Below are 112,823 nucleotides of genomic sequence, written 5' to 3'. Positions count from 1 at the left end.
GACCTATCCGGCCCGCATCGATGGCGGAAAGGTCTGGGTCGGCGCATGAAACCCGCGCTGGTGGTGGTGGGCAACGGCATGGCCGGCATGCGCACGGTGGAGGAACTGCTCAAGTTCGATCCGCGGCACTACGATATCACCGTGTTCGGCGCGGAACCGCATGGCAATTACAACCGCATCCTGCTCTCGCCGGTGCTGGCGGGCGAGAAGACGGTGGACGACATCATGCTCAATACCCGCGAATGGTACGAGCATCACGGCATCACCCTGCATGCCGGCGATCCCGTCGAGCGCATCGACCGCAAGCGCCGCGTGGTGCGCGCCCGTTCGGGACGCGAAGTGCGTTACGACCGCCTGCTACTGGCGACTGGCTCCCGGCCTTTCATCATCCCGGTTCCGGGACACAAGCTGCCGGGCGTGATCGCCTTCCGCGATATAAAGGACGTGGAAACCATGCTGGAAGCGGCGCGCAACCATCGCCACGCCGTCATCATCGGCGGCGGCCTGCTGGGACTGGAAGCGGCCAATGGCTTGCAGCGCCAAGGCATGGACGTGACGGTGGTGCATGTGACCGACGCGCTGATGAACCAGCAGCTCGACAAGCCCGCCGCCCAGCTGCTGCAAAAGGCGCTGGAAGGGAAGGGCTTGCGCTTCATGCTGGAAGCGCAGACCAGCGAGATCGTGGGCGAAGACCGCGTGCGTGCCGTGCGCTTCAAGGACGGCAGCGAGATTCCGGCCGACCTGGTGGTGATGACGGCGGGCGTGCGTCCGAATATCGCACTGGCTCAGCAATCCGGTCTGCATTGCGAACGCGCCATCGTGGTGGACGACACCTTGCAGACTTACGATCCGCGGGTGTACGCCGTGGGCGAATGCGTGCAGCACCGCAGCGCCACCTTCGGGCTGGTCGCGCCGATCTGGGAGCAGGCGCGTGTCTGCGCCGCGCATCTGGCCGGAGCGGGGCATCGCCGCTATGTGCAGCAGGCTTGCGCCACGCGGCTGAAAGTAACCGGCGTCGAGCTGTATTCGGCGGGCGACTTCATCGGCGGCGAGGACAGCGAAGATCTGGTGCTGCGCGACGCCCGGCGCGGCGTCTACAAGCGCCTGGTCCTGCGCGGCAACCGCATTGCTGGCGCGGTGCTGTACGGCGACGTGCAGGACGGTCCCTGGTATTTCGACCTGATCCAGAAGCGCACCGATATCTCCTCGATGCGCAGCCACTTATTGTTTGGCCAGGCGCTGTGCGCCCAGGCCGCGTGAAGCGGAAATCATCGTGAACCTGTCCCAGGACCATTTGGCGGTACGAACCACATGCGCCTACTGCGGCGTGGGCTGCGGCGTGAAAGCCACGCCGCGCGCCGATGGCGGCTTCGATATTGCGGGCGATGCCGACCATCCCGCCAACGCGGGCCGGCTTTGCGTGAAGGGCTCGGCGCTGGGTGAAACCATCGGCCTGGAAGGACGCCTGCTGTATCCTCAACTGCGCGAGCAAGGGGCGCTGCGCCGCGCATCGTGGGACGAGGCGCTGGACCGTGTGGCGGATAAGTGGCAGTCGATCATCGCCGAGCATGGGCCGGACGCGGTGGCCTTCTACGTATCGGGCCAACTGCTGACGGAGGACTACTACGTCGCCAACAAGCTGATGAAGGGCTATATCGGCAGCGCCAATATCGACACCAATTCGCGGCTGTGCATGTCCTCCGCCGTGGCGGCGCACAAGCGCGCGTTTGGCGAGGATGTGGTGCCGGTCTGCTACGACGATCTGGAGCTGGCCGACATGATCGTGCTGGTCGGCTCCAATGCCGCCTGGTGCCATCCCATCCTGTTCCAGCGCATCGCCCGCATCCGCGAGCAGCGGCCTGGCGTCAAGCTGGTGGTGATCGATCCGCGCCGCACCGCCACTTGCGAGCTGGCGGACTTGCATCTGCCGGTCAAACCGGGCACCGATGTGTGGCTGTTCAACGGCCTGCTCAACTATCTGGCCAAGCGCGGCGCGGCAAATGCGGCCTTCGTTGCAACGCATACGCTCGGGTTGGACGATGCGCTGGCAGTTGCCGATCTGGAACCGGAGGCGGTGGCCAAGGCCTGCAAGCTGAATCTGGACGATCTGCTGGGCTTCTACGAATCCTTTGCCGCAACGGAGAAAGTGATTACCGGCTTCTCCATGGGCGTGAATCAATCCTCGGCCGGCACGGACAAGGCCAACAGCATCATCAATTGCCACCTGTTGACGGGCCGCATCGGCAAGCCGGGCATGGGACCGTTCTCCCTCACTGGCCAGCCGAACGCCATGGGCGGCAGGGAAGTGGGCGGTCTGGCGAATATGCTGGCCGCGCATCTGGATATCGACAAGGCCGCGCACCGCGAAGCCGTGCAGACTTTCTGGGCTTCGCCGCGCATTGCCGACAAGCCGGGCCTGAAAGCGGTCGATCTGTTCCAGGCCATCGAAGCGGGCCGCGTCAAGGCGGTGTGGATCATCGCCACCAATCCCATCGTCAGTCTGCCGGATGCCGACCAGGCGCGGCGCGCCTTGCAGAAGTGCGAGCTGGTGGTGGCTTCCGACATCGTGCAGGATACCGACACCAATGCCTTCGCACACGTCCTGCTGCCCGCGCTGGGCTGGGGCGAGAAGGACGGCACCGTTACCAACTCCGAGCGCCGCATCTCGCGCCAGCGCGCTTTCCTGCCTGCTCCTGGCGAAGCGCGCGCCGACTGGCGGATATTGGCGCAATTCGCTCAGCGCATGGGGTACGCCGGGTTCGACTACGAAAGCCCGCAGCAGATTTTTGCGGAGCACGCGCGCCTGACCGCCTTCCGCAATACGCCGCAGGAGCTGCCCCGCGTTCTGGATATCGGCGGCCTGGCAAAGCTTGGTGCAGCCGCCTACGATGCGCTAGAGCCTGTGCAATGGCCATTGAAGGCAGAGGACGAATCGCAACAAGGCAGCGCAAGACTGTTTGGCGACGGCCACTTTTCTCATCCTGACGGTCGCGCGCGTTTCATCGCTGCCGCGCCGCGTCTTCCCGTCAACGAGCGCGACGAAGATTATCCCTTTGCGCTGAACACCGGCCGCGTGCGCGACCAGTGGCACACGATGACGCGTACCGGCCGCGCGCCCAAGCTGTCCGAGCATATTCCCGAATCCTTCGTCGATATGCACCCGCAGGATGCTTTGCTGAGCGGCGTGCGCGAAGGCGAATTGGCGCGCGTCACGACGCAATGGGGCGCCATGGTGGCGCGGGTTCAGCACGGCGGCGGCATTGCGCGCGGCAGCGTCTTCATTCCTATCCACTGGAACGGGCAGACGGCGTCCGATGCCCGCGTCGGGGCGCTGGTGAATCCAGCCGTATGTCCGGTTTCCGGTGAACCGGAATTCAAGCACACGCCGGTGCGCGTCGAGCGCTTCCCCGTGAAATGGCATGGCTTCATCCTGAGTCGCGCCGATGTGAATCTGGGTGGCGTGGCGCACTGGACGCGCGCGCAGGGCAGGGGTTTTGCCCGCTACGAGCTGGCTGGTCGCAACAGCATCGAGGATTTCGGCCTGTGGGCCAAATCCCTGTTGGGTGTGAATGGCGATGATGCCGACTGGCTGGAATACGCCGACCGCAGCGAAGGCATGTACCGCGCTGTGCATATCGTTGACGACCGCATCGAGCAATGCATCTTCGTCTCATCCCGTCCCGACCTGCCTGCGCGCAGCTGGCTGGCGGGCTTGTTCGGCAAGGAGATGCTCGACGATGCCGACCGCGCCGGCCTGCTCGCTGGCCGCGCCATCGCGCAAGGCGAGGATGCCGGCCCCGCCGTTTGCTCCTGCTTCGGTGTGGGCCGCAATACGATTTGCGGCGCGATCCGCGAGCAGGATCTGAAATCGGTGGCGCAAGTCACGGCTTGCGTGAAGGCTGGCGGCAATTGCGGATCTTGCGTGCCGGAGTTGAAAAAACTGCTGGCCGAAACGTTGGCCGAAGCTGCCGCCGAATCCTGATGCGGCTTAAGCCTTGGTTGCCTTGCGCTCGCTCCACGCCTCCCACGCTGCGCTGAGCAGGAAGATCGCGCAGCCGCCGAACAGAACGCCGGGCAGGGCATTGATGCCCACGTTCTGCATCAGCGCACCGGTCAGCAGCGGCCCGCCGGCGCTGGCCGCTCCCCAGCCCACATTCACCAGCGCGCTGGCCGTGGTCAATGCACCGCCGTTGAATCGTTCGCCGCAGGCGACCAGCGCCAGCATATAGATGGCGCCCGCCGCCGCGCCCAGCGCCACCAGCACCGTCCACCATAGCCAGGGATGGCGCGCCGCCAGCGGCAGCAAGGGCAGCAGCAGGCAGACCGCGATGCCGCAAGCCACATGCACGCGCCAGCGGCCGAAATGGTCGGCCAGCCAGCCCATGGCGAATTGCAGCACGGTGTCGCCCACCAGCACCACGGTGGCCGAGAGCAACGCCAGTTCCATGACTATGCCCTGGCGCATCGCATACACTGGCAGGAAGCTCAGGATCAGCGTATCGAACAGCGCGAAGAAGGCCGCGCCCAGCAAGATCATCGGCATCTTCGGCAGCACGCTTTGCCAGCGGCTGTGCTCTTCTTCTCCCTCATCGGCGGCGGGATTGGCGCCGTTCAGCAGCGCCAGGCCCGGCAAGGCGCCGAGGAAGAGCAGGCCGCAGGCGGCGAAGCTATACGTGATCTTGCCCTGCACCGCAGCCACCAGCGCGGGGCCGGTCAGCTGGAACAGCGTGAAGCTGGTGGCGTAAATCGCCACCACACGGCCACGCGAATTGTCGGGCGCGATGCGGTTGACCCACGCTTCGCCCAGCGTGAACAGCACGCCCATCACGCCGCCGAACAGGAAACGCAGCACGCTCCAGGCATAGATATTGTCGGTCACCTGCATCAGCGCCGTGGTCAGTGCGGCCACCCAGACCGAGACCATCATCATGCGGCGCGGCCCGAAGCGCGCCACCCAGCCCGTCACGAAAGGCGCCGAGGCGAGAATGCCGAGCGCACTGATGGCCGTGACGATGCCGATGACATGCGTCCCTGCGCCGCGCTGGTCCAGCGTCAGTGCGGTAAGAGGAATCGTGGCGCCTAGTCCGAGGCCGACCACGCCGATACTGATAACAAGGGCGAAAAATTCACGCCATGGCAGATTCTTCATGGCGCTGTTGGGAATAAGTGCATTGGAGGGTGATACGGTTTAACAGTAAGCCAATGATAGTCGAAATTGTGATAAATTGACTTAAACACCCTTTAGCAAGGTGGATTTACATGCGCCGTCCCATCGTCATTGTTCCAGCCTGCACCCGGCTGATTGGCGAGCATCCCAATCACGCTGCGCAGCACAAGTATGTCAACGCCGTCGTCCTTGGCGCGCGCTGCATGCCTCTGGTATTGCCGGCGCTGGGCGAGCTGGCCGATGTGGACGCGGTCCTTTCCGTGGCCGATGGCGTGATGCTGACCGGCTCCGCATCGAATGTGCATGCGGACCTGTACGGTCAAACTATCCACGACCCCGCGCTGCCGCTCGATGCCGCGCGCGACGCCACCACCTTGCCGCTGATCCGCGCCGCGCTGGAACGCGGCATTCCGATACTTGGCATTTGCCGCGGCTTCCAGGAAATGAATGTGGCATTGGGCGGCACCCTGCATCAAGCGGTGCAGGAAGTATCCGGCATGCTCGATCACCGCGACCGGCCACAGGATGCGATGGAAGTGCAGTACGGCCCCGCGCATCCGATCCGTTTGACCCGTGGCGGCGTCCTGGCCGAAATTCTCGGCAATCCCGCCGAAATCCAGGTCAACTCCCTGCATGGACAGGGAATAGCCAAGCTGGCTCCCGGCCTTGCCGTGGAAGCCGTGGCGCCGGATGGGCTGGTGGAAGCGTACAGCGTCGCCAATGCGCGCAGCTTCGCGCTGGCGGTGCAATGGCACCCCGAGTGGCGCGTCACCGATAACCCCGATTCGACGAAGATCTTCCTTGCTTTCGGTAAGGCCTGCATCGCGTATCTCGAACAGAACGGCGTCCCTTAGCTGCTCCCGCATACGGACGCACGGCGGCGCGCGCCTCATTTGCACGCGCCAGTTAAAACCTTTGGGAGCAAAAAATGGCAATCCGCGAAAACTTTACTTATACCGATATGGACGAGTGGCTCAACGAAAAACGAGTCACCGAAATCGAATGCCTGGTGCCGGACCTGACCGGCGTGGCGCGCGGCAAAATTCTGCCGCGCGGTAAATTCACCCAGGAGCGCGGCATGCGCATTCCGGAAGCGGTGCTGGGCATGACCGTGACCGGCAACTACCCGGTCGATGATGCGGGCTACGACCGCGCCATCTCGTCCACCGACCGCGATATGGTCCTGCGCGCCGATCCCACCACCATCACCATGGTGCCGTGGGCCACCGATCCCACCGCGCAGGTGATCCACGACTGCTACTTCTCCGATGGCAAGCTGGTGGACTTCGCGCCGCGCACCGTGCTGCGCCGCGTGCTGAAACTGTATGAGGACAAAGGCTGGAGTCCCGTGGTGGCGCCCGAGCTGGAGTTTTACCTGACCGACAAGAACGCCGATCCCGACCTGCCGCTGAAAGCGCCGATCGGCCGCAGCGGCCGTGCCGAAACCTCGCGCCAGGTCTACAGCATCGATGCCGTCAATGAATTCGACCCGCTGTTCGAGGATATCTACGACTACTGCGACCTGATGGGCCTCGACGTGGACACGCTGATCCACGAAATCGGCGCCGGCCAGATGGAAATCAACTTCCTGCATGGCGAGCCGCTGGGGCTGGGCGACAAGGTCTTCTTCTTCAAGCGCACCTTGCGTGAAGCTGCGCTCAAGCACAATATGTACGCCACCTTCATGGCCAAGCCCATGGCGGGCGAGCCGGGATCGGCCATGCACGTGCACCAGAGCGTGGTCGATGCCAAAACCGGCTGGAATATCTTCAGCAACCAGGATGGTTCTCCTTCGCCGCTGTTCAAGTACTACATCGGCGGCCTGCAGCGCTATATGCCGTCGGCCATGGCCATCGTCGCCCCTTATGTGAACTCCTATCGTCGCCTGGTGCGTCACACGGCCGCGCCCATCAATATCCAATGGGGCATGGACAACCGCACCGTGGGCTTCCGCATCCCCGAATCCAGCGTGCAGGATAGGCGCGTGGAAAACCGCATCATCGGCGCTGACGCCAATCCCTATCTGGCGCTGGCGGTCACGCTGGCCTGCGGCTATCTCGGCATGACCGAGCGCCTGGAGCCAAGCCCCATCACCACCGGCAGCGCCTACGATATGAAATACGAATTGCCGCAAGGCCTGCCCGAAGCGCTGCAAGCCCTGCGCGCCGAGGACAAGCTGCGCACCGTGCTGGGCGAACGCTTCATCGACGTCTATGCCGCCATCAAGGATCTGGAACATCAGGAATTCATGACTGTCATCAGCCCGTGGGAACGCGAGCATCTGCTGCTGCACGTTTAAAAAATGGAGGTGTGCCATGACCACCAATCCCGTCGTTCCGGAAATGCCGGATACCCTGGCCCTGCAAGCGCAGGACGCGGCGCATTATCTGCATCCCTTCACCGACCATACGCAATTGCACAGCAAAGGTTCGCGCATGATCGTGCGCGGCGACGGGATTTATCTCTGGGACTCGGAGGGCAAGAAGATCCTGGACGGCATGTCCGGCTTGTGGTGCGTGAATGTGGGGTATGGCCGCAGCAGCATCGCCCAGGCAGTGCACAAGCAGATGGATGTGCTGCCTTTCTATAACAGCTTCTTCAATACCTCGAATGTGCCGGCGGTGCAGCTGGCGGCCAAACTGGCCGAGCTGGCGCCGCCCGGCTTCCAGCACGTGTTCTACACCGGCTCCGGCTCCGAGGCCAACGACACCAATGTGCGCATGGTGCGGCGCTACTGGGATCTGATGGGTTATCCTGACCGTCACGTCATCATCAGCCGCCGCAATGCCTATCACGGCAGCACCATGGCCGGCGCTTCCCTGGGCGGCATGAGCGGCATGCACGAGCAGGGCGGCTTGCCGATTCCCGGCATCGTCCACATCGGCCAGCCCCATTATTTCGACGATGGCGTCGGCATGACGCCGGAGGACTTCGGCCTGCGCGCCGCCGGCTGGCTGGAAAAGAAAATCCTCGAAATCGGCGCGGACAAGGTGGGCGCCTTCATCGGCGAGCCAATCCAGGGCGCGGGCGGGGTAGTGATCCCGCCCGATACCTACTGGCCCGAAATCCGCCGCATCTGCCGCAAGTACGACGTGCTGCTGATTGCGGACGAAGTGATTACTGGCTTCGGCCGTCTGGGCCGCTGGTTCGGCTCCGAATTGTTCGGCATCGAACCGGACCTGATCACCTTCGCCAAGGGCGTGACCTCCGGCTATGTGCCGCTGGGCGGGGTGCTGGTGAGCGACCGCGTGGCCAAGGTGGTGATGGACGGCGGCGAGTTCACCCACGGCTTCACCTATTCCGGCCACCCGGTGGCTTGCGCGGCGGCGCTGGAAAATATCCGCATCATCGAGGAGGAAAAGCTGGTCGAGCGCGTGGCCGAGGATACCGGTCCCTATCTGCGCCAGCGTTTTGCCAGCCTGGCCGCCCATCCCCTGGTCGGCGTGGCCGAGACTTGCGGCTTCGTAGCCGGCCTGAATCTGGTGCGCGGCAAGGCCGCCCGCCTGCATGACCAGCTGCGTTTCGACCCGGCGCTGGGCGTGGGCATGGTCTGCCGTGGCCATATGTTCAACAATGGCATGATCATGCGCGCCGTCGGCGAGCGCATGATCGTGGCCCCGCCCCTGGTCATGGGCCGGGCGCAGATCGACGAAATGGTGGCCCTGATCCGCTTCTGTCTCGACCGCACCCTGGAGGACGTGGAGGCCCGCGGCTGGATTTAGAGCATCCAGACCAGCGATTTATGGTTTTCTTGAAAGCGCTGCATTTATAATCACCGTTTTGCAAAACGCAGCCCTTGCACTTTCAACAAAGTTAATAAATCGCCCATATGACGACTGCCTCTCCCGCCGCATCTGCTGCAGCTGGCCAGCCATTTCTGTTTATCCGCAATCTGGTCAAGGATTTCGACGGTGTCCGTGCCGTAAACGACGTATCGGTCACGATCAACAAGGGCGAGATTTTTGCCCTGCTGGGCAGCTCCGGCTGCGGCAAATCGACGCTGCTGCGCATGCTGGCAGGCTTTGAAACGCCCACCTCCGGCGCCATCCAGCTGGGCGGGCAGGACATCATCTCGGTGCCGCCCTACGAGCGCCCGATCAATATGATGTTCCAGTCCTATGCGCTGTTCCCGCACCTGACGGTCTGGGACAATATCGCCTTCGGCCTGCGCCGCGACGGCCTGCCGAAAGACGAAATCGCCGCCCGTGTCGACAAGATGTTGTCCCTGGTGCAGCTCTCGGCCTATGGCAAGCGCAAGCCGCACCAGCTGTCCGGCGGCCAGCAGCAGCGCGTGGCGCTGGCGCGCAGCCTGGCGAAACGCCCGCAACTGCTGCTGCTGGACGAGCCGCTCGGCGCCCTCGATAAGAAACTGCGCGAACGCACCCAGGTCGAACTGGTGAACATCATCGAGCAGGTCGGCGTGACCTGCGTGATGGTCACGCACGACCAGGACGAGGCCATGAGCATGGCCACCCGCATCGCCGTCATGAGCGAAGGCCGCATCCTGCAAGTGGGCGCGCCGGGCGAAATCTACGAAACCCCGAACTGCCGCTTCGTGGCCGACTTCATCGGTTCGGTCAATCTGTTCCAGGGCCGCGTCACCGAGGACGAGCCGGACCACGTCATCATCGACACGCCGGAAGGCCAGCACTACGTCACCCACGGCATCACCGGCACCGAGCGCATGGAAGTGAGCGTGGCCGTGCGTCCGGAAAAAATCGTGCTGCAGCTGGAAGCGCCACTGCCCGAGCAGCGCAGCCACCAGGGCGAGAATGGCCGCAACTGCATGCAGGGCACGATCGCCTCGATTTCCTACTTCGGCAACGAGACCCACTATGTGGTCCGCCTTGCTTCCGGCATGGACCTGAAAGTGGCGCGCACCAATGCGGCCCGCCACGAAGAGTCGGGCTTCCAGCGCGGCCAGCGCGTGTGGGCCTGGTGGGATGGCAGCGACGTTGTCGTGCTGACCAGCTGAGGGCGGCCATGCTGAAATTCCTTACCGATCTGCTGACCTTGCGCTGGCTGACCGGACGGCGCTTCGTCATCGCCGTGCCTTTCGTCTGGCTGGTGTTCGCCTTCCTGATCCCCTTCCTGATCGTCGCGCGCATCAGCTTTAGCGAAGTCGATGCCGGCAATCCCTTCGGCACCTTGCTGACCTATGCCGACGGCATCGTCAACATCAAGGTGAAGATTGCCAACTACCTCTTCATCTGGGGCGACGAGCTGTATGTGCTGACTTATCTCAGCTCGCTTAAATACGCCGCCATCACCACCGTGTGCTGTCTGGTGATCGGTTACCCTTTCGCCTACTTCATGGCGCGCGCCCGCGCTTCGCTGCGGCCGGTGCTGCTGATGATGGTGATGATGCCGTTCTGGACTTCCTTCCTCCTGCGCATCTACGCCTGGAAAGGCATCCTGGCCAACCACGGCATCGTCAACCACGCGCTGATGGCGCTGGGCGTGATCCAGGAACCGCTGCACCTGATGAACACCCCGTTCTCGCTGGTGATCGGCATGGTGTACGCGTACCTGCCCTTCATGATCCTGCCGCTGTACGCCAACCTGTCCAAGATGGACATGCGCTTCCTGGAAGCGGCGGCCGACCTGGGCGCCACGCCGATGCAGGCTTTCTGGCGCATCACCGTGCCGCTGTCGAAGTCGGGCATCATCGCCGGCGCCATGCTGGTCTTCATTCCAGCCGTGGGCGAGTACGTGATTCCGGAACTGCTGGGCGGTCCGGAAACGCTGATGATCGGCCGCGTGCTGTGGGACGAATTCTTTACCAATAACGACTGGCCGATGGCGTCCTCCGTCACGGTGGTTGTGATTCTGCTGATTCTGGTGCCGATGGCGATCCTGAACAAATATCAGGCCGAACAGCGCGAAGGAGGCCACAAATGAAAGGCTCCTGGATTCAGCGCTGGTTTGGCCGTGGCTGGCTTTCGCTCGGCTACTGCTTCCTCTACCTGCCCATCGTGGTGCTGGTGGTGTTCTCCTTCAACGAATCGCGCCAGGACATGGTGTGGAGCGGCTTTTCGCTGCGCTGGTACGCCGAACTGGTAAAGGATGGCGAAATCCTGTCCGGCTTTGGCCTGTCGCTGCGGATCGCCGTGCTCACCGCCTGCAGCTCGGTTCTGCTGGGCACCTTCGTCGCTTTCGTGCTGGACCGCTATCGCCGCTTCCCCGGCCGCACCCTGTTCTCCGGCATGGCCAGCGCGCCGCTGGTGATGCCCGAAGTGATCATCGGCCTCTCGCTGCTGCTGATGCTGGTGTCGGTGCAAAAGGTCTTCGGCTTCCCTGAGCGCGGCCTGACCACCATCTGGATAGGCCACACCCTGCTCGGCATGGCCTATGCCGCCGTGGTGGTGCAATCGCGCCTGCAGGAGATGAGCAAGTCGCTGGAAGAAGCGGCCATGGACCTGGGCTGCAAGCCCTTCCAGGTCTTCTTCCTGGTGACGCTGCCGAATATCAAGCAGGCGCTGGCATCGGCCTGGCTGCTGACCTTCACCCTGTCGCTGGACGATGTGGTGCTGTCGGCCTTCCTGTCCGGTCCTGGTTCCTCCACCATGCCGCTGGTGATCTTCTCGCGCGCCCGCCTCGGCCTCGACCCGCGCGTGAATGCCGTCGCCGCCATCACCATCCTAGTGGTGTCGATCGGCGTGATCGCCTCCAGCATCTACCTGGCCCGCGCCGAGCGCCTGCGCCAGAAACAGATCGCCGCCGCCTTCAAAGGCGACGCCGAGTAAATCGCGCCAGCGTTACAATGGACTCCTGAACCGGAAACGGAAAGGGAGTCCAGCATGGCCGAGAACAGCACCGCAAAATCCCCCGCCACCTCATGGCACGAGCGCGCCGCCCAGCTCAGCATCGACGGACGCGCCTTCATCAACGGCCAGCGCGTCTGGGCCTGCAGCGAACAGCAATTCGACAGCCATTCCCCCATCGACGGCCGCAAGCTGGCCGCCGTGGCCCGCTGCGATAAAGCCGACGTGGACATCGCCGTCACTGCCGCCCGTGCCGCCTTCGAAGATGGCCGCTGGGTCAATTTGGCGCCGGCCAAACGCAAACGCATCCTGATCCGCTTCGCCGACCTGCTGCAGCAGAACGCCGCCGAACTGGCCCTGCTGGAAACCCTCGACATGGGCAAGCCGATCCAATACAGCCAGAGCGTCGACGTGGCGGGCGCCGCCAACTGCATCCGCTGGTACGGCGAAGCCATCGACAAAGTGTATGGTGAAATCGCCCCCGCGCCTTCACACAGCCTGGCCCTGATCACGCGCGAAGCGGTCGGCGTGGTGGGCGCCATCGTGCCCTGGAACTATCCGATGCTGATGGCTTCCTGGAAGATCGCGCCCGCGCTGGCCGCCGGCAATAGCGTCGTCCTCAAGCCCTCCGAAAAATCGCCGCTGACCGCGCTGCGCCTGGCCGAACTGGCGCTGGCTGCGGGCGTGCCGCCCGGCGTTCTCAATGTGCTGCCCGGCTACGGCAATGAAGCGGGCAGCGCGCTCGCCCTGCATATGGACGTGGACTGCATCGCCTTCACCGGCTCCACCCGCGTCGGCAAGCAGATCATGCAGATGGCGGGGCAGTCGAATTTGAAGCGTGCCTGGACTGAGCTGGGCGGCAAATCCGCCAACATCGTGTGCGCCGACTGCCCCGACCTCGACGCCGCCGTGTCGGCCGCCATCGGCTCCATCTACTTCAACCAGGGCGAAAGCTGCAACGCCCCCTCGCGCCTGTTCGTGGAAGAATCGATCCGCGAACGCTTCCTCGAAAAAGCGCTGGCCATGGTGCCATCCTTCGCCCCGGGCGATCCGCTCGACGACAAGACCGTGATGGGCGCCATCGTCGACGACATCCAGCTGCGCACCGTGATGGGCTATATCGAACAAGGCAAACAGGCCGGCGCGCGCTTGCTGGCCGGCGGCGAACAAGTGAAGAAAGAGAGCGGTGGCTACTACGTCGCTCCCACCCTGTTCGACCGTGTCGACAGCGGCATGAGCATCGCCAATGAAGAAATCTTCGGCCCTGTGCTGTCGGTGCTCAGTTTCACCGACCTGCAGGATGCGGTGAAGCAGGCCAACGCCACACCCTACGGCCTGCATGCCGCCATCTGGACCTCGAACCTGAGTAAAGCCATCCAGACCTCGCGCGCCCTGCGCGCCGGCACTGTGCACGTGAACCAGTACGACGGCGACGACATCACCGTCCCCTTCGGCGGCTACAAGCAATCCGGCAACGGTCGCGACAAATCGCTGCACGCCTTTGACAAGTATACGGAGTTGAAAACGACCTGGATTCAGATCCAATAAGAAGGGTGGTCTTGGCCCTGATTGTTCGGGGCCAGACTTATTCCTTGGTGGCATTCACCCAATGTGACGGACACTTCGTCTAGGCGCATTTAAGGGATTCGAATTCTACCGGGCTAATGTAGCCCAGTGTTGAATGCTTTCGTCTAGGGTTATAAAACCTTTCAATGTAATCGAACACGTCAGCGCGAAGGGAATTACATAGGAGATTCTAGAAAGAAATCTCCATAGGTATTTGAGATGGCACAAAGAAATACTCAGGGGAATTTTTACTCCATTTTGTCCCGTCTTCAGTGAGCTTCTATACAAGCGAAATAGTGTCAGCAAGCCGTTTGGCGGCGGCCTCGGTTTGCTCCGTGCTGAAATCCCCCAAGCCCAGAATCAGGCCTGGCCGCCCTTTACCCGCATACATGGGCGACACGGGCCGTACCGACACTCCGACCTCCAGCGCTTGGGCGGATAAGCGGCAATCGTCAATCGAGTCGGCCAGCCAGACCAGCAGGTGCAGCCCCTGGTCGCAAGGCTGGACCCAGGCCAGACCGGCCGGCAGCAGCCGTTCCAGCATTGCCACCAACTGTTCGCGGCGCTCCGCATACACGTTGCGGATGCGGCGGATATGCCGGTCCAGATGTCCCTCCTGAATGAAGGCGGCAAGCACATGCTGGTCGGCGCTCGGTGGATGGCGGTCCATCAGCGCCCGCGCGCCGCAAAAGGCGGCAGTCATGCCTTCCGGGACGACGGCATAGCCCAGCCGCAGCGAGGGAAACAGGATCTTGCTGAAGGTGCCGAGATAAACCACGCGTTCCGGCCCCAAACCTTGTAGCGAAGGGAAGGGATGGCCGGCGTAGCGCATCTCGCTGTCGTAGTCGTCCTCCACAATCCAGGCATTGTGCGCTTGGGCCCAAGCCAGCAGCGCCTTGCGCCGCGCCATACTCATCGGCATGCCCAGCGGGTATTGGTGGGAGGGCGTGACGAAAGCTGCGCGCGCCTGTGGCGCCAGTTCGATGCCTGCCGCCACATCGATACCCTCGGCGTCGACCGGCACACGCGCGACGCGGTCCCGCCATCCCGTATTTTCAAGAATGGAGGTGATGCCTGGATAGGCGGGATTCTCGACCCACGCCGTATCGCCCGCCTCCAGCAAGACTTGGCAGGACAGGTACAGGCCTTGCTGCGTGCCGGAGGTGATGATGATCTGGTCGGGATGGCAGCGCACCGAGCGCGAACGCCGAATGTACTCGGCCACCGCTTCGCGCAGCGCAGGCACGCCTTGCGGATGATCGTAACCCGCAGGCGCGCCGGCCGCCGTGGCGCGGATGCGGTTGCCGATGCGCCGCCAGTCGTCCAGCGGCGCGGTGCGTCCCACTGGAACCGAGACGGAGAAGGGCTGCGGCGGCAATGGCGTGAGCTGCTGCGCGAGTTTGGCGAAGGCGGTGGCGCGCGGCGACAGGGTTACCGACTGTTGGACCGCGATAGGGAAGGGTGTTGTGCCGACGGTTTTGAACGGCACCTCCAGCGCCTGTGCCACGCGGGTGCCAGCGCCGGTTTGCGATTCCAGGATGCCTTCCGCCGTCAGCTGCTCAAAAGTTTCGACCACCGTTCCGCGCGCCAGTCCAAGCGACTTGGCCAGCAGGCGCGTGGAGGGCAGAAATTCGCCTGGTTTCAGGCCGCCGCTGCGCACCGCTTCGCGCAGCGCCTGCGCAAGCTGGCGCCCCAGATTGCCTGCGCTACGGTCCAACGCTCCGATGGCGGGCAGTTCAACGGCTTTCGGTCGTCTCGGCATAAATTCTGGTCTAGTAAATTGCTGTGAAATTGGCTCTACACATTGAACCATTTTAGCAAGAGAATTCAGTGGAAACGCATGCAATCCCATTTACCAAGGAGTTCCAGAAATGTACGTCCCCGCCGAATTTGCCGAGCAGCGCACCGAAGCGCTGCATGCCCTGATTCAGCAGCACCCTTTGGGAACGCTGATCACCTACGGTTCGAATGGCCTGGATGCCACCCATCTTCCGTTTGAACTCGATGCCAGTGAAGGGGAGTTTGGCGTGCTGCGCGCCCATGCGGCCCGCAAGAACCCGGTCTGGCAGGATGTGGGCAATGGCGAAGTCCTAGTCGTGTTCCAGGCGGTTGACGCCTACATCTCGCCGCAATGGTATCCGGGCAAGCAGGAGACGCATAAGGAAGTACCGACCTGGAATTATGTGGTGGTCCATGCCTATGGCCGTTTGACCGCGCGCGACGACGAGCGTTATGTGCGCGGCGTGGTGGCGCGCCTGACCCGCACTCACGAGGTATCGCAGTCCGTTCCGTGGAAGATGGGCGATGCGCCCAAGGACTTTATCGATACGCTCCTGACGGAGATCGTCGGCATCGAGATCGAAATCACGCGCCTGCTCGGCAAGTCGAAACTGAGCCAGCATAAGGACGCGCGCGATATACGCGGTGCCGGAGAAGGGCTGAAGGAGCAGGGCAAGCATAGGATCGGCGACGCCATGCTGGCCCACGCGGAGGCGAAGGAGCAGCGCTAGCCCGCCGTCAGCGCGAAAAAAACGGCTGCCAAGGCAGCCGTTTCGTGAGTTGCTTACTTCTTGGGGAAGACGTCGAAATGCACGTGGGTGAAATTCGACTTGCCCAGGAATGGGGAGGGGTACCACTTGCCGCCTGGTTCCGAGCGCGCGAAGTTGCCGATCGGGCCTTCAACAAAACGGATATTCGGATTCATCATGGCGGCGGCTTCCAGTGCCTTGGCCATTTCCAGGCCTTTGCCGCTGTTGCTGATGTGAACGCCGTTCATCCAGTTGATGTCGACGGCATCGCCGATCTCGTGGTTGGAACCGACGACGTGGCCGTTGGTCGTGGCGGAGATGTTCAGCGAGCTCAGATCCTTCACCGAGCCTACGATCTCGTTGAACGCCGTTTGCATCGACTGCGTGACCGCGTGGTCGGCGTTCGGGTCGAAGGTGACGGCGACATTCTGCTGCGACGACAGGTGCACGGTTTTTTTCTCCGTGGTCGGGAAGGATTGGCCCGGGCCGCCCATATCGCTTGGATCGATGCCCTGATCCGCCAACATGTCCAGATAGTGCAGACGCATCCATTCAGGATGCGGCGCCACCAGATTCTGGATGGTGTTCATTTGATTTTGGTACGAATTCAGGTAATCGGGAGTGAAATCCCATCCTGTTTCGCGCGAACCTACAATAACTACTGTGTCCATATCGACCCCTTTTGTCTTGATTGAGAAAGCAGCGCTTATTTTTTTCTATCCAGCTGGATCGACATATTGAAGCCGGCCCCGCCATCCTGGACGGATTGGACTACGCCAGACAGTGTGTTTGCGCTGAGTTTTCCCTGGAATCGCAGCGTTGCCGCCGGATGTTCCGGATTGATAAAAGTCGAAAAGGATAGTTTCCCGGTACGGTGGTTGTAAGTTGCGTCAAAAATGGGGCGGGCTGGCGCATCGCATGGCCCTTCCGCCAGGGAAAACGTGCCGATCACGGAATTGCTGCCCCGCTTGGGCGTGTTTTCCCACAACTGGACGGTGAAACCGTCGCAGTCCCCACTTTCCGATGATGTTACGGTGTTCGTATAGCTGCCGATGTATCGCCATGCGCTGCCGGCTGGGTGGGCGCTGGCAATCGGACTGGCGCCGATTGTCATTAGAACTGCACTTGCCATACACAAAAACCTGAATTTCACGACTTCTCCTGTTTGCCGGCCAGTGAAGATTCAGCGCTGGTAGCGCTGCATCCCCATTGTATTAATTGAATTTCTTTGCGACAAGATCGTTATCTTGAGCAAAGCCTCTAATTCGCGGCGGCAGGAGAAGCGTGGCGGCAGGTTTTTGTATCAGAAGCAGTGTTCCAGCGCAGGGAAGCTGCCGTCCTTGACCGCGCTGACGTAGGCGGAGATGGCGGCGTCGATGCTGGTCGCGCCATCCATGAAATTGCGCACGAAGCGCGCTTTGCGGCCGGGGAAGACGCCCAGCATATCGTGCATCACCAGCACCTGGCCGGAGCAGTCAGGGCCCGCGCCGATGCCGATGGTCGGAATATGCAGCGTCTCGGTCACTTCCTTGCCCAGGGCGGTCGGAATGGCCTCGATCACTACCAGCGAAGCGCCCGCAGCCTGCACGGCCAGCGCGTCGGCTTTCAGCTGCTCGGCGCTTTCCGTGGTCTTGCCCTGCACCTTGTAGCCGCCCAGCTGGTGCACCGACTGCGGCGTCAGGCCGATGTGGGCGCAGACCGGAATCGCGCGCTCGGTCAGGAAGCGGATGGTATCGCCCAGCCAGGCGCCGCCTTCGATTTTTACCATATGCGCGCCAGCCTGCATCAGCTGCACCGCATTGTTGAAGGCCTGCTCCGGCGTGCCGTAGCTGCCGAAAGGCATATCGGCCACGATCAGCGCCGACTTGGCGCCGCGCGCCACGGCGGCCGTGTGGTACGCCACTTCCTGCAGCGTGACGGGCAGCGTGGAGTGGTGGCCATTGCACACCATGCCCAGCGAATCGCCGATCAGCAGCACTTCCACGCCGCAGCGGTCCATCAGCGAAGCGAAGCTCGCGTCATAGCAGGTCAGCATGGTGATCTTTTCGCCGGCGGCGCGCTGCGCGCTCAGCGTGGTGACGGTGACAGCCTTGCTTGCCACCGTTTTGGCGGGGGCGGGGGTGCCGGTGGCCGCTGGGGCGCTCGACATCTCTTTTCCTTGCAGATAACCAGACATTGTTGTCCTCAAAATGAATGCCAGGGCGCACAGTGTAATCCCATACGCCAAACCGCGTATTCTAACGCGGCTACTTTCCGACGAACAGGAAGCCCACCGCGCCCATGATGCAGGCGAAAGCGGCGAAATGCCGCCAATGGAGCGGCTCGCCCAGCACCGTGACCATGAAGACGCCAAAGACGACGAGTGCGATGGCTTCCTGGACCACTTTCAGCTGCCCCGCACTCCAGCCGCTGGCAAAGCCGATCCGGTTGGCCGGAACCGCCAAGCAGTACTCGACAAAGGCGATCGCCCAGCTGATGAGGATCACGGTGAAAAGCGGCTTGTTCATGCCGCCTTTGAGATGCCAATACCAGGCCACCGTCATGAAGATATTGGAGGCGGCAAGCAGTAGGAAGGTTTGCATGATGTGAATCTCGTGTTTAGGCTTGGGCCAGGCGGGTGATGGCCTGATCCGCCACGCCGGCCGCAAACGCGGCCGCCGGGCCAAGGCCGGGAACGATGATGTCAGGCGCCACTTCCAGCAGCGGGACCAGTACGAAGGCGCGCTGCGTCATGCGCGGATGCGGCACGGTGAGCGTGGCGCTGGCGATCTGCTCGTCGCCGTACAGCAGCAGATCCAGGTCCAGGGTGCGCGGCGCATTGCGGTAAGGCCGTTCGCGGCCATGCGCCAGTTCGATGCCGTGCAGCGCCTGCAGCAGGCTTGCCGCATCGAGCGTGGTGGCGATGCGCGCCACCGCGTTGATGTAATCGTCGCCGCTGGAATCGATGGGCGCGGTGCGGTACAGGCTGGAGACTGCCAGCAGCTCGCAGCCCGGCTGGCGGCGCAGGCGCTCCACCGCATCCAGCACATTGGCGCGGGCATCGCCCAGATTGGCGCCGATGCCGATAAACGCTTGCACGCTCATTCGCCGGACGATTCGCCGCCCTGGGAGCGCGCTTCGCCGCTGCGGCGCGGGCCACGGCGGCGGCGCTTGCGCGGCGCGCCCTCGCTGCCTTCGCCGGCGCCGGCTTCCGCGTCTTCGCCGTCGAAGGATGCGTTGGCGCCTTCGGCCACCTCGGTGCCGGCTGCGCTGCCGCTGCGGCGGCGCGCGCGCGGAGCGGGGCGCTCGGCTTCGCCATCGTATTCATTTGGCGCGGCGCTGCCTTCGGCGAACTCGCCGCCCTCGGCCTGCTCGCCCAGTGTCTTGCGCGGACCACGGCGCGGCGCGCGCTTGCGCTTTGGACCGTTACCGCTGCCCACATTCGCCACCAGGTCGGCGCGGGTGATTTCATCGCCCTCGTAGAAGGCGGTCCACCACTCGCCCAGCTCGGCGTCGATCTCGCCCGAAGCGCAGCGCAGCAGCAGGAAGTCGTAGCCGGCGCGGAAGCGCAGGTGCTCCAGCAGCTTGTAAGGATTCTTGCCGTTGCGGCGCTCGAAGCGCGGCTGCATGGCCCAGATGTCGCGCATATCGGAGCCGATCTTGCGCTGCAGGGCCAGCTTCTCGGTCTGCGAATCGAGCACGTCGTCGGCCGCCAGGTGCAGGCCCGGAATCGGGAACTCGCCCGCCGCCTGGTATGCCGTCCACTTTTCCAGCACCTGATGCCACAGCAGGGAGGCGAACAGGAAGCCCGGCGACACGGTCTTGCCGGCCGCGATGCGGCGGTCGGTCGAATCCAATGCCAGCGTCACGAACTTGATGCCCAGCGGCTGTTCCAGCACCACGTCCAGCAGCGGCAGCAGACCGTGGTGCAGGCCTTCCTTGCGCAGCTGCTGCAGGCAGGCCAGCGCCTGGCCGCTCATCAGCAGCTTCAGCATCTCGTCGAACACGCGCGCGGCCGGCACATTGTTGATCAGCGGGGCCATGACGCGGATCGGCTCCGCCGTGGTCGGCTCGATCTGGAATTTCAGCTTGGCGGCAAAGCGCACCACGCGCAGCATGCGCACCGGGTCTTCGCGGTAGCGCGCTTCCGGCACGCCGATGATGCGCAGGGTCTTGGCGCGGATATCCTCGATGCCGCCGTGGTAGTCCAGCACTTCCTGGGTGGCCGGGTTGTAGTACATGGCGTTGATGGTGAAGTCGCGCCGTTCCGCGTCTTCCGCCTGCGAGCCGAAGGTGTTGTCGCGCAGGACGCGGCCATGTTCATCCTTGGGCGCGTTGGCGGCGGCGGTGCCGCGGAAGGTGGTCACCTCCAGCAGGTCCTGGCCGAACATCACGTGCACGATCTGGAAGCGCTTGCCGATGATGAAGGCGCGGCGGAACAGGCGCTTGACCTGCTCCGGCGTGGCGTTGGTGGCGATGTCGAAGTCCTTGGGTTTGACGTTCAGCAGCAGATCGCGCACGGCGCCGCCCACCACGAAGGCCTGGAAGCCGGCTTCCTGCAGGGTGCTGGTGACGCGCACGGCGTTTGAGGACAGCAGCTTGGGATCGATGCCATGCTGTTTTGGACCCAGCACATTCGGCTCGCTGGTATTGCGCGCTTTCTTGCCTTTGACGCCCAGGATTTTACGGATGAATTTCTTAATCATTGAATAGATGGAGTGAAGGCCAGCCTTGTGCGGCAGCGTGCGTGGACAGCTTGGCGTTGGGGTTGGTCGCTACGGGATGGCTGACGATGGACAGCAAGGGCAGGTCGTTATGCGAATCGCTGTAGAAGTAGACGGTGTCGAAGCTTTCCAGCGTCTTGCCCATCTTTTCCAGCCAGGCCTTGGTGTGCACGATCTTGCCTTCGCCCTGGGTCGGGGTGCCGAGCAGGCGGCCGGTGAGGCGGCCGTCGCCGGCCGTTTCCGGCATGGCGGCGATCAGGTGCTCCACGCCGAAGGCCTTGGCGATGGGCGCCGTCACGAAGTGGTTGGTGGCGGTGACGATGCATACCAGGTCGCCCGCATCTAGGTGCTTTTGCAGCAGCGCGCGCGCGGCAGGGCGGATGGCGGGCAGGATCACCTCGTCCATGAACTGCTGCTGCATCGCGGCCAGGCGCGCCGGCTCGAAGGCGGCCAGGGTGCCGAGCGAAAATTCCAGATATTCCACCGGGTCCAGCGTGCCGGCCTGGTACTGGGCGAAGAAGGCGTCGTTGCGGCGGCCGAATTCGGCCGCGTCCACCGCGCCGATACGGCACAGGAATTGGCCCCACTCGTAGTCCGAGTCTATGGGCAGCAAAGTGTGATCGAGGTCGAACAGGGCCAGTTTGGTCATTCTTTTGCCTCCGCCTGCAACCACTCGCGCAGCAGCGGCAAGGTGATTGGACGTTGGGTCTCCAGGGAATATTGGTCGAGGGAGTCCAGCATCGCCGAGAGCGAACGCATATCGCGCCGGAAATGGGACAGCAAATAGGGTAACACGCCCGGCGACAGCGTCAAGCCGCGGGCGGCAGCAGCCTGGCTCAGGGCCGCCACCTTCTCGTCGTCGCTCAGGCCATGGATCTGGTAGATCAGGCCCCAGCCCATGCGCGTGCGCAGGTCTTCGCGCACCGGCAGCACGGCCGGCGCCACGGCGCCGCTGCACACCATGAAAGCCTGGTTGGCGCGGATTTCATTGAACAGCGCGAACGCGTCAATCTGCGCCACCGGCGACAGCTTTTCGCAGTCGTCCAGCAGGTACAGGTCCACCTCCGGCGAATACAGGAACTCCGTCTCGATCGAGAACGGCGAGATGTAGCGCGCCCTCTCGGTCGAGGCGAGCGCCTTCAGCAGGTGGCTTTTGCCTGCGCCGATTTCGCCCCACAGATAGGCGAAATGCTCGGGCGACGTCCGGTCCGCGAATTGGCGCATCAGCGCCGCCACTTCCGCGTTGCGTCCCACCTCGAAGGATTCGAGGGTGTGCACCGGCTCGGCGCCCAGATCCAGCACCAGTTGTTTCATGCCCGCCGCCCTGTTTCCTTTTGCATAACGTTTTTGTCCATCACATCATGCATTATAAAAGCTGCTGCCCAGGTAGTGGCGGCGCAGATGGCGGAAAGCCACCATCAGCAGGGCCGAAGCGGGCAGCGCCAGCAGCACGCCGACGAAGCCGAACAGCTGGCCGAAGGCGAGCAGGGCGAAGATCACGGCCAGCGGATTGAGGCCGATGCGCTCGCCCACCAGGCGCGGCGTGAGGAAGAAACCTTCGATGATCTGGCCGCTGCCGTAGATGATGGCGACGGCCACCAGGCCGCTCCAGTCCGAAAATTGCAGCATGGCCGACATCAGCGCCAGCAGCAGGCCCAGGCCGAAGCCCAGGTAGGGGATGAAGATCAGCAGGCCGGTCAAGATGCCGACCGGCAGCGCCACTTCGAAGCCGGCAATCGTCAAGCCCACCGAGTAGTACACGGCCATCACCAGCATCACCAGCAGCTGGCCGCGCAGATACTGGGCCAGCAGGGTGTCGGCCTCCTCGGCCATGGTCAGGGTGCTGCCGATCCAGCGGCGCGGCACGGCGCCGGCGATGCGCGCCAGCATCGGGTGCCAGTCCAGCAGCAGGTAGAACAGGGCCACCGGGATCAGGGCCAGCATGGCCAGCCAGCCCAGCACCGCCGTGCCGCCGACGCGGGCCGAATCGAGGATGGAGCTCCAGATTTGGTCGCCGCTGGAAGCCATCTGCTCGCTGACGATGCGGCGGATGCCGGTCGAATCCAGGCGCACCTTGACGCCCATCTCGTGCAGGCGCGGCCCGAGCAAGTCGTTCAGCTTGGCCAGGAAGGCGGGGATGGCCGCCTTCAGCAGGGGAATTTCCTTTTCCAGCACCGGCAGCACGATCAGCACCAGGGCGATGATCGCAGCAAAAAAGACCAGCATGACCAGGGCCACCGACAGCGCGCGCGGCATCTGGAAGCGGCCGAAGCGCAGGCGGTCGAGCCGGTCCACGCCCGGATTCAGGGCGTAGCCGATGATGGCGGCGGCCAGGAAAGGCGTCAACACCGGCCCCAATGTGACCAGCAGGAAGAGGAAACCCAGCCAGACCGCGACCCAGAATGCCGTTTGTTTTTGTTCTGAGCTGAGGGGAAATGGCATGGACTGGTTGGAATTTCTGTGAAAAAAGGCAGTTGGACCGGGTGTTTTGCTAGAATAGCGGACTTACCCAATTTCGCGTCTTGCGCGGCGCGGAACGGGCACCGCTTTCTATTTTACCGCCTCCGCTGCGAAATACACCATGAGCCAACCTAATGTTTCCCTGTCCTACCGTGACGCCGGCGTCGATATCGACGCGGGTGACGCCTTAGTTGAAGCGATCAAGCCCTTTGCCAAGCGCACCCTGCGCGAAGGCGTGATGGGGGGCATCGGCGGTTTCGGCGCGCTGTTCGAGATCAGCAAGAAGTTCAAGGAGCCCGTTCTGGTGTCCGGCACCGACGGCGTGGGCACCAAGCTGAAACTGGCGTTTGAGCTGAACCGTCACGATACCGTGGGCATCGACCTGGTGGCCATGAGCGTCAACGACATCCTGGTGCAGGGCGCCGAGCCGCTGTTCTTCCTCGACTACTTCGCCTGCGGCAAGCTCGATGTGGCCATCGCCACCGACGTCATCAAGGGCATCGCCCTCGGTTGCGAACGTTCCGGCTGCGCCCTGATCGGCGGCGAAACGGCCGAAATGCCAAGCATGTACCCGGCCGGCGAATACGACCTGGCCGGCTTCGCCGTCGGCGCGGTGGAAAAATCGAAACTGATCGACGGCAGCAAGATCGCCCCCGGCGACGTGGTGCTGGGCCTGGCCTCGTCCGGCGCCCACTCCAACGGTTATTCGCTGGTGCGCAAGATCATCGAAGTGGCCAAGCCCGACCTGGACGCCGACTTCCACGGCCGCAAGCTGGCCGACGTGCTGATGGAGCCGACCCGCATCTACGTCAAGCCGCTGCTGGCGCTGATGGAAGCGATGGAAGTCAAAGGCCTGGTGCACATCACCGGCGGCGGCCTGGTGGAAAACATCCCGCGCGTGCTGGCCGATAACCTGACCGCGGAACTGGACGGCGCCTCCTGGACCATGCCGCCGCTGTTCAAATGGCTGCAGGAACATGGCGGCGTGGCCGACGCCGAAATGCACCGCGTCTTCAACTGCGGCATCGGCATGACCGTGATCGTCTCGGCTGACAACGCCGACGCCGCCATCGCCCAGCTGAGCGCCGCCGGTGAAACCGTCAGCCGCATCGGCACCATCCGCGCCCGCAAGGAAGGCGAACACCAGACCATCGTGGTCTGACCCCGGCGGCTGCCGCGCGCAGCCCCCCATAAAAAAGGCGGCGCATGCACGGCATGCCCCGCCTTTTTTCTAACGCTTGAGAATTTTCGGCACCGGCGCGGGACGCAGGCGGAAGGCGTCGGGCATGCCGGAGCCGAGCAGGGGACGCAGGTAGAGGCGGAAGGCGTCGGTGATGTCGGTGCCGCTGGCGGCGATGAATTCATCCTCCATCGTGCGCGTCTTGCCCGCCACCGCCGCCAGCGGCAGCAGATCGTAGTCGACCGAGTAGAAGCCGGTGCGGCGGATCGCCACCGAGCCGTCGCGGCCACCCCACATGGCAAATTGCACCGCCTTTTCGCCCACTTCGCGCGCCTCGCGCTGGTCCACGTCCGACACGCAGCCGATGAAGGAGCGCTGCAGATAGCCGAAGGTGTCGCCGCGCACGCGCTTGATGCCCAGCTTGGCCCGGATCTCGTCGCACAGCAGGTCGGCCAGCGCGCCCGTGCCCGAGAGCTGCACATTGCCGTGCGCGTCGCGCTCGACCTCCTTGGCCAGCAAGGTGGCGATCGGCTCGCCCGAGGCGTCGTGGATGCCTTCCGACACCGCGATCACGCAGCGCCCGTGCTGCTCGTACATGGCTTTCACGTCGGCCAGGAAGCTGTCGAGCGAGAACACGCGCTCGGGCAGATAGATCAGGTGCGGCCCATCGTCCGGGAACTTCTTGCCCAGCGCCGAGGCGGCCGTAAGAAAGCCCGCGTGGCGCCCCATCACCACGCCCACATACACGCCGGGCAGGGAGGCGTTATCCAGGTTGGCGCCGGCGAAGGCCTGGGCCACGAAGCGCGCGGCCGAGGGGAAGCCGGGCGTGTGGTCATTGCCGACCAGATCGTTGTCGATGGTCTTGGGAATATGGATGGCGCGCAGCGGATAGCCGGCCGCGCGCGCCTGCTCGCTGACGATGCGCACCGTGTCCGACGAGTCATTGCCGCCGATGTAGAAGAAGTGCTCGATCTCATGCGCGCGCAGCACCTTGAAAATCTCTTCGCAATACTTCAGGTCGGGCTTGTCGCGCGTCGAGCCGAGGGCCGAGGCGGGCGTGGCCGCCACCAGTTCCAGGTTATTGCTGGTTTCCTGGGTCAGGTCGAGAAAATCTTCGTTGACGATGCCGCGCACCCCGAACTGCGCGCCATACACCCGCGTCACCTCGCGGAAGCGGCGCGCCTCCAGCGCCACCCCCACCAGCGACTGGTTGATGACGGCGGTCGGTCCACCGCCCTGCGCCACCAGAATTTTGCCCGATCCCATGCTCTCTCCTCCCTGTGCTTGACGGAGCAGCCAGCTTACTCCGTTTTCGCCCCCGCGCCGATATGCCGGTCGAGGAATTTCTCGACCCGGCCCCAGAAATCGATGCGGTTTTTCGGCAGCGTCCAGCCATGGCCTTCCTCCGCGTACTCGACCCACTCGACCTCCTTGTTATGCGCTTTCACCGCGTCGCGGAATTTGGTGCCGTGATACAGCGGCACGCGGCGGTCGACGCCGCCATAGGCCAGCAGCAGGGGCTGGCGGATGCGCGCGGCCTGCAGCAGCGGGGAGGTGGCTTTCAATTGCTCGGCGTCCTTTTCGGGATCGCCGATCAGCTGCGGCATGCCGTATTCCCGCCAGCGCTCGGACTGGTCGGACAGCGCGCTCCAGTGGCCGCTGTACATCAGCTGAATATCGGTGACGCCGACCCAGTTGATGCCGCATTTGAACAGTTCGGGGTCGCGCAGCAGCCCCATCAGCGTGGCATAGCCGCCATAGCTGGCGCCGGCGATGCAGATGCGTTGCGGATCGGCCCAGCCCTGAGCGATGGCCCAGCGCGCGCCGTCGGCCACATCATCCTGCATCTTCAAGCCCCACTGCTTGAACCCTGCTGCCAGATGCGCGTCGCCATAGCCGGTGCTGCCACGGAAATCCGGTTCCAGCACGGCGTAGCCGCGCGAGGCCAGAAACTGGGCCGACGGATTCCAGCCCCAGATACTGGCGCGCGCCCAAGGGCCGCCATGCACCAGGACCAGCATCGGCAGTTTCTTGCCCTTGCTGCCCTCAGGCAAGGTCAGCAAGGCGGGAATTTCCAGGCCATCGCGTGCCTTGTAGCGCAGGAACTGCTGCGGCGCCATGCGCGCCGGATCGATCCGGCTATAGCTCTCGCCCACCTTGTTAAAGGTCTTGGCCTGGGTGTTGTACACATAGGTCAGGGGCGGCTGGCGGTCGGATTCGGCCGTGACCAGGATATTGTCGGTCTCCGGCCGTGCCGGCAGGTCGATGCGGTTGATGGTCTGCGGCAGGCGCGCATCGACATCCTCCTGCACCTTCTTCATGGCAGCGTCGACCCAGCTGGTTTCCCAGGCCTCGCTCAGATGGCGTACGCCGAGCAGCCTGCCCTTGCCGAAGATGAGGTGACCGCTGAAGTCAAAGCCGTCGAGCTGCACCAGGGGGGTCTTGCTGATCTTGCCGCTCGTGCTATCGAACACATGCACGGCGCTCTTGTCGCCGCTCTGGTGCGAACGGACATACAGCTGCTTGTCCGGACCGAAAGCGAGTGGCGTGAAGCTGTCGCTGCCAGGCTTGTATATATCGTGGGTATGCAGCTTGCGCCAGCTATTATCGGCCGCCTCGCGCAGATACAGGGTGGCCATATTCTTCTCGAAGGCCCAGGCCAGACGCGGCTCGCCCTGATAGTCGAGCAACCAGTCTTCCGTGTCGGCGGGACGCAGCACGGCCGTGGACTGGCCGGTACGCGTATTCAGGCGCAGCAAGCCTTCGCGGCGCAGCACGCCGGGCCACTCGTATTTGCGGTCGGCCACGTAGACATAGTCGGAGTCCTGGGCGCCGGGCTGTTCCAGCATGAAGGTGTGCCAGGGCAGCAGGGTACGGATGCTGCGCTCGCGCAGGGCCGCGCCGCTGCGGTCGGCCAGCTGGCGCAAATGCTGGCCGTCGCGGTCCACGGCGTACAGGCCGGGACCGTATTCGATATCGCGCAGCCCCAGCCGCTTATCCTCGGTGTCGAACAGCAGGCGTTCCTCGCTGATCCAGTGCACGTTGCCGATATCCGCATCGGAAAACTGGGCGACTTTCCGCGCGCTGTTATTGACCAGGTCAACCACGACCAGCCCTTCGCGGCTGCCGCGCGCCGCCACCTTGGCGGCCAGGTATTTGCCGCTGGGCGAAAGCAGGGCTTGGCTGAATTCGGGCTGCTCGAAGAAGTATTCGATCGGAATGGGCGCCGCCGCGGCGGCGCCATGCAGCAGGGTGCTGGCGGCAGCCAGGAAGGCGGCGAGGGCGGGGAAGCGGTAGGTGGGCATGATTTTAATTATCAATTAAATAATTAAAATCATAGCTGATAAATAATATTTTTATAATTTATTTTGCTTGCGGCGCGCCCGGGCCCGGATCGGGGCGGCTGGCGCCCGCGCCGATATTCCGGTCGAGGAATTTTTCGACCCTACCCCAGAAATCGATGCGGTTTTTCGGCAGCGTCCAGCCATGGCCTTCCTCCGCATACTCGACCCACTCAACCTCCTTGTTATGCGCTTTGACGGCGTCGCGGAACTTGGTGCCGTGGTAGATGGGTACGCGTTGGTCGGCGCCGCCATAGGCCAGCAGCAGGGGTTGGCGGATGCGTTCGGCCAGCAGCAGGGGCGAGGTGGCTTTCAATTGTTCCGCATCCTTTTCCAGATCGCCGATCAGCTGCGGCATGCCATATTCCTTCCATTGTTCCGACAGGTCGGAAATGGCGCTCCAGTGGCCCGTGTACATCAGCTTGATATCGGTGACGCCAACCCAGTTGATGCCGCACTTGAACAGCTCGGGATTGCGCGCCAGACCCATCAGCGTGGCGTAGCCGCCGTAGCTGGCGCCGGCAATGCAGATGCGCTGCGGATCGGCTATGCCTTCGGCGATGGCCCAGCGCGCGCCGTCGGCGATATCGTCCTGCATCTTCAAGCCCCATTGCTTGAAGCCGGCCTGCAGATGGCGCCCGCCGAAGCCGGTGCTGCCGCGGAATTCCGGTTCCAGCACGGCATAGCCGCGCGAGGCCAGGAACTGGGCGTTGGCATCCCAGCCCCAGCTGCTGCCGCGTACCCAGGGACCGCCGTGCACCAGCACCACCAGCGGCAGTTTCTGGCCTTCCTTCTCGTTGGGCACGGTCAACAGGGTGGGAATCTCCAGGCCGTCGCGCGCCTTGTAGCGCAGGAAGCGCTGGCCCGCCATCTCGGCGGCGCGGATCTGCGGGCGGCTGTCGCCGACCTTGTTGAAGGTCTTGGCCTCGCTGTTATAGATCAGGGTCACGGCGGGCTGGCGGTCGGAATAGGCGCGTACCAGCACATTCGGCGTTTCCGGGCGGCTTGGCACGGTCAGCAGATTGATCGTATTCGGCAGTTTGGCGTCGATCTCGGCCTGCATCTGCTTCATCTCCGGGTCCAGCCACAGCGTGTCGCGCGCTTCGCGCACATAGCGCACGCCCAGCAGTTTGCCGCGTCCGAAAATCAGATGGCCGGAAAAATCGAAGCCGTCGAGCTGGACCAGGGGCTTGGCGCTGACCTGGCCCGTGGCCAGGTCCAGGGTATGCACCGCCTTCTTATCATCCCCGGCGTGATGGCTGACCACATACAGCGTGCCGTCCGGGCCGAAGGCGAGCGGATCGAAACCTTGTTTAGCGATGCCATAGGCATTGAAGGAAGCCAGCTTGCGCCAACTGCCTTTCTCGCCATCCTGCTCGCGCAGGTAAATGGTCTGCACGCCTTTCTCGTGGCCCCAGGTCAAGCGCGGTTCGCCTTTATCGTCCAGCATCCAGCCGCGGGTATCGGCGGGCCGGCCGAACGAGGTCGCATGGCCGTTGCGCGTGTTCAGACGCAGCAATTCCTCATAGCGCAGTTCGCCGGGACCGTCGATCTTCTGGCTGCGCACATAGACGTAATCGGAATTCTGCGCGCCGCGCTGCTCCATCATGAAGGTATGCCAGGGCAGCAGGCGCGCCGCGCCGGACGGCTGGACGAAGTTGGCGTTGCGGTTGGCCAGCTGGCGGAAATTCTTGCCGTCGCGGTCGACCGCGAACAGGCCGGGCGCGAAGCGGACGTCACCCACGCCGATGCGCTTGTCGATGGTGTCGAACAGCAGCCGCTCCTCATTCACCCACTGCACATGATTGATATCGACGTCGGCAAAGCGCGCCACCACCTGTAAGGAGATCTGGCTCAGGTCGACCACGACCAGCCCCTCGCGCTGGTCGCCGCCGCCGACCTTGGCCGCCAGGTATTTGCCGCTGGGCGAGAGCACGGCCTCGCCGAACTCGGCATTGTCGAAGAAGGCGGCCAGCGGCACCGGCGCGGCGGGCTGGGCTGCCTGCGCAGCCAAGGGAAGGCTGAGAACGGCACTCAGCAGCAGGGCGAAGACATTCATGGCGGGGACTCCTTAGGCGGCATGGCGGCGGCGGGCTGCTTCTTGTGTTGAGAGGCAGGACCGATATTCCGGTCCAGGAATTGTTCGACCCGGCGCCAGAAATCGATGCGGTTGTGCGGCAGCACCCAGCCATGGCCCTCTTCCGGATACACGATCCACTCGACGTCCTGGTTGGTGGCGCTGACGGCGTCGCGGAACTTATTGCCATGAAACTGGGGCACGCGCATATCCGAACCGCCATAGGCCATCAGCAGCGGTTGTTTCAGGCGGTGCGCTTGCAGCAGCGGCGAGGTGGCTTTCAATTGTTCTGCATCCTTTTCCAGATCGCCGATCATTTCCGGCATGCCATAGCGTTTTGCGAACAGTGTGACATCGGAACGGCTGGCCCAGGTGTCGGTGTACATCAGCTTGATGTCGGTGACGCCCACCCAGTTGACGCCGCATTTGTACAGCTCGGGATCGTTGATCAGGCCCATCAGGGTGGCATAGCCGCCATAGCTGGCGCCAGCGATGCAGATGCGTTGCGGATCGGCCAGGCCCTGGTCGATGGCCCAGCGCGCGCCGTCGGCGATATCGTCCTGCATCTTCAAACCCCATTGCTTGAAGCCGGCAAAGAAGTGGCGTGTGCCGAAGCCCCTGCTGCCACGAAACTCCGGCTCCAGCACGGCATAGCCGCGCGAGGCGAGAAATTGCGAATCGGGATGCCAGCCCCAGCTGTTGCCGCGCACATAGGGGCCGCCATGCACCAGCACCACCAGCGGCAGCTTCTGCCCTTTGGCATGGGCGGGAACCGTCAGCAGGGCGGGAATGGGCAGGCCGTCGCGCGCCTTGTAGCGCAGGAATTGCTGCTGTGCCATCTGCTGCGGCTGGATCAGGCTGCGGTTGGCGCCCACCTGGTTCAGCTTCTTGCTGGCGCGATGGTAGATATAGGTCAGGATGGGCTGGCGGTCGGAATAGGACTGCACCAGCAGATTGGGCGCATCGGCCTGCTGTGGTGGGCTCAGCAGATTGACCGTGGCGGGCAGCAGGGCGTCGACTTCCTCCTGCAGCGCTTTCATGGCCGGGTCCAACCACTGCGTACCCAGGGCGTCGCTGGTAAAGCGCAGGCCGATCAGGGTGTCATTGCGGAACAGCAGATGGCCATCGAAATCATAGCCATCCAGCAGGACCAGCGGGTCTTTACTGAGTTTGCCGGTGGCCAGATCGAGGGTGTGCACGGCGGCCTTGTCGCCCGCGGCGGTACTGCTGACATAGAGTTTGTCGTCGGCGGTCAGGGCTAACGGGGTGAACCCACCCTCGCTCTTACCCACGGCGGCAAAACTGGCGATCTGGCGCCATTCCTGCTGGCCTTGCGCGCGCACATAGATTTTTTTCTGATTCTTTTCCATGCCGACGGCGAGCCGCGGCTCGCCCCGGGTGTCGAGCAGCCAGCCCACGGAATCGGGCGGGCGCGGCACATATTTGGTCTGGCCGGTAAGCGTGTTCAGGTGCAGCAGCTCTCCGAAGACCAGTTCGTCCGCGTTTTCATTTTGAAAATTACGCCGGATGACGTACACCGATTCCGAATCCATGCTGCCGCTCTGGTCCAGCATGAAGTGATACCAGGGCAGCATGCGCGCCGCCGCCGGCGTGCTCAGGACGTGGCCGGTACGGTTGACCAGTTGGCGGAAATTGCCGCCGTCGCGGTCGACCGCAAACAAGCCTGGCGCATGCGCCACATCGCCTTGGCCGACGCTGCGGTCGGTCAGATTGAAGAGCAGGCGCTGGTCGCTGATCCACTGGAAATCCCGGATATCGGCCCTGGCAAATTGGGCCACGACCTTGGCCGCATTGTTTTGCAGGTCGACCACGATCAGCCGCATGCGCTGGCCGTTATGGCTGGCTTTGGCGGCCACATAATTGCCGCTGGGCGAGAGGCGGGCTTCGCTGAATTCCGGATTGGTGAAGAAGGCTTCGATCGGCACCGCCGCCGTCGCGGGCATCCATGCCGCCGCTCCGGCGGTCAGGCCGATGGAGAAAGCCAGCGCCCGCAAAGCGGGGACGATGCTTCTGATTGTGTTTGCCATAGGGGTTTCTTGTTCAGTTTATTGCTTATTGAATAATTTCCCTACAGTATCACCGCCTTATCGCTTTGGCAATGGTGGCCGGCTTCTAATGCGGCGGTGCGGCCTCGTCCGGCGCGCGCACATGGGCCAGCAGCGACAGGCTGCGCCGGCCGGGCGGCGGCGTCAGCAGGCTGACCAAGACCAGCACCAGCATGCCGGCCGGCACGCCGAAGATGCCGGCCGAGATCGGCGCGATATGGAACCACTGGCCGGCCGCGCCTTCGCCCAGCACCGGATGGGTGCGCAGCATGTAATAAATGCACACGCCCAGGCCGCCGAGCATGGCGGCCACCGCCCCGGCGCGGTTGGCGCGCGGCCAGAACACGCCCAGCACCAGCACCGGGAAGAGGGTGGAGGCGGCCAGCGAGAAGGCGGCGCCGACCAGGGACAGGATGTCGCCCGGCTTGGTGGAGGCGGCGTAAGCGGCGATGAAGGCCACGGCCAGCAGCAGCAGCTTGGAAATCGTGACCCGCTTCTGGGTCGAGGCGTTGGGATCGACGATCTTGTAATAGATATCGTGCGACAGCGCGTTCGAGATCGCCAGCAGCAGGCCGTCGGCGGTGGAGAGGGCCGCCGCCAGCCCGCCCGCCGCCACCAGGCCCGAGATCACATAGGGCAGGCCGGCGATTTCCGGCGTGGCCAGCACCAGTACGTCGGCGTCGATGGCGATTTCGGCCAGCTGCACGATGCCGTCGTGGTTGATGTCGGTGATGCTGACCAGGGGATGCAGCTTGTCCACATTGGCCCAGTAGGAAATCCACGTGGGCAGGCGCGAGAATTCGGTGCCGACCAGCGCGTGGTAGATATCGTATTTGACCAGCACCGCCAGCGCCGGAATCGTCAGGTAAATCAGCAGGATGAAGAACAGGGTCCAGAACACCGATTGGCGCGCCTCGTGCACCGAGGGTGTGGTGTAGGAGCGCATCAGGATATGCGGCAGCGCGGCCGTGCCCAGCATCAGGCAAAAGGCCAGGGCCAGGAAATTATTGCGCTTGATATCGGACTGTTCGCGGTCGGCGCCGGGAAAGGGCAGGGCATGCGGCACGATCGGACGCGCGCGGGCGCGGTTGTAGTCGCGCGCCGCGGTCCAGGCGGTGACGGCCTCGTCGGCATTTTTCGGATAGGAGAGCAGCGCGCGTTCGGCATTGCGCACCTCGGCCAGCGAAGCATTGCGCTGCTTGACGCGGTCGAGCTGGCGCTGGGCTTCCTGGCGCCCCGCTTCCCAGGAGGCGGGCAGGGCGCGCAGGCGCTGTTCATAGTCCTCGGCGCGCTGGCGGAAGATGGCGCGCACCTCGCGCTCCTTGCTGTCGTCCTTGAGCACCGCTTCGCGCGCGCTGATTTCCGGCAGCAGCTTGCCGTAGGCGACCAGCGGCACCGGATTGCCGCCATGCTTGGCCGACATCCACATCACGGGAATCAGAAAGGCCACCAGGATGATGATGTACTGCGCCACCTGGGTCCAGGTGATGGCGCGCATGCCGCCCAGGAAGGAGCAGACCAGGATGCTGGCCAGGCCGAGGAAGATGCCGACCGAGAAGTCGACGCCGGTAAAGCGCGAGGCGATCAGGCCCACGGCGTAAATCTGCGCCACCACATAGATGAAGGACACCATGATGGTGGCCGCCACGCCGAGCATGCGGATCAGGCGGCCGTTGTCGGCGTCGCCGTAGCGCGCCGCCAGGAAGTCGGGAATCGTGTACTGGCCGAATTTGCGCAGATAGGGCGCGATCAGCAGCGCCACCAGGCAGTAGCCGCCGGTCCAGCCCATGATATAAGCCAGGCCGTCGAAGCCGTAGTGGTAGAGCCCGCCCGCCAGGCTGATGAAGCTGGCCGCCGAAATCCAGTCGGCCGCCGTCGCCATGCCGTTGTACAGGGCCGGCACGCGCCGCCCCGCCACATAATATTCCGTCACCTTGGACGTGCGGCTGACCACGCCGATCAGCGCATACAGCACGATGGTGGCGAACATGAAGAGATAGCCGATCCACACGCGCGGCATGCCTTCTTTTTCCAGCACGGCCAGGGCGACCAGGAAGCCGGCGAAGCACAGCGTGAAGATGGCGTAATAGTGCGTCAGGCGCTGGAAATAGCTGCGCGGCTGGCTCATCGGACCGGCTCCCCGGCTTGCACCTGCGCCGCATACTGGCGGTCGAGGCGGCGCATGCGCCAGGCGTAGAAGGCGATGATGGCCAGATAGACCAGCGACGCGCCCTGGGCCGCCAGATAGAAAGAGAGCGGCCAGCCGAACAGCGTCAGTCCGCTCAGCTCGCGCGCGAAAAAGACGGCGCAGAAGCCGGTCAGCAGCCAGGCCAGCAAGAGCAGGGCCGTCAGGCGGCGGGTCTGGCGCCAGTGGCGCGCGCGTGGCGTGTCATCCATAGTAAGGCTCATCCTCGGTGGGCGGCGCGGGCGGTGGCAGCAGCGGGAAGCTGACGCGGAACAGGCTGCCGGGCAGCTTGGCATGGCCGGCGCGCGGATTGGCAAAGATATCGACTTCGGCCGCGTGCTGCTGGGCGATCTCGCGCACGATGGCCAGGCCCAGGCCGCTGCCCGGCATATTACTGCCGAGGATGCGGTAAAAGCGGTCGAACACATGCGGCCTCTCGGCGGCCGGGATGCCGGGGCCGGTATCCTCGACTTCCAGCATGGCCTGGGCGGCATCGCCGCGCACGCGCACCGTGACGCTGCCGCCGGCCGGCGTGTAGCGCAGCGCATTGTCGATCAGGTTCGACAGCATTTCGCGCAGCATCAAAGAATTGCCCTGGATGCGCACTGCCTCGGCCGGTCCTTCGAAGCCGAGGTCGATGCGGTAGGCGAACGAGGCTTGCACCCAGTCGTGCACCGTGCTGCGCGCCAGCTCGCCCAGCTCGACCGCCACGTGCACCGCGCCGGCCTGCGGCTGGTGCTCGGCGCGCGCCAGGGCCAGCAGCTGGTTGACCAGGCGCGTGGCCGCCTCCGAACTCTTGGCCAGCTGTTCCAGCGAACGGTGGATTTCCAGCTGGTCGGTCTGGCGCAGCGCCAGCTCGGACTGGGTGCGCATGCCGGCCAGCGGCGTCTTCATCTGGTGGGCGGCGTCGGCGATGAAGCGCTTTTGCATTTCCATCGATTGCGCCAGCCGCGCCAGCATCTCGTTGAGCGAATTGACCAGGGGCGTGATTTCCTCGGGCACCTGGTTCGGCTCGATCGGACTGAGGTCGTCCGAGCGGCGCGCGCGGATGCGTTCCTGCAACTGGGCCAGCGGCGACAGGCCGCGCGAGAGCGCGAACCAGACCAGGGCCAGCACCACGGGCAGGATGATGAACTGGGGCAGGATCACGCCCTTGATGATTTCATTGGCCAGCTTGGCGCGCTTTTCCAGCGTCTCGGCCACCTGCACCAGGGCCAGTTGCGGCGCCGGCGCCGGGCCGGGCGCGCCCTGCTGCACATAAGTGTAGGCGATGCGGATCGGCGTGCCGTGCAGGGTGTCGTTGCGGAAGTGGACGGCGCCGGCGCGCACGTCCTCCTCGTCCTCGCGCGGACGCGGCAAGTCGCGGTCGCCGTCCAGCACGGCGCCACTGGCGCCCACGATCTGGAAATACACGCTGTCGATATCGTCGGCGCGCAGGATGTCGCGCGCCGCGCCCGGCAGCCGCGGCGCCGGCACGCCGTCGACGCTGCGCACCTGCTGGCTGAGCACGGTCACGCTGTCTTCCAGCGCGTGGTCGAACGGCTGGTTGGCGATCGATTTCGCCACCAGATAGGTGATGGCGATGCTCATCGGCCACAGCAGCAGCAGCGGGGCCAGCATCCAGTCCAGGATTTCGCCGAACAGCGAGTGCTGGACTTCATTGCTGTGGCCGGCCGATGGCAGATCCCAGGCGGCCTGGCTGGCCGCGCCTTCCTCGTCCGCCTCGGCCGCGCGCGGATTCACTTGGCCTCGGTCCCCGCGCCCGGATTGAATTTTTCCAGGCAGTAGCCGAGGCCGCGCACGGTGGCGATGCGGATGCCGCCCACCTCGATCTTCTTGCGCAGCCGGTGCACATACACCTCGATCGCGTTATTGCTGACTTCCTCGCCCCATTCGCACAGGTGGTCGACCAACTGCTCCTTCGACACCAGGCGGCCGCTGCGCGCCAGCAGGATTTCCAGCAAGCCCAGCTCGCGCGCCGACAATTCCAGCATCTGCTCATGGATATAGGCGCTGCGCCCGACCTGGTCATAGGTCAGCGGGCCGTGGCGCACCAGGGCCGCGCCGCCGCCCTGGCCGCGCCGGGTCAGGGCGCGCACGCGCGCCTCCAGTTCCGACAGGGCGAAGGGTTTGGCCATATAATCGTCGGCCCCGAGATCGAGGCCGTTGACGCGCTGCTCGACCGAGTCGGCCGCGGTCAGGATCAGCACCGGCAGCAGCGAGGCGCGCGCGCGCAGCCGGCGCAACACGTCCAGCCCGCTCATCTTGGGCAAGCCCAGGTCGAGGATCAGCAGGTCGAATTCCTGGGTGGACAGGGCGGCGTCGGCCTCCTGCCCGTTTTTCACGCAGTCGATGGCATAGCCCGACTGGCGCAGGGAGCGGGTCAGGCCGTCGGCCAGCACGCTGTCATCTTCGGCAAGTAAAATACGCATCACGCAATCCGGCTCAAGAGACTTTCATTGTGTTTCATTTTACGCATTGTCGGCAGCTTTTGATGTGGATTAAACCTGCCTGAAGAAGGTGCTTGCCAAAAGCACTGTTTTTTTATACAGTATCGCTTGTAGCGACACCAACCCACCGCGCGAAAGAAGATTATGGACGATAAAAAAGCTGTAGTACCGGCATCGGAAAAAGCCAAGGCGCTGGCCGCCGCGCTGGCCCAGATTGAGAAGCAGTTCGGCAAAGGCTCCGTGATGCGCATGGACGCCTCGGCACCGATCGAGGAAGTGCAGACCGTCTCCACCGGCTCCCTGGGCCTGGATATCGCGCTCGGCGTGGGTGGCCTGCCGCGCGGCCGCGTGGTGGAAATCTACGGTCCCGAATCGTCCGGTAAGACCACGCTGACCCTGCAGACCATCGCCGAAATGCAGAAAATCGGCGGCACCTGCGCCTTTATCGACGCCGAACACGCGCTGGACGTGGGGTATGCGCAGAAACTGGGCGTCAATCTGCACGAACTGCTGATCTCCCAGCCCGACACCGGCGAACAGGCGCTGGAAATCTGCGACGCCCTGGTGCGTTCCGGCAGTGTCGATATGGTGGTGGTGGACTCGGTGGCGGCCCTGACCCCGCGCGCCGAGATCGAAGGCGATATGGGCGACTCCCTGCCGGGCCTGCAGGCGCGCCTGATGTCGCAAGCGTTGCGCAAGCTGACCGGTTCGATCAACCGCACCAATACCCTGGTGATCTTCATCAACCAGATCCGCATGAAGATCGGCGTCATGTTCGGCAGCCCGGAAACGACGACCGGCGGCAATGCCTTGAAATTCTACGCCTCCGTGCGCCTGGACATCCGCCGCACCGGCTCGATCAAGTCGGGCGACGAAGTGATCGGCAACGAAACCAAGGTCAAAGTGGTCAAGAACAAGATCGCGCCGCCGTTCAAGGAAGCCCACTTCGACATCCTGTATGGCGAAGGCACCTCGCGCGAAGGCGAAATCATCGACCTCGGCGTGGAAGCGAAGATCGTCGAGAAGTCCGGCTCCTGGTACAGCTATAACGGCGAACGTATCGGCCAGGGCAAGGACAACGCCCGCGTCTACCTGAAAGAGCGTCCAGCGCTGGCGCGCGAGATCGAAAACAAGGTGCGCGCTTCGCTCGGCGTGCGCGAGTTGCCGCCGGCCAGCGACGATGACGGCGAAGCGCCGGCGCCGAAGCTGAAAGCCGTCGACTAAGACCGCGTCCGGTTTGAACCCGTCGCCACCGTCCCGCCGCGCGCGGCGCGGTGGCGATTGCATTTGGAGTACAGGAATATGCCCGCCCCGCCCATCAGCCTGAAAGCGCGCGCCCTGCGCCTGCTGTCCACGCGCGAGCACAGCCGTCTGGAACTGGCCCGCAAGCTGGCCCGCCACGCCGAAGACGGTGAAGAGGAAGTCGAAGCCCTGCTCAATTGGCTGGAACAGAATAAATGGCTGTCGCAGGAACGCTTTTCCGAATCCCTGATCCACCGCCGCGCCGCGCGCTACGGCAATAGCCGCATCGTGGCCGAGCTGCAAAGCCACGGCATCGACGGCGACGCCCTGCAGGAATTGAAAGCCGGCCTGGCCGAAGACGAAGTGGCGCGCTGTTGCGAGGTGTGGCGCCGCAAATTCGGCGCCGTGGCCGAGGACGCCGAAGGCCGCAGCAAGCAGATGCGTTTCCTGATCGGCCGCGGCTTTTCCCAGCGCGCCGTGAAAGCCGCCATGCGCGGCTACGACCCCGACGAAGAATAGGCGGCGGCCGGCCCGCCGCCGTCTTGATTTAGCCGCGGTCGAAACGGCGGCGGCCCGCCAGCACCAGCATGCCGGCGCCGAGCATCAGCCAGGTGGTCGGCTCCGGCACGGGGGCCAGGGAGACGCTGCTGCCCACGTAAAAGCCCAGGCTGGCTTCGATATCGTCATCCGTGTTATTGCTGGCCAGCAGGGAGAAGCCGCCGCTGGCCGATTCGCCGGCCGAGCCCGGCGCCAGGGACCAGCTCTTGTTGAAGCGCTCGCTGATCAGGCCCGGCATCGACAGGCTGTCGAAGCTCACGCCAAGCTGGGTCTGGCCGGGCAGATTGAAATAGCCAGGATTCTGGGTGGACAGCAGGGCGCTGTAGTCGCCGCTGATGCGCAGCGCCGTATGCGCCTTCAACAGCACGCGCACGGTCTGGCTGGCGTCGCCCGTCATAGACTGGCCATTCCAGCCCAGTTCCGGCGTGCCGGTGACGCTGCTTTTGAGCGTGCCCAGGCTGCCGCTGAGCTGGGCCTGCGCCTTCAAGCCGCCATGCGCGACCTGGAAGTTGACCGGGACGGGAAACTCGAACTGCTGACGGTTGGAGCTGCCGGCCGCTTGGCCATTCTCCAGCCATTGGCCGGCGACGGCTACCTGGGTGCTGCGGCTGCCCAACTGGTAGCCGGCGGCCACGCCGTCATTCGGCGTCAGGTCGATCACGCCCAGTTTGAGATTGCTGAGGCTGGCTTGCGCCGTGGTGCTGTGCGCGGCGCTGGCGCTGCTGGACAGGGTGAGGCTGGCGGTAGCCACCAGGATGGCGGCGAATGCTTGACGGTACATGAACACTCCTAAATGTGCGATGAGGAAAGAAAAGCTTATTTATTGCATCAATGAGTATTTAAATATGCAATATTGCACATCGTAGCGAAGCGCCGCGGCCGAAGCAATAGCTAGTTTCTGATACGCGCGTCACGGTCCGCCCCCGTCCATGTCGGCGCGGCAGGGGCCGGTGCCGTCCTGCTTCAGCCTACCGGCACTGCTTTTTTCGCGCAGGAATCATGCGTTGTGCTACACTTTTGGGGTTTTATGCAGCACCGCGGGTGCGGTGGGTTGTCCGTAGAAGCTGCGGCAACGTGCTTAACAGTACATCGCTGCTTACTAATTGCGCCGCGCGAGCGGCACCGTCTTATGTCCCTGTCAACTCCAGTCTCCCGACGTGAGCTCCGCCATACGCGCGCCATAGACATCCGAGCGTTCGCGCGCGACGATGGCCTGTGGGATCTTGACGCCCATATCACGGACATCAAAGTAAAGGACACCCTGTTGGCTTCCGGCCAGCGTCCGGGCGGCCAGCCGCTGCATGACCTGTGGCTGCGCATCACCGTGGACCACCAGCTCACCATCGTCGCCGCCGAAGCGGTATCGGACGCCGTGCCCTATCCCGGTTTCTGCAATACCATCGGCCCGGCATATGCGCAGCTGGTCGGCCTGAACCTGATGAAGGGCTTCCGCCAGGAGCTGAAGCAGCGGCTGGCAGGCATTGCCGGCTGTACCCATCTGACGGAACTGGCCCAGATCCTGCCCACGGCCGCCGTGCAAGCTTTTGCCAGCGATGTCTGGCCTACGCACGACACCGCCAGCGTCACTCCCCAAGCCAGCACCCAACCGTTCCAGCTCGACCGCTGCCACGCCCTGCGCACCGATGGCGGCGCCGTGGCGCAGTTTTATCCACGCTGGGCGGCCACGCCTGGGGCCGGTGTCTAGGTCCAGCCGCGCTGCATGAGCTGTCTATTTTTTTTGTAACATTAACCGTATTTCACATCAGTATCAGAAGAAGGGAAGCCAGCATGAAAATCCATGAGTATCAAGGCAAAGAGATCCTCCGAAAATTCGGAGTGACGGTTCCGCGCGGCATTCCGTGCATGTCCGTGGAAGAGGCAGTCAAAGCTGCTGAAACCCTGGGCGGCCCGGTGTGGGTAGTGAAGGCGCAGATCCATGCTGGCGGCCGCGGCAAAGGCGGCGGCGTGAAAGTGGCCAAGTCCATGGAACAAGTGAAGGAATACGCTGACCAGATCATGGGCATGCAGCTGGTGACCCACCAGACCGGTCCGGAAGGCCAGAAAGTGCGCCGCCTGATGATCGAAGAAGGCGCCGACATCAAGAAAGAACTGTACGTTTCCCTGGTGACCGACCGCGTCACCCAGCGCGTGGTGCTGATGGCCTCCTCCGAAGGCGGCATGGACATCGAAGAAGTCGCTGAAAAACACCCAGAACTGATCCACAACGTGGTGATCGATCCGGCCGTGGGCCTGACCGACGCCGACGCCGACGACGTGGCCGCCAAGATCGGCGTGCCAGCCGAATCGATCGCCGACGCGCGCGCCAACCTGCAAGGCCTGTACAAAGCCTACTGGGAAACCGACGCATCGCTGGCCGAGATCAACCCGCTGATCCTGACCGGTTCCGGCAAAGTGATCGCCCTGGACGCCAAGTTCAACTTCGACGCCAACGCCCTGTTCCGCCACCCTGAAATCGTCGCTTACCGCGATCTGGACGAAGAAGATCCAGCCGAAGTCGAAGCCTCGAAATTCGACCTGGCCTACATCTCCCTGGACGGCAATATCGGCTGCCTGGTGAACGGCGCCGGCCTGGCCATGGCGACCATGGACACCATCAAGCTGTTCGGCGGCGAGCCGGCCAACTTCCTGGACGTGGGCGGTGGCGCAACGGCCGAGAAAGTGACCGAAGCGTTTAAGATCATGCTGAAAAACCCAGAACTGAAAGCCATTCTGGTCAACATCTTCGGCGGCATCATGCGCTGCGACGTGATCGCCGAAGGCGTGATCACCGCTTCCAAAGCCGTGTCGCTGAACGTGCCGCTGGTGGTCCGCATGAAGGGCACCAACGAAGACCTGGGCAAGAAGATGCTGGCCGACTCCGGTCTGCCGATCATCGCCGCCGACACCATGGAAGACGCAGCCAAGAGCGTTGTTGCAGCCGCTGCCGGTAAATAATTAAGGAATCAACATGTCTATTCTGATCAATAAAGACACCAAAGTCATCACCCAGGGTATCACCGGCAAAACCGGCCAGTTCCACACCCGTATGTGCCGCGAATACGCGAACGGCAAAAACGCCTTCGTCGCTGGCGTGAACCCGAAGAAAGCTGGCGAAGACTTCGAAGGCATTCCTATCTACGCTTCCGTCAAAGAAGCCAAATCGGAAACCGGCGCGACCGTTTCCGTGATCTACGTCCCACCAGCAGGCGCGGCCGCCGCGATCTGGGAAGCCGTGGAAGCCGAGCTGGACCTGGCGATTTGCATCACCGAAGGCATTCCAGTGCGCGACATGATGGAAGTCAAAGACCGCATGGCCAAAGCCGGTTCCAAAACCCTGCTGCTGGGCCCGAACTGCCCAGGCCTGATCACCCCTGACGAAATCAAGATCGGCATCATGCCAGGCCACATCCACCGTAAAGGCCGCATCGGCGTGGTGTCCCGTTCGGGCACCCTGACCTATGAAGCCGTGGCGCAGCTGACCGCGCTGGGCCTGGGCCAATCCTCGGCCGTGGGCATCGGCGGCGACCCGATCAACGGTCTGAAGCACATCGACGTGATGAAAGCCTTCAACGACGATCCGGACACCGACGCGGTCATCATGATCGGCGAAATCGGCGGTCCTGACGAAGCCAATGCGGCCCGTTGGATCAAGGACAATATGAAGAAACCAGTGGTCGGCTTCATCGCCGGCGTCACCGCTCCTCCGGGCAAGCGCATGGGCCACGCCGGCGCGCTGATCTCCGGCGGCGCCGACACCGCGCAAGCCAAACTGGAAATCATGGAAGCCTGCGGCATCACCGTGACCAAAAACCCGTCCGAAATGGCGCGTCTGCTGAAAGCAATGCTGTAATATTGCCTGCTTTGCAGTAATAATAGCGGGGAGCTTCGGCTCCCCGTTTTTATTTTCCGGAGGCGGATTTGGCGAAGATTATCGTGTCGCGGGACGGCGTGGTGGAACAGCAGATCCAGCTCAGCAAGGAGAGCATGAGCGTGGGCCGCCATCGCCACAACGATATTGTGCTCAACCACCCGGCCGTCAGCGGCCAGCACGCCCTGATCACCACCATCCTCGACGATTCCTTCCTGGAAGACTTGCACAGCACCAATGGCACCTTCGTCAACGGCCACCGCATCGGCAAGCATTTCCTGCAGCACAAAGACCTGATCAAGCTGGCCAAGTACCAGATCGAATTCCTGGCCGACGGCATCCGGCCGCTGGCCGCCGCCCAGGCCGCCAGCCGACCCGCGGCCACCGTGTCGCCCCCGGCCGAAGGCCCGCCCGCCCGCATCGAAGTCTTAAACGGCAGCAATATGGGCAAACAGCTCACCCTGCTCAAAACCCTGACCTCGCTCGGCCGGCCCGGCGTGCAGGTGGTGGTCATCGCCCGCGCGGCGGGCGGCTACACCATTTCCCACGTCGAAGGTCTGGCCGCCCCCCTGCTCAACGGCACCCCGCTCGGCCGCGCCGCCCAGCGCCTGCTGCCCGACGACGTCATCGACCTCGGCGGCACCCTGATGGCCTTCCGCCTGCCCTGACAAAAATCGTCAGCTGACGCTTTTTGGCGGGCCGGGCTGACAAAAAACGGCAAGCTAGCATACTGAAACTGACAATTCCTGCGCCTGGAGGGCCGGATTTCGTCACTCCGACGGCAAAAACGGGCTGGCACGGCGATTGCACTATGTCCTGTGTCTCACCCAATTTCTAGTTTTTTACCTGAGGAGCAGCAAAATGAAATCCATGAAAATGATGAAGCAACAAGCTCAAGCCGGCTTCACCCTGATCGAACTGATGATCGTCGTTGCCATCATCGGTATTCTGGCTGCGGTGGCCATTCCTGCGTACAGCGACTACACCGCCAAAGCCAAGACCGCCAATGCGATTTCCGCCGCCGACTCGCTGAAAACGGCGGTTGCCCTGTGCGCCCAGGAAAATGGCGGCGACCTGACCAAGTGCGATAGCGACAGCAATGGCGTGCCGAAGGATTCCGACTTCAAAGCCACCAAGGAAGTTGCTTCCGCCGCCGTGGCCGATGGCGTGATCACCCTGACCCTGGCCACCGGCATCGCCACCGACGTCGACGGCAAAACCATCACCTTCACCCCGACGCTGACGGCCAACAACAGCACCATGACCTGGAAGACCGAAACGACGTCCACCAACAAGGCAGTCAAAGCCGCGGTTGAGAAAAACAATATCTGATCTGGCTTAGCTGGATAGAGAAAACCGGGCTGCGGCCCGGTTTTTTTCGTTCAAACGATTTTTTGGCGGTCGGCGATCAGCGCCTCGTAGGTCAGGTTTTGCAGCATGGTGTAATGCACCGGATCGAGATCGACGAATTGCACGCCATAGCTGAACACTTCCTCCGCCGCGCTGACCGGCTTCAACACCGTCATATTGCGGATCAGCGCCCTGGCGCCGATGCGCACCTGGCGCTGGCCCGGTTGGCTGAGCAGCGTAAACGTCAGGTCGACCACGCCCTCGTCCTGGTGCAGCTTGCGTTTCGACTCGATCAGCGCGCCCGAGACGCTCAGATTGACGAGGAAGACCGACAGCGAGCTGCCGTCGTCGCAACCCACCTGGGCCGGAATATCGACCTTGACCCGCATCGCCGCGCGCAAGCTGGTGCCCTGGATATTGCGCGGGAAGGAAAGGTGGGCATAGAACAGCGGGCGGCCAAAGACGCGCTCGACGGTGCAGGGGAAGGCGCACACATTCACGCCGGAAAACACGCGGATGGTGAGCTTGTCGTTTTCATGCAGGGCGATCGGACCGCCGTTTTCGAACGGCACTTTGACGATCAGGTATTCATCCTTGAGCCAGCCGATGATGGTGGAAAAATGCTGGACCGGCTTGATGCTGCGGTGGGTGATGAACTGGATACGTCCGCCCACCTGCAGATTCATCTGCTCGAACTCATATCCCTGCGTTTTCGCCTCGCCCGCCGCTGCCCCATCGCTCACTGGATTGCCTTTTTTGAATGGCCGATCCGCCGATTATAAGGCTTTGACAACATTTTTGTCACTGTGGCAAGTAACCAACGCTCACCGGCAAGCGGCCTATCCTTTTTTACCCGGCATTCCTTTCAGGGCGGTTGCCAGCGCATCGCCCACGGCCTTGACCATTTCCACCCCAGGCCAGGGTAGGGAATTGTCGGCTTCCTTGCTGATTTGGCCTTTACTGATCCCTTCCACCGATAAGGAGTAAGCCGCGCGCAGCAGGGAAATGGCAAGTATGGCAATCGCAATGACCAATACGCTCACCACCGCGACCACCGAATTGCCGATTGAGGAAATATCGACGCTGATGGCGGCATGCAGTTGCGTCGGATTGCTGGCTTTGCTTGTCGCGTTGTCGGCAGCTGGCTTATCTGTAGTACTGGTGCTTGCCTGGCCAGCCGGGGGCGTGGCGACCAGCTCTTTCAGATTAACGGCGGGCGTGGCTTTATCGATCTGCTTTGTAAATGAATGGAGAGTGCATCCCAAGGCAATAATCAGGCTAATCAGCGTTACGACGAGAGCAAAGGTGGCAGCATTGCGCAGCCAGTAAATGTTCTTAATTTGCTTATGGAAGAAATCAACGCCGCTTGCGGTTTGTCGATCCAGATGATCACCGCCGGCGAGATCTTCCGTGGGATGCAGACGTCGCCCAGATGCGTCTGCGCTGCCAGCGAAATCAGATGCGCCACCGGTTGCGGGATCGCTATTAGTCGACCACGGATCCGGCGGCGGATGGTTCATAGGCTCAGACTCAGATTACTCAGGCGGTGCCCCATGGCGACCTTGGAAACCACGAAGATATTGGCGAGCTCGTCTAAGGAATTCGAACCTGCCAGCGCCATCGCCTTAACCACATACGCAGGCATCAGTAATTCGGCGGCAAATTTATTGGCCTGTTGTTCGATAGGGCTACTATTTTTCGAGCCAAAGCTGTCCGGATAATCGCGTGGGGCGTCTTGATGGCCCAATACATAATGGCCTAGTTCATGGGCGACCGTGAAGCGCCGTCTGACCAGCGAATCATTGACATTGTATTCAATGGTCGGCTTGCCGTTGCGCATCGAAAAATATCCGCTGAAATTGTAGCCTTCATCGCCGGCGCCACCTCTGCCCACCATCGCCATCTGCATGCGTTCGGCAATTTGTTCAGGGCGGATGGGCAGACGCCCGTCCCAATACTGTTCCAGGATTTCTTTTGCCGCCTCGCTGCCGGTGCGAGGGCGAACCATGGTTACCGCCATCTCAAAATCTCCGTCGTGCGAGCCAAAATCCAATATTGCAAATCATACTAAAGACAAGCTAAAGCCGTAGTAATAAATTTGCACTGTTTGTATATACAGTATAACAGCCGCTAAGGATTTGGCAATCAAGCCGACCAATCGCCCGACTTGCCCCCGTGTTTTTCGCGCACGCGGATCTCGCCCATGACCATGCCCTTGTCCACCGCCTTGCACATATCGTAGACCGTGAGCAGGCCGACCTGCACGGCCGTCAGCGCTTCCATCTCGACCCCGGTCTTGCCATAGGTTTCGACCTGGGCGCGGCAGTGCACGCTGGAAGCGGCTGCATCGGTTTCGAAATCGACCGTGACGCGGGTCAGGGCCAGCGGGTGGCACAGCGGCACCAGGTCGCTGGTCTTTTTCGCGCCCATGATGGCGGCGATGCGGGCGATGCCCAGCACATCCCCCTTTTTGGCCGTTCCCGCTAGAATAATGGCAAGGGTTTCCGCTTTCATGCGGATACTGCCGGTCGCCACGGCGATGCGGTGGGTTTCCTGTTTGGCGCCAACGTCCACCATATGTGCTTGGCCGGATGCGTCGAAGTGGGTGAGCTGGTCGGGATTCTGGTCGTTCATCGCGCAAAAAAAGCAAAGGCCGCTTGCGGCCGGGTCTTAAGAATGTACAGGTATGATAGCACCGTGAATGCAAACCGTTTCCCCCTCCGCCTGCTGAGTTCTCTCGCCGCCTCCCTGTTGCTCGCCTTCCCGCTGGCGACGGCGCAGACCCAATTGCCCGCCTCCAAAACGCCGAACCTGCCCAATCTGGGCGAGGCCGCCAGCGAAGATCTGTCGCCGGTGATGGAGCGCAAGCTGGGCGAGGAAATCATGCGCGACATCCGCCGCGACCACGACTATCTGGACGATCCGCCCATCCTCGAGTACCTGAATAATCTGGGCAATATCCTGGTGACGGCGCGCCCCGGCGCGCGCGGCGACGCCAATTTCAATTACAGCTTCTTCGCCGTGCGCGATCCGATGCTGAACGCCTTCGCGCTGCCGGGCGGCTTTATCGCCGTGCACTCGGCCCTGCTGCTGGCGGCGCAGTCGGAGTCCGAGCTGGCCTCGGTGCTGTCGCACGAGATCGGCCACGTGGCGCAGCGCCATATCGCGCGCCAGCTGGGCCAGCAGCGCCAGGATTCGCTGATTCCGCTGGCGGCCATGATCCTGGCGGCGCTGGCGGCCAAGTCCAGCGGCGACGCGGCCATGGGCGTGTTTACGGCGGGACAGGGCTTGGCCATCCAGCGCCAGCTCAATTTCGGCCGCGACGCCGAGCGTGAGGCCGATCGCGTCGGTTTCCAGATCATGGGCGAAGCCGGTTTCGATACCAGCGGCATGGTGGCCTTCTTCCAGCGCATGCAGGCGGCCACGCGCAATTACAGCGACCTGCTGCCAGCCTATCTGCTGACGCACCCTTTGACCACCGAGCGCATCGCCGACATCCAGGCCCGCATCCGCGAGCAGCCGTACAAGCAGCGCCTGGACAACCTCGATTTCTTCCTGGTGCGTTCGCGCGCCCGCGTGCTGCAGGACGAGAGCACCAAGGGCCTGGCCGAAGCCACGGCCTTCTTCGAAAACCAGACCGAGCAGCAAAGCCGGCAGCAGATCGCGGCCGGCCAGTACGGCCTGGCCATGGTGGCGCTGAAAAAACGCGACTTTGCCGCCGCCCAGAAATGGCTCGACAAATGTCGCGCCACCATCGACCGTCCACCGGCGGCGGGCGCTTTCAGTTCACCGGTGCCGAAAGGGCAGACGGCCACCGTGCTGGCCTATCTCTCGCTGGAAATCAAGCTGGAGCAGGAAGACAAGCCGGCCGTCATCCAGCAAGCCTTGCAGGAAGCGGACGCGGCCCATGTGCGCTTCCCGCTGTCGCGCGGCATCGTCTACCAGTATGCCGACGCGCTGATCAAGTCCGGCAAGCTGGAGGACGCGGCGCGCTTCCTGCGCGACCAGGTGCAGCAATACCGCGAAGAACCGGAGCTGTACGACCTGCTGGCGCAAGCCTATTCCAAGCAGGGCAAGATGTCGCTGCAGCATATCGCGCTGGCCGAATCGTATGTGCTGCAAGGCGGCACCATGGCCGCCCTCGACCAGTTGGTGCTGGCGCGCAAGGCCAGCGACGCCTCCTTCTACGACCAGGCCGTGATCGATGCGCGCGAGCGCGAGTTGCAGGCGCGCCGGCGCGAAGCGATGGGCGAGAAGAAAAAGGATTAATCGGGCGCCGGCAGGCGCACGAAACCGAGGCGGCGCGGCACGTCGTCGTGCGCCAGCAGTTCGACCTTGAGGCGGCGCTCGCCGATGTCCAGGGTCAGGTGGCCGGCGCCGGCATGCTTGGCGTCGAGCCAGGCCAGCAGGGCATCGTCGCTGGCCGCTTCGCCGTCCAGGCGCAGGCGTTCCAGCACTTCGGCTGTGTCGCGGTCGTCGAGCTGGGCCACGTTATGGCCGCTGCGCAGGATCAGTTCGCCGCGCTCGGTGAGCCAGGCGCCATCGACCGGGCCCAGCGGATCGCCGGTATGCAGCACAAAGCCTTGTACCGGGTCGGTGTGGGCGATGAAGGGCGTCGCTTCCAGATTCAGGTAGACGCGCTGCGGCCCGTTCTGGAAATACCAGCAGCCGCGCTCGTCGCGCAGATAATTGCGCACGATAAACCCCACCAGGGCCGGGTTGCTCAGCTTGTCGCCGGCCAAGTTCAGGTGCTGGGCGCGCTCGTCGCGCATGCGCCAGTGGCCGCGCGCATCGAGCGCTAGCCAGCCATAGCAGTGGGGAACATTCGGCCATTTGGCCATCGCCTGTCGAACAATTTCATCCATGCCTTATGCCTCGCAAACGGAATCCGTGTGCGGCGCGCGGGTCGCGGCGCCGTCATGCAGGAAGTGTAACAGGCGGCGCGGCAGCCAGCCCAGGCTGCCCGGCAGGCGGCCGCTGGCAAAGCCCACATGGCCGCCCTCGGCCGGATAGTCGAGCAGCACCCGCGCCGCCGCCCGCCGCGGCAAATGGATGCCGGGCAGGAAGGGATCGTTTTGCGCATTCAGTACCAGGGTCGGCACGGTGATATCGCCAAGCACATGGCGCGCGCTGGCGCGGTGCCAGTAATCGTCGGTATCGCGGTAGCCGTGCAGCGGCGCCGTCACCACGTTGTCGAACGCATATAAGTCTTGGGCGCCACGCAGCGCCTGCACGTCGAACAGGCCGGGGAAGTGCGCCAGCTTGGCTTCGCACTTGGGTTTCAGCGTTTGCAGGAACATGCGCGTGTACAGCCGGTTGAGGCCGTTTGATAGCGCCTTGCCGCCGGCCGCCAGGTCGAGCGGGGCCGAGACGGCGCAGGCGGCGTCGATCAGCTCGGCCTGGTGCTGGGATTCGCCCAGCCAGCGCAGCAGCACATTGCCGCCCAGCGAAACCCCGGTGGCGTAAAACTTGCCCGTGGCGCGCTGGTGCAGGCGGCGGATGATCCAGTCGGCCTCGGCCGAATCGCCGGAATGGTAGAAGCGCGGCGCGCGGTTGGCTTCGCCCGAGCAGCCGCGGAAATGCGGCACGGCGCCCGACCAGCCGCGCGCGGCGACTTCGGCCATCATGGCGCGCGCGTAATGGCTGGCCGAGGAGCCTTCGAGGCCGTGGAACATCAGCACGAAGGGTTGGTCCGGCGCGCCGTCGACGAAATCGACGTCGATGAAATCGCCGTCCGGTGTGTCCCAGCGCTCGCGCCGCAGATGCACGGCCGGCTTCGGCAGACACAGCGCCGGATAAATGGTTTGCAGGTGGCCGTTAGGCAGCCAGCGGGGGGCGAGATAGTCCATGGCGCACACGGCGGCAATAAGCCGGCGCGGCGGCCGGCGGCGAGGATTCAGTGCAGGATCTGGGCATGCGGCTCATTCGGCACGGGGCCCGGCGCGACAGACACATGGTGCAGCACCATGCGCCAGCCCTTGGGCGTCTTGGCGTAGACATTGGTGGCCAGCAGGTGGGCCGGCTCGCCGCTGGCGGCGGTGACGCCCTCGACCACGGTGTGCACCGAACTCATCAAAGTATGGGTTTCGTGCAGCTGCGAGGGCAGGATGTGCAGGCCGCCCTGTTCCAGGATCATGGTCCAGGATTCGCGGATGGCGCGGTGGCCGATCAGGCGCGCGCCGCCCGGATGGATGCAGACGATTTCGTCCTCGTCGGACCAGAGGGCCATCAGGGCCTCGATATCGGCCCGGTTCAATGCATCGTAGAAAGCGGCCTCAACCTCGGCAGCGCTGCCGTTCAACTGCTTCTTTTTCATGCAAGCTCCAGGCCGCAAGGCCGGCCGTGTTTTAGTGGTGGGAAACGACGGTGCCCGGTTTCAGGCGGTATTCCGTACCGCAGTAAGGGCATTTGGCGGCGCCATCCTTGAATTCCAGGAACACGCGCGGGTGCGAGGACCACAGCGGCATGGCCGGGTTAGGGCAGTGGGCCGGCAGGTCTTTGCCTTCGAGTTCGACTGGCTGGGTGGCGTTGCTCATCGTATTGTGCTCCGGGAGATCAAAAACCACGATTTTAACGGATCTGCGCAGCAAGCAGAATTCATCGGTAAAATGATGGCTTCCCCAATGCAATCGCCCACACCGATAGATTTTGATGTGTGGCCTGAAAACCACATGAGTGAGCCCTTGTCCGAACCCCGTCCGCCCGTCAATTTGCCGCACGTAGATGCCGACGCCCACCATGAAGCCTCGTGGCGGGAAGGCTTGAAAACCGGCACGCCGACGCTCTTCGGCATCGCCGCCTGGGGCCTGGTGGTTGGCATCGCCATGGTCAAGACCGGCCTGACGGTGCCGCAAGCGCTGGGCATGACCCTGCTGGTCTTCGCCGGCTCGGCCCAATTGGCTTCGCTGCCCCTGATCGCGGCGAACGCGCCGATCTGGGTGATTTTCGCCACCGCCCTGGTGGTCAACCTGCGTTTCGTGATCTTTTCGGCCTTGCTGGCCCCGCATTTCTCGCACCTGCCCTGGCGCCAGCGCGTCGCGCTCGGCTATGTTTCGGGCGATATGACGGTCGCCATCTTCCTGCAGAAATACCCGAACGAAAAGCCGCAGCTGGGCAAGCTGTCCTATCTGAAAGGCTTGCTGTATCCGAACTGGGCGGCCTGGCAGGTCGGCTCCATCGCCGGCATCTTCCTCGGCAGCGCCGTACCGAGCGAATGGGGGCTGGGCTTTGCCGGCACGCTGGCGATCATCTGCATCACCGTGCCCATGGTGGCCAACCGGCCCACCCTGGTCGGCGTGCTGGTGGCCGGCGTGGTGGCGGTGGCCGCCGCCGGTCTGCCTTACAAACTGGGCCTGCTGGCCGCCGTGGTGGTCGGCATGGTCGCCGCCATGGCTGCGGAAGAAATGCTGGCCAACCGCAAACTCAAAGGAAAGTAAGCATGTCTGATTGGGAAATCTGGGCCACCATCGGCGTGCTGGTCCTGGCCACCGCCGCCACCCGCAGCTCCTTCTGGCTGGTGGGCCACCACATCACGATCCCGCGCCGCGTGCACGATATGCTGCGCTACGCCCCGGCCTGCGCGCTGGCGGCCATCATCGCGCCCGACCTGCTGCTGAACGAAGGCCAGCTCCAGCTGGAACTGGGCAATCTCAAGCTGCTGGCCGGCATCGCGGCCATCGTCTACTACCTGCTGCGCCGGAATATGCTGGAAACCATCGTCTTCGGCATGGTGTTTTTCACCGGTCTGCGCCTCTTACATGTGTTCTGAGATAGCCGCAGGCTGCGGTTGTTTCCGTTTGGTATCAATCAATACCGTCGGCTTCAATGGTGGCTAAAGTAAAGTTTCCTTACGAAAAGGGAGACCATGATGGCCCGTGCCGTGATTTGCAAAGGCGATCCCACCTCGCACGGTGGTGAGGTTCTTGAGGGCAATGAGACAGCCACGATAGACGGTCGTCCGATTGCGTTGCAGGGCCATCGCACCTATTGTCCCTTGTGCAAGGGGTATTTTCCTATCAGTGACGGGCTGGATTTTCACAGCTTCGGTGGCATCGGCACGGCGGTGGAAGGCATGAAAACGGCCTGCGGTGCGCTCTTGATCGCTACCCAGCACTATATGACGGTGGAGGATTCAGTCGGCGTCGGCGAAAGCGCACCTGACGATGCTGGCGCAGAGGGCGATGCCCGTGTCGCGGCAGATGCGCTTGCCGTTGCAGAGAACGGTTCAAGAAAGCTGCGGGCTGGGACTATTTCCCAAACGAATAGCAGTGCCGATCTGCGAAATATGGTTTACAAGAACCTGCCCACGGGAACCCGGCTCTTGGTGCAAGCGCAGGAGTCGCCCACGGCGGGGGCGGGAAATACGGCGAACCAACCGCAAAATCAACGGACTGAATTGGATCCTGCCGAGGTAAGAATAGAGCAAGATCGCGCAAGCATTCGCCGCATCTTTCGTGCTGAAGGCTTACCGGTGGCTGAAGAGTACACCGCAGGAGTGCGGCTTCTGCGTTCGTACGGCTATCGCGCAGGCGCATTGGAGACTGAGCTGGCAGACCGGCATTTGACAATTGACCAGCAAGCAGCTTGCTTACGAGGAAATACCTTGGACGCCATTGAGTTTGCTCGCGTTTCGGCCGCCGCGATGGCTGATGCGCCGCTGGACGAACTGCGCGAGCGTTCGGCATTGTTTGCCCAGCAAGAGGGGGGGCAGATCACCCGTGTGATCAATGGGGTCAATAGAACGGTCGTTTTTCAGTTTGATGCTACAGCTGCGACTTTGGCCAATGGCATTGGTGTTGGCTTCGAGGAAGCGAGGGGGAAAACCAATTGGGAGGTCTACCACGGGGCAGTCGATGCAGCTTTTGAAACCGAGGGAGTGGTGTCGATGCGTTTTAATGGTTTATGGCGCCCCAGCTACGACTTCTTCACATCATATTATGCCAACAGCCAGAGTCCTGCTTTCTCGGGCATGACAATTGCTCAACGTGCTGCGGCACGCAATCGAGTGACAACTCTGGCGGGTATCACAGCCGGTTCCCGGTGGAGTTCCCAGCACACGAGAGGCCGAGCTATCGATATCGACAGGTTAAATGGAGCGGTAATCAATAATGGCGCGACTGCCGATAGTCGCGTAATCCGGGCGCGGGAGCCGGCGATAATGGCAAATTTCACGGAGAGTCTCTGGGCGACCGATGCGCGCTCCCTGCTGACTCCATGGCGAATCTATCCTGGTCGTGCCCCGGCAGTCTTTAATGCGAATATCGCTGAGCCTGGGGATCAGTATAATCACAGGAATCATATTCACTACGGTCAATGATAAATAACCCGTGCGCTTCTTTTTTGGTAGTGTTGCTTCTGGCAATGTTGGGGGGCAGACCGGCTGCCGCAGCAGAGCATTTCCAGCAATGCCTGAAGCATGACGCCAAGGATTGTTTTTTCTTTTTCAGCACACAGAATGATGCCGCCGTGCGTGATGCACCGGGGCAAGAGGCGGCAATTCGGTGGCGCGCGGGCACGGGAATGGCGCTGCGAATCGATTGGGCGCGCACCCGTTCGCGACATGAAAACGGCTGGGCATATATCGACAATGGGTATGAAGAAAAAGGTTGGATTCAGTCTGCAGCCCTTGTCGGCTATGGTGATTTTCGAAAAGTAAGCAAATGCTGGCCGATAAAAGTGCTGGAGGACGATAATGAGCTTGCCGGCGACTTCATGTTTTCCGCAGTCTTTACGGAAAATGGCGCGGGACGACTTACCAGCGAAGGGGGCGCATTGGTGCATGCCTGGTATGCGCCGAATCTGGTCCTGCTGCGAAAAAATAAGAAGCTAAGCGGGTATGTTTATGCCTTCGACCGAGCGACAAATACGGTCAAGCATCCTCTGCACGGCTACACATTGCGCAGGACATTGGTGTCCGGGCGCGCCGGTACATGTTCGTCCGGCTTCGGCGTCCAATAGCCGGTGGGCGGCCTGGAAAATCGATCCAGCCGTACTCTTTCCGTTGCTTAGGTCAATGAAGATAGCGACACTGCTGCGCTTAAATTGATGGCTTAAGGCAACACGAGAGAAGCATGACTCTGTCATAACCGTGTCGTTGCTGACCCGCACGGGAAGCCACGGCGCGCACGCTATGGCCATTTTTGCCACGAGTTCTTAGGGTAGAATAGCGGTCTTTTCCAACTAACCGTCCTCTGGGTAGCCATGCAAGCTGTTCTGAACTTCATTCGTCTGCAGGATTTGGTCGCGCAAAACGCGCTGCAAGGCAAGCGGGTCTTCATCCGCGCCGATTTGAACGTGCCGCAAGATGATGCCGGCAAGATCACCGAAGATACGCGCATCCGCGCTTCCGTGCCGGCCATCCAGGCCGCCGTGGCCGCTGGCGCCAAGGTGATGGTCACGTCCCACCTGGGCCGTCCGACCGAAGGCGAATTCACGCCGGAAGACAGCCTGGCGCCTGTGGCCGTGCGTCTGGCCGAGCTGCTGGGCCAGCCGGTGGAGTTGAAACAGAACTGGGTCGACGGCGCTGGCCTGGACAATCTGGCCAACGGCCAGGTCGTGCTGCTGGAAAACGTGCGCGTCAACCAGGGCGAGAAGAAGAATGCGGACGAGCTGGCCCAGAAAATGGCCAAGCTGTGCGACGTCTACGTCAACGACGCTTTCGGCACCGCCCACCGCGCTGAAGCGTCCACCCACGGCATCGCCAAATTCGCGCCGGTTGCCTGCGCCGGCCCGCTGCTGGCCGCCGAACTCGACGCGCTGGGCAAAGCCCTGGGCGCGCCGGCCCGTCCGCTGCTGGCCATCGTGGCCGGCTCCAAGGTTTCGAGCAAGCTGTCGATCCTGAAATCGCTGGCCGACAAGGTCGATAACCTGATCGTCGGCGGCGGCATCGCCAACACCTTCATGCTGGCCGCCGGCCTGAAAATCGGCAAATCGCTGGCCGAAGCCGATCTGGTGGCCGAAGCCAAGGCCATCATCGATTTGATGGCCGCGCGCGGCGCGCAAGTGCCGATCCCGGTCGACGTGGTATGCGCCAAGGAGTTCTCGCCCAGCGCCGCCGCCACCGTCAAGGATGTGGCCGACGTGGCCGACGACGATATGATCCTCGACATCGGCCCGAAAACGGCCAAGCTGCTGGCCGAGCAGATCGGCGCCGCCGGCACCATCGTCTGGAACGGCCCGGTCGGCGTGTTCGAGTTCGACCAGTTCGGCGAAGGCACCAAGACCCTGGCCCTGGCCATTGCCGGCTCCAAGGGCTTCTCGATCGCCGGTGGCGGCGACACCCTGGCGGCGATTGCAAAATACGATATTACCGATAAAATCGGGTATATCTCGACCGGCGGCGGCGCTTTCCTGGAATTCCTGGAAGGCAAGGTTCTGCCAGCGGTCGACATCCTGGTTCAACGCAGCAAGCAGTAAATCCCGAAGGCGCAGTGTGATCCGCACTGCGCTTTTTTCCTGTCGCTCACCGACCCGCCCTCACGCTGAATGAAGGAACCCTATGTCCCGTGGCACTAAAATCGTCGCAACCATCGGTCCAGCCTCCACCGACCTGAACGTTTTGATCCGCATGATCCGCGCCGGCGTGGATGTGGTGCGCCTGAACTTCTCGCATGGCAAGGGCCAGGACCATATCGACCGCGCCAAGCTGGTGCGGCAGGCGGCGGCGGAGTGCGGCAAGGAAGTGGCGATCATGGCCGATATGCAGGGTCCGAAGATCCGCGTCGGCAAGTTCGAGAACAATAAGATCGACCTGGCCAACGGCGATAAATTCATTCTCGACGCCAAATGGGGCGAGAACGGCGAGCTGGGCAATCAGGAACGCGTCGGCCTCGACTACAAGAACCTGCCGAGCGACCTGCGCGGCGGCGACCTGCTGCTGCTCAATGACGGCCTGATCGTGCTGGTGGTCGACAAGATCGTCGGCCATGAAATCTTCACCACGGTGAAGATCGGCGGCGAACTGTCGAATAACAAGGGCATCAACCGCCAGGGCGGCGGCCTTACTGCGCCGGCCCTGACCGCCAAGGACATGGAAGACATCAAGGTGGCGATGAGCTTCCAGGCCGATTTCCTGGCCATCTCCTTCCCGAAAAACGCCACCGATATGGAAATGGCGCGCCAGCTGGCGAATATCGCCGGCGAGCCGTTCGGCCACAAGCCGATGATGATCGCCAAGATCGAGCGCGCCGAAGCCATTCCCGCCCTGCAGGAAATCCTCAACGCTTCCGACGGCATCATGGTCGCCCGCGGCGACCTGGCGGTGGAAGTGGGCAATGCCGCCGTGCCTGCCCTGCAGAAGCGCATGATCCGCATGGCGCGCGAATCGAACAAGATCGCCATCACCGCCACGCAGATGATGGAATCGATGATCTTCAACGCCGTGCCGACCCGCGCCGAAGTGTCGGACGTGGCGAACGCGGTGCTGGACGGCACCGACGCCGTGATGACCTCGGCCGAAACGGCTTCCGGCAAATACCCGGTGGAGACGGTGGAAATGATGGCCGCCATCTGCATCGAAGCCGAGCAATCCGAATACAACAAGCTGGACGCTGACTTCCTCAACGCCCGCTTTACCCGCATCGACCAGTCGATTGCCTATGGTGCGCTGTTTACCGCCCACCACCTGCGCGTGAAAGCGATTGTGGCCCTGACCGAATCCGGCTCCACCGCACTGTGGATGAGCCGCCACAATATCGACACGCCGATCATCGCGCTCACGCCGAGCGTCACCACCCAGCGTAAAGCTTGCCTGTACCGCAATGTCTGCACCTTCCAGCTGACCCAGGACGCGCCCACCGACGTGGTGTTGCGCAGCGCCGAAGATCTGCTGGTCAAGCAGGGCATCGCCGAGAAGGGCGATATGATCGTCGTTACCTGGGGTGCGCCGATGGGCAAAGTGGGCGGCACCAACGCGCTGCGCATTGTGAAAGTGGGCGAATTCACCCACCGCGCGGAAACGGCCCGCTAAGCGCGCCATGTTCCGGCCCGCCCACCAGGCCGGCCGGAACCGAAAGATTTCTTTATTGTTTGGAGTATTACCATGTCTCTCGTATCCATGCGCCAGCTGCTGGACCATGCCGCCGAACACGGTTATGGCCTGCCAGCCTTTAACGTCAACAACCTGGAGCAAGTGCAGGCCATCATGGCTGCCGCCGACGCGGTCAACAGCCCGGTCATCATGCAGGCTTCGGCTGGCGCCCGCAAATACGCCGGCGAAGCTTTCCTGCGCCACCTGATCGACGCCGCCGTCGAAGCCTACCCGCACATCCCGGTCGTCATGCACCAGGACCACGGCCAGTCGCCGGCGGTCTGCATGGCCGCGATCCGCTCCGGTTTCACCTCGGTGATGATGGACGGCTCGCTGGAAGCCGACGGCAAGTCCGTTGCCTCCTACGAGTACAACGTGGAAGTGTCGCGTGAAGTCGTGAAGTTCTCGCACGCCATCGGCGTCACGGTGGAAGCGGAACTGGGCGTGCTCGGTTCCCTGGAAACCATGAAGGGCGACAAGGAAGACGGCCACGGCGCTGAAGGCACCATGACCCGCGAACAGCTGCTGACCGACGTGGCGCAAGCCGCCGACTTCGTCGAGCGCACCCAGTGCGACGCCCTGGCCATCGCCATCGGCACCTCGCACGGCGCCTACAAGTTCACCCGCAAGCCGACCGGCGACATCCTGGCCATCGACCGCATCAAGGAAATCCACGCGCGCATCCCCAACACCCACCTGGTGATGCACGGTTCCTCGTCGGTGCCGCAAGACCTGCTGGCCATCATCCGCGAATTCGGCGGCGACATGAAGGAAACCTACGGTGTGCCGGTCGAAGAGATCCAGGAAGGCATCCGTCACGGCGTGCGCAAGATCAATATCGACACCGATATCCGCCTGGCCATGACCGCCGCCGTGCGCAAGTACATGTTCGAGAACCCATCCAAGTTCGACCCGCGCGATTTCCTCAAGCCGGCCCGTGCCGCCGCCGAGGAAATCTGCAAGGCGCGCTTCCTGTCCTTCGGTTGCGAAGGCCGCGCCAGCCAGATCAAGCCGGTGCCGCTGGAAAAAATGGCCGAACGCTACAAGGCCGGCCAACTGGCCCAGATTGTGAAGTAAGTAACACTCCCTCGACCGGCGGGCCTTCCCGCCGGTTTTGCTTGGTTTCCTTAGTTTCGCTTATCCCGACCTTCCCCCGCTATGAACAGCCTTTACCAATCCTCCATCCAATCCCTGCCCCTGCTGGGCCACGGCAAAGTCCGCGACAACTACGCCGTCGGCGACGACAAGATCCTGATCGTCACTACCGACCGCCTGTCCGCTTTCGACGTCGTGATGAACGAACCGATCCCCGGCAAGGGCATGGTGCTGAACCAGATGAGCGATTTCTGGTTCGAAAAACTGGGCCACATCGTGCCCAACCACCTGACCGGCGTGGCGCCGGAATCCGTGGTGGCCGCCGATGAGGTGGAGCAGGTCAAAGGCCGCGCCGTGGTCGCCAAGCGCCTGAAGCCGATCCTGGTGGAAGCGGTGGTGCGCGGTTACATCATCGGTTCGGGCTGGAAGGATTACCAGGCCACCGGCAGCATCTGCGGCATTCAATTGCCGGCCGGCCTGCGCCAGGCCGACAAGCTGCCGGAGCCGCTGTTCACCCCGGCCGCCAAGGCCGACTTGGGCGAACACGACGAGAACATCAGCTTCGCTGAAATGGAAGAGCGCATCGGCGCCGACCTGGCCGCCCAGATGCGCGCCATCAGCATCGAACTGTACCGCACCGCCGCCGACTACGCGGCCACGCGCGGCATCATCATTGCCGACACCAAGTTCGAGTTCGGTCTGGACGACAACGGCGTGCTGCACCTGATGGATGAAGTGCTGACCGCCGACTCCTCGCGCTTCTGGCCGGCCGACTCCTACGCGCCGGATATGTCGCCGCCTTCCTTCGACAAGCAGTTCGTGCGCGACTACCTGGAAACCCTGAAAGACTGGAACAAGGCGCCGCCCGCACCCGCCCTGCCGGCCGACGTCATCAATAAAACCCAGGCCAAGTATTTCGAAGCCATCGAACGCCTGACCGGCGAGAAGCTGAAGGTGTAAGCATGACCGAGCAGAACAAGCCGCTGGTCGGCATCATCATGGGTTCGTCCTCCGACTGGGACGTGATGCAGCACGCGGTCGCCATGCTCAAGCAGTTTGGCGTGCCGCATGAGGCGCAAGTGATCTCGGCCCACCGCATGCCCGACGAAATGTTCGCCTACGCCGAAAGCGCGCGCGCGCGCGGCCTGCGCGCCATCATCGCCGGCGCCGGCGGCGCCGCCCACCTGCCAGGCATGGTGGCGGCCAAGACCATCGTGCCGGTGCTGGGCGTGCCCGTGCCGTCCAAATACCTGCGCGGCGAGGACTCGCTGCTGTCCATCGTGCAGATGCCCAAGGGCGTGCCGGTGTCCACCTTCGCCATCGGCGAAGCGGGCGCCGCCAACGCCGCCCTGACGGCGGTGGCCATGCTGGCCGCCACCGACGACGCCCTCGCGGCCCAGCTGGAAGCTTTCCGCGCCCAGCAGACCGCAGCCGCCAAGGCCATGACCTTACCGCTTGAATAATGTAATGAGTACTCCGAAGTCTTCTTCCCCGCTGGCAGCCAATCCGCCAAGCTGGCTGGGGGTTATGGGCGGCGGCCAATTGGGCCGCATGTTCGCCCAGGCCGCGCAAAGCATGGGCTACCAGGTGGCCGTGCTGGAACCGGCGCGCGACTGCCCGGCCGGGCAGGTCGCCCAGCGCCTGGTGCAAGCCGGCTACAGCGACGCCGCCGGCCTCGATGCGCTGGCCGCGCAATGCGTGGCCGTCACCACCGAGTTTGAGAACGTGCCGGCCGACAGCCTGTCGCGCCTGGGACAGCAAGTCTTTGTCGCGCCGGACGCCCATGGCGTGTCGGTGGCCCAGGACCGCATCGCGGAAAAACGCTTCTTCGTCGGCTGCGCCGCGAAGTCGGGCGTGCTGCCGGCGCCGCACAAGGTGATTTCCTCCGAAACGGATATCGCCAGCGTCGGCGACGAGCTGCTGCCCGGCATCCTGAAAACCGTGCGCATGGGCTATGACGGCAAGGGCCAGGTGCGCGTGCGCAGCCGCGAGGAATTGCACGCCGCCTTCCACGCCATGGGCCAGGTCACCTGCCTGCTGGAGAAGATGCTGCCGCTGGCCTATGAAGTGTCGGTGCTGACCGTGCGCGGCGCCGACGGCCAGTCCGTGGTGTATCCGATCGCCGAGAACGTGCACCGCGACGGCATCCTGTTCACCACCACCGTGCCAGGCCCGAATATCACGGCCGAATGCGCGGCCAAGGCGCAGGCGGCGGCGCGCGCCATCGTGGCCGAACTGGGTTATGTCGGCGTGCTGTGCATCGAATTCTTCGTGCTGGCCGACGGCAGCCTGGTGGTCAACGAGATGGCGCCGCGTCCGCACAACAGCGGCCACTACACCATCGACGCCTGCGTCACCAGCCAGTTCGCGCAGCAGGTGCGCGCCATGGCGCGCCTGCCGCTGGGCGAGGTGCGCCAGCATTCGCCGGCCGTGATGCTCAACATCCTGGGCGATATCTGGTTCGAGGGCGATAGCGAGCAGCCGCGCGAGCCGGCCTGGGACCGCATCCTGGGCCTGCCGGGCGCCTGCCTGCACCTGTACGGCAAGGACGATCCGCGCCGCGGCCGCAAGATGGGCCACCTGACCTTTATCGCGGCCACGCTGGAGGAGGCGCAGGACCAGTTGCACGCGGCCTGCCTGATCCTGGGCATCGCGCCATGAGTGGCAGTTCCATGAACGAGCTGGACCAGGCCGCCATCGCGGCGGCCGCGCGGGCGCTGGAAGCGGGCGCCCTGGTCGCTTTCCCGACCGAGACCGTGTACGGCCTGGGCGCGGACGCCGAAAGCCCGGCGGCCGTGGCCCGCATCTATGAAGCCAAGGGCCGTCCCAACGACCACCCGGTCATCGTGCACCTGGCGCCGGGCGCCGACCTGTCCTACTGGGCCAGCGCGATTCCGGCCGAGGCGCACGCCCTGGTCGCGGCCTTCTGGCCCGGCCCGCTGACCCTGATCCTGAAGCGCGCCAGCCATATCCCCGACGCCGTCTCCGGCGGCCAGGATACGGTGGGCTTGCGCTGCCCATCGCATCCGGTCGCGGTGGCCCTGCTGTCGGCCTTCAAGGGCGGCAAGGGCGGGGTGGCGGCGCCGTCGGCGAATAAATTCGGCAATGTCAGCCCGACCACGGCCCAGCACGTGCGCGACGAGTTCGACGGCGAGGTCAGTTCCGGTCCCGGTCCCGGTAACGGTAACGGTAACGCTCCCGGTAACGGCGCGCGCATCGCCGCCGTGCTGGACGGCGGCTCCAGCCAGGTCGGCATCGAATCGACCATCCTCGACCTGTCGCGCCTGGCCACGCACGGCCCGGTGCTGCTGCGTCCCGGCCATATCAGCGCCAAGCAGATCGCCGACGTCATCGGCCAGATGCCGGGCCTGCCCGACCAGAGCGCGCCGCGCGCTTCCGGCACGCTGGAATCGCATTATGCGCCGAAAGCACCGGTGGCCCTGATTGCCGGCGCTGCCGTGGTGGAAACCTTGGCCGCCCTGCAAGCGCGGCAACGCCGGGTGGCCGTCATCCACTATTCGGCCATCGCCCTCGGTGGTGCGCAAGCGACCCTGCCGGGCGATCCGGTGGGCTATGCCTACGGCCTGTACGCGGCCCTGCGCGCCATGGACCAGACCGGGGCCGACCTGATCCTGGTCGAAGCACCGCCGCAAGGCGAAGCCTGGCTGGGCGTCAACGACCGCCTGCGCCGCGCCGCTTTCGGCTCCGCCGGCACCATCGACAAGTTCCTGCAAGCCTGAAGCGCCACACCGCCCGGCGTGGCGGCGCGCGTCAAGTGCGTGTTCGCAACGGCGCGCGCAGCTCATGCGCTGACAGCTCAACGGCAGGAGTATGCTTATGCAAGGAAGCCCAGCCGTGTACCGGTGACGGATCAGGTTTCCGCATCATTCCTGCCGCAGCGGCGGCCAGCGTGCCGCCTGCCTCTCCCGCCGCCTGCGGCTTGCGCATGGAGGCTGTATGTTCCGATCGCCGCGGCTGTTCTCCCTCTTCCCGCTGTTTGCCGCGCTGCTGGCGCCATGCGCCGGCGCCGCGGAATCGGCCGGCTCCCAGCCCTATGCCGCGCGCGTCGAGCGTGTCGAGCGCGGCGCGCTATTGGCGGGGCCGACCCTGGCGCGCATCGAGATGGGACCGTTCTCCAGTGCCAAGCGCATCGAACCGGAACTGCTGTCCCAGCTGCTCGACCGGGCAGGGGAGGACGCCGGCCAGGCCATCGGCCAGCCGCGCTGCACCATCACCACGTATACCGTGCGCTACCGCACCGTGGGCGGCAGCGGCGAAGCCACCGACGCCAGCGCCGCCCTGATCCTGCCCTCCGGCCGCGACAGCCTCTGCAAGGGGCCGCGCCCGCTGCTGCTGTACGCGCACGGCACCTCGATCTCCAAGAGCCACGATATGGCCCGCCTGCGCGGCGAAGCGCGCCTGGTGGCGGCCATGTTCACGGCCCAGGGCTATATCGTGGTGGCGCCCAATTACGCCGGCTATGAAGGCTCGTCGCTGCCCTACCATCCCTATCTGAACGCCGAGCAGCAGTCGGCCGATATGGCCGACGCCCTGCGCGCCAGCCGCGCCGCGCTGGCCAAGCTGAAGATGCAGGCCGCGCCGCGCCTGTTCTTGGCGGGCTATTCGCAGGGCGGCTTCGTCACGCTCGCCACCCAGCGCGCCATGCAGCAGGAATATGGCGGCGAATTCCAGGTGACGGCCGCCGCCGGCCTGTCCGGCCCGTATGCGATGGCGCAGATGGCCGACGATGTCTTCGCCGGCAAGCCGAACGCCGGCATCACCGTCTACCTGCCGCTGATCGGCACCTCGGCCCAGCGCTCGGGCGCGGCCATCTATGCCACGCCGGGCGAGCTGTACGAGAGCCAGTACGCCAGCGGCATCGAAACCCTGCTGCCGGGCAGCCTGACGCGCGAAGACTTGTTCAAGCGCGGCAAGCTGCCCGCGCGCGCCCTGTTCGCCAGCGACTCGCAGCCCCAGGCCGACGGCAGCCGGCCGTATTTCGCCGACCCGCATCTGGTGCGCAGCAGTTACCGCGCGGCCTATCTGCAGGACATGGCCGAGCATCCCTGCAGCGCCACGCCGGGCGCCTGCCCCAGCCAGAACAATCTGCGGCGCTGGATGCTGAAAAACGATTTGCGCAATTACCGGCCGCAAAGCCCGCTGCTGCTGTGCGGCGCCGCGCATGATCCGGCCGTGCCCTTCTATAACGCCACGGCCGCCGCCAGCTATTTCCGCGCCCAGGGCGCGGCGCCGGTCCTGCTCGATCTGGAAGCCCAGGCCCAGCAGGATGAGTACAGTCTCTACCGCCAGGGTTTCGCGCGCCACCAGGCCGCCGTGCGCCAGCAGGCGCAAAAAGAGGGGCGCAATCCGGACGAGGCGGTGGCCGAGCGCTACCATGCGCGCCTGGCCGCGCCTTTCTGCCTGCTGGCCGCGCGCGCCTTCTTCGACAAGATTACGGCTGAATTGAAGTAAATCTTGCTGGATTACTCCTGGTATGGCCGCTCGGCACCGAGTTCGGCATTTTCAACAAAACTGTTCTTTTTACAAAATTCTCCTTGTGCTTGGCATTGGCGTGCTGGCATATTAAATGTACGGCGAAAAGCACGTCCGTACTATAAAACACACAAGGAGACATTAATGCGCATTACCAAGCTTGCACTTGCTGCAATGGCTGCGGCCGTCCTGGCCGCTTGCGGAGGCAGCAGCCCCAGCCCCGGCGAACAGAATAACAAGGTCCAGTTTGCATCCCAGGTATCGTTCGGCGACAGCCTCTCCGACGTCGGCACTTACCGCGTCGGCACCGTCAAGGCCATCGGCGGCGGCACCTTCACCATCAACGGCGACAACACGGCCGTCAATCCCGCGCTGACCGGCAAGAACTGGACCGAGCTGATGGCCGCCCAGCTCAAGCTGCCCGCGCCATGCCCGGCCATGACCGGCCTGGACGGCGACGCCAGCAAGGGCTTCTCGGTGCCCATCGCCACCAATTCCAATTGCTTCGGCTACGCCCAGGGCGGCTCGCGCGTCACCAATCCGATCGGCAAGGGCCACAAGGCCACCGGCAGCGCGCTGGGCGCCCTGACCGTGCCCACGGTGCAGCAGGTGAAGAACCACCTGGCCGTGACGGGCGGCAAGTTCAGCGGCAAGGAGTTGGTGCTGATTATGACCGGTGGCAATGACCTGCTGGTGGGCCTGGGCGAACTCGACGCGGGCGCCAAGGCGGCTGGCGCGGCGGCCGGCGCCAAGGCCTTCGGCGCCAGCCTGACCGCCCAGTTGGCGGCCGGCGCCCCGAATCCGGCCACGGCCGCGCAAGCCATCGGCGCCGCGCTGGCGGCCGAAAGCGTGCGTCCCGGCCACACCGACGCCAGCGTGCTCACCGCGGCCGTGACGGCCGCCGTCACGGCCGGCAATACCGGCGTGGCCGCGCCTGCCGTGTATGGCCCGATGGCGCTGAAAGCCAAGGCCGATGGCGAGGCCGCCGGCGCCAAGGCCGGCGCCGACTACGTGACCGCCACCGGCCCGACGCTGGTGACGGCCATGGCGACCGCCGCCAATGAGCTGGTGGCCCTGGTGAAAACCCAGGTCGTCGGCAACGGCGCCAACTACGTGGTGGTAAACAATATCCCGGACGTGGCCAATACCCCGGCCGGCCTGTCGAAACCGGCGGCCATCCAGACCCTGATCAACGCCATGGTGAAAGCTTTCAACGACCAGCTGAACACCGGTCTGGCCAGCGAAAGCAAGGTGCTGGTGGTCGACGTGTTTGCCGTCAGCCACGACCAGGCCACCAATCCCGGCCCGTATGGTCTGACCAATGTGAAGGATACCGCCTGCGACGCGAGCAAGAACCCGCTGGGCAATTCCCTGGGCTGCAACGCCAGCAATCTGATCGCGGGCGACGTCAGCCATTACTCCTATGCCGACGATGTGCATCCAACCCCGTTCAACTACTTCCTGCTGGCGCGCTATGTGTCGCAGAAGATGACGGTTAAAGGCTGGCTGTAATCCATCACGAGAGATCTGGAGACAAAATGAAAAAAACCATGAATCGCGCCGCCCACGTGCTGGCGCAGGCTGCCGTCCTCAGCGTCGCCCTGGGCGCCGCGTCCACCGCCTCGGCCCAGTCGGCCGGCGACTGGATCCTGAAAGTCGGCGTCAACCGCATCACGCCGAAAGTCGAGAGCGGCAATGTGAGCGCGCCGGCCCTGCCGGAATCGAAGGCCGATGTGGCGGCGGACACCAAGCCCATCTTCAACATCACCCGCATGCTCACCGACAATATCTCGGCCGAGCTGGACCTGGGCGTGCCCTACAAGCACGACCTGCTGGCGGCCGGCTCGATCGCCGGTTCGGGCAAGCTCGGCACCTCCGAAGTGCTGCCGCCGACGGCCCTGATCCAGTACCGCTTCTTCGAGCCGAACGCGCGCCTGCGTCCCTATGTGGGCCTGGGCCTGACCTATGCCTACTTCCAGAAGGAACGCGGCTCGGCCCAGCTGACGGCGCTGCTCAACACGGGCGGTCCCGGCACCACCTTCTCGCTGAAGTCGAAGTTCGCCGCCAGCTTCCAGATCGGCGCCTCGCTGCGCATCGACGACCGTTGGGGCGCGGACATCGGCATCATCAAGACCAAGCTGAAGACCACCGCCAGCTTCTCCACCGGCCAGACCATGGAAGCCCGTCTCGACCCGCTGGCCGTCAGCCTGGGCGTGACGTATAAGTTCTAAGTCCGGCCGACGTAAAAATACCCGCCTCGGCGTTATGCCGCGGCGGGTATTTTTTTGGGATCGCAGGCGCTTACTGGAAAGCCTGGATGCCGGTCTGAGCGCGGCCCAGGATCAGGGCGTGGATATCGTGCGTGCCTTCATAGGTGTTGACCACTTCCAGGTTCACCATATGGCGGATGATGCCGAACTCGTCCGAAATGCCGTTACCGCCCAGCATGTCGCGCGCCATGCGCGCCACGTCCAGCGATTTGCCGCAGGAGTTGCGCTTCATCATCGAGGTGATCTCGACGGCGGCGGTGCCGGCGTCCTTCATGCGGCCCAGTTGCAGGCAGCCTTGCAGGCCCAGGGTGATCTCGGTCTGCATATCGGCCAGCTTCTTCTGGATCAGCTGGTTGGCGGCCAGCGGACGGCCGAATTGCTTGCGGTCCAGCACGTACTGGCGCGCGGTGTGCCAGCAATCTTCGGCCGCGCCCAGCGCGCCCCAGGCGATGCCGTAGCGGGCCGAGTTCAGGCAGGTGAACGGGCCTTTCAGGCCGCGGATGTCGGGGAAGGCGTTCTCTTCCGGGCAGAACACTTCGTCCATCACGATTTCGCCGGTGATCGAGGCGCGCAGGCCGAACTTGCCGTGGATGGCCGGGGCCGACAGGCCCTTCATGCCTTTTTCCAGGATGAAGCCGCGGATCGCGCCCTCATCGTCCTTGGCCCAGACCACGAAGACGTCGGCCACGGGCGAATTGGTGATCCACATCTTGGCGCCGGTCAGGGAATAGCCGCCCGCCACTTTCTTGGCGCGGGTGATCATCGAACCGGGATCGGAACCGTGGTTCGGCTCGGTCAAGCCGAAGCAACCGATCCATTCGCCGGTGGCCAGCTTGGGCAGGTATTTCTGGCGCTGGGCTTCGCTGCCGAATTCATAGATCGGCACCATCACCAGCGAGGATTGCACGCTCATCATCGAGCGGTAGCCGGAATCGACGCGTTCCACTTCGCGCGCGATCAGGCCATACGCCACATAGTTCAGGCCCGGGCCGCCATATTGCTCGGGAATGGTCGGACCCAGCAGACCCAGTTCGCCCATTTCGCGGAAGATCGAGGTATCCATCTGCTCGTGGCGGAAGGCTTCCAGGATGCGCGGCGCCAGCTTGTCCTGGCAATAAGCGGCCGCCGCCTCGCGCACCATGCGCTCGTCGTCGGTCAACTGCTCGTTCAGCAGCAGGGGATCGTCCCAGTGGAATTGGGCTTTGCTTTGGCTCATCGTGATTCCGTCTCTCTCTTTATGGTTGATATAGCTTGTCTAGACTGCTTGCAAAGAACGCTATTCTAGCGCAGTCCACGGAACTGGCCGCCATGGAAGACCAGGGGCGGCTGGGGGGAAAATTCGCAGTGTTCGACCTCGCCCACGAAGATGACATGGTCGCCCTCTGGATAGCGGCTGCGGTTATGGCACTCGAACCAGGCGGAGCAGCCTGTCAGGACGGGCTGGCCAGTGCGCGACAGCTCGAACTCGGCCACGCCGAAGGGATTTTCGCCCCGCGTGGAAAACAGCTTGGCCAGATGGCCTTGCTCGGCGCTGAGCACGTTGATTACATAATGGGAGTTACCACTGAAAATCGGCAGGCTATTGGCGCCCGTCGCCAGGCTCCAGAGCACCAGCGGCGGCTCCAGCGAGACCGAATTGAAGGAACTGGCCGTCAGGCCGCGGAAGCTGCCGTCGGCCAGGCGCGTGGTAATGACAGTGACGCCGGTGGCGAATTGTCCCAGTGCTTGGCGGAATTGGCCGCTATCGAATTCGCGCGTTGCGGCGCGGGGGGAGCGTGTATTCATGGAGGACCCGTATCTTTCTGCCATTATGCCAAATTTGTCGCCCGGCAGCACAAACCGGGAGCGGCATGAGTCATCACACGCGATTGCGGATGCAGCTTGCGGCGCTTTGCGTTACAGTAAGCGGATGGTACTGAATAGCCAGGGGGCGGTATGACAATAACGGGGGCCAGCGAAACCGCCGTGCTGGGCGGGGGTTGTTTCTGGTGCACGGAAGCGGTGTACCTGGAGGTGCGCGGGGTGCAAAAGGTGGTGTCCGGTTATACGGGTGGCCAGCAGCCGGAGCCGACCTATGAGCAGGTGTGCAGCGGCGAAACCGGGCATGCCGAGGTGATCCGCGTCGAATTCGATCCCGCCGTGATCGGCTACCGCGAGCTGCTGGAAATCTTCTTCACCATCCACGATCCCACCACCCTGAACCGCCAGGGCAACGATGTCGGCACCCAGTACCGCTCGGTGATCTATTACCAGTCGGCCGAGCAGGAAGCCACGGCGCGCCAGGTGATCGCGGAAATGGCCCATGTCTGGGACGCGCCGATCGTCACCGAGCTGTCGCCGGCCCAGCCTTTCTACCAGGCCGAGGATTACCACCAAAACTATTTCGCCCAGCACCCGCTGCAAGGCTATTGCGCCTTCGTCGTCGCGCCCAAGGTCGCCAAGTTCCGCAAGACTTATACCAAATACCTCAAATAGCCCTTCAAGCCAGATCCGCCGCATACATATAGCGGCGCGACCATGGCAGCGCCTGCGGGTGGCGGCCGGCCTTGCCGCAGACGATCTGGTAGAGGCTGATCCAGTCCTGGTCGAAGGCGTAGGCGCAGCCGGCCAGGTACACATGCCAGATGCGGAAGCGCTTGTCGCCGGCGATGGCTTTCACCTGCTCGGCCCGCGCCTCGAAATTATCGGTCCAGATAGCGCAGGTCTTGGCGTAGTGGCGGCGCAGGTTTTCCACGTCGTAGGCTTCGAGCTGGCCCTGCTGCATGGCTTTCAGCACTTGGCCGAGATGGGCCAGCTCGCCCTGCGGGAACACGTATTTGTCGATGAACTCGCCGCCGCCGTAAGGCGTTTCGCCACTATCGGGATCGGTGCTGGTGATGCCGTGGTTCATGGCCACGCCATCGTCGGCCAGCAGGCGGTGGATGATGGCGAAGTATTCGGCCAGATGCTTGACGCCCACATGCTCGAACATGCCGACGCTGGTGATGCGGTCGAAGCTGCCGCGCACATCGCGATAATCCTGCAGGCGGATTTCCACCAGATGCTCCAGCCCCGCCTCGGCCACCCGCTCGCGCGCCAGCGCGTACTGGTTTTCCGACAGGGTGATGCCGACGCAGCGCGCCCCATACTTCTGCGCCGCGCGGATCACCAGCGCGCCCCAGCCGCAGCCGATGTCGAGCAGGCTCTGGCCGCGCTGCAGGCGGATCTTGGCCAGGATGTGGTCGATCTTCTTGAGCTGGGCGCTGGCCAGGTCTTCCTCGCCGCCCTCGAAATAGGCGCAGGAGTACACCATGCGCGGATCGAGGAATTGCTGGTAGAACTCGTTGGAGACGTCGTAGTGGTAGCGGATCGCTTGCGCATCCTTTTTCCGGCTGTGCGTGAACTGGCGCACGATGCGCGACAGCTTGCCGTCCGAATGCAGGGTCGAATGCGCCAGCGCATTGACGATGCGTATCATGTCCTTGGCCTTGCCCGTGACCTCGATCGCCCCTTCCACATAGGCCGTGCCCAGGTTGGACAGGCTGGGCGAGAGCAGGTAGCGCGCGGCCGACGGGTTGGGAATGCGGATGGTGACGCGCGGCGCCTCGCTGGAAAAGTCGAAGGCTTGCCCGTTCCATAATTCGATGCGCAAGGGCAGGGTGATTTGCTGGCGGATGCCTGCGGTCCAGGCGCTGAGTCGGCTTTGTACGAACAAGATAACCTCCGTTAGTACGATCACAACGACACTGCGCCGGGACACGGCCTATTGTATTAGGGCTGGATGCGCTCCTTGCTCCAGCTGCCGTCCGCTTGCAGCGTATACACGATCCGGTCATGGAAGCGCGATTGGCGCCCCTGCCAGAATTCCACGCGCTCGGGCACCAGGCGGTAGCCGCCCCAGTGCGCCGGACGCTGCGGCTGTTCGCCGCTGGCCGCTTCCACGGCCGCATACTTGGCTTCCATCTCTTCGCGGCTGCCCACCGGCATGCTCTGCGCCGAAGCGATGGCGGCCAACCGGCTCTTCAATGGCCGGCTGTAGAAATAAGTGTCGCTGTCCTCGGCCGAGGTTTTTTCCACCCGGCCTTCGATGCGTACCTGGCGTTCCAGTTCGCGCCAGAAGAACAGCAGAGCCGCTTGCGGATTGTCCGCCAGCTCATGGCCTTTCTGGCTCTCGTAATTGGTGTACCAGGTAAAGCCGCGCGCGTCGTACTGTTTGATCAGCACGATGCGCGAACTGGGCCGGCCATCCTTGCTGGCCGTGGCCACGCTCATGGCGTTCGGCTCGCTCACCTGCGCCTTCATGGCTTCGTCGAACCATTTGGCAAACTGGGCGATCGGGTCGGCCAGCGTATCGTCTTCCGACAGGCTGGCGCGGCCGTAATCGAGACGCAGATCGGCCAGCGCGATGCCGCCGGCGGCCGGCGTCTGTTGGCCGATGCCGCGGCGGCGCTGCATGGCCTCGCCCAGGATCTGCATCTGCGCGGCGCTGAACAGGCGTTTCGCCATCGGCGCCAGCTGCTCTTCCTCGATTGCCATATGGCCGGCATAGATGCCGCTGAAACGCTCGACATCGGCGCGCGATAACTGGGCCGCTGAGCCGTTGGCAATCTGATCAAGTTGTGATTTGATTATATGCCAATCCGTTTCCATCTGCTGGTGCTGCGCCAGAATGTGCGGCTTCACGCTGAGCAGCAGGGCGGCGTCCTCGCCCTGGGCATTGGCGTCGAGCATGGGCAGCAGGTCTTGCTCCTCGTCCTGGTGGTGCAGGTGGGCGGCCTTGTTGAAGTAATTGAGCACGGACTGGGCGGCCTGCTGGGCGGCGGCGTCGGCGCCATGGCTGGGCAGGTGGGCCAGCAGATTGTCCAGGGTCTTGAGCTGTTTGCGGATGCGGTCGTGGCAGTGCTTGAGGACGGCGATCGGCTGATCGAAGCCGGGCGCCGTGTCGAACAGTTTATCGTTCATGGCTTTCTCGTTAGCTGAGTTGGGGCCATTGTAGGATACTCTTGGGCTGGGTCCGGTAAAATATGGCGGATGAATTCCCTGCATACTCCTTTTGGCCTAGGCGATGGCGCCGCGGCCGCCCCCGAACACGATATCGACTTTGAACGCCGCTTCGGCGGCATCGCCCGCCTGTACGGCGCGCGCGCGCTGGAACGCTTTCGCAGCGCCCATGTGTGCGTGATCGGCGTCGGCGGCGTCGGTTCCTGGATCGTCGAAGCGCTGGCGCGCAGCGCCATCGGCCGCATGACCCTGATCGACCTCGACAACGTGGCCGAGTCGAATATCAACCGCCAGATCCAGGCGCTGAGCGGCACCCTGGGCATGGCCAAGATCACCGCGCTGGCCGAGCGCGTGGCCCAGATCAACCCCTATTGCCGGATCACCCAGATCGAAGACTTCATCACGCCCGACAACCTGGACGAGATGATCGGCGCCCACGCCTACGATTACGTGATCGACGCCATCGACAGCGCCAAGTCGAAGACGGCCCTGATCCACTATTGCCGCAGCAAGGGCATCCCGCTGATCACCATCGGCAGCGCCGGCGGCCAGACCGATCCCACCCGCATCGAGGTGCGCGACCTGGCCAAGACCGAGCAGGAGCCGCTGCTGAAAAAAGTACGGCGCCGCCTGCGCAGCCAGTACAACTATCCGCCCAACTCGAAGAACAAGCTGAATGTGGACGCGGTGTTCTCGATGGAACCGCTGAAATTCCCGGAAACGGGCGAGGTGTGCTCGGTTGACGCCGACGAAAAAGCGCCCGGCGTCACCGGCATCAACTGCGCCGGTTTCGGCTCCTCGGTGGTGGTGACGGCCACCTTCGGCCTGGTGGCCGCCGGCCATCTGCTGAACAAGCTGGCCGCCAGCGTGGCGGCAGTGGAAGCCGCGCCGCAGTTAGCGGCTGGCGACGGGCAGGTACAGGCCTGAGGGCAGCGACTCCACCAGCGCGATCTGCTTGACCTCCCAGGCAATAGGGACGAAAGCCGCAGCGGCCGGCGGCGCCGTTTTGGCTTCGCGCGCCAGCGTGAGGTGGGGGCGGAATTCGCCGTGGGTGGCGGGCGAAAATCCGGCCGCTGCCAGGCGCCGCATCAAATCCTCCTGCAGCGCCATCAGCGTGGGCGGCACCGCCGACATGCCGGCCCAGGCGATGCGCGGCTTGCTGAAATAACCGAAGCAATCGATCTCCAGCCGCAGCGGCGGCACGGACAGGGCGTGCAGAATATCGAGCAGCGCAGGCAGCGCCGTGGCGGGTTGCTGGCCGAGGAAGGCCAGGGTCAGGTGCAGCTTGTCGGGCGGCGTGGCGCGTCCCGCGACCTGGGATTGCAGCGCGGCCAGCGCGCCGCGCGTGGCCGCATCGGGCCAGAGCGCGAAAAAAAGCTTGTGGGCGGGCGCGGCGTTTATCCCGCCTGAAGATTGATTTGTTATCATGATGCCGCTCTCAACACCAGAGGAAAGAATTTACCATGATCCGTCGTTCCGCATTATTTGCCTTCATCTTTGCCGCCGCCACCGCTGCCCAGGCGCAGCAGCCGGAAGCCCAGCCCCAAGCGCAGCCGCAGCCTGAAGCTGCCGCGCCCGTGGTGGTCGGTTCCGCCACGCCCGGCCCGGCGGCCGAACAGCTGATCATCACCGACGTCAAGGTCGGCACCGGCCGCGAAGCCCAGGCCGGCCAGACCGTGCGCGTCAACTACACCGGCTGGCTGTACCGCCCCTTGGCCAAGAACCAGCGCGGCCGCAAGTTCGACTCCTCGATCGGCCGCGAGCCGCTCGAATTCCCGCTCGGTAAAGGCCGTGTCATCAAGGGTTGGGACCAGGGCGTGGCCGGCATGAAGATCGGCGGCAAGCGCACCCTGATCATCCCGGCCGAACTGGCCTACGGCTCGCGTGCCATGGGCGATATTCCATCGAATTCGGCCCTGATCTTCGACGTCGAACTGCTGGACGTGAAGTAAATCCCTGCTGGCCGCCGCGCGCGTTGCAGCGACGCGCCGTGGCGGCGGCAAATCGGCGTACACTGGGTTTCTCGTCCGCGCGGAGACTTCGCCATGAACGTTGCCAACAATGTCACTGAGCTGATCGGCAATACGCCCCTGGTGCGCATCCAGCGCATGGCGGCCGGCGCTCCGGCCCAGCTGCTGGCCAAGCTCGAATTCTACAATCCCGCCCACAGCGTCAAAGACCGCATCGGCCTGTCCATGATCGAGGCGGCGGAAGCGGCGGGGCAGATCCATCCCGACACCATCATCCTGGAGCCGACCAGCGGCAATACCGGCATCGCCCTGGCCATGGTGTGCGCGGCGCGCGGCTACCGCTGCATGCTGGTCATGCCCGAAACCATGAGCCGCGAACGGCGCATGCTGCTGCGCGCCTATGGCGCGGAACTGGTGCTGACGCCGGGCGCCGAAGGTATGCTGGGCGCCATCCGCCGCGCCGAAGAAATGGCGGAGGCGGATCGGCGCTACCTGATGCCGCAGCAATTCAACAATCCCGCCAATCCCGATGTGCACCGCCGCACCACGGCCGAAGAGATCTGGCGCGACACGGACGGCCAGGCCGACATCCTGGTGTCGGGCGTCGGCACCGGCGGCACGATCACCGGCGTGGGTGAAGTGATCAAGGCGCGCAAGCCGGAATTCCAGTGCATCGCGGTGGAGCCGGAAGCGTCGCCGATCCTGTCGCAGGGTATCAAGGGACCGCATCCGATCCAGGGCATCGGCGCCGGCTTCGTGCCGGCCGTGCTGAATACCCATGTGTACAACGAAGTGATCTGCGTGAAGAACGAGGACGCCTTCGCCACAGCGCGCCGCGCGGCGCGCGAAGAAGGGCTGCTGGTGGGGATTTCGTCGGGCGCGGCGCTGTGGGCCGCGCTGCAAGTGGCGTGGCGGCCGGAGAATCAAGGGAAGATGGTGATCACCGTCATTCCCTCATTCGGCGAGCGCTATCTCAGCACGGCCCTGTTTGACGGGCTGGCCGATTAGCGCCGGCGCTGGCCGGCTCAGTGCCGGTGGCCGTGCTGGTGCGGCGCGTGCTGGTGGGCCGGCTCGTGCCGATGCTCGTGACCATGCTCATGATCGTGGTCATGGTCATGGCCATGGTGCCCATGCCCCTCGTCGGCCTCGCCCTTGCCGTGCAGGCAGCAGGCATGCTCCGTGGTTCCCTGCTCGGTTTGCAGCGTCGTATGGTGGATGGAGAACTTCTCCTTGAGTTCGCGCGTGATGGCGTCGAGCGCCTGGTCGCCCGGATAACCGTCCGGCATGACCAGGTGGGCCGTGAGCGCCGTTTCGGTCGTGCTCATGGACCAGATATGCAGATCGTGCACCTCGGTCACGCCCGGCTGCGCGCGCAGGAACTGCTCGACCTGGGGCGCATCCACATTCTCCGGCACCGCCGCCAGCACCATGCGCAGTGACTCGCGCAGCAGCGACCAGGTGCCCATTGTAATCAGCACCACGATGGCGATGCTGACCAGCGGATCGAGCCAGGTCCAACCCGTGTACATCACCACCAGGCCGGACAACAGCACGCCCAGCGAAATCGCCGCGTCGGCCGCCAGGTGCAGGTAGGCGCCGCGGATATTCAAGTCATCCTTGCTGCCCGCCATGAACAGCCAGGCCGACACGCCATTCACCGCGATGCCCACCGCCGCCACCACCGACACGGTCAGTCCCTGCACCGGTGTTGGATTCATCAACTGCAGCGCCGCCTCCCAGGCAATCGCCCCGCAGGCCGCCATCAGCAGCATGCCGTTGAACAGCGCCGCCAGCATCGAACTGCTGCGCAAGCCATAGGTATAGCGGCCGGATGGCGTGCGTTTCGCCAGAATCGCCGCGCCCCAGGCTAGGATCAGGCCCAGCACGTCGGACAGATTATGGCCCGCGTCGGCCATCAGTGCCGTCGAATTGGCGATAAAGCCGTAGACGAATTCCACCGCCACGAAGACCGCATTAAGCGTAATGGCAATGGCAAAGGCGCGGCCGTGATCCGTTGGATTGCCGTGATGGTGATGATGGCCATGCTCATGGCCATGGTGGTGATGAGCGCTCATGCATCGATCCCGTTGGAAGGTTCCGCGATATGGTCCAGCATATCGCCCAAAACGCCGCTGATATGCGCATCGGCGGCCGAATAAAAGACCTGTTTCCCCTGCCGTTCCGACTTCACGATACGCGCCGCGCGCAGCAAGCGCAAATGGTGGCTCACGAGGGAAGCGCTCAGCTGCAGCCGCTCCGCGATCGCACTCACCGCCACTGGCGCCGCCACGCAGGCGAGCACGATGCGCAGCCGGGTCGGATCGCCCAGCAAATGGAACAAGTCCGCCAGCTGCGCCACCGCCGCATCCGAAACAGAAGAAGAACTCATAAATAGAAACATTTGAACAGATATTCAAATGTTAGCTCAAATCCTCCCGTACCGCAAACCCCATCTGATCTAAATCAACAAATGTCCCACCCTGGTGTCAGGCACCAAGGTCGGACATTCCTTGAGCAAAATCAAAGAATGTCTAGCTCTGGTGCCTGACACCAGGGTTAGACATTTGTTGAGGAAGATCAAAGCTTTAGGGTTGGCGCAGGGCGGTTTCGACAGCGGCGCGGGTGGCGGGGGGGAGGGTGGGCAGGATTTGGTCGAGCTTTTCGGCCTTCGCAAGCGCGGCGCGTTGCTGGGGAGTGAGTTCGGCGGGTTTGCCAAACAGCGCTTGGCCGGCCAGGACCAGGCTGGCGCTGAGCAGGGCGACCAGCGCGGCGGCGCCGAGCAGGCGCAACTCGCGCGGGACCAGCAAAGGCGCTTGCGTGGCGATCGGCTTGACCGGGCCGGCGGCCGGCGCGGGCGTGAAGCCGGGATGGCGTTCGTGCTCGTGCGCGACGGCGTGCGGCTGACCGCCAGCCTGGCGCAACTGCTGCATCAACTCTTGCGAGGCGGCGTCGATGCGGGCGATGTGGCGTTCCACCGCTTCGGCCAGCACGGCTTCGTTGAGGGCCACCAGGGCGAAGATGGGGTCGTCGACATCGACCTTGATGCCGGTTTTTTCAAAGACGAGGGTGCGCAGCTGTTGTGGGTCCATGGCCGCTTACCAGTCCACTTGGTCGAGCTGTTCGAACAGGTCGCGGAACACGACCTTGATGCGCTGCTTTTCCATCACATTGAATTTGTCGCTTTCCTTGATCTCGTTGAGCGTCATGCGCGCGGTGTTCATCTTTTTGACGTCGGCGCCGAAGGTGTCGGGATTGCGCTGGCTGAGCACCACGCGGCCTTTGACGCGCTTGGAGTTGTCGGCATAGGTCTGCGATTCGATGAAGGCTTTGCCGGAGGCCGATTGCAGCAGGCCGAAATGCTCGTTCTCCCACAGCACCAGCGGCACCTGGGTGGCCTTGGCCGTGGAGACAAAGCCCATGGCCGTGTCGTGCAGCGTGTCGCCGCCGCCGACGATGGTGTGGATGTAGACCTGGCGTCCCGATTCGGCCAGCAGCGCGAAGCAGTCGTTCTCGATCAAATAGGCCAGCAGCGGCGAGAAGGTGTTGGCGCCATTGTCGATCACGCAGTTGCCGTCTTCCCGCAGGATGTCGATCATCAGCGCGTCGAAGCGCTTGGGATCGATGGTGCGCGCTTCGGTCATCACCGGCACATGCTGCACATTCAGGGATTTGTAGCGCGAGAAGGTGGTGTTTTCCTGGTCGGTGTCATAGCAGCGCAGCACCGTGTCGCTCTTGTCCTGCAGCCATTGGGCGAGGATGGTGGAGACCAGGGTTTTGCCGATCCCGCCCTTACCTTGCAGGATGAAGTGCACCGTGTTTTGCATCGCTTTGCTCCCGTCTTGCTCTTATGGTTAGCGACAGCGCGCCGAGCCGCTGTCTGGTTCATCCTGCGGCTGCGCCATGGGATCGTGCACGCCCTTGTCGGCGGGCAGGAATTCCCAGTCGTAGCCGTCTTCCTTCAGCGCCAGTTTCAGCACGCCCCATTGCCGGTTGGCGCGCGCCTCGCTGTGCGCGTGCGGCCAGCGGAAGGGCGTGAGGAAGGCGCCGCCGGTGCCGATCACGAACTGGCGCATGCCCTGCCGCGCATCCGGTTTGCCGTCGGCGTCGAGCGGCGCGAAGCGCTCGTAGTCGTGGTCGTGGCCGGACAGCACCAGTTCCGCCCCCGCCGCCTGCAGCAGGCGCCAGGCTTCCTGCATATGCAGGCTGGCCGAGTGTCCGCCCGAACTATACATGGGCGCGTGCCAGTAGGCGAGGATGCAGCGGCGCGGATGGCGTTCCAGGTCGTCTTTTAGCCACAGCATCTGGGCGCGCTGTTCTTCGCCGTGCATATGGCTGTTGAGGGAAACCAGGTGCCAGCCGCCCAGGTCGAAGCTGTAGTAGCCGCGCCCGCGCGGCCCGGCCGCGGCGCCGAAATAGCCGTAGTAGCCGTCGGCGCTGCCGCCGTAATATTCGTGGTTGCCGGGCGTGGGATGGGTGATGTCCTTGAAACGGCCCCAGGTCGGCGCGTAGCAGTCGCGGAATTCGGCTTCCAGCCCGATCGGATAGGTATGGTCGCCCAGCGAGAGCACGGCGCTGCGCAGACCGGCGGCGGCGTCGCGCGCGATGCCCACTTCCACCACGGCGGCGGTGCGCGCCGCGCCCGAATATTGGGGGCGGCTATAGCGGCAGTCGGCGATGTCGCCCGCCGCGTAGACGATGATGGGCGCCGCTGTTTGGGCGGCGGCCGGCGCCAGGGCGCTCAGTCCCAGGGCGCAAAACATGCAGCGTAAAAGTGATTGCAATAATGGCATCGAGGCGCGCTTATTCTTCTGTTGGTGGGCAAGATATATCACAATGGCGGTTTGTGAAACCGTTTTGTCTGCCCCATGCCCCTCGCTCCCACTCCCGAACAGCAATTGATCCTGCAATCCGACGCGCCCGTGCTGATGGTCGAAGCGGTGGCCGGCGCCGGCAAGACCACCACCCTGGCCATGCTGGCGGCACAGGCGCGCGGCGAGGTGCTGGGCTTGTGCTTCTCGGCCGGGGCCAAGCTGCGCTTCCAGCAAAAGCTGCATGAGGAGTGCCCGGGACGCCAGGTCAGCGTGATGACGATGGAGGAGTTCGCGCGCGCCCTGCTGTCGCGCCTGGCCCACGACGGCCTGGTGGACAAGGCCCAGTTCTGCCCCAGCGAAGAGTCGCTGCGGCCGCAGGTGGTGGCGGCGGCCGAAGCGGTGTGGCAGCGCTATGAGGAGCGCCGCGGCGACTTCGATTTCAGCTTCCGCGACAACAGCGCCCGCATCGACGCCATGCTGGCCCTGCTGGCGACGCTGAAGGCGACCACGGTGGCGCGCCGCTTCCAGGAAGACCTGGAGCAGGACGATATCGAGCAGATCGCCGAGCGTTTCGACGTGCCGCCGCAGGCGGTGGAAATCTGCCAGGCCTATGAGCGCATGCGCCAGCTGGAGCCGGGCGTCTATCTGTGGCAAGGCCTGGCCGATCTGGTGCCGGACGTGCTGTCCCTGCTGTCCCTGCACCCGTCGGCGCTGGACAGCATCCGCCAGGTCCGGCTTTGCCTGGTCGACGAATGGCATGACGTGAACGCGGCCGAATTCGAGCTGCTGCAAATCTTCCGCCGCCAGGCGCGCCTGGTGGTGGTGGGCGACCGCTCCCAGGTCATCAACACGGCGCGCGGCGCCGACATCCATTTTTCCCACCTCGGCTTCGAACTGGGCTTCCCCGGCGCCCAGCGCCTGGAGCTGAGCAAGTCGCACCGCTTCGGCATTTCGGTGGCCAAGCTGGCGGCGCGCGCCTCCGGCCGCAAATGCCAGCCCATGGCCGACACTTACAGCAGCGTGGGCCGGCATGAATACGACGCGGCCGGCGCCGGCTGCGCGCCGGCCGTGGCGCAGCAGGTGGCGCGCCTGGTGCAGGAGGGCGGCAAGCTCTCCGATATCGCCATCATCGTGCGCGAGGCCGACCAGACCATCGCCATCGAAAACGCGCTGCTCGACGCCAAGCTGCCGTATGCCTGCGATGGCGTGGAATCCTATCTGCTGCGCCCGGAAATCCTGATGCTGCGCGGCCTGCTGCACGTGGCCTGCGGCGATTACGCCACCCTGCGCGGCGACAAGGACGTCTGCGCGCGCATGGCCGCCGCCCTGTACCAGTTCCTGTCGATCGACAGCGCTTCGGAAGTGTGGGACAGCAGCCACGAAATGTACGGCAGCGGTTCCAGCCTGGCCGCGCGCGCGCAGGAGGACGTGGCGCAAGACCCGGCCATGCTGGCCTGGCTGGTGGGCGACGCCCTGTGCGCCGAAGCGGCCAGCGACGGCGGTGCGGCGCGGCGCTGGAAGCAGCGCCTGCGCCAGGTGGTGGACGAGATGCGCCAGCGCGGTGCGGGCGAAATGCAGCAGGACGCCGCCGCCCTGCTGCATTTCGCCAGCCAGACCCTGGATCTGCCCGCCGCCGCCAGCCGCGCCGTGGTCAACCGGCGCCAGGCCGATTCGGCGCTGCGCGCCATCCAGGCTTTCGTCGCCTTCGCGCGCCAGCACGGCGGCATGGACGTCGCCGCCTTCCTGCAGGAGCTGCAGCAGCGCCAGAAGCGCGTCGGCAGCCAGGGCTTCAGCGGCAAGCGCAAGCAACTGACTTTGACCACGGTGGCTGCCGCCAAAGGCCGCGAATGGCCTTGCGTGATGGTGCCGCTGATCGAGCAGGGCCAGTTCCCGCGCGGCCGCGATACGGAAGAGGAAAAGCGCTATTTTTACGTGGCCATCACGCGCGCCATGCAGGCGCTGCTGCTGTTCGAGCCGGACGAACGCAACGCGGCGGCGCGCAGCTACCTGATGGCGGGCTTCCGCAAGCCGGAAGCCGACGCTTAATTAATAAAGCGCAGCAGCCCCTGCAAGGCGTGCACCACGGTCTGCTCGCGCACGGCGGCGCGGTCGCCGGCAAACACCAGGCGTTCCGTGTGCACGGTGTCGCCCGTGGCCCAGCCGAAGCACACCGTGCCCACCGGCTTGCCCGGCACGGCGCCGGTCGGGCCGGCGATGCCGGTGGTCGACACCGCCACATGGGCATTGCTGTTGGCCAGCGCGCCCTGGGCCATGGCCGCCGCCACTTCCTCGCTGACGCTGCCGAATTGCGCCATCATGGCGGCCGACACGTCGAGCAGCTCGGTCTTGGAGGCGTTGGAATAGGTCACGAAGCCGCAGTCGAACCAGCCGGTGGAGCCGGCGATCTCGGTGATCGCCTGCGACACGCCGCCGCCGGTGCAGGATTCCGCGGTCGCCAGCAGCAAGCTCTTTTCCTGCAGGGCGCGGCCGACCTGGGCGGCCAGTTCCTTGATATCCGTAATCATGAGTGGCTCCTCTGGCAAAGATTCCGATGTCCCATTCTAGCGCGGCGGGCGTGGACGTGAGCACACGGCTGGGCAAAAATCTCTGCTGCGCTGCAACTGCGCCGCAGCGAATTGCGCACCCCGCGCGCGCGCTTTGTGTTAGCATTTTCTTAATTTTAAGCAACTGACTTGCTTGTAGGCTGGCAAAAGCGCAAGATGGCGTGAGCGCCGGCCCGACGCCGGGCGCCAGCCTCAAGGCGGTAGCGCATTCGATCGCAGTATTTTGGCTCGCTTCTCATGGCGTTTCTAAACTCTGTACGATTCCGGGCCGCCCGGCTGTATCGGGACCGTTGCCTGCTCCTGATCCTGGTGGTCGCGCACGGCTTCGCCCTGGGCCAGGGCAGCGAGGCGCTGGAGCGCCAGGTCAAGGCCGCCTACCTGTGCAAATTCGCCGGCTTTGTCGAGTGGCCCGAGGGCAGTTTCGTGCGTCCCGACAGTCCGCTGCTGATCGGCGTGGCCGGCGCCGAGGCCCTGGCCGCCGAGCTGGAACAGCGCATGGCCGGCCATGCCGTCAACGGCCGCGCGCTGCAGGTGCTTCGCCTGAAGAAAGGCGAGGCGCCGGCCGGCCTGCACATCCTGTTTGCCAGCGCCGCGCTGGAGCGCAATGAATTGCAGGACTTGCTGGCGGCGGCGCGCGGCCAAGCCATCCTCACCGTCAGCGATGCCGAAGACGCCCAAGCCATGGGCAGCGTGATCCGCTTCCTGGTCGCCGATGAGCGCCTGCGTTTCGAGGTGGCGCTGAAAGCGGCCGGTGTGTCGCGTTTGCGCATCAGCGCGCGCATGCTGGCGGCCGCCTACAAAGTGTGGCAGGTGAATTCATGAGGGGCCGTGCATGATCAGACTGCACTCCCTGCGCCAGAAGATGCTGGCCGTGGTCATGCTGGTGGCCTTGCTGGCGCTGCTGGTCTCGATCGGCATCTTCATCGTCTACGATCTGCGCGCCTACCACCGCGCCATCGTGGCCGATCTGAGCACCCAGGCCGAACTGATCGGCCATATGAGTTCGCCGGCGCTGGTGTTCGACGACCCGCGCCTGGCCAAGGAAAATCTGGCCCTGCTGCGCCTGCGGCCGAAGGTCGACGCCGGCGCCATCTACCGTTCCGGCGGCGCCCTGTTCGCCGCCTATGTGGCGCCGGGCCAGAGCGCCGACATCCCGCGCCAGGCCGGCGGCGAAGGTTTCCGCTACGAGGACGGCAAGCTGCTGATGTTCAAGAGCATCGTCGATAACGGCGAGGTGCTGGGCACGGTCTTCCTGCGCGCCGAATACGAGATGCTGGGCCGCGCCCTCGACTACCTGGCGATCGCCGTGCTGGCCATGCTGGGCGCCATGTTGAGCGCCTGGCTGCTGCTGCGGCGCCTGAATCCCCTGCTGACCCAGCCCATCCTCGACATCGCCGGCGTGGCGCGCGAGATCGTCGACACCGGCGACTATTCGCGCCGCGCCACGCGCTTGAGCGAGGACGAGGTGGCCGAGCTGGTCGATTCCTTCAACAAGATGCTCGACGAGATCCAGGCCCGCACGCGCGCGCTGGAAACCTCCAACCGCGAAATCGCGCGCGAGGCCGAACAGCGCAGCCAGGCGCAGCACGAAGTCATGCGCCTCAACGGCGAACTCGAGCAGCGCGTGCACGAGCGCACCATGCAGCTGGAAATCGCCAACGGCGAGCTGGCCATGGCCATGGAGGAGGCCAAGAGCGCCAACCAGGCCAAGTCGGCCTTCCTGTCCTCGATGAGCCATGAGCTGCGCACCCCGCTCAACGCCATCCTCGGCTTCGCCCAGATCCTGACCTCGGACAAGCTGCCGTCGACGCTGGCGCAAAAGCGCGAATTCGCCGGCCACATCCTGAAATCGGGGCGCCACCTGCTGACCCTGATCAATGAAATCCTCGACCTGGCCAAGATCGAATCGGGCGCGGTGGCGCTGTCGCTGGAACCGGTGGCGCTGCAGGAAATCCTGCAGGAATGCGACGATATGGTGCGCCCGCTGGCCGGTGAGCGCGGCATCCGCCTGCTGTTCCCGGCCGACAGCCGGGTCCACGTGGTGGCCGACCGCACCCGCCTCAAGCAGATCCTGCTCAACCTGCTCTCCAACGCCATCAAGTACAACCGCGACGGCGGCGCCGTGGTGGTGGACAGCAGCCCGAGCGGCCCCTCCCTGGTGCGCCTCTCGGTGCAGGACACCGGCATGGGCTTGCGGCCCGAGCAGATGAAGCTGCTGTTCCAGCCGTTTAACCGCCTGGGCCAGGAAAGCGGGGCGGAAGAGGGCACCGGCATCGGCCTGGTCGTCACCAAGCGCCTGGTCGAACTGATGGGCGGCGTGATCGGCGCCACCAGCAGCCCGGGCGTGGGCAGCATGTTCTGGGTCGAACTGAAATGCGCCGACCCGCTGCCTTCGCTCAAGGCCTCCGGCGTGCTGCCGGCCAGCGCGCCGGACGACGCCGACCATCCGCTGCGCACCACCGTGCTGTATGTGGAAGACAATCCGGCCAATCTGCGCCTGATCGAGGAAATCATCGGCTTCCGGCCCGACCTCAAGCTGCTGACGGCGCCCGACGCCCATCTGGGCGTGGAGCTGGCGCGCGCCCACCAGCCCGACATCATCCTGATGGACATCAACCTGCCCGGCATGAGCGGCTTCGACGCCCTGGCCGAGCTGCGCGCCGATCCGGCCACGCGCCATATCCCGGTCATCGCGCTGACCGCCAACGCCATGCCGCGCGATGTGGAAAAAGGCCTGGCCGCCGGCTTCTTCCGCTATCTCGTGAAGCCGATCAATATCGATGAATTCACCGAAGCTATCAACAGCACGACCTCCTACCTGGCCCGGGACCGGGAGAAAGCGGGGCAGCCATGATCAGCAAGGAAGACATCCTCAACGCCAAGGTGCTGATCGTGGACGACCAGCCGGTCAATGTGCAGCTGCTGGAGTACCTGCTCAAGTCCACCGGCTATACGGCGGTCAGCGCCACCACCGATCCGCGCGTGGTGGCGCCCTGGCATGCAGAGAACCGCTACGACATCATCCTGCTCGACCTGCACATGCCCGGCATGAACGGCTTCGAAGTGATGGAAGCGTTGAAGCCGCTGGAGGTGGAAGCCTATCTGCCGGTGCTGGTGGTGACGGCCGAACCGGCCAAGAAGATGGCGGCGCTGGACGCCGGCGCGATGGACTTCGTCAGCAAGCCCTTCGATCCGGTCGAGGTGCTGACGCGCATCCGCAATATGCTCGAAGTGCGCCTGCTGCACCGCGAGGCGCGCAACTACAACGCCCTGCTGGAGCAGACCGTGCGCCAACGCACGGCCGAGCTGCAGCGCTTCCGCAGCGCCATGGACGCCACGGCCGACGCCATCTTCCTGATCGATACCGGCAGCCTGGCCTTTGTCGACGTCAACGACGGCGCCTGCCGCATGCTCGGCTGGTCGCGCGCCGAGCTGCTGGCGCATGAACCGGCGCGCGTCGGCCTCGGCGCGCGCGAAGAATTGATGGCCCATGCCGCCGCCTTGAACGCCTTGCCGGCGGCGCGCGCCAGCGAACCGCGCGCGCCCGAACTGCGCGAACTGGAATTGACGCGCAGCGATCTGGCGGCGGTGCCGGTGGAACTGTACTGGCAGCTGCAGCTGGAAGGCGAAGCGGCCTGGCGCACCCTGATCTGCGTGGCGCGCGACATCACCGAACGGCGCCAGGCGCAGGAGCGCCTGCAGCATATGGCGCATTACGACAGCCTGACCGGCCTGCCCAACCGCACCCTGTTCTACCAGACCTTGAACGAGGCGATCGAGCTGGCGCAGGACAAGGAATGGCGCATCGTGGTGCTGTTCATCGGCCTGGACCGCTTCAAGAACATCAACGATTCGCTGGGGCCGGCCAAGGGCGACCAGCTGCTGCGCGAATTTTCCAACCGCCTGGTGCAGTGCGTGCGCATCCGCGACACCGTGGGCCGCCTGGGCGGCGACGAGTTCGGCCTGATCCTGACCATGACGCGCGACCAGCAGGACGCCGTGTACGTCGCCAACGAGGTGCGCGAAGCGCTGCGCGCGCCCTTCGAGCTCGACGGCCACGACGCCACGCTGACGGCCAGCATCGGCATCGCCGTCTACCCGGACGACGCCACCGACCCGGATACCCTGGTCAAATACGCCGACACCGCGATGGGCCGCGCCAAGGACGCGGGCCGCGACGGCTACCGCTTCTTCACCGCCGGCATGAATGTGCAGGTGCTGGCCCGGCTCGACCTGGAAATGGCTTTGCGCCGCGCGCTGGAGCAGGACGAGCTGGTGCTGTACTACCAGCCCAAGGTCAATCTGCACACGGGCCGCATCAGCGGCGCCGAAGCGCTGCTGCGCTGGCACCGGCCCGGCTACGGCATCGTGTATCCGGCCGAATTCGTCTCGGTGCTGGAGGACACGGGCCTGATCGTGCGCGTCGGCGCCTGGATCATCGACACCGCCTGCCGCCAGATCGCGGCCTGGGCGGGTTCGGCCGTGGGGCCGGTGACGGTGGCGGTGAATGTGGCCAGCCGCCAGTTCGTCGAGGGCGATCTGGAAAGCGAGGTCAAGGACGCGCTGGCGCAGCACCAGGTGCCGGCCGAGCTGCTGGAGCTGGAGTTGACGGAAACGGCCCTGATGTCGAATACCGAGCGCACCATCGAGGTGCTCGGCGTGCTCAAGGAATTGGGCATCAAGGTCGCCATCGACGATTTCGGCACCGGCTATTCCTCGCTGGCCTATCTGCAGCGCTTCCCGATCGACAAGCTGAAGATCGATATCGCCTTCGTGCGCGACATCACCACCAATCCCAACGACGCGGCCATCGCGCTGGCCATCATCAGCATGGCGCACAGCCTGAAGCTGCGCGTGATCGCCGAGGGCGTGGAATCGCGGCCGCAGCTGGAATATCTGCGGCGCAACCGCTGTGATGAAATCCAGGGCTTCTTCTTCAGCCGTCCGCTGCCGGCCGACGAGATGGGCGCGCTGGTGGCCTCGGGCAAGGGCGTGCCGCCCGACCCCAACCGCGCCGCCGAGCCGCCGCAAACCCTGCTGCTGGTGGACGACGATGTCAACGTGCTGTCCTCGCTGCACCGCCTGTTCCGGCGCGACGGCTACCGCATCCTGACGGCGGTCTCGCCGGCCGAGGGTTTCGAGCTGCTGGCCCTGCACCCGGTGCAGGTGGTGGTGTGCGACCAGCGCATGCCGATCATGAGCGGCACCGAATTTCTCAGCAAGGTCAAGGAGATGTATCCGGACACCATCCGCATCATCCTGTCCGGCTACACGGGGCTGGAAGCGGTGCTCGATTCGATCAACCGCGGCGCCATCTACCGCTTCTACACCAAGCCCTGGGACGATACCCAGCTGCGCGACAATATCCGCCTGGCCTTCCACCACTACTGGCTGATGCACGGCAGCGGCCGCCGCGCCGGCGAACCGGGCGAGGACCACACGACCCTGGATGCCTGACGCGCCTTACTTCAAGTCTTATTTGAAGTGGTCGAAGCCGGCCAGGCGCAGATCGAGCGGCGCGCCGGCGGCATCGGCCAGGCGCAGGCCGGGCGCGGCCTCGATGCGGCCGACGCGGGTGACGGCCGTGGCGCTGGCGGCGCCGGCCGCCAGGATGGCCGCGCGCGCCGCGGCCGGCGCGGTGAAGCACAGCTCGTAATCGTCGCCGCCGGCCGCGGTCCAGGCGCGCCGCAAGGCCGGCGCGCGCGTCGCCAGCACGGGACCGGCCGGCAGGGCGTCCACGTCCAGCGTGGCGCCGACGCCGGAGCGTTCCAGGATATGGCCGAGGTCACCGGCCAGGCCATCCGAGATATCGATGGCCGCGTGCGCCAGGCCGCCGTCGGCCAGGGCCCGTCCCAGCGCCACGCGCGGCGTGGGCAGGTGCATGCGCTGGGCCGCCGCCTGCTGCTCGGCCGCGCTCAAGGCGGTCTCGCCGCGGTAGCCGGCCAGGGCCAGGCGCGCATCGCCCAGGGTGCCGGAGATCCAGATATCGTCGCCGACGCGGGCGGCGTCGCGGCGCAGGGCGCGGCCGGGCGCCGTTTCGCCGAAGACGGTGATGCAGATATTCAGCGGCCCCTTGGTGGTGTCGCCGCCGATCAGGGCGCAGCCGTGGGCGTCGGCCAGGGCGAAGAGACCTTGCGAGAAGCCGGCCAGCCAGGCCGGATCGGCCGCCGGCAGGGCCAGCGCCAGCGTGAAGCCGAGCGGGCGCGCGCCCATCGCCGCCAGGTCGGACAGGTTGACGGCCAGGCTTTTATGGCCCAGGCGCTGAGCGTCCTCGCCGGCGAAGAAGTGGCGGTCCTCCACCAGCATGTCGGAGGAGATGGCCAGCTGCATGCCCGGCGTGGGCGCGAGCAGGGCGCAGTCGTCGCCGATGCCGAGGGCGACGTGGGCCGGCTGGGCGGCGGCGCGCGAAGGCGCGAAGTAGTGTTTGATCAGGTCGAATTCGGAGAGCATGCCGCCATTGTAGCGGGCCTCAGGCGCTGCCGACGGCCTTGTCGTTGCCGGGACGGCGCGGCAGCGAAGATGGGCCGTCGCGCAGGTAGAGCCAGGCTGCGCCCAGGCCCAGGGCCAGCACGGCCAGGGGCAAGGCCCAGTCCGATTCCTGGGGCGTGAAGAACAGGACGGCCGAGGTCAACAGGAAGAGGGCGGCGCTGCAACGGGCGCCAAGCTGCCAGAATACGCGATTCATGGTGTGCCTTCCCAAAAAGCAATGCTTAAAGCATAGGAAGCGATTTGTCTGCTGTCTAGATAATCACGCGTATTTTTCTGCGTATATGTGAAATGGCGCACATAAGCGGGGGCTGGAAAGCCTTTCAAATCAGGCAATCATATCGCTTTATCATGTTGATAAGTCTGGGCTTTACGCCATGCCGCTGCGTGAAAATACCTAGCTGGGGGCCATATTCCGTCTGTTAGAATCAAAGGATTACCGAACAAAAGAGACAGGAAGGCAGCACAGCATGGATTCGTCATCTGATAAAAAAGAGGAATTGCGTCAACAACTGCGCCTTGCCGCGCTCGAATACCACGAGTGCCCAAAACCCGGCAAAATCAGCGTCACCCCGACCAAGCAACTGACCAATCAGCGCGACCTGGCGCTGGCGTATTCCCCTGGCGTGGCCGCCCCGTGCGAAGAGATCGTGATCGATCCCGCCAACGCCTATAAATACACCGCGCGCGGCAATCTGGTGGCCGTGATCTCGAACGGCACCGCCGTGCTCGGCCTGGGCAATATCGGCCCGCTGGCCGCCAAGCCTGTGATGGAAGGCAAGGGCGTGCTGTTCAAGAAATTCGCCGGCATCGACGTCTTCGACATCGAAATCAACGAGCAGGATCCGGACAAGCTGGTCGACATTATCGCCGCGCTGGAACCGACCTTCGGCGGCATCAACCTGGAAGACATCAAGGCGCCCGAGTGCTTCTACATCGAGCGCCAGCTGCGCGAGCGCATGAAGATCCCGGTCTTCCATGACGACCAGCACGGCACCGCCATCATCGTCGGCGCGGCCATCCTGAACGGCATCAAGATCGTCGGCAAGGACATCAAGCACTGCAAGCTGGTGGTGTCCGGCGCGGGCGCGGCGGCCCTGGCCTGCCTCGACCTGATCGTCGACCTCGGCTTCCCGCTGGAAAACATCATCGTCACCGACCTGGCCGGCGTGGTCTACAAGGGCCGCACCGAGCTGATGGACCCGGACAAGGAACGCTTCGCGCGCGAAACCAGCGCCCGCACCCTGGCCGAAGTCATTCCCGGCGCCGACATCTTCCTCGGCGTGTCCGCCGGCGGCGTGCTGAAACAGGACATGGTCAAGCAGATGGCCGCCAAGCCGCTGATCCTGGCCCTGGCCAACCCGACCCCGGAAATCCTGCCGGAAGAGGTGAAAGCCGTGCGCGACGACGCCGTCATCTGCACCGGCCGTTCGGACTATCCGAACCAGGTCAACAATGTGCTGTGCTTCCCCTACATCTTCCGCGGCGCCCTCGATTGCGGCGCCACCACCATCACGCGCGAAATGGAAATCGCCGTGGTGCATGCGATCGCCGACCTGGCCCATGCCGAGCAGTCGGACATCGTGGCCACCACCTACGGCATCCAGAACCTGGCCTTCGGCCCGGAATACCTGATTCCGATGCCCTTCGATCCGCGCCTCCTGATCAAGATCGCGCCGGCCGTGGCCAAGGCGGCCTTCGACTCCGGCGTGGCCACGCGCCCGATCCAGGATCTGGAAGCGTATGCCGACAGCCTGCAGCAATTCGTCTACCGCAGCGGCACCTTCATGAAGCCGCTGTTCTCGGTGGCCAAGAAGACCCCGGCCGGGCTGAAACGCATCGTGTACGCGGAAGGCGAGGAAGAGCGCGTGCTGCGCGCCGTGCAGGTGGTGGTCGACGAGCGTCTGGCGCGTCCGATCCTGGTGGGCCGTCCGGCCGTGCTGGAAGCGCGCATCCATAAATTCGGCCTGCGCCTGAAGCAGGGTGTCGATTACGATGTGATCAACCCCGATTTCGACGAGCGTTACCGCGAATACTGGCAAGCCTATTACGAGCTGACCGCGCGCAAGGGCGTGACCCAGGAATACGCCAAGCTCGAAATGCGCCGCCGCCACAGCCTGATCGGCGCCATGATGATCAAGAAGGGCGATGCCGACGGCATGATCTGCGGCACCTTCGGCACCACCCAGCTGCACCTGCACTATATCGACCAGGTGCTGGGCAAGCGCGCCGGCGCCAATGTGTACGCGGCGATGAATATCCTGGTGCTGCCGGAACGCCAGCTGGCCATGGTGGACACCCACGTCAACGAAAACCCGGATGCGCAGCAGCTGGCCGAGATCACCATCATGGCGGCCGACGAGATGAAGCGCTTCGGCCTGTCGCCGCGCGCGGCCCTGCTGTCGCACTCGAACTTCGGCTCGTCCAACAGCGCCTCGGCGCAGAAGATGCGCGCCGCCCTGGCCCTGGTCAAGGAGCAGGCGCCGGAGCTGGAAGTCGACGGCGAGATGCACGGCGACACCGCGCTCGACTCCAAGCTGCGCAAGAGCATCATGCCGAACTCCGACCTGGAGCATGACGCCAACCTCTTGGTGATGCCAAATATCGACGCCGCCAACATCGCCTACAACCTGGTGAAGACGGCGGCCGGCAACGGCATCGCCATCGGCCCGATCCTGCTCGGCTGCGCCGCGCCGGTGCATATCCTGACCCCGTCGGCCACCGTGCGCCGCATCGTCAATATGACGGCGCTGTGCGTGGTGGATGCGGTGGCCCAGCGCAAGGGCTGACCGCCCCCGCGGCTCGTGGTGAAGCGGGTAATGTAATCTTTTTGACAGCATCGTCAATCACGGTTACATTGCCTGACCATGAGCGACTTCCTCCAGGCCAGCCTGCACCACCTGCTAGTGTTTACCATCGCCGCCGTGCTGGCGTGCGAGTGGGCGCTGCTGCGTCCCGGCCTGGCGCCGGCCACGCTGCGCCTGCTGGCGCGGCTCGACGCCGTGTATGGCCTGAGCGCGCTGGGCATCCTGCTGGTGGGCTTCGGCCGCGTGATGCATGGCGCGAAAGGGGCGGCCTTCTATACAGCCAACCCATTGTTCTGGACAAAAATCGGGGTCTTCGCCCTGGTCGGTCTGCTCTCCATCAAGCCCACGCTGCGCATCCTGGCCTGGCAGAAGCGCTTGCGCGCCGACGCCGGCTTTACTCCTTCCTCCGCTGACATCGCCGCCCTGCGCCCGCTGCTGCTGGCCGAGCTGATGCTGTTCGCCGCCATTCCGGTGCTGGCGGCCGCGATGGCGCGCGGTATCGGCCATGCCTGAGGCGGTGCGTAACAAACTGTAACTGTTGTAATCGGGGCGGCCAATTAAAAAGCCCACATGACGCCTCTGTTACAATGCCCGGTTATATATCGCCCTAATTAAAGATCTTCATCATCATGCAAAAGACCAAAAAAGCCCTGATCACGGGCATTACCGGCCAGGATGGCGCATATCTGGCTGAATTGCTGCTGCAAAAGGGCTATGCAGTAACCGGAACTTACCGCCGTACCAGTTCGGTCAACTTCTGGCGCATCGAGGAACTGGGCATCGAGTCCCATCCCAACCTGAAATTGGTGGAGTACGATCTGACCGATCTGAGTTCCAGCATCCGCCTGCTGCAGGCCGGCGATTTTGATGAAATCTATAATCTGGCGGCGCAAAGCTTCGTCGGCGTCTCCTTCGAGCAGCCGGTGACCACGGCCGATATCACCGGCATCGGTCCCGTGCACCTGCTGGAGGCGATCCGCATCGTCAACCCCAAGATCCGCTTCTACCAGGCTTCGACCTCGGAAATGTTCGGCAAGGTGCAAGCCGTGCCGCAGAAGGAAGACACGCCTTTCTACCCGCGCAGCCCGTATGGCGTGGCCAAGCTGTATGCGCACTGGATGACCGTGAACTACCGCGAATCCTATGGCATCTTCGGCTCCTCCGGCATCCTGTTCAACCACGAGTCGCCGTTGCGCGGCCGCGAGTTCGTCACCCGCAAGATCACCGACTCGGTCGCCAAGATCAAGCTGGGCAAGCTGGACGTGCTGGAGCTGGGCAATCTGGACGCCAAGCGCGACTGGGGCTTCGCCAAGGAATACGTGGAAGGCATGTGGCGCATCCTGCAGGCCGACAAGCCGGATACCTATGTGCTGGCCACCAACCGCACCGAGACCGTGCGCGACTTCGTGACCATGGCGTTCAAGGCCGCCGGCATCGCCATCGAATGGCAGGGCAGCGGCGAACAGGAAACCGGCCATGACGCGCAAAACGGCAAGGTGCTGGTGCGTATCAGCCCGAAATTCTACCGTCCGGCCGAAGTCGACCTGCTGATCGGCGATCCGGCCAAGGCGCGCAAGGAACTGGGTTGGGAACCGAAGACCACGCTGGAAGAGTTGTGCCAGATGATGGTCGAGGCCGACCTGCGCCGCAACGCCGCCGGCTTCTCCTTCTAAGATGGCGGCGCTGCAGTTCTTATCGGCGGAGCGCGAAGGCGAGGGCAAGCGCGCCCTGGTCACCGGCCTGGCCGGCTTCACCGGCCATTACGTGGCGCAGGAACTGCGCGCCGCCGGCTACGAGGTGTTCGGCACCGCGGTGCCGGGCCATGCGCATGGCGAGAACACCGTGGCGGTCGACCTGTGCGACCGCGCCGGCGTGGCAGCCATGGTGCAGGAACTGCAGCCGGACGTGGTGGTGCACCTGGCCGCCATCGCCTTCGTCGCCCACTCGGACGTGGAGCAGATCTACCGCGTGAATGTGGTGGGTACGCGCAATCTGCTGGAAGCGCTGGCCGCCGCGCCGAAGAAGCCTTCCGCCGTGCTGCTGGCTTCCAGCGCGAATATCTACGGCAATACCGATGTGGCGGTGATCCACGAGGACGTGCCGGCCGCGCCGGCCAACGACTACGCCGTCAGCAAGCTGGCCATGGAATACATGGCGCGCCTGTGGTGCGACCGCCTGCCGCTGATCTTCGTGCGCCCCTTCAATTACACCGGCGTCGGCCAGCACGAGAACTTCCTGCTGCCGAAAATCGTGTCCCACTTCCGCCGCAAGGCCACGGACATCGAGCTGGGCAACCTGCATGTGTGGCGCGATTTCTCCGACGTGCGCATGGTGGCCGCCGCCTACCGCCGCCTGCTGGCCGCCGCGCCGGCCGGCCAGACCTTCAATATCTGCTCGGGCAAGGCCTATTCGCTGGGCGAGGCGCTGGACATGATGGCCGCCATCGCCGGCTATAAGATCAATGTCCACGTCAATCCGGCCTTCGTGCGCGCCAATGAAGTGGCGCGCCTGAGCGGCGACAACCGTCGCCTGGCCGCCGTGGTCGGCGCCATCGAGCCGCTGCCGCTGGAACAGACCCTGCGCTGGATGTACGAGGCGTGAACGCGCTGCGCGCCGGACTGTCCTGTACCACAATCGAGCCCGGCCTGAACGGTGGACGCCTGGATGGCATCGGTGTGTACAGCCAGGCCCTGTTGCGCCACCTGCCCGCCGCCGGCTGCGCCGTCCAGCCTTATTCCTTCGGTCCCGCCGCCCGCCTGACGGTGGGCCGGCCGCTGCCGCTCTCCTTCGCCGCCGCTACGCTGCGCGACCTGGCCGCGCCGTCCGCTGTGCGGCAGAAGATGGGCCTGGACCTGTACCACGCCACCGATTACCGCATCGTGCGCATGGATTGCCCGGTGGTGGCGACCCTGCACGACGCCCTGCCGATCGCCCATCCCGAATGGTGCAGCCCGAAACAGCGGCGCTTGAAGAACTGGCTGCAGATCAAGGCCGCGCGCAAGGCCGACCACGTGATCGCCGTCTCGCAATTCGCCGTGGCCGAGCTGGTGCAGTGCTTCGGTGTCGACGAGCGCCGCATCAGCGTGGTGCACAACGGCGTCGATGCCAGCTGGTTCACGCCGCCGCCGGCCGAACGGCGCGCCGCCACGCTGGCGGCGCATGGCCTGCGTCCCGGCTATTTCCTCTTTGTCGGCACGCTGCAGCCGCGCAAGAACGTGGAGCGCCTGCTGCAAGCCTATCTGGGCCTGCCGCCCGTGCTGCGCGCGGCGCGCCAACTGGTGATCGTCGGCGCGCCCGGCTGGCGCAGCGAGCAGCTGCAGGCGCGCATCGCCGCCGCCGTGCAGCAGGGCGAGAACGTGCGCTGGCTGGACCGCCTGACCGGCGAGGAAGAGCTGCGCGACCTGTACGCCGAAGCCGGCGCCCTGATTTATCCCTCGCTGTACGAGGGTTTCGGCATCCCGCTGCTGGAAGCCTTCGCCTCGCGCCTGCCGGTGGTCGCCTCCAACACCACCTCGCTGCCCGAGGTCACGCTGGGCGCGGCGCTGGAAGTCGATCCGCTGTCGGTGAGCGCCATCGGTGCCGCCATGCTCGACATCGTGCGCGACGAAGCCTTGCGCCAGCGCTGCATCGCCGCCGGCGAGCGGCGCGCGCTGGCGCTGACCTGGGCCGAAACGGCGCGCCGCACGGCGGCCGTCTACCAATCCATTCTTTTGCAGTAGATTTATCATGCGCGTCCTCCATTTCTACAAGACTTATTACCCGGACTCCTGGGGCGGCATCGAGCAGGTGATACGCCAGATGTGCGTCGGCACCAGCCGCCTGGGCGTCAGCAACGAAGTGCTGACGCTGACGCGCAACGGCGGGCCGGCGCAGATGGAAATCGAAGGCCATACGGTGCACCGCGTGCCGCTCGACTTCGAGATCGCCTCCAACGCCTTCTCCTTCGCCGCCATCCGCCGCCTGGCGCGGCTGGCGCGCAAGGCCGACGTGATCCACTACCATTTCCCCTGGCCCTTCATGGACCTGGCCCACTTCATGGCGCGCGTGAACAAGCCCAGCCTGGTGACTTACCACTCCGACATCGTGCGCCAGAAAACCCTGCTGCGCGTGTACACGCCGCTCAAGCAGCGCTTCCTGAAAAGCGTGGACACCATCGTCGCCACCTCGCCCAACTATATGGCGTCCTCGCCGGTGCTGCGCCGCTACCGCCACAAGACGCGCACCATCACCTATGGCCTGGACCGCACGATCTATCCGGAACCGCGCGCCGAAGTGATGGAGAAATGGCGCGCCGAATGCGGCGAGCGCTTCTTCCTCTTCGTCGGCGTGCTGCGCTACTACAAGGGCCTGCACATCCTGCTCGACGCCATGGCCGGCCTGGATTACCCGGTGGTGATCGTGGGCGCGGGACCGATCGAACAGGAACTCAAGGAACATGCGGCGCGTCTGAATCTGCACCACGTCAAATTCCTCGGCGCGGTGGAGGAGGAGGACAAGATCGCCCTGCTCAAGCTGAGCTACGCCATGGCCTTCCCCTCGCACCTGCGTTCGGAAGCTTTCGGCATCTCGCTGCTGGAAGGGGCGATGTTCGGCAAGCCCATGATCTCCAGCGAGATCGGCACCGGCACCACCTATATCAATGTGGACGGCGAAACCGGCCTGGTGGTGCCGCCCAGCGATGCGCCGGCCTTCCGCGAAGCCATGCGCCAGCTGTGGGAAAACCCGCAGATGGCGGCCGATATGGGGCGGCGCGCCGAGCAGCGCTATTGGGAATTGTTTACGGCCAAGGCGATGGCGGAAAATTACCTGAAGCTGTACCAGGAACTAGCGCATCGCAAGCAGCATGGCGTTTGATCTGTGTCAAGGCGCTGTCATGCTTGCCGCTTAAGATAGGCGCCGGACTCCTTGCGCTGACCATGGTCCGCAGGTTCCGGCCGAACATGCAACGCACAGGCCAGGCCAGCGCGGGAGTTCACCTCTTCAGCGGTTTTCCTTATTGCGGCGGCGCTTCCGCCGCTTCTTCCTTCTCGCTTTCCTGTTCCGCCCAGCGCAGGCGGATGGCGTCGACCTGCTCGATCTGCGCCAGGAAAAGATCGACCAGGGCCGCATCGAAGTGCTGGCCGCGCTGTTCGCGCAGATAATTGAGCGCTTCCTCCAGCGGCCAGGCGCGCTTGTATGGGCGGGCCGAGGTCAGGGCGTCGAACACGTCGGCGATGGCGACGATGCGGCCTTCCAGCGGAATCTCTTCCCCTTTCAAGCCTTTCGGATAGCCGCTGCCATCCCATTTTTCGTGGTGGCTGAGGGCGATATTGCGCGCCAGGCGCAGCATGCCGTGGGTATGTTCGCCGATGATTTCAGCGCCGATGGCGGCATGCGACTGCATGATCTTCCACTCGTCGGCATCGAGCTTGCCCGGCTTTTGCAGGATGCGGTCGGGGATGCCGATCTTGCCCACGTCGTGCATCGGCGCGGCGTGCAGCAGGTCGTCGGCTTCGGCTTCGTTGAGGCCGGCCGCCACGCCCAGCAGGCGGGCGTAATGGCTCATGCGGATCACGTGCAGGCCGGTTTCATTGTCCTTGTATTCGGCCGCCAGGCCGAGGCGCTGCACGATCTGCAGGCGCGTTTCGCGCAGCTCGTCGATGCGCACCAGCGACAGGTGGGTGCGCACGCGGGCGCGCACGATGGGCGGGCTGAGGGGCTTGGTGATGTAGTCGACGGCGCCGGCTTCGAAGCCGATCACCTCGTCGGCCGGATCGCTCAAGGCGGTGACGAAGATGACGGGAATGGCGGCGGTGGCGCCATCGGCCTTCAGGGCACGGCAGATTTCATAGCCGGTCATCCCGGGCAGCATCACGTCGAGCAGGATCAGGTTGGGCTGCTCCTGACGCGCCAGTTCCAGCGCGCGCTGGCCGTCCTTGGCGAACACCAGGCGGTAATGGTCTTGCAGGATCTGGCGCAGCAGCTGCAGATTGCCGGCCTCGTCGTCCACGGCCAGAATCAGGGGTTGCTTGGATGGCTGGGTCATCGCGGGCTTTCGTTGTGGGGCAGGGCTTGCGCCAGTATTTCCTGTAACAGCTGCCGGGCCAGCGCGAAGTCGAAGTCGTCCAGCGCGGCCTGCAGTTTCGCCAGTGTAGTCGATGCGGCGTGGTCTTGCAGGGCCAGGCCCAGTTGCGCCAGCGCGGCGTCGTCCAGGGCGCCGCGCGCCAGGGCCTTGTCCAGCGCCGCGGCGGTCTGGCGCAGCTCCAGCAGGGCGGGCGTGGTGACGGGGACCTCGGCAGGGACTGCCGGCAGGGCTTCGCTCTCGGCCTGGCTGGCGCCAATCGCGGCCAGGGTGGTCGCCAGCTGGGCCGCCGCCAGCGGCAGCAAGGCCACCACGGCGTCAGCCTGCCCGGCTTCCTGCTCCAGGCGCGCCAGGGTCGCGGCCAGCTGTTCCAGGCCCAGATTGGCGGCCACGCCGCGCACCTTGTGCGCCAGCGCCTGCACGGCCGGCAGGTCGCCCTGGCGCAGCAGGGCGTCCAGCGCATCGGCGGCGCCGGCGTGGCCGGCGGCGAAGCGCGCCAGCGCAGTGTGGTAGGCGGCTGCATCGCCGCCCCAGCGCGCCAGGCCGGCGCCGTGGTTGAGCAGACGCCGGCCGGCAGCGGCCGGCGCGGCCGGCTGGTCCGCTTCCTTCATGCCCAGCACGCGCGCGATTTCATGCGAGAGCGCCGTCCAGTCCACCGGCTTGCTGGCGAAACCGTCCATGCCGGCGGCGGCGCTGGCGCGGCGGTGCGCCTCCAGCACGCTGGCCGTCATGGCGATGATGGGCACGCGGCGGCGCTGTTGGCGCTGGGCCGAGGCGCGGATCAGGCGCGTGGCGGCCAGGCCGTCCACATGCGGCATCTGCACGTCCATCAGCACCACGTCGAATTCCTGCTGGGCCGCCAGCGCCGCGGCCTGGGCGCCGTCGTTGGCCGTGACCAGGCGGTGGCCGCGCTTTTCCAGCAGCAGGCCAAGCAGTTCCAGATTCTGCGGCACGTCGTCGGCCGCCAGCACGCGCAGCGGCGGCAGCGCGTAGGCGCTCTGTTCGCGCACCTGGGGCGCATGTTCCTTGGTGGCCAGGCGCAGCGGCAGCTCGATATGGAAGCCGGTGCCTTCGCCGGGCGCGCTTTCGGCCCAGATGCGCCCGCCCATCAGCTCCACCAGCTGCTTGCTGATGGTGGTGCCCAGGCCGGTGCCGCCATAGCGCCGCGTCATGGAGGCGTCGGCCTGGGTGAAGGGATCGAAAATGGCGGCCAGGCGGTCGGGCGCGATGCCGATGCCGGTGTCGCGCACCGCGATGCGCAGCTGCTTGTCATGCACCGAAGCTTGCAGCGTGACGCTGCCGGCGGCGGTGAACTTGATGGCGTTGTCGAGCAGATTGGTGAGCACCTGGCGCACGCGCAGTTCGTCGCCGTGCAGCCAGTTGGGCAGCGCCTCGGTATAGCCGACGTTCACGTCCAAGCCCTTGCCGCGCGCCACCGCGCCATAGGTGGAGGCCAGTTCGTCGATCAGGCCGCGCAGATTGTAGTCGGCCAGCTCCAGCTCCATGGCGCCCTTGTCCAATTTGGCGGTGTCGAGGATTTCGTTGAGCAGGCGCAGCAGGGCGCGGCCGGAGCGGCGGATGGTGTCCAGGTGGCGCCGCTGTTCCGGCGCCAGCTCGCCGTCCAGCAGCACGTCGGTGAAGCCGAGGATGGAATTCATCGGCGTGCGGATTTCGTGGCTCATATTGGCGACGAAGGTGGCGCGCGCCGCCGCCGCGTGGTCGGCCTTTTCCTTGGCCTCGCGCAGCTCTTCCTCCATCTGGCGCCGCTCGGTGATGTCGAGCACCACGCCGTCCAGCCAGCGCGGCGTGCCGCTCTCGTTGAGCACCAGGGCGCCGTGCTCCCACATCCAGCGCATGCCGCCGTCGGCGTGGCGGATGCGGTATTCCAGCATGTACGGGTGGCCGTCGGCCAGGCATTGGGCCACGGCCTGCTCCATCAGCGGCAAGTCTTCTTCCAGGATCAGGCTGGAGAACAGGCGGTGGCGGCCCAGGGCCAGGAAGTCTTCGCGCGCATAACCGGTCACATGCTCGACGCCGTCGCTGACGAAGACCATGGGCCGCTCGCCCGTCGCTTCGCAGCGGAAGGAGACGCCGGGGATATTGCCGATCAGGGAGCGGAATTGCTGCTCGCTGTCGCGCAGCTCCTGCATGATGGCGCGCCGCTCACTGATATCGGTGACGAACAGCACGTACAGATCGCGCTCGCCGAGGCGGGCGTGGCCGATGGCGCGCCGGATCGGCACCAGCGAGCCGTCCTTGCGCCGCGCATGCACTTCGGACCCCTTGTTGATCTGGCTTTCGTCGCCGTGGGCCAGGAAGTAGAACAGGCCTTCGCTGCGCGACTGTTCCAGGTCGGCCGTCAGCAGCGCGATATTGCGGCCGACGATTTCGGCCCGCGTCCAGCCGAAGATGCGTTCGGCCGAGGCATTGAATTCATGGATCACGCCCGTGCTGTCCACCGTCACCACGCCGTCGACGGTAGTGGTGAGCAGGGCGCGCATCCAGCTCTCGCTCTGGCTCAGGTGGCGGTACATTTCGCGGTAGCGCAGCAGGCCGTTGGCGCCCATGACGAAGACGGTGAACACCACCGTGATCAGGGAAATGGCCAGCGCCAGGAAGGTGGTGTTGGTGGTGACGAAGGTGCCCGGTACGGTATTGCCGACGAAGCGCGCGGCGGCCATGCCGGTGTAGTGCATGCCGGAGATGGCGCAGCCCATGACGATGGCGCTGGCCAGCAGGCGTTGTTGCTCGGTCAGGCGCGTGCCCAGGCTGCGCAGGCCGAAGCGCACCCACAGCGCCAGCGTCGCCAGCACCACCGCCACCACGATGGACAGGGCGAACATGAAGGGATCGTAGCGCAGGCCCAGGTCCATCTGCATGGCGGCCATGCCGGAGTAGTGCATAGTGCCGATGCCGGCGCCCACCAGCAGGCCACCGGTAAGCAGGCTGCTGCGCCGCAGATGGGCGCGCCGCAGCAGTGACATGGCGACCGCCGACGCGCCCAGGCTGGGCAGCATGGAGAGCACGGTCAGCACCGGCTCGTAGCGCACCGTGGTGCACAGCTGGAAAGCCAGCATGCCGATGAAGTGCATGGACCAGACGCCGGCGCCGAGCGCCAGGCTGCCGGCCAGCAGGGTCAGCAGACGCAGCGTGCGGTTGTCGCGGCTGCGGCCCTGGCCCACCAGCTGCAAACCCATCCACGATGAAAAAACCGCCACTATTACCGATAAGGTAACTAGCAGCGGATCGTAGATGCCATATGTCAGAAGCGAAGGATCGTCCGGCGGTGAAAACAGGTGGAGGGGGAGGATGGTATCCATGGCGGACGGAGCAGAAGGCGGACGGAACTATACCACCTTAACATAATTCAGCTTGGAAACTCTGTGCCATTTCCAGAATGCATTAAAAAGTGGTACTTAGAAACAACTTGGCACCAAATCCCATCCGTTTCAGATGGGTTGTCTCTCCACCTCCACAGTGCACACGGAGGTGGAGAGCTGAGCGGCTTACCTCGTCAAGAGAGATTTGGTGATATTTTTGAAATATTGTTTTGATATTATTCTGTGCGGGACCAAAGCTCTGCCGTCTTTTCCTGGACACCATCGTCTAACTCACTGAGAGGTTTACATGTTTAAAAAAGCCATTTGCGGCGCGGCGTTGGCGCTGTGCTCCGTTTCCGCTTTCGCCGAAACCACGACGCGCTGGTTCACCTATACGGGAATGCAGGAATACTTCGGCGGCATGAGCGTCTGGTATCCGGATGTGACCCTGAAAGGCATGTTCAGTGGCGAGGATTTGAACGGCAATAATATCCTCGAGCAGGACGAGCTGACGCATCTGGAACTCGAAGGCGTGAATTTTGCGAACCCGCGATGTGGTGGGTATGATTGCTGGATCAGCCGTTTCAGCTTTAGCGGCGGCAACAACCTGGATTTTTATTCCGGGTACTCTGCGCGCTCTTACCACGAAAGCGTCCACGTGGGTTCCAAGGAAGGGTATACCCGCTATTTCGATCATGAACCCTATGTGCATTACTATGGCTTTACCCTCGGAACGACCTTCAGCATTACGGCCGTGCCGGAGCCATCGAGCTATCTGATGCTGGGCGCCGGCTTGGTGGGCATCGGCGCGCTGGCGCGCCGCAACAAGCGCCGCAGCGCCGCTACCCAGGCTTAAACTGATTGCAGACCGGTCGGGACGGCGCGATTTCACCGCGCGCCGCCTCGGACAACAGGATGTGGGCGCCCAGTCGGGGCCGGGCGCCATCTTCTTTTTCTTCCGCGTGTTCCATTGCTGGATCAGCGCCTGGAGCGATGTTTACATAGTTCAACCCGGAAACACTGTTTCATTCAAAAAGAACTAAAAAATAGTATTGAGAAATACCGGCGCCGAATACCCCGCACGCTCAAGCGGCTTTCGCCTCTGTCTCCGAAGTGTGTGATGGCGCCTGCAGCGACCAGACGCTGGCCGGGTCGCCGCTGCGGCCGCGCCGCAGCGTGGCGCGCGCCATGCGCCAGAAGGCCCAGGCAAAGAGCAGCGCCACCAGATTGACGCCGCTGACGATGCCGCGTCCCTGCCACAGGGCCGAGAAGGGATCGCTGCCGTTTTGCCACCATTGCGCGAAAGGCAGGGCCAGGGCCAGCGCGGCGCACAGCAGCAGCAGCTCATGCGCGGCGCGCGCCGGCGGCCGCAGGCCGGCCCAGACGATGGCACCGAAGAAGACGGCGAAGTAAGCGCCTTCCTCCCACGCCGGCAAGGCGCCGGCCGGCAGCACCAGCAGCTTGTTGACGAGGAAGGCCGCGCCCACCCCGGCCACGCTGCCCAGGCAGAAGCCGACCGTGAACTTGGCCATCCAGCGGCTGCCGCGCGTCTGCGCCCCGCTGCGTTTGCGGCGCGCCTCGATCCACAGCAGATTGCCGCTATAGAAGAGGAAGGCGCCCGCCAGGCCGAGGATGAAGTAGACCCACTTCACCGCGTAGCCGCCGAAGCTGCCGAAGTGCAGGGTCTGCAGGCCGCGCAGGAAGGTGGTGCCGGCGCTGAACTGGGCCGGCTGCAGCACGCGCAGCACCTCGCCGCTGCTGGCGTTCAGTACCACCACGCTCATCGCGTTGAGCGTGCCCTCGTGCGTCTGGCCATATACTTCGACCTGGCCGTTGGCGTCGCCCGCATGCTTGTAGTACATCTGGCCGATCCGCATCCGCGGCGCCTCGCGCTGCACGATCTGCATCAGCTGCGATGCCGGCAGCAGCGGTGCGGCCACGCCGGCCGGCTTGACCGGCGCGCTGGCGTAGATGTCGGACTGGATCAGGTCCAGCAGCTTGCCGTCGAAGACCAGGTACTGGAAGGGCGCCATCAGCAGGATGCCCAGGCACAGGATGGCGCTGCTCCAGGCATACATCAGGTGGAAGGGCAGGGACAGGATGCCCACCGCATTGTGCGCGTCCTGCCACATGCGCTTCAGGTTCTTGCCGATGCGCAGGGCGAACAAGTCCTTGAGGAAGCCGGGCGCGTAAATCACCACGCCGCTGGCCAGCGCCAGGCCGTACAGCACGCAGACGATGCCGAGCACATAAATGCCGGAGGAAGCGGGCAGGCCGGCCGTGTAGTGCAGGCGGTAGAGGAAGTGCGACAGCTCCGATTCCGGCTTGGCGTCGGCCAGTGCGCCATGCGCGTCCAGGCGCCAGGCATGCTCGGTTTCGCTGCCGTCCTTATGGTGCTCGTCCCATTGCAGGCGCAGTACCGGTTCGTGCTCGCTCGGCAGGATCAGGCCGAAATGCTCGGCCGCCTTGGGCTGGGCGCGCAGCACGGCGTCCACCAGCTGCTGGGCATTGGCGCTCGATTGCATGGGCGCCACGCGCGCGCCGCGCACCTCCCATTCGCCCAGCTCCTCGTGGAAGATGGTGATGGCGCCGGCGAAGAAGGCGATGAACAGGCCGAAGCCCGCCACCAGGCCGACCCAGGTATGCAGCGCGATATAGCTGCGCAGAGTCGCCGCCTTCATGCCGCCACCCGCACCAGGCCACTGGCCTTCAAGGCATACAGCAGGCCGTAGCCGGCCACGGTGGCGCCGCCCAGCCACAGCCAGGCGCGCGCGCCGCTGCGGAAGGCGAAGGCCAGCGTCATCACGCCGACCCAGACCAGGAAGAACAGCAGCAGCGCCGGCAGGGTGTAGTAGCGCTGGTCGCCGCTGAGCAGGGCCGCGATGCCGACCAGGGCCACCGCCAGCGGCAGGCCGAGGAAGAAGGCGGCCGTCGATTTACCCCACATGGCGCGTCCTCCGGTAAGCATCGAAATAGGGCAGGGCCACCAGGGCCAGCATGAAGCCGGACAGGGCGACGAAGACGCCGCACCAGAAGCCGTAGGCGGCGTCGCCCGCCAGCACGGCGAGCGCCAGCAAGGGCAGGGCGCCGCAGCGCAGCAGGCGCGCCTGGGCGCGCGCGCCCGGCAGCAAGGTCTGGTGCGGTGAGGCCAGATACAGGGCGCAGGCAGCCAGCGTGGCGGTGAATATGCTAAGCCAGTTCATTGTCGTCCTTTCAGATGCGGCCTTCGATGCCGAAGCCGATGCGGCGGCCCTTGCCCTGCACCACGTTATGCCGGCCCGGCACGGTGCTGATGGCGCCGGAAGTGATATAGGTGTGGTTCAGCAGATTGCTGCCGTAGGCGAACAGGCTGAGGCCATTGGCCAGGGTGTAGGCGGTCTTGCCGCCCAACAGGGTGCGGCCGCCATTGCGTTCCTCGTTCTCGGCGCCGGAATAAGAGCCGCCTTCATGCGTCAGGTGCAGATTGAGCAGGGCGCGGCCCGGCTTCCAGCTGAAGCCCGCCGATTGCGTCTGGCGCGGCGAGCGGCCGAATTCATGGCCGCTGTAATCGCCCAGCGGCGATTGGAATTCGATGAAGCGGCTGCGCGACAGACCCAGCGCGCCGAACACTTCCACCTCGCGCGTCAGCATGCCGCGTACTTCGAGCTCCAGGCCGCGCAGGCGCGAGCTGCCCGCGTTGACCACGAAGTTGTCGATGGTGGTGTTGCGCGAGATATTCACCTGCTGCTTGCTCCAGTCGATCTGGTACAGGTTCGCGGCCAGGAAGAAATTGCCCGGCAGCGTGCCTTTCAGCGACAGGTCGTAGTTCTTGGTGAATTCGGGCGCATAGGCGTTCGGGCCGCGCTGATAGCTGTAGCCCACGCCGCCGCTGCGGTAGCCGCGCTGCGCGGTGGCGCCGGCGGTCCAGTCGCCGTTCAGCGCATAGCGCAGGCCCAGCTTGGGCAGCCACACCTTGTTGTCGGACGAGACGTCGCGCACGCCGTCGGCGTTGAAGATGCCGGCGCCGATCAACTGTCCCATCACCATCTGCGCCATGGGCGAGGTGCCGGTGGTGACGGTGCCGACCACGCGGGTCTGCTTCTCGGCGTCGTAGCGCAGGCCGGCCGTATAGGTCAGCGCGCCCACGCTGTAATCGGCCTCGCCGAACAGGGCGCGGTTGCGCGTGCGATTGCTTTCCAGGTTGCGGCGGTGGATAAAGTCGCTGTCGAAGCTGGCGCAGGCGGCCGGGCTGGGACATTGGCCCGCCGAATTGAGCACGAAGGAAACAGGCACGCGGAAGCCGTCGTCGGTGCTGGCCGTGTCGTGGCCGTAGTAGACGCCGGCCACGCCTTTCAGCACATTGCCCGCCAGGGTGGCGCTGAAATTGGCGCGCGCTTCCTGGGTCAGTTCGCGGTTCTTGCGCATGCCGGTCTGGGTGCCCTGGTTCAGCTCCGTGTAATCGTAATCGCTGGCGCGTGTGTAGCGGTTGTGGGCATAGCCGGTCAGCAGGGTGATGTCGGCGCCGCCCAGCGCGAAGGTCTGCTCCAGCGCCGCGTTGCGGCTGCGGTTGTCGATGGCGCTGGCCTCGTTGGCCAGCGCGATGCGCTCCCGGGCCTGGTGCGTCACCGCTTCCACCTGGGCGTCGCCCTTGCGGTATTTGGATTCGGACAGCGTGAGCATGGCTTGATAGCGCTCGCCCCATGGCGTCAGGCGCAGCTTGCCGCGCGCCGTGTGGCCGGTTTCCTTGTCCCAGTGCTTCTCGTTGCGGGTGGCGTTGAAATTGTCGCCGCCGTCGCGGTATTGCTCGATGCTGATGCGCGCCGCCGCCACCTGCTCGACCAGCGCGCCACCGCCTGCCACGGCCGCGCGGTAGGAGCTCTTGTTGCCGGCGCCGATACGGGCATTGAAATCGCGCTGGTCCTGCGGATCGCGGGTTTTCACCACCAGGGCGCCGGCCAGGGAGTTGCGCCCCTGGTTGGTCGACTGCGGACCGCGCAGCACTTCCACGCGCTCGGCGTCCCACACCGGGAGATTGGAAATATCCTGGGCGAAGCCGCTTTGTTGCACGCCGTCGCTGGTGACGCTGATGGTGCGGCCGTTGCCGCCGCCGGTCGGTCCGGCCAGCGGAATGCCGCGGATGGCCAGCTCGGCGCCGGTGCCCACATTGGCCATCTGGCGCACCACTTCCTCGATATTGTTCTGGCCCGCCTCGGCGATCTGGCGCCGGTTGCGGATGCCGATGCTGGCGCTGCTGTCGGCCTCGGTCCGTTTCAATTTATCGCCGCTGATGACGACGGTCTCGATCGCGCTTTCCTCAGCCTGCGCCTGCCAGCACAGCAGGACACCGGATACCGCAAGTACCACAACCTTGAACTGCATACACTCCCCTTATCGCGCTTATTTTTAAATGAGAATCATTACCAATAGTGAATAGTAAATGATAATCATTGCCAACCAAAGTTATTTTTTTGCCAGTAAGACCATGGCGTATAAGTGTTTTTTGGTGATAATCGAATAATATGTATTTTTATATAATTTGATGTGGATAGCAGCCCGCCCGTGGCTGGCGGCGTAGCGGGATTCGGCGCCGGAGCGGTCATGCCTTTTAACTATTCAAGGAGGAAGGGGATGTTCCGAAAGATGCTATGTGCCGCAACGCTGGCCGCGAGCGCGCTACCGGCGCTCGCCGATGAAATTGCCCTGCGCTTCATGTATTCCGGCCACCTCGAGCAAAGAGGGGACTTTAGCGACTGGGTGCCTGGTCCTTGGCTGGGCGGCACGTTCCGCGGTGAGGACCGCAATCACGATGGGGTGCTGGAACTGGACGAATTATCGATGCTGCGGATCCAGGGAGCCGATTACCTGGGCTGCCGGCAACCGGGCAGCCACTGCGCCATCGACTATTTTTTCTATCGCGAGGATGGGACGCTATCCTTCCGCAGCTATTGGGACGCTTTCTTCGACGGCAACTCCTATGGCTCGAGCTTCATTGTTTCCGGCCAATACGAGATCGAGACCATGGACCACGAGCCATATTTCGTCTACCGCTATTTCACGCCGCAGACAACGCTCAGCATCACGCCGGTCCCCGAGCCTGCCGCCTATCTGATGCTGGGAGCCGGCTTGCTGGGTATTGGCGCGCAGGCGCGCCGCGGCAAGCGCCGCAGCGTTGACGCGCAGGCTTAAGCGCGGTTCCGGCGCATCAGGCCGGGCGGAAGGCGCGGATCTCGCTGCGCGCCGCCTCGGCCAGCGCGGCCAGGTCGATGTCCAGCAGGCGCATGGCGCGCACCGCCGTGCCGTATTGGGCCGATGTCATCGCCAGCAGCACATGGGCGCCCAGCAGCGGCAGGGCGCTGTCTTCCTCTTTCTTACGCTCGTTCAATTGCCGGATCAGGGCCTGGGCCGAAGCCTGGGCCTGATACAGGCCGCCCGCCGGCGGCAGCGCCGCATCCTGCTGCACCTGTTCGGGCAGCGTCGCCACACCGGCGAACTGCATGGCTTCCTGATGTTGGCGGGCGATGGCGGCGCGGTACTGCTCCGGCGCCACGTTCAGGCGCTGCAAGGCTTGGCGCGCCGTGCCGTCCGGCAGATCGAGGGCGGCGAGGATGAAATGTTCGGCCCCGGCCTGGGCCTGGCCATCGGCATTGGCATGCTTTTCCGCGTCTTCGCATAGACGCTTGATGGTGCCCATATCGCGCAAACGCTGCTTAATCCTGTCAAACATTGCTGCTCCTAAGTAGAGGGATTCAATCCTGCGCCAGGCCGGCCAGGCGCTTGTGCGCCGCCTGCTTGGAGACGCCCAGCGCTTCGGCGATCTGCGACCAGGACCAGCCTTGCCGCAAAGCCACCTTCACGGCGCTGCGTTCCAGCTTGTCCGCCGTCAGGCGCAGGGCGATCACCGCCGCCAGCGCTTCGGCCGGATCGTCAGGGGAGGGGAGGGTTTTCAATGAGCTCATTCGTCAATCTTAGTTGACGATATTGAGGTCGTCAACAAAAATTGACGAAATGGGCTTGGTATTTGATTTTTATCTAGCGCTTTGGCGAACTGAGCTGGGGTGCAGAGTGAGATAATGAAGCCTCTTCAGCGAGGTGCATATGAGTGCCGCAGCCTTTGATACCCACAAGTACGCAAAGCGCCTGATGGACGCAGGCGTTACGCCGGCCCATGCTGATGTTCAGGCTGAAACCATGGGCTGCATGATGGCTGAGCTGGCGGCAAATACCTGTGTGCTGGAAAAGCATGAACTGCGCAATGCCGCGCAAATCGATGTTTTTGGCGCCCGGCTGGACAAGGCGGTTGCGGAGTTGAGCCAGAAGATCAGCGAAACCAGCCAGAACTCGATGCGCTGGACCTTGAGCATCGGTGTCGCCTTCGGCCTGATACAGACCAGCGCCCTGGTGCTCATCATCTTCAAACTCGTATAAGACGGAAATAAAAAAAGCACTGAATCATCAGTGCTTTTTCCAATCCTGGTGCCCCGGGCCGGAATCGAACCGGCACGCCTTGCGGCGGCGGATTTTGAGTCCGCTGCGTCTACCAATTTCACCACCGAGGCCAATTTTTAGCGCATTCGCCAGCTTGCCGTTTTGGCTACGCCGTAAATGCGACCTGCATTATCACTGATTTACTCGCACCGGGCAAGCCTGGACCGCCAATTTGCCACTTTGGCATCATTTCCCACGCCGGATGGCGTATCATCCGCCTACCTTCGTTACGCTGGCGCGGCCAGCCTGCTCGCATGAATAATAAGAAGATCCGGGAAATCATCCTTGGCAAGCCGCTGGACCCTTTGAAGAGCGAAACGCGCCATTCGATGGCGCTGGTGGCCTTCCTGGCCTGGGTCGGCCTGGGCGCGGACGGCCTGTCCTCCTCGGCCTACGGCCCGGAGGAAACCTTCAAGGCCCTGGGCGCCCACACCCATCTCGGCCTGTACATGGCGATCGCCACCGCGCTCACGGTGTTCATCATCGCGCTGGCCTATAACCAGGTGATCGAACTGTTCCCCACCGGCGGCGGCGGCTACCGCGTGGCGAGCAAGCTGGTGGGGCCGTATATGGGCCTGATCTCCGGCTGCGCCCTGATCCTCGACTACGTGCTGACCATCGCCATCTCGATCGCTTCCGGCGTCGATGCGCTGGCCTCCTTCCTGCCGCTCGGCTTCCAGCCCTACAAGCTATGGGCTGAAGCTTTCTTCATCGCGGTGCTGATCGTGATGAACCTGCGCGGCTTGAAGGAAGCGATCCAGATCCTGCTGCCCATCTTCCTCGGCTTTGTCGCCACCCATCTGATTCTGATCGTCTACGGCATCACGGCGCACGCCTCCTATCTGCCCGACCTGATGCCCACCACCCTCGCCGAAACCACCAATCTGGCCGGCAGCATCGGCTGGGCCGGGGTGGCGGGCATGCTGCTGCTGGCCTATTCCCAGGGCGGCGGCACCTACACCGGCCTGGAGGCGGTGTCGAACAACGTCAACCTGCTGGCCGAGCCGCGCGTGCGCACCGGCAAAGTGACCATGATCTATATGGCCCTGTCGCTGGCGGTGACGGCGGGCGGCATCATCCTGCTCTACCTGCTGTGGGACGCGCGGCCGATGCCGGGCGAAACGCTCAACGCCTCGACCTTCAAGTCCATCATCGCCAGCATGAATCTGGGCGGCCCCTTCATCAACCAGGTGGTGCTGGTGGTGGTGCTGGCCTTCGAAGCCGGCCTGCTGTTCGTGGCGGCCAATACCGGCTTCCTGGGCGGCCCTTCGGTGCTGTCGAATATGGCGGCCGATTCCTGGGTGCCGCACAAATTCCGCTACCTCTCGACCCGCCTGGTGACGCAGAACGGCATCTTGGTCATGGGCCTGGCGGCGCTGGCCATCCTGTTCTGGACCGGCGGCAGCGTGACCCTGCTGGTGGTGCTGTATTCGATCTCGGTCTTCCTGACCTTCGCCATTTCCCTGTTCGGCCTGTGCCTGTACTGGGCACGCAACCGCAAGCGCGACACGCCCTGGCTGCGCCGCCTGCTGCTCTCGCTGCTGGGCTTCGTAATTTGCGCCGGCATCCTCGCCATCCTGCTGGTGGAACGCTTTGCCGAAGGCGGCTGGGCCACGGTGGTGATCATCGGCGCCATTGCCGCGCTGTGCATCGTGATCCGCCGCCACTACCGCGAAACCAAGCGCGCCATCCATTCCGTGGACGAGGTCTTCGCCACCCAGCCTTTCGGCCCGAACCGCGAGGCGGTGGAACCGGACCCGGACAACCAGACTGCCGTCTTCATCGTCGGCACCTCGCGCGGCGGCGGTCTGCACGCGCTGCTGTGGGTGCAGCGCATGTTCCCGGCCCACTTCAGGAACTTCCTGTTCGTGAATGCGCGCACCGTCGATTCGCACGCCTATGGCGGCATCGGCGCCATGGACCAGATGCGCGAGGAGGCGGCCGAAACGCTGGAATACTTCGTCGACTTCTGCCACAGCCACGGCATGGCCGCCTCTTCCTACCTGGGCTTCGGCACCGACGCGGTGGACGAGGTGACGCGCTTGTGCGAACAGATCAGCGAGGAATTCCCCAACGCGATTTTCTTCACCAGCAAACTGATTTTTGCCAAGGACAACTGGCTCACGCGCCTGCTGCACAACCAGGCCGCGCTGGCCGTGCAGCGCCGCCTGCACCTGGAAGGCTTGCAGATGGTGATCCTGCCGATGAAGGTGTAGTAGTGTTCGCGGTCATTTTTTGTTTGAACGCGAAATCACAGTTCTCCTTTAGATACGGGGTTTCTTTGATCGCGGTTGATCGCGAAAAATCGTCGACATCCACAAAAAAACCGGGCCATAATCCGGGCCATTAATAATTGAATCGGGCGGCGATGGCCCCGGCTGACTGTCCTGTGTCTCTCAATCACTCTGCTTTACAGGCACTCAAGCCAAAAGAAAAAACTTATACCCGCTCAGATAGTGACGGCCTCTTCGTCGAAGTCCTACCTACCGGGCCACGCGGTCGCATGACCCTTCATAGCCGAGTTCTTTCAATTCCAGATGGAGCTGCTTCAAATTGCGCCGCTGCTTACGAGGCTTTATAGCCTCGGCCTTTAGCCAGCCAGATAGCTGCGCCGAGTATTTATCCAAGCCACTAGATGACCGTCGCTCCGCATAGGAGGGCTCGGTTGTTTCCGATCACAGATAGCGTCGGACGGTGTTACGTGAGATGCCAAGTCGCCGGGCAATCTCTCGTATGGGGATCTGGGCACGAAGGTGCCAGCGTCGAATTATTCCTTGCAATGCCACGTCGATCACTCCGGTCTCCGGCCAAAAGGACAGGGAAAATTGTGCTACTAACGTGGGTCAGATTCCGTTGCAAATTCGTGGGGAAGGCGGGTCAGTTTCAGTGCAACTTAACACTCATGGTTTCAGATTCCGTTAGCAAGGAATGGATAAGGCCAGTCTTTTTCTATTGAGATTCGCAGCAGAATTTTTGAATCGCTGCATGGGGGAGCGATGTACGCGAACAGTATTCGTAGCTGCGATATGGCTGAACAAACGGGTTTGCTGCCGTGGGGCTGATGATGAGCGGAGTGTACCAGATGAATAACGCCCCTGACTTTCTGTGCTGAGATGCCCCATGACCTTCGCAATATCGCTAGCGGACATACCAGCGTCTTTGCAGCAGCTGGAGAGTAGCTCGCGGTAGCAAATTGCTGATACCTGATACTGTTTTCGAGGCCATATCTCTTTGGACAGTTCTCGAATCTGTGTCGATATACCGTCGACATCATAGGTGACAGCGATTCTCTTTTGCTCGCTGTGCTGAAGTGTCTGCAATATGGCCCACAATTCATTAGGGCGATGAGGTGCATCTGCTGGCGGAGTTATCCGCCAGCAGACTTGTACTTCGTCCTGGCCGCGAATTGCAGCGCCGGTAAAGTCCTTTAGAATTTTTGCGTCGAAGCTTTTTGCCCGAATGTACTCCGCACCGTCGTGATCATGAACGAGGTCAAACGTGATTCCTCGTTCAAGGCTCGCGGGCCTGACGCCCGTTACCGCAAGCGGGAGCAGCCATTCTGCCCCCGCACCGCGATTGCGGGCTTGGGCTGCGTCCCATATTTTGTCCGCCCATTCCGGTGCAAGATACCGCATTTTGGTTTTGAATCTCGCCATTTATGCCTCGTGTATTTTTAGTGCTACTGCATGTGTCCGTCTCGCCAGAAGACTCGACTACCACACCAACCCCCCCGCCGTGCTCCGCACGCCGACCCCGTGAGGGGTGGCCTAGCAAGATACTCCGACTCCCTCTCGGTCGTCGCAGTCCCCCGCTAGGCCCACATAGTCCCACTGGTGGGACTATGTGCAAGTCAAAAACAACTGATACGCGTATTGAGTGGACTCGGCATCGTCGCTGCGCCTGTACGGCGCAAAGCGCTCCTGCAACCTCTCATCGCGTTGTGATGTCGCCCCTTTGGGCTCCACGGCGCTAAAGCGAAATCCCGCCGCGCTGGCGCGTCACAACCGACGACTCATGCGTCTACATTGGCATGTGGGACGAGAGTTTTTTTCAGAGTATGGAAATAGTGTGTTTTTTTGATTTTATTCACCATCTTTTATTTGCACGAAGCAATTATGGCTGCTACATTTGACAGGGTGAGTAGTTTTGCAACTTTTTCGCGTCTTTGGCTTTCGAGGCTAATAATCTCTTTCGGAAAATTTGAAAATTACACCTCCCTGAAATCAGACAAAAAGTGAAAACATTTCATTTCAAATTTCAATCGCATGAAGATGAAAACGAAAATTAAAGCACTTAGCCCCACGCAGTTTGAAAATTTAGTTTTTGATACGCTTCATGAAAAGGGTATGGTTAACTTAATTTGGCGCACACCAGGAGCTGACGGCGGGCGAGACATTGAAGGAACATTTTCTACGCTAGATATTTCAGGATACAGCTCGATACAAAAATGGTATGTTGAATGTAAGCGTTATAAGGCATCGGTTGATTGGCCTACCATTCGCGAGAAGCTTGCATATGCTGAAAATCATGACGCAGACTATTTGTTAATGACAACAAGTTCAACATACAGTCCCAATGCCATTAGTGAAACGGAGCGGTGGAATAGTAAGGGAAGAAGGCCTCAAATTAGACTTTGGCCGATTTCTCAGTTAGAAATAGAAATAAAATCCTGCCCAAACACCGCATATAAGTATGGATTGGAAAGAAGTTTAAGCATCTCAGCGTTGCCATTTTTAACGATTATTAAGGAAATCGCCAAGCAATTGGCCATTTCCGAATCAAAAGCAATTTTCAATGATAGGGGTCTTGAAAAAGAAACTCTGCTTGCGAAAGAAATGGCTTGGCTAGTTTATAGTCGAATTTCTCAAAAGGAAGAGCAGGGGTATTTTTCTTCATATTTTCATTTCAATAAAGATGATGTTATGTTTTCTGGAAATTATACGCATTCTGGAAACCCATCTGTAGATTTGCTTAGTTTGAGGGCTATTGTCGCTTATATTGCACTTTGTGTGGGAATGGAAAATGGAACTGTGAATTTTCATGAAAAGAAAGCTGAGATAAGGCCAGTACCTTTTTTTGAACTATCAACCCTTCAGCGTCAAATAATCGAATCAATCGCAAGCTGGGGAAATCTATCTATTTCATATGACGTCGGCATAATTGGTGTCGATCAACAGGATTGGCAACTATGAGTGAAGATAAAGACCAGGGTAAAGATATGGCACAGCAAAGTAACTTGATATTTTTATCAAACTTTGTTCACCAAGTGGTAAATCCGTTGAATGGTATATGTGGCACCTTAGATAACTATATAGAGGGCGTTTTTGATCAAAATACCGGAAAAAAAAAGATCAATGCAGTGCGTGCACAATTAGAGCAATGCATATCTTTAATTAGAAATCTAGCTTTTTTTGCTGAATTTTCTGTTGTTCCTGCGGAGGCGCACGGAGGGGAGCGAGGGTTGAAGGCGCCTACCAAATACGCAAAAGCTGATATGACATCAATTATCTTAGAGTCTGTTCAGTTTTTTCAGGATACAGCTAAGGAAAAAAATATGGCCTTAGAGTTGATTAGGTCGCAAAATTCGTATGTGGTCAATGCCAGACCAGAGTTGGTGCGACAAGTGTTTATGAATATTTTTGATAACTGGGTGAAATATGGTTATCCAGATCAAAAAGTAAAAGCAAAATTTAGCACTAATAGAAAATCTGAATTAATTATTGAGGTTTCTGGATTTAGCAAGGGTTTTTCAAACGCTGATGCTGAGCGAATTTTTGATCTTGGTTTTCGTTCGACCGAAGCTCGCGCAACTCTTGCCCAAGGATCAGGGATTGGCCTTTGGGTGTGTCGAGCAATTATGGATAATGTCGGTGGAAAGATATCTGTATCGCATTCCGCGAGAAATGAAAAAACCGTATTCCGAATTGCATTTCCAAAAGAACTTTGGAATTAAGTAGAAGGCTAGATATGAAAAATAAAAATGTTTTTTTACTCGATGATGAGCATACGAACATATCGTGGCTTGTTGAATGGTTGAATTCAAAAGGATGTACTACAGAAACAGCGGCATCGGCAGATGAGGCACTTAATAAACTTGAGGGTAAAGTGTCTAAATTCGATTGTTTCTTGATTGATCTAAATGTTCCGACTTCTGTGCATAGGGGAACTGGTCCTATTTATACTGAGTACCCAGGTCTAGCTGTTGCTCAAAAGATTCGCTCATGGGGAGTTGCAGGCGGCAAAGTCGTAATTTATTCAGTTCACTTAACGCCTCAACTTGAGGTCGAAATTTATGAAAAATTATCTTGCAAGTATGTTGTCAAAGGTCGCCCTAGGGAGTTGAAGAGTGTGCTCATTAAGGACCTCTCGCTGTAACTGAAATCCTACCTTAAGAAGCTCCATAACTGAATTTTCCTTTAAGGATTGCCCCAATGTCTATGGGGATTTTTGTGACCATCTAGATCGGATGCTGTGAACAGATGTCATTAATCAGCTATAGTTTTGAGTCTTTAAGTTTCTGCCTTTTATTATTGCGTTATCTAATAATAAGAAAGAGAAATGCTAATGCAACATGATAATGATATCGAATTTGGATATAAAAAAAGCCCCGAACTTCGGGGCTTGTTGTTAGTCGTCGCCTCTATCTCGATGTGAATATTCACAGTCCACACAGAAGAAATCTTCGCCTGCTGCTTGATTTCTTATCGCTTCCGCAGCCATATCCATAGAGATAGTGCCGCCACAACCGCCGGAGCAATCTACTTTCATTTGAGGATATATGACATTCTCATAGATACCCTTTTGCTTTGCAGACAACCCGTCTAAGCTGTTTTCGCCAATCACTTTCTTAGCAATTCCAACCGCTGCACCGTCCAACTGCCGTGGTCTAATTTGCCCGGACACCTCAATAGGTGGAAAATCCACTATCTGAGGAGTTAAAGCATGACGACAAGAAAACGTAAAACATTTG

Annotated in this window: 106 protein-coding genes, 1 tRNA gene and 2 pseudogenes (1 of these 109 running past the window's edge); 55 read left to right on the top strand and 54 right to left on the bottom strand. The window is 63.4% G+C overall.

Annotated features, from left to right (window positions below; genetic code table 11):
- The 3 genes in view from nirD to FHS03_RS13985 are tightly spaced (at most 13 nt apart) and all read left to right on the top strand, a layout consistent with a single transcriptional unit that may run on beyond the window.
- Positions 1–49: the end of a nitrite reductase small subunit NirD gene (gene nirD, locus FHS03_RS13995; RefSeq protein WP_183441576.1), read on the top strand. Its footprint begins 302 nt before the window's first position; 49 of the gene's 351 nt are visible here — the last part of the coding sequence; its start codon lies off the left edge, out of view; it ends in the stop codon at positions 47–49.
- Complete coding sequence (locus tag FHS03_RS13990; protein WP_183441575.1) at positions 46–1,260, top strand: NAD(P)/FAD-dependent oxidoreductase; 1,215 nt, start codon at positions 46–48, stop codon at positions 1,258–1,260. The genes nirD and FHS03_RS13990 overlap by 4 nt, the downstream gene beginning before the upstream one ends.
- Positions 1,261–1,273: 13 nt before the next feature.
- Positions 1,274–3,982 (top strand): molybdopterin-dependent oxidoreductase, encoded by a 2,709-nt coding sequence (locus FHS03_RS13985; protein ID WP_183441574.1) that lies wholly within the window; start codon positions 1,274–1,276, stop codon positions 3,980–3,982.
- A gap of 6 nt (positions 3,983–3,988) precedes the next feature.
- On the opposite strand, the gene FHS03_RS13980 is transcribed toward FHS03_RS13985, so the two are convergent.
- Positions 3,989–5,149 (bottom strand): MFS transporter, encoded by a 1,161-nt coding sequence (locus FHS03_RS13980; protein WP_183441573.1) that lies wholly within the window; start codon positions 5,147–5,149, stop codon positions 3,989–3,991.
- A gap of 110 nt (positions 5,150–5,259) precedes the next feature.
- Here FHS03_RS13980 and FHS03_RS13975 point away from each other — a divergent pair, with 110 nt between their 5' ends.
- From FHS03_RS13975 to FHS03_RS13945, 7 genes are all read left to right on the top strand, one after another.
- Positions 5,260–6,021 carry a gamma-glutamyl-gamma-aminobutyrate hydrolase family protein gene (locus FHS03_RS13975; protein ID WP_183441572.1) on the top strand — a complete coding sequence of 254 codons (762 nt, stop codon included), beginning with the start codon at positions 5,260–5,262 and terminating at the stop codon, positions 6,019–6,021.
- Positions 6,022–6,095: 74 nt separating this feature from the next.
- Positions 6,096–7,466 carry a glutamine synthetase family protein gene (locus tag FHS03_RS13970; RefSeq protein WP_183441571.1) on the top strand — a complete coding sequence of 457 codons (1,371 nt, stop codon included), beginning with the start codon at positions 6,096–6,098 and terminating at the stop codon, positions 7,464–7,466.
- Between the two features lie 16 nt (positions 7,467–7,482).
- Entirely contained in the window at positions 7,483–8,889 is a 1,407-nt protein-coding gene (locus FHS03_RS13965) for an aspartate aminotransferase family protein (RefSeq protein WP_183441570.1), read from the top strand.
- 107 nt (positions 8,890–8,996) lie between these two features.
- Complete coding sequence (locus FHS03_RS13960; protein ID WP_183441569.1) at positions 8,997–10,142, top strand: ABC transporter ATP-binding protein; 1,146 nt, start codon at positions 8,997–8,999, stop codon at positions 10,140–10,142.
- Positions 10,143–10,150: 8 nt separating this feature from the next.
- On the top strand, positions 10,151–11,068 hold the full coding sequence (locus FHS03_RS13955; RefSeq protein ID WP_183441568.1) for an ABC transporter permease subunit: 918 nt from the start codon (positions 10,151–10,153) through the stop codon (positions 11,066–11,068).
- Complete coding sequence (locus FHS03_RS13950) at positions 11,065–11,913, top strand: ABC transporter permease (protein ID WP_183441567.1); 849 nt, start codon at positions 11,065–11,067, stop codon at positions 11,911–11,913. The genes FHS03_RS13955 and FHS03_RS13950 overlap by 4 nt, the downstream gene beginning before the upstream one ends.
- Positions 11,914–11,967: 54 nt before the next feature.
- Positions 11,968–13,479, top strand: coding sequence for an aldehyde dehydrogenase (locus tag FHS03_RS13945; RefSeq protein ID WP_183441566.1), 1,512 nt, complete (start codon positions 11,968–11,970; stop codon positions 13,477–13,479).
- 79 nt (positions 13,480–13,558) lie between these two features.
- Here the strand turns inward: FHS03_RS13945 and FHS03_RS13940 are convergent.
- Positions 13,559–13,666 (bottom strand): annotated as a pseudogene (locus FHS03_RS13940) (IS3 family transposase); the annotation flags it as partial.
- 111 nt (positions 13,667–13,777) lie between these two features.
- A complete protein-coding gene (gene pdxR / locus FHS03_RS13935; protein ID WP_183441565.1) occupies positions 13,778–15,259 on the bottom strand; it encodes a MocR-like pyridoxine biosynthesis transcription factor PdxR in 1,482 nt (493 codons plus the stop codon).
- A 109-nt stretch (positions 15,260–15,368) separates the two neighbouring features.
- Between pdxR and FHS03_RS13930 the strand changes: the two genes are divergently transcribed.
- Positions 15,369–16,007, top strand: a complete 639-nt coding sequence (locus FHS03_RS13930; RefSeq protein WP_183441564.1) for an FMN-binding negative transcriptional regulator — start codon at positions 15,369–15,371, stop codon at positions 16,005–16,007.
- Positions 16,008–16,060: 53 nt separating this feature from the next.
- Here the strand turns inward: FHS03_RS13930 and FHS03_RS13925 are convergent, their stop codons facing one another.
- From FHS03_RS13925 to FHS03_RS13885, 9 genes are all read right to left on the bottom strand, one after another.
- On the bottom strand, positions 16,061–16,615 hold the full coding sequence (locus FHS03_RS13925; protein WP_183441563.1) for a hypothetical protein: 555 nt from the start codon (positions 16,613–16,615) through the stop codon (positions 16,061–16,063).
- A 116-nt stretch (positions 16,616–16,731) separates the two neighbouring features.
- The gene (locus FHS03_RS13920) at positions 16,732–17,139 is read right to left on the bottom strand and encodes a hypothetical protein (RefSeq protein WP_183441562.1); all 408 of its coding nucleotides are present in this window, start codon (positions 17,137–17,139) and stop codon (positions 16,732–16,734) included.
- Between the two features lie 189 nt (positions 17,140–17,328).
- Entirely contained in the window at positions 17,329–18,201 is an 873-nt protein-coding gene (panB, locus tag FHS03_RS13915) for a 3-methyl-2-oxobutanoate hydroxymethyltransferase (RefSeq protein WP_183441561.1), read from the bottom strand.
- Positions 18,202–18,271: 70 nt separating this feature from the next.
- Entirely contained in the window at positions 18,272–18,607 is a 336-nt protein-coding gene (locus FHS03_RS13910; protein ID WP_183441560.1) for a DMT family protein, read from the bottom strand.
- Between the two features lie 16 nt (positions 18,608–18,623).
- Positions 18,624–19,109, bottom strand: a complete 486-nt coding sequence (gene folK / locus FHS03_RS13905) for a 2-amino-4-hydroxy-6-hydroxymethyldihydropteridine diphosphokinase (protein WP_183441559.1) — start codon at positions 19,107–19,109, stop codon at positions 18,624–18,626.
- Positions 19,106–20,710: a polynucleotide adenylyltransferase PcnB gene (gene pcnB / locus FHS03_RS13900; protein WP_183441558.1), complete on the bottom strand. Its 1,605-nt coding sequence runs from the start codon at positions 20,708–20,710 to the stop codon at positions 19,106–19,108. The genes folK and pcnB overlap by 4 nt, the downstream gene beginning before the upstream one ends.
- Positions 20,703–21,377, bottom strand: coding sequence for a histidinol-phosphatase (locus FHS03_RS13895; protein WP_183441557.1), 675 nt, complete (start codon positions 21,375–21,377; stop codon positions 20,703–20,705). Before FHS03_RS13895 ends, pcnB begins: the two co-directional genes overlap by 8 nt.
- A complete protein-coding gene (hda, locus tag FHS03_RS13890; protein WP_183441556.1) occupies positions 21,374–22,042 on the bottom strand; it encodes a DnaA regulatory inactivator Hda in 669 nt (222 codons plus the stop codon). The genes FHS03_RS13895 and hda overlap by 4 nt, the downstream gene beginning before the upstream one ends.
- A 45-nt stretch (positions 22,043–22,087) precedes the next feature.
- Positions 22,088–23,170: an AI-2E family transporter gene (locus tag FHS03_RS13885; protein ID WP_183441555.1), complete on the bottom strand. Its 1,083-nt coding sequence runs from the start codon at positions 23,168–23,170 to the stop codon at positions 22,088–22,090.
- A 139-nt stretch (positions 23,171–23,309) separates the two neighbouring features.
- Between FHS03_RS13885 and purM the strand changes: the two genes are divergently transcribed.
- Positions 23,310–24,350 carry a phosphoribosylformylglycinamidine cyclo-ligase gene (purM, locus tag FHS03_RS13880; RefSeq protein ID WP_183441554.1) on the top strand — a complete coding sequence of 347 codons (1,041 nt, stop codon included), beginning with the start codon at positions 23,310–23,312 and terminating at the stop codon, positions 24,348–24,350.
- Positions 24,351–24,419: 69 nt separating this feature from the next.
- Here purM and FHS03_RS13875 read toward each other — a convergent pair whose 3' ends face one another.
- From FHS03_RS13875 to FHS03_RS13840, 8 genes are all read right to left on the bottom strand, one after another.
- Entirely contained in the window at positions 24,420–25,634 is a 1,215-nt protein-coding gene (locus FHS03_RS13875; protein ID WP_183441553.1) for a 6-phosphofructokinase, read from the bottom strand.
- Positions 25,635–25,669: 35 nt separating this feature from the next.
- Positions 25,670–27,673: an alpha/beta hydrolase family protein gene (locus FHS03_RS13870; RefSeq protein WP_183441552.1), complete on the bottom strand. Its 2,004-nt coding sequence runs from the start codon at positions 27,671–27,673 to the stop codon at positions 25,670–25,672.
- Positions 27,674–27,731: 58 nt separating this feature from the next.
- A complete protein-coding gene (locus tag FHS03_RS13865) occupies positions 27,732–29,768 on the bottom strand; it encodes an alpha/beta hydrolase family protein (protein WP_183441551.1) in 2,037 nt (678 codons plus the stop codon).
- Complete coding sequence (locus FHS03_RS13860; protein ID WP_183441550.1) at positions 29,765–31,834, bottom strand: alpha/beta hydrolase family protein; 2,070 nt, start codon at positions 31,832–31,834, stop codon at positions 29,765–29,767. The genes FHS03_RS13865 and FHS03_RS13860 overlap by 4 nt, the downstream gene beginning before the upstream one ends.
- Positions 31,835–31,919: 85 nt before the next feature.
- On the bottom strand, positions 31,920–33,980 hold the full coding sequence (locus FHS03_RS13855; protein WP_183441549.1) for a sodium:solute symporter family protein: 2,061 nt from the start codon (positions 33,978–33,980) through the stop codon (positions 31,920–31,922).
- Positions 33,977–34,249 carry a DUF4212 domain-containing protein gene (locus tag FHS03_RS13850; protein WP_183441548.1) on the bottom strand — a complete coding sequence of 91 codons (273 nt, stop codon included), beginning with the start codon at positions 34,247–34,249 and terminating at the stop codon, positions 33,977–33,979. The genes FHS03_RS13855 and FHS03_RS13850 overlap by 4 nt, the downstream gene beginning before the upstream one ends.
- A complete protein-coding gene (locus tag FHS03_RS13845; protein ID WP_371871687.1) occupies positions 34,242–35,780 on the bottom strand; it encodes a sensor histidine kinase in 1,539 nt (512 codons plus the stop codon). The genes FHS03_RS13850 and FHS03_RS13845 overlap by 8 nt, the downstream gene beginning before the upstream one ends.
- A complete protein-coding gene (locus FHS03_RS13840) occupies positions 35,777–36,469 on the bottom strand; it encodes a response regulator (RefSeq protein WP_183441547.1) in 693 nt (230 codons plus the stop codon). The genes FHS03_RS13845 and FHS03_RS13840 overlap by 4 nt, the downstream gene beginning before the upstream one ends.
- Before the next feature lie 162 nt (positions 36,470–36,631).
- Between FHS03_RS13840 and recA the strand changes: the two genes are divergently transcribed.
- Together recA and recX are read left to right on the top strand one after the other, a co-directional pair.
- Complete coding sequence (gene recA, locus FHS03_RS13835) at positions 36,632–37,711, top strand: recombinase RecA (RefSeq protein WP_183441546.1); 1,080 nt, start codon at positions 36,632–36,634, stop codon at positions 37,709–37,711.
- A gap of 78 nt (positions 37,712–37,789) precedes the next feature.
- Complete coding sequence (gene recX / locus FHS03_RS13830) at positions 37,790–38,248, top strand: recombination regulator RecX (RefSeq protein WP_183441545.1); 459 nt, start codon at positions 37,790–37,792, stop codon at positions 38,246–38,248.
- Between the two features lie 28 nt (positions 38,249–38,276).
- Here recX and FHS03_RS13825 read toward each other — a convergent pair whose 3' ends face one another.
- The gene (locus tag FHS03_RS13825; protein WP_183441544.1) at positions 38,277–39,068 is read right to left on the bottom strand and encodes a PEP-CTERM sorting domain-containing protein; all 792 of its coding nucleotides are present in this window, start codon (positions 39,066–39,068) and stop codon (positions 38,277–38,279) included.
- A 348-nt stretch (positions 39,069–39,416) separates the two neighbouring features.
- Between FHS03_RS13825 and FHS03_RS13820 the strand changes: the two genes are divergently transcribed.
- The 5 genes from FHS03_RS13820 to FHS03_RS13800 all read left to right on the top strand — a co-directional run bounded on the left by FHS03_RS13820 (position 39,417) and on the right by FHS03_RS13800 (position 43,487).
- On the top strand, positions 39,417–39,992 hold the full coding sequence (locus FHS03_RS13820) for a DUF2889 domain-containing protein (RefSeq protein ID WP_183441543.1): 576 nt from the start codon (positions 39,417–39,419) through the stop codon (positions 39,990–39,992).
- 83 nt (positions 39,993–40,075) lie between these two features.
- Positions 40,076–41,242: an ADP-forming succinate--CoA ligase subunit beta gene (sucC, locus tag FHS03_RS13815; protein WP_050411354.1), complete on the top strand. Its 1,167-nt coding sequence runs from the start codon at positions 40,076–40,078 to the stop codon at positions 41,240–41,242.
- A 13-nt stretch (positions 41,243–41,255) separates the two neighbouring features.
- A complete protein-coding gene (sucD, locus tag FHS03_RS13810) occupies positions 41,256–42,137 on the top strand; it encodes a succinate--CoA ligase subunit alpha (RefSeq protein WP_050411356.1) in 882 nt (293 codons plus the stop codon).
- A 68-nt stretch (positions 42,138–42,205) separates the two neighbouring features.
- Positions 42,206–42,823, top strand: coding sequence for an FHA domain-containing protein (locus FHS03_RS13805; protein WP_183441542.1), 618 nt, complete (start codon positions 42,206–42,208; stop codon positions 42,821–42,823).
- A gap of 193 nt (positions 42,824–43,016) precedes the next feature.
- Positions 43,017–43,487: a pilin gene (locus tag FHS03_RS13800; protein ID WP_050411360.1), complete on the top strand. Its 471-nt coding sequence runs from the start codon at positions 43,017–43,019 to the stop codon at positions 43,485–43,487.
- A gap of 50 nt (positions 43,488–43,537) precedes the next feature.
- Here the strand turns inward: FHS03_RS13800 and FHS03_RS13795 are convergent, their stop codons facing one another.
- From FHS03_RS13795 to moaC, 4 genes are all read right to left on the bottom strand, one after another.
- Positions 43,538–44,248 (bottom strand): flagellar brake protein, encoded by a 711-nt coding sequence (locus FHS03_RS13795; protein WP_371871684.1) that lies wholly within the window; start codon positions 44,246–44,248, stop codon positions 43,538–43,540.
- A gap of 96 nt (positions 44,249–44,344) precedes the next feature.
- A complete protein-coding gene (locus tag FHS03_RS13790; protein WP_183441541.1) occupies positions 44,345–45,025 on the bottom strand; it encodes a hypothetical protein in 681 nt (226 codons plus the stop codon).
- Positions 45,022–45,525 (bottom strand): ImmA/IrrE family metallo-endopeptidase, encoded by a 504-nt coding sequence (locus tag FHS03_RS13785; protein WP_183441540.1) that lies wholly within the window; start codon positions 45,523–45,525, stop codon positions 45,022–45,024. Before FHS03_RS13785 ends, FHS03_RS13790 begins: the two co-directional genes overlap by 4 nt.
- Before the next feature lie 125 nt (positions 45,526–45,650).
- Entirely contained in the window at positions 45,651–46,139 is a 489-nt protein-coding gene (moaC, locus tag FHS03_RS13780; RefSeq protein ID WP_183441539.1) for a cyclic pyranopterin monophosphate synthase MoaC, read from the bottom strand.
- Positions 46,140–46,202: 63 nt separating this feature from the next.
- On the opposite strand from moaC, the gene FHS03_RS13775 reads away from it, so the two are divergent.
- Positions 46,203–47,774: a beta-barrel assembly-enhancing protease gene (locus FHS03_RS13775; protein ID WP_371871683.1), complete on the top strand. Its 1,572-nt coding sequence runs from the start codon at positions 46,203–46,205 to the stop codon at positions 47,772–47,774.
- On the opposite strand, the gene FHS03_RS13770 is transcribed toward FHS03_RS13775, so the two are convergent.
- The 4 genes from FHS03_RS13770 to FHS03_RS13755 are packed head-to-tail and all read right to left on the bottom strand — an operon-like array spanning position 47,771 to position 50,041.
- Positions 47,771–48,370, bottom strand: coding sequence for a DUF2946 family protein (locus FHS03_RS13770; RefSeq protein WP_183441537.1), 600 nt, complete (start codon positions 48,368–48,370; stop codon positions 47,771–47,773). The two genes, FHS03_RS13775 and FHS03_RS13770, sit on opposite strands and share 4 nt — an antisense overlap.
- Positions 48,371–48,373: 3 nt before the next feature.
- Positions 48,374–49,354, bottom strand: coding sequence for a YheT family hydrolase (locus tag FHS03_RS13765; RefSeq protein ID WP_183441536.1), 981 nt, complete (start codon positions 49,352–49,354; stop codon positions 48,374–48,376).
- Positions 49,355–49,401: 47 nt separating this feature from the next.
- Positions 49,402–49,821, bottom strand: coding sequence for a YybH family protein (locus FHS03_RS13760; RefSeq protein WP_183441535.1), 420 nt, complete (start codon positions 49,819–49,821; stop codon positions 49,402–49,404).
- 31 nt (positions 49,822–49,852) lie between these two features.
- On the bottom strand, positions 49,853–50,041 hold the full coding sequence (locus tag FHS03_RS13755) for a zinc-finger domain-containing protein (protein ID WP_050411375.1): 189 nt from the start codon (positions 50,039–50,041) through the stop codon (positions 49,853–49,855).
- 135 nt (positions 50,042–50,176) lie between these two features.
- Between FHS03_RS13755 and FHS03_RS13750 the strand changes: the two genes are divergently transcribed.
- The 14 genes from FHS03_RS13750 to FHS03_RS13685 all read left to right on the top strand — a co-directional run bounded on the left by FHS03_RS13750 (position 50,177) and on the right by FHS03_RS13685 (position 65,351).
- On the top strand, positions 50,177–50,941 hold the full coding sequence (locus FHS03_RS13750) for an AzlC family ABC transporter permease (protein WP_183441534.1): 765 nt from the start codon (positions 50,177–50,179) through the stop codon (positions 50,939–50,941).
- A gap of 2 nt (positions 50,942–50,943) precedes the next feature.
- The gene (locus FHS03_RS13745; protein WP_183441533.1) at positions 50,944–51,273 is read left to right on the top strand and encodes an AzlD domain-containing protein; all 330 of its coding nucleotides are present in this window, start codon (positions 50,944–50,946) and stop codon (positions 51,271–51,273) included.
- Positions 51,274–51,369: 96 nt separating this feature from the next.
- The gene (locus FHS03_RS13740) at positions 51,370–52,821 is read left to right on the top strand and encodes a PAAR domain-containing protein (protein ID WP_229426210.1); all 1,452 of its coding nucleotides are present in this window, start codon (positions 51,370–51,372) and stop codon (positions 52,819–52,821) included.
- Complete coding sequence (locus tag FHS03_RS13735) at positions 52,818–53,462, top strand: LSm family protein (RefSeq protein ID WP_183441532.1); 645 nt, start codon at positions 52,818–52,820, stop codon at positions 53,460–53,462. The genes FHS03_RS13740 and FHS03_RS13735 overlap by 4 nt, the downstream gene beginning before the upstream one ends.
- A 243-nt stretch (positions 53,463–53,705) precedes the next feature.
- Positions 53,706–54,920, top strand: a complete 1,215-nt coding sequence (locus FHS03_RS13730; protein ID WP_307729545.1) for a phosphoglycerate kinase — start codon at positions 53,706–53,708, stop codon at positions 54,918–54,920.
- A gap of 82 nt (positions 54,921–55,002) precedes the next feature.
- Positions 55,003–56,472, top strand: coding sequence for a pyruvate kinase (pyk, locus tag FHS03_RS13725; protein ID WP_183441531.1), 1,470 nt, complete (start codon positions 55,003–55,005; stop codon positions 56,470–56,472).
- Between the two features lie 72 nt (positions 56,473–56,544).
- The gene (gene fba, locus FHS03_RS13720; protein WP_050411383.1) at positions 56,545–57,609 is read left to right on the top strand and encodes a class II fructose-bisphosphate aldolase; all 1,065 of its coding nucleotides are present in this window, start codon (positions 56,545–56,547) and stop codon (positions 57,607–57,609) included.
- Between the two features lie 81 nt (positions 57,610–57,690).
- On the top strand, positions 57,691–58,587 hold the full coding sequence (locus FHS03_RS13715; RefSeq protein ID WP_183441530.1) for a phosphoribosylaminoimidazolesuccinocarboxamide synthase: 897 nt from the start codon (positions 57,691–57,693) through the stop codon (positions 58,585–58,587).
- Positions 58,588–58,589: 2 nt separating this feature from the next.
- Complete coding sequence (gene purE / locus FHS03_RS13710; RefSeq protein WP_183441529.1) at positions 58,590–59,090, top strand: 5-(carboxyamino)imidazole ribonucleotide mutase; 501 nt, start codon at positions 58,590–58,592, stop codon at positions 59,088–59,090.
- 4 nt (positions 59,091–59,094) lie between these two features.
- Positions 59,095–60,288 (top strand): 5-(carboxyamino)imidazole ribonucleotide synthase, encoded by a 1,194-nt coding sequence (locus FHS03_RS13705; RefSeq protein WP_183441528.1) that lies wholly within the window; start codon positions 59,095–59,097, stop codon positions 60,286–60,288.
- A complete protein-coding gene (locus tag FHS03_RS13700; RefSeq protein ID WP_229426209.1) occupies positions 60,285–61,367 on the top strand; it encodes an L-threonylcarbamoyladenylate synthase in 1,083 nt (360 codons plus the stop codon). Before FHS03_RS13705 ends, FHS03_RS13700 begins: the two co-directional genes overlap by 4 nt.
- Before the next feature lie 217 nt (positions 61,368–61,584).
- Positions 61,585–63,099, top strand: coding sequence for an alpha/beta hydrolase family protein (locus FHS03_RS13695; protein WP_183441527.1), 1,515 nt, complete (start codon positions 61,585–61,587; stop codon positions 63,097–63,099).
- Positions 63,100–63,264: 165 nt separating this feature from the next.
- Positions 63,265–64,632 (top strand): SGNH/GDSL hydrolase family protein, encoded by a 1,368-nt coding sequence (locus FHS03_RS13690; protein ID WP_183441526.1) that lies wholly within the window; start codon positions 63,265–63,267, stop codon positions 64,630–64,632.
- A gap of 26 nt (positions 64,633–64,658) precedes the next feature.
- Complete coding sequence (locus FHS03_RS13685; RefSeq protein ID WP_229426208.1) at positions 64,659–65,351, top strand: OmpW/AlkL family protein; 693 nt, start codon at positions 64,659–64,661, stop codon at positions 65,349–65,351.
- A 70-nt stretch (positions 65,352–65,421) separates the two neighbouring features.
- Here the strand turns inward: FHS03_RS13685 and FHS03_RS13680 are convergent, their stop codons facing one another.
- Together FHS03_RS13680 and FHS03_RS13675 are read right to left on the bottom strand one after the other, a co-directional pair.
- Positions 65,422–66,606: an acyl-CoA dehydrogenase gene (locus tag FHS03_RS13680; protein ID WP_183441525.1), complete on the bottom strand. Its 1,185-nt coding sequence runs from the start codon at positions 66,604–66,606 to the stop codon at positions 65,422–65,424.
- 65 nt (positions 66,607–66,671) lie between these two features.
- Positions 66,672–67,175: a flavin reductase family protein gene (locus FHS03_RS13675; protein ID WP_183441524.1), complete on the bottom strand. Its 504-nt coding sequence runs from the start codon at positions 67,173–67,175 to the stop codon at positions 66,672–66,674.
- Positions 67,176–67,325: 150 nt separating this feature from the next.
- Between FHS03_RS13675 and msrA the strand changes: the two genes are divergently transcribed.
- Positions 67,326–67,865 (top strand): peptide-methionine (S)-S-oxide reductase MsrA, encoded by a 540-nt coding sequence (gene msrA / locus FHS03_RS13670; protein WP_183441523.1) that lies wholly within the window; start codon positions 67,326–67,328, stop codon positions 67,863–67,865.
- Positions 67,866–67,869: 4 nt separating this feature from the next.
- Here msrA and FHS03_RS13665 read toward each other — a convergent pair whose 3' ends face one another.
- Together FHS03_RS13665 and pdxH are read right to left on the bottom strand one after the other, a co-directional pair.
- On the bottom strand, positions 67,870–69,084 hold the full coding sequence (locus FHS03_RS13665) for a class I SAM-dependent methyltransferase (RefSeq protein ID WP_183441522.1): 1,215 nt from the start codon (positions 69,082–69,084) through the stop codon (positions 67,870–67,872).
- Between the two features lie 56 nt (positions 69,085–69,140).
- The gene (pdxH, locus tag FHS03_RS13660) at positions 69,141–70,331 is read right to left on the bottom strand and encodes a pyridoxamine 5'-phosphate oxidase (protein ID WP_183441521.1); all 1,191 of its coding nucleotides are present in this window, start codon (positions 70,329–70,331) and stop codon (positions 69,141–69,143) included.
- Positions 70,332–70,400: 69 nt separating this feature from the next.
- Between pdxH and tcdA the strand changes: the two genes are divergently transcribed.
- Positions 70,401–71,297 carry a tRNA cyclic N6-threonylcarbamoyladenosine(37) synthase TcdA gene (gene tcdA, locus FHS03_RS13655; RefSeq protein WP_183441520.1) on the top strand — a complete coding sequence of 299 codons (897 nt, stop codon included), beginning with the start codon at positions 70,401–70,403 and terminating at the stop codon, positions 71,295–71,297.
- On the opposite strand, the gene thpR is transcribed toward tcdA, so the two are convergent.
- Positions 71,265–71,798 (bottom strand): RNA 2',3'-cyclic phosphodiesterase, encoded by a 534-nt coding sequence (gene thpR / locus FHS03_RS13650; RefSeq protein ID WP_183441519.1) that lies wholly within the window; start codon positions 71,796–71,798, stop codon positions 71,265–71,267. The two genes, tcdA and thpR, sit on opposite strands and share 33 nt — an antisense overlap.
- Positions 71,799–71,833: 35 nt before the next feature.
- Between thpR and FHS03_RS13645 the strand changes: the two genes are divergently transcribed.
- Positions 71,834–72,322: an FKBP-type peptidyl-prolyl cis-trans isomerase gene (locus tag FHS03_RS13645; RefSeq protein ID WP_183441518.1), complete on the top strand. Its 489-nt coding sequence runs from the start codon at positions 71,834–71,836 to the stop codon at positions 72,320–72,322.
- A gap of 93 nt (positions 72,323–72,415) precedes the next feature.
- Positions 72,416–73,348 (top strand): cysteine synthase A, encoded by a 933-nt coding sequence (gene cysK / locus FHS03_RS13640; protein WP_183441517.1) that lies wholly within the window; start codon positions 72,416–72,418, stop codon positions 73,346–73,348.
- Positions 73,349–73,365: 17 nt separating this feature from the next.
- On the opposite strand, the gene FHS03_RS13635 is transcribed toward cysK, so the two are convergent.
- The 5 genes from FHS03_RS13635 to FHS03_RS13615 form a co-directional block, all read right to left on the bottom strand.
- Positions 73,366–74,415: a cation diffusion facilitator family transporter gene (locus FHS03_RS13635; protein WP_183441516.1), complete on the bottom strand. Its 1,050-nt coding sequence runs from the start codon at positions 74,413–74,415 to the stop codon at positions 73,366–73,368.
- The gene (locus FHS03_RS13630) at positions 74,412–74,729 is read right to left on the bottom strand and encodes an ArsR/SmtB family transcription factor (RefSeq protein WP_183441515.1); all 318 of its coding nucleotides are present in this window, start codon (positions 74,727–74,729) and stop codon (positions 74,412–74,414) included. Before FHS03_RS13630 ends, FHS03_RS13635 begins: the two co-directional genes overlap by 4 nt.
- A gap of 196 nt (positions 74,730–74,925) precedes the next feature.
- Positions 74,926–75,429 carry a hypothetical protein gene (locus tag FHS03_RS13625; RefSeq protein ID WP_183441514.1) on the bottom strand — a complete coding sequence of 168 codons (504 nt, stop codon included), beginning with the start codon at positions 75,427–75,429 and terminating at the stop codon, positions 74,926–74,928.
- A 6-nt stretch (positions 75,430–75,435) separates the two neighbouring features.
- Positions 75,436–76,164 carry a P-loop NTPase family protein gene (locus FHS03_RS13620; protein WP_183441513.1) on the bottom strand — a complete coding sequence of 243 codons (729 nt, stop codon included), beginning with the start codon at positions 76,162–76,164 and terminating at the stop codon, positions 75,436–75,438.
- 27 nt (positions 76,165–76,191) lie between these two features.
- Entirely contained in the window at positions 76,192–77,130 is a 939-nt protein-coding gene (locus FHS03_RS13615) for a metallophosphoesterase family protein (RefSeq protein WP_183441512.1), read from the bottom strand.
- A gap of 75 nt (positions 77,131–77,205) precedes the next feature.
- Between FHS03_RS13615 and FHS03_RS13610 the strand changes: the two genes are divergently transcribed.
- On the top strand, positions 77,206–79,197 hold the full coding sequence (locus FHS03_RS13610; RefSeq protein ID WP_183441511.1) for a 3'-5' exonuclease: 1,992 nt from the start codon (positions 77,206–77,208) through the stop codon (positions 79,195–79,197).
- On the opposite strand, the gene FHS03_RS13605 is transcribed toward FHS03_RS13610, so the two are convergent.
- Positions 79,194–79,676 carry a CinA family protein gene (locus tag FHS03_RS13605; protein WP_176347969.1) on the bottom strand — a complete coding sequence of 161 codons (483 nt, stop codon included), beginning with the start codon at positions 79,674–79,676 and terminating at the stop codon, positions 79,194–79,196. The genes FHS03_RS13610 and FHS03_RS13605 overlap by 4 nt on opposite strands.
- A gap of 276 nt (positions 79,677–79,952) precedes the next feature.
- Here FHS03_RS13605 and FHS03_RS13600 point away from each other — a divergent pair, with 276 nt between their 5' ends.
- Genes FHS03_RS13600 through FHS03_RS13590 form a run of 3 tightly spaced genes read left to right on the top strand, consistent with a single transcriptional unit; the run spans position 79,953 to position 85,172 of the window.
- Complete coding sequence (locus tag FHS03_RS13600) at positions 79,953–80,537, top strand: TOL_0243 family YfiR-like periplasmic protein (RefSeq protein WP_183441510.1); 585 nt, start codon at positions 79,953–79,955, stop codon at positions 80,535–80,537.
- Positions 80,538–80,547: 10 nt separating this feature from the next.
- Positions 80,548–82,569 carry a sensor histidine kinase, YfiR-like protein-associated gene (locus FHS03_RS13595; protein ID WP_183441509.1) on the top strand — a complete coding sequence of 674 codons (2,022 nt, stop codon included), beginning with the start codon at positions 80,548–80,550 and terminating at the stop codon, positions 82,567–82,569.
- Complete coding sequence (locus FHS03_RS13590; RefSeq protein ID WP_183441508.1) at positions 82,566–85,172, top strand: EAL domain-containing protein; 2,607 nt, start codon at positions 82,566–82,568, stop codon at positions 85,170–85,172. Before FHS03_RS13595 ends, FHS03_RS13590 begins: the two co-directional genes overlap by 4 nt.
- Before the next feature lie 18 nt (positions 85,173–85,190).
- On the opposite strand, the gene thiL is transcribed toward FHS03_RS13590, so the two are convergent.
- Together thiL and FHS03_RS13580 are read right to left on the bottom strand one after the other, a co-directional pair.
- On the bottom strand, positions 85,191–86,165 hold the full coding sequence (gene thiL / locus FHS03_RS13585) for a thiamine-phosphate kinase (protein ID WP_183441507.1): 975 nt from the start codon (positions 86,163–86,165) through the stop codon (positions 85,191–85,193).
- 19 nt (positions 86,166–86,184) lie between these two features.
- A complete protein-coding gene (locus FHS03_RS13580) occupies positions 86,185–86,400 on the bottom strand; it encodes a hypothetical protein (protein ID WP_183441506.1) in 216 nt (71 codons plus the stop codon).
- Between the two features lie 271 nt (positions 86,401–86,671).
- Here FHS03_RS13580 and FHS03_RS13575 point away from each other — a divergent pair, with 271 nt between their 5' ends.
- From FHS03_RS13575 to FHS03_RS13550, 6 genes are all read left to right on the top strand, one after another.
- Complete coding sequence (locus tag FHS03_RS13575) at positions 86,672–88,990, top strand: NADP-dependent malic enzyme (RefSeq protein WP_307729544.1); 2,319 nt, start codon at positions 86,672–86,674, stop codon at positions 88,988–88,990.
- 78 nt (positions 88,991–89,068) lie between these two features.
- On the top strand, positions 89,069–89,521 hold the full coding sequence (locus FHS03_RS13570) for a DUF2214 family protein (RefSeq protein ID WP_183441505.1): 453 nt from the start codon (positions 89,069–89,071) through the stop codon (positions 89,519–89,521).
- Positions 89,522–89,637: 116 nt separating this feature from the next.
- Entirely contained in the window at positions 89,638–90,681 is a 1,044-nt protein-coding gene (gene gmd / locus FHS03_RS13565; RefSeq protein WP_183441504.1) for a GDP-mannose 4,6-dehydratase, read from the top strand.
- A 1-nt stretch (position 90,682) separates the two neighbouring features.
- Complete coding sequence (locus tag FHS03_RS13560) at positions 90,683–91,609, top strand: GDP-mannose 4,6-dehydratase (protein ID WP_183441503.1); 927 nt, start codon at positions 90,683–90,685, stop codon at positions 91,607–91,609.
- Positions 91,606–92,727, top strand: coding sequence for a glycosyltransferase family 4 protein (locus tag FHS03_RS13555; protein WP_183441502.1), 1,122 nt, complete (start codon positions 91,606–91,608; stop codon positions 92,725–92,727). The genes FHS03_RS13560 and FHS03_RS13555 overlap by 4 nt, the downstream gene beginning before the upstream one ends.
- A gap of 7 nt (positions 92,728–92,734) precedes the next feature.
- Positions 92,735–93,862 (top strand): glycosyltransferase family 4 protein, encoded by a 1,128-nt coding sequence (locus FHS03_RS13550; protein WP_183441501.1) that lies wholly within the window; start codon positions 92,735–92,737, stop codon positions 93,860–93,862.
- Between the two features lie 139 nt (positions 93,863–94,001).
- Here FHS03_RS13550 and FHS03_RS13545 read toward each other — a convergent pair whose 3' ends face one another.
- A complete protein-coding gene (locus FHS03_RS13545) occupies positions 94,002–95,033 on the bottom strand; it encodes an HD domain-containing phosphohydrolase (RefSeq protein WP_183441500.1) in 1,032 nt (343 codons plus the stop codon).
- Positions 95,030–98,389, bottom strand: a complete 3,360-nt coding sequence (locus FHS03_RS13540) for an MHYT domain-containing protein (protein ID WP_183441499.1) — start codon at positions 98,387–98,389, stop codon at positions 95,030–95,032. Before FHS03_RS13540 ends, FHS03_RS13545 begins: the two co-directional genes overlap by 4 nt.
- A gap of 307 nt (positions 98,390–98,696) precedes the next feature.
- Here FHS03_RS13540 and FHS03_RS13535 point away from each other — a divergent pair, with 307 nt between their 5' ends.
- Positions 98,697–99,245 carry a PEP-CTERM sorting domain-containing protein gene (locus FHS03_RS13535; protein WP_183441498.1) on the top strand — a complete coding sequence of 183 codons (549 nt, stop codon included), beginning with the start codon at positions 98,697–98,699 and terminating at the stop codon, positions 99,243–99,245.
- A 229-nt stretch (positions 99,246–99,474) separates the two neighbouring features.
- Here the strand turns inward: FHS03_RS13535 and FHS03_RS13530 are convergent, their stop codons facing one another.
- From FHS03_RS13530 to FHS03_RS13515, 4 genes are read right to left on the bottom strand one after another with little or no spacing between them, the layout of a single operon-like run.
- A complete protein-coding gene (locus FHS03_RS13530; RefSeq protein ID WP_183441497.1) occupies positions 99,475–101,070 on the bottom strand; it encodes a PepSY-associated TM helix domain-containing protein in 1,596 nt (531 codons plus the stop codon).
- The gene (locus FHS03_RS13525) at positions 101,067–101,336 is read right to left on the bottom strand and encodes a hypothetical protein (RefSeq protein WP_183441496.1); all 270 of its coding nucleotides are present in this window, start codon (positions 101,334–101,336) and stop codon (positions 101,067–101,069) included. The genes FHS03_RS13530 and FHS03_RS13525 overlap by 4 nt, the downstream gene beginning before the upstream one ends.
- Positions 101,326–101,592 (bottom strand): hypothetical protein, encoded by a 267-nt coding sequence (locus FHS03_RS13520; protein WP_183441495.1) that lies wholly within the window; start codon positions 101,590–101,592, stop codon positions 101,326–101,328. Before FHS03_RS13520 ends, FHS03_RS13525 begins: the two co-directional genes overlap by 11 nt.
- A gap of 10 nt (positions 101,593–101,602) precedes the next feature.
- Positions 101,603–103,747 carry a TonB-dependent receptor gene (locus FHS03_RS13515; protein ID WP_183441494.1) on the bottom strand — a complete coding sequence of 715 codons (2,145 nt, stop codon included), beginning with the start codon at positions 103,745–103,747 and terminating at the stop codon, positions 101,603–101,605.
- A 249-nt stretch (positions 103,748–103,996) separates the two neighbouring features.
- Between FHS03_RS13515 and FHS03_RS13510 the strand changes: the two genes are divergently transcribed.
- Positions 103,997–104,554 carry a PEP-CTERM sorting domain-containing protein gene (locus tag FHS03_RS13510; RefSeq protein WP_229426206.1) on the top strand — a complete coding sequence of 186 codons (558 nt, stop codon included), beginning with the start codon at positions 103,997–103,999 and terminating at the stop codon, positions 104,552–104,554.
- Between the two features lie 16 nt (positions 104,555–104,570).
- Here FHS03_RS13510 and FHS03_RS13505 read toward each other — a convergent pair whose 3' ends face one another.
- Together FHS03_RS13505 and FHS03_RS13500 are read right to left on the bottom strand one after the other, a co-directional pair.
- Positions 104,571–105,092: a Clp protease N-terminal domain-containing protein gene (locus tag FHS03_RS13505; protein ID WP_183441492.1), complete on the bottom strand. Its 522-nt coding sequence runs from the start codon at positions 105,090–105,092 to the stop codon at positions 104,571–104,573.
- 22 nt (positions 105,093–105,114) lie between these two features.
- The gene (locus FHS03_RS13500) at positions 105,115–105,324 is read right to left on the bottom strand and encodes a helix-turn-helix domain-containing protein (protein WP_183441491.1); all 210 of its coding nucleotides are present in this window, start codon (positions 105,322–105,324) and stop codon (positions 105,115–105,117) included.
- A 139-nt stretch (positions 105,325–105,463) separates the two neighbouring features.
- Between FHS03_RS13500 and FHS03_RS13495 the strand changes: the two genes are divergently transcribed.
- Positions 105,464–105,793: a hypothetical protein gene (locus FHS03_RS13495; RefSeq protein WP_183441490.1), complete on the top strand. Its 330-nt coding sequence runs from the start codon at positions 105,464–105,466 to the stop codon at positions 105,791–105,793.
- Between the two features lie 46 nt (positions 105,794–105,839).
- On the opposite strand, the gene FHS03_RS13490 is transcribed toward FHS03_RS13495, so the two are convergent.
- Positions 105,840–105,924, bottom strand: a tRNA-Leu gene (locus tag FHS03_RS13490).
- Between the two features lie 183 nt (positions 105,925–106,107).
- Here FHS03_RS13490 and FHS03_RS13485 point away from each other — a divergent pair.
- On the top strand, positions 106,108–108,069 hold the full coding sequence (locus FHS03_RS13485; protein ID WP_183441489.1) for an APC family permease: 1,962 nt from the start codon (positions 106,108–106,110) through the stop codon (positions 108,067–108,069).
- A gap of 273 nt (positions 108,070–108,342) precedes the next feature.
- On the opposite strand, the pseudogene FHS03_RS28650 reads toward FHS03_RS13485, so the two are convergent.
- Together FHS03_RS28650 and FHS03_RS13475 are read right to left on the bottom strand one after the other, a co-directional pair.
- Positions 108,343–108,648, bottom strand: a pseudogene (locus FHS03_RS28650) (helix-turn-helix domain-containing protein); the annotation flags it as partial.
- A gap of 123 nt (positions 108,649–108,771) precedes the next feature.
- Entirely contained in the window at positions 108,772–109,509 is a 738-nt protein-coding gene (locus FHS03_RS13475) for a hypothetical protein (RefSeq protein ID WP_183441488.1), read from the bottom strand.
- 615 nt (positions 109,510–110,124) lie between these two features.
- On the opposite strand from FHS03_RS13475, the gene FHS03_RS13470 reads away from it, so the two are divergent.
- The 3 genes from FHS03_RS13470 to FHS03_RS13460 are packed head-to-tail and all read left to right on the top strand — an operon-like array spanning position 110,125 to position 112,228.
- A complete protein-coding gene (locus tag FHS03_RS13470; RefSeq protein ID WP_183441487.1) occupies positions 110,125–111,045 on the top strand; it encodes a restriction endonuclease in 921 nt (306 codons plus the stop codon).
- The gene (locus tag FHS03_RS13465; RefSeq protein WP_183441486.1) at positions 111,042–111,806 is read left to right on the top strand and encodes a sensor histidine kinase; all 765 of its coding nucleotides are present in this window, start codon (positions 111,042–111,044) and stop codon (positions 111,804–111,806) included. The genes FHS03_RS13470 and FHS03_RS13465 overlap by 4 nt, the downstream gene beginning before the upstream one ends.
- A gap of 14 nt (positions 111,807–111,820) precedes the next feature.
- Complete coding sequence (locus FHS03_RS13460) at positions 111,821–112,228, top strand: response regulator (protein ID WP_183441485.1); 408 nt, start codon at positions 111,821–111,823, stop codon at positions 112,226–112,228.
- Positions 112,229–112,480: 252 nt separating this feature from the next.
- Here the strand turns inward: FHS03_RS13460 and FHS03_RS13455 are convergent.
- Positions 112,481–112,823: hypothetical protein (locus FHS03_RS13455; protein WP_183441484.1), on the bottom strand; the 343-nt coding region annotated here is incomplete at its 5' end.

Origin of the sequence: Pseudoduganella violacea, from assembly GCF_014191875.1 — a bacterium.
GTDB classification, from domain to species: Bacteria; Pseudomonadota; Gammaproteobacteria; order Burkholderiales; family Burkholderiaceae_D; genus Rugamonas; species Rugamonas violacea_A.
This window is presented reverse-complemented; position numbering and strand designations above follow the sequence as displayed.

Bases quoted from the DNA above. Each gene is read 5' to 3' on its own strand.
- FHS03_RS13990 (WP_183441575.1), top strand. From the start codon at position 46: ATGAAACCCGCGCTGGTGGTGGTGGGCAACGGCATGGCCGGCATGCGC.
- FHS03_RS13980 (WP_183441573.1), bottom strand. From the start codon at position 5,149: ATGAAGAATCTGCCATGGCGTGAATTTTTCGCCCTTGTTATCAGTATC.
- FHS03_RS13975 (WP_183441572.1), top strand. From the start codon at position 5,260: ATGCGCCGTCCCATCGTCATTGTTCCAGCCTGCACCCGGCTGATTGGC.
- FHS03_RS13970 (WP_183441571.1), top strand. From the start codon at position 6,096: ATGGCAATCCGCGAAAACTTTACTTATACCGATATGGACGAGTGGCTC.
- FHS03_RS13965 (WP_183441570.1), top strand. From the start codon at position 7,483: ATGACCACCAATCCCGTCGTTCCGGAAATGCCGGATACCCTGGCCCTG.
- FHS03_RS13960 (WP_183441569.1), top strand. From the start codon at position 8,997: ATGACGACTGCCTCTCCCGCCGCATCTGCTGCAGCTGGCCAGCCATTT.
- FHS03_RS13955 (WP_183441568.1), top strand. From the start codon at position 10,151: ATGCTGAAATTCCTTACCGATCTGCTGACCTTGCGCTGGCTGACCGGA.
- FHS03_RS13950 (WP_183441567.1), top strand. From the start codon at position 11,065: ATGAAAGGCTCCTGGATTCAGCGCTGGTTTGGCCGTGGCTGGCTTTCG.
- FHS03_RS13945 (WP_183441566.1), top strand. From the start codon at position 11,968: ATGGCCGAGAACAGCACCGCAAAATCCCCCGCCACCTCATGGCACGAG.
- pdxR (WP_183441565.1), bottom strand. From the start codon at position 15,259: ATGCCGAGACGACCGAAAGCCGTTGAACTGCCCGCCATCGGAGCGTTG.
- FHS03_RS13930 (WP_183441564.1), top strand. From the start codon at position 15,369: ATGTACGTCCCCGCCGAATTTGCCGAGCAGCGCACCGAAGCGCTGCAT.
- FHS03_RS13925 (WP_183441563.1), bottom strand. From the start codon at position 16,615: ATGAACACCATCCAGAATCTGGTGGCGCCGCATCCTGAATGGATGCGT.
- FHS03_RS13920 (WP_183441562.1), bottom strand. From the start codon at position 17,139: ATGACAATCGGCGCCAGTCCGATTGCCAGCGCCCACCCAGCCGGCAGC.
- panB (WP_183441561.1), bottom strand. From the start codon at position 18,201: ATGTCTGGTTATCTGCAAGGAAAAGAGATGTCGAGCGCCCCAGCGGCC.
- FHS03_RS13910 (WP_183441560.1), bottom strand. From the start codon at position 18,607: ATGCAAACCTTCCTACTGCTTGCCGCCTCCAATATCTTCATGACGGTG.
- folK (WP_183441559.1), bottom strand. From the start codon at position 19,109: ATGAGCGTGCAAGCGTTTATCGGCATCGGCGCCAATCTGGGCGATGCC.
- pcnB (WP_183441558.1), bottom strand. From the start codon at position 20,710: ATGATTAAGAAATTCATCCGTAAAATCCTGGGCGTCAAAGGCAAGAAA.
- FHS03_RS13895 (WP_183441557.1), bottom strand. From the start codon at position 21,377: ATGACCAAACTGGCCCTGTTCGACCTCGATCACACTTTGCTGCCCATA.
- hda (WP_183441556.1), bottom strand. From the start codon at position 22,042: ATGAAACAACTGGTGCTGGATCTGGGCGCCGAGCCGGTGCACACCCTC.
- FHS03_RS13885 (WP_183441555.1), bottom strand. From the start codon at position 23,170: ATGCCATTTCCCCTCAGCTCAGAACAAAAACAAACGGCATTCTGGGTC.
- purM (WP_183441554.1), top strand. From the start codon at position 23,310: ATGAGCCAACCTAATGTTTCCCTGTCCTACCGTGACGCCGGCGTCGAT.
- FHS03_RS13875 (WP_183441553.1), bottom strand. From the start codon at position 25,634: ATGGGATCGGGCAAAATTCTGGTGGCGCAGGGCGGTGGACCGACCGCC.
- FHS03_RS13870 (WP_183441552.1), bottom strand. From the start codon at position 27,673: ATGCCCACCTACCGCTTCCCCGCCCTCGCCGCCTTCCTGGCTGCCGCC.
- FHS03_RS13865 (WP_183441551.1), bottom strand. From the start codon at position 29,768: ATGAATGTCTTCGCCCTGCTGCTGAGTGCCGTTCTCAGCCTTCCCTTG.
- FHS03_RS13860 (WP_183441550.1), bottom strand. From the start codon at position 31,834: ATGGCAAACACAATCAGAAGCATCGTCCCCGCTTTGCGGGCGCTGGCT.
- FHS03_RS13855 (WP_183441549.1), bottom strand. From the start codon at position 33,980: ATGAGCCAGCCGCGCAGCTATTTCCAGCGCCTGACGCACTATTACGCC.
- FHS03_RS13850 (WP_183441548.1), bottom strand. From the start codon at position 34,249: ATGGATGACACGCCACGCGCGCGCCACTGGCGCCAGACCCGCCGCCTG.
- FHS03_RS13840 (WP_183441547.1), bottom strand. From the start codon at position 36,469: ATGCGTATTTTACTTGCCGAAGATGACAGCGTGCTGGCCGACGGCCTG.
- recA (WP_183441546.1), top strand. From the start codon at position 36,632: ATGGACGATAAAAAAGCTGTAGTACCGGCATCGGAAAAAGCCAAGGCG.
- recX (WP_183441545.1), top strand. From the start codon at position 37,790: ATGCCCGCCCCGCCCATCAGCCTGAAAGCGCGCGCCCTGCGCCTGCTG.
- FHS03_RS13825 (WP_183441544.1), bottom strand. From the start codon at position 39,068: ATGTACCGTCAAGCATTCGCCGCCATCCTGGTGGCTACCGCCAGCCTC.
- FHS03_RS13820 (WP_183441543.1), top strand. From the start codon at position 39,417: ATGTCCCTGTCAACTCCAGTCTCCCGACGTGAGCTCCGCCATACGCGC.
- sucC (WP_050411354.1), top strand. From the start codon at position 40,076: ATGAAAATCCATGAGTATCAAGGCAAAGAGATCCTCCGAAAATTCGGA.
- sucD (WP_050411356.1), top strand. From the start codon at position 41,256: ATGTCTATTCTGATCAATAAAGACACCAAAGTCATCACCCAGGGTATC.
- FHS03_RS13800 (WP_050411360.1), top strand. From the start codon at position 43,017: ATGAAATCCATGAAAATGATGAAGCAACAAGCTCAAGCCGGCTTCACC.
- FHS03_RS13790 (WP_183441541.1), bottom strand. From the start codon at position 45,025: ATGAACCATCCGCCGCCGGATCCGTGGTCGACTAATAGCGATCCCGCA.
- FHS03_RS13785 (WP_183441540.1), bottom strand. From the start codon at position 45,525: ATGGCGGTAACCATGGTTCGCCCTCGCACCGGCAGCGAGGCGGCAAAA.
- moaC (WP_183441539.1), bottom strand. From the start codon at position 46,139: ATGAACGACCAGAATCCCGACCAGCTCACCCACTTCGACGCATCCGGC.
- FHS03_RS13770 (WP_183441537.1), bottom strand. From the start codon at position 48,370: ATGGATGAAATTGTTCGACAGGCGATGGCCAAATGGCCGAATGTTCCC.
- FHS03_RS13765 (WP_183441536.1), bottom strand. From the start codon at position 49,354: ATGGACTATCTCGCCCCCCGCTGGCTGCCTAACGGCCACCTGCAAACC.
- FHS03_RS13760 (WP_183441535.1), bottom strand. From the start codon at position 49,821: ATGAAAAAGAAGCAGTTGAACGGCAGCGCTGCCGAGGTTGAGGCCGCT.
- FHS03_RS13755 (WP_050411375.1), bottom strand. From the start codon at position 50,041: ATGAGCAACGCCACCCAGCCAGTCGAACTCGAAGGCAAAGACCTGCCG.
- FHS03_RS13750 (WP_183441534.1), top strand. From the start codon at position 50,177: ATGAGTGAGCCCTTGTCCGAACCCCGTCCGCCCGTCAATTTGCCGCAC.
- FHS03_RS13745 (WP_183441533.1), top strand. From the start codon at position 50,944: ATGTCTGATTGGGAAATCTGGGCCACCATCGGCGTGCTGGTCCTGGCC.
- FHS03_RS13740 (WP_229426210.1), top strand. From the start codon at position 51,370: ATGATGGCCCGTGCCGTGATTTGCAAAGGCGATCCCACCTCGCACGGT.
- FHS03_RS13735 (WP_183441532.1), top strand. From the start codon at position 52,818: ATGATAAATAACCCGTGCGCTTCTTTTTTGGTAGTGTTGCTTCTGGCA.
- FHS03_RS13730 (WP_307729545.1), top strand. From the start codon at position 53,706: ATGCAAGCTGTTCTGAACTTCATTCGTCTGCAGGATTTGGTCGCGCAA.
- pyk (WP_183441531.1), top strand. From the start codon at position 55,003: ATGTCCCGTGGCACTAAAATCGTCGCAACCATCGGTCCAGCCTCCACC.
- fba (WP_050411383.1), top strand. From the start codon at position 56,545: ATGTCTCTCGTATCCATGCGCCAGCTGCTGGACCATGCCGCCGAACAC.
- FHS03_RS13715 (WP_183441530.1), top strand. From the start codon at position 57,691: ATGAACAGCCTTTACCAATCCTCCATCCAATCCCTGCCCCTGCTGGGC.
- purE (WP_183441529.1), top strand. From the start codon at position 58,590: ATGACCGAGCAGAACAAGCCGCTGGTCGGCATCATCATGGGTTCGTCC.
- FHS03_RS13705 (WP_183441528.1), top strand. From the start codon at position 59,095: ATGAGTACTCCGAAGTCTTCTTCCCCGCTGGCAGCCAATCCGCCAAGC.
- FHS03_RS13700 (WP_229426209.1), top strand. From the start codon at position 60,285: ATGAGTGGCAGTTCCATGAACGAGCTGGACCAGGCCGCCATCGCGGCG.
- FHS03_RS13695 (WP_183441527.1), top strand. From the start codon at position 61,585: ATGTTCCGATCGCCGCGGCTGTTCTCCCTCTTCCCGCTGTTTGCCGCG.
- FHS03_RS13690 (WP_183441526.1), top strand. From the start codon at position 63,265: ATGCGCATTACCAAGCTTGCACTTGCTGCAATGGCTGCGGCCGTCCTG.
- FHS03_RS13685 (WP_229426208.1), top strand. From the start codon at position 64,659: ATGAAAAAAACCATGAATCGCGCCGCCCACGTGCTGGCGCAGGCTGCC.
- FHS03_RS13680 (WP_183441525.1), bottom strand. From the start codon at position 66,606: ATGAGCCAAAGCAAAGCCCAATTCCACTGGGACGATCCCCTGCTGCTG.
- FHS03_RS13675 (WP_183441524.1), bottom strand. From the start codon at position 67,175: ATGAATACACGCTCCCCCCGCGCCGCAACGCGCGAATTCGATAGCGGC.
- msrA (WP_183441523.1), top strand. From the start codon at position 67,326: ATGACAATAACGGGGGCCAGCGAAACCGCCGTGCTGGGCGGGGGTTGT.
- pdxH (WP_183441521.1), bottom strand. From the start codon at position 70,331: ATGAACGATAAACTGTTCGACACGGCGCCCGGCTTCGATCAGCCGATC.
- tcdA (WP_183441520.1), top strand. From the start codon at position 70,401: ATGAATTCCCTGCATACTCCTTTTGGCCTAGGCGATGGCGCCGCGGCC.
- thpR (WP_183441519.1), bottom strand. From the start codon at position 71,798: ATGATAACAAATCAATCTTCAGGCGGGATAAACGCCGCGCCCGCCCAC.
- FHS03_RS13645 (WP_183441518.1), top strand. From the start codon at position 71,834: ATGATCCGTCGTTCCGCATTATTTGCCTTCATCTTTGCCGCCGCCACC.
- cysK (WP_183441517.1), top strand. From the start codon at position 72,416: ATGAACGTTGCCAACAATGTCACTGAGCTGATCGGCAATACGCCCCTG.
- FHS03_RS13635 (WP_183441516.1), bottom strand. From the start codon at position 74,415: ATGAGCGCTCATCACCACCATGGCCATGAGCATGGCCATCATCACCAT.
- FHS03_RS13630 (WP_183441515.1), bottom strand. From the start codon at position 74,729: ATGAGTTCTTCTTCTGTTTCGGATGCGGCGGTGGCGCAGCTGGCGGAC.
- FHS03_RS13625 (WP_183441514.1), bottom strand. From the start codon at position 75,429: ATGGACCCACAACAGCTGCGCACCCTCGTCTTTGAAAAAACCGGCATC.
- FHS03_RS13620 (WP_183441513.1), bottom strand. From the start codon at position 76,164: ATGCAAAACACGGTGCACTTCATCCTGCAAGGTAAGGGCGGGATCGGC.
- FHS03_RS13615 (WP_183441512.1), bottom strand. From the start codon at position 77,130: ATGCCATTATTGCAATCACTTTTACGCTGCATGTTTTGCGCCCTGGGA.
- FHS03_RS13610 (WP_183441511.1), top strand. From the start codon at position 77,206: ATGCCCCTCGCTCCCACTCCCGAACAGCAATTGATCCTGCAATCCGAC.
- FHS03_RS13605 (WP_176347969.1), bottom strand. From the start codon at position 79,676: ATGATTACGGATATCAAGGAACTGGCCGCCCAGGTCGGCCGCGCCCTG.
- FHS03_RS13600 (WP_183441510.1), top strand. From the start codon at position 79,953: ATGGCGTTTCTAAACTCTGTACGATTCCGGGCCGCCCGGCTGTATCGG.
- FHS03_RS13595 (WP_183441509.1), top strand. From the start codon at position 80,548: ATGATCAGACTGCACTCCCTGCGCCAGAAGATGCTGGCCGTGGTCATG.
- FHS03_RS13590 (WP_183441508.1), top strand. From the start codon at position 82,566: ATGATCAGCAAGGAAGACATCCTCAACGCCAAGGTGCTGATCGTGGAC.
- thiL (WP_183441507.1), bottom strand. From the start codon at position 86,165: ATGCTCTCCGAATTCGACCTGATCAAACACTACTTCGCGCCTTCGCGC.
- FHS03_RS13580 (WP_183441506.1), bottom strand. From the start codon at position 86,400: ATGAATCGCGTATTCTGGCAGCTTGGCGCCCGTTGCAGCGCCGCCCTC.
- FHS03_RS13575 (WP_307729544.1), top strand. From the start codon at position 86,672: ATGGATTCGTCATCTGATAAAAAAGAGGAATTGCGTCAACAACTGCGC.
- FHS03_RS13570 (WP_183441505.1), top strand. From the start codon at position 89,069: ATGAGCGACTTCCTCCAGGCCAGCCTGCACCACCTGCTAGTGTTTACC.
- gmd (WP_183441504.1), top strand. From the start codon at position 89,638: ATGCAAAAGACCAAAAAAGCCCTGATCACGGGCATTACCGGCCAGGAT.
- FHS03_RS13560 (WP_183441503.1), top strand. From the start codon at position 90,683: ATGGCGGCGCTGCAGTTCTTATCGGCGGAGCGCGAAGGCGAGGGCAAG.
- FHS03_RS13550 (WP_183441501.1), top strand. From the start codon at position 92,735: ATGCGCGTCCTCCATTTCTACAAGACTTATTACCCGGACTCCTGGGGC.
- FHS03_RS13545 (WP_183441500.1), bottom strand. From the start codon at position 95,033: ATGACCCAGCCATCCAAGCAACCCCTGATTCTGGCCGTGGACGACGAG.
- FHS03_RS13540 (WP_183441499.1), bottom strand. From the start codon at position 98,389: ATGGATACCATCCTCCCCCTCCACCTGTTTTCACCGCCGGACGATCCT.
- FHS03_RS13535 (WP_183441498.1), top strand. From the start codon at position 98,697: ATGTTTAAAAAAGCCATTTGCGGCGCGGCGTTGGCGCTGTGCTCCGTT.
- FHS03_RS13530 (WP_183441497.1), bottom strand. From the start codon at position 101,070: ATGAAGGCGGCGACTCTGCGCAGCTATATCGCGCTGCATACCTGGGTC.
- FHS03_RS13525 (WP_183441496.1), bottom strand. From the start codon at position 101,336: ATGTGGGGTAAATCGACGGCCGCCTTCTTCCTCGGCCTGCCGCTGGCG.
- FHS03_RS13520 (WP_183441495.1), bottom strand. From the start codon at position 101,592: ATGAACTGGCTTAGCATATTCACCGCCACGCTGGCTGCCTGCGCCCTG.
- FHS03_RS13515 (WP_183441494.1), bottom strand. From the start codon at position 103,747: ATGCAGTTCAAGGTTGTGGTACTTGCGGTATCCGGTGTCCTGCTGTGC.
- FHS03_RS13510 (WP_229426206.1), top strand. From the start codon at position 103,997: ATGTTCCGAAAGATGCTATGTGCCGCAACGCTGGCCGCGAGCGCGCTA.
- FHS03_RS13505 (WP_183441492.1), bottom strand. From the start codon at position 105,092: ATGTTTGACAGGATTAAGCAGCGTTTGCGCGATATGGGCACCATCAAG.
- FHS03_RS13500 (WP_183441491.1), bottom strand. From the start codon at position 105,324: ATGAGCTCATTGAAAACCCTCCCCTCCCCTGACGATCCGGCCGAAGCG.
- FHS03_RS13495 (WP_183441490.1), top strand. From the start codon at position 105,464: ATGAGTGCCGCAGCCTTTGATACCCACAAGTACGCAAAGCGCCTGATG.
- FHS03_RS13485 (WP_183441489.1), top strand. From the start codon at position 106,108: ATGAATAATAAGAAGATCCGGGAAATCATCCTTGGCAAGCCGCTGGAC.
- FHS03_RS13475 (WP_183441488.1), bottom strand. From the start codon at position 109,509: ATGGCGAGATTCAAAACCAAAATGCGGTATCTTGCACCGGAATGGGCG.
- FHS03_RS13470 (WP_183441487.1), top strand. From the start codon at position 110,125: ATGAAAACGAAAATTAAAGCACTTAGCCCCACGCAGTTTGAAAATTTA.
- FHS03_RS13465 (WP_183441486.1), top strand. From the start codon at position 111,042: ATGAGTGAAGATAAAGACCAGGGTAAAGATATGGCACAGCAAAGTAAC.
- FHS03_RS13460 (WP_183441485.1), top strand. From the start codon at position 111,821: ATGAAAAATAAAAATGTTTTTTTACTCGATGATGAGCATACGAACATA.